Below are 111,978 nucleotides of genomic sequence, written 5' to 3'. Positions count from 1 at the left end.
ACGGCGAGGGCAGCTGGTGTGGTCGGAGGAGCGCTCACTGGCCGAGTCGGACCGAGCCCGCGGTCGGGCCGTCGAACCGCTCCTCTGCCCCCTGGGAGGAGGCCAGCTGCCACGGGACGCTGGCCACCATGACACCGGGTGTGAAGAGCAGCCGGCCCTTGAGCCGCAGGGCGCTCTGGTTGTGCAGCACCTGCTCGTACCACTTGCCCAGGACGTACTCCGGGATGTAGACGACGACCACGTCCCGCGGATGGCCGGACCGCAGGGACTTGACGTACTCGACGACAGGACGGGTGATCTCGCGATAGGGCGAGTCCAGTGCCTTGAGGGGCACAGGGATGTCGCGGCGGTCCCACTCCTCCTGCAGCGCCTTGGTCTCATCCGGCTCCACGTTGACCGTGATGGCCTCGAGCTTGGACGGCCGGGTGGCGCGGGCGTAGGCGAGCGCGCGCAGGGTGGGCTTGTGGATCTTGGAGACGAGGACGATCGCGTGCACGCGGCTCGGCAGCAGCTGGGCGTCGAGGTCGTCCTCGCTGAGGCGCAGCTCGTCGCGAACCCGCTCGTAGTGCTTGCGGATGCGCAGCATGATGAAGAAGATCACGATCATCGCGGCGATGGCGTAGCCCGCGCCGTGGACGAACTTGGTGAGCAGCACCACGACGAGGACCACCCCGGACATCGTGGCGCCGATCGCGTTGATCACCCTGCTCCGCATCATCTTGCGCCGCTCCGCGCCGTCGCGCTCCAGCCGCAGGTGCCGGTTCCAGTGCCGGATCATGCCCGTCTGGCTGAGGGTGAACGACACGAAGACACCGACGATGTAGAGCTGGATGAGCTTGGTGACCTCGGCGTGGTAGATGACGATGAGCAGCGCGGCGGCACCAGCCAGGATGAGGATGCCGTTGGAGAAGGCCAGCCGGTCGCCGCGGGTGTGCAGCTGGCGGGGCAGGTAGCCGTCCTTGGCGAGGATCGAGCCCAGCACCGGGAAGCCGTTGAAGGCCGTGTTGGCGGCCAGGATGAGGATCAGCCCCGCGACGATCGAGACGATGATCACGCCGGGGTGGAAGCCGGAGAACACCGCCTTGGACACCTGCCCCATGATCGTGTCCTGGACGTAGTCGGCGGGGACTGGCCGACCGTCCGGCTTCAGCAGCTGCGTGTGGGGGTCCTCGGCGAACTTGATGCCGGTCCACTTCGCCAGGACGAGCATCGACATCAACATGGTGATCGAGACCAGCCCCATCAGCAGCAGCGTGGTCGCGGCGTTCCGGGACTTGGGCTTCTTGAAGGCCGGAACGCCGTTGGAGATCGCCTCGACACCCGTGAGCGCCGCACAGCCCGAGGAGAAGGCCCTCAGGAGCAGGAACATCATGGCGAAGCTGCCCAGCGACGCGAAGCCCTTCTCCGGGGCGAGGGTCAGGCTGGCGCTCTCGGCTTGGGGCAGCGTCCCGCCGACCTCCCGGACCAGCCCGACGACGCCCATTCCGAGGACGCTCGCCATGAAGGCGTAGACCGGGATGGCGAACGCCTTGCCCGACTCGCGAACCCCACGCAGGTTCATGGCCGTCAGCAACGCGACCAGGCCGACCGCCACGATCACCTCGTGGCCGCGGATGAACGGCAGCGCGGCCGCGGCGTTCTGGACACCCGAGGAGATCGACACCGCCACCGTCAGCACGTAGTCGACCAGCAGCGCCGCGGCCACCGTCAGACCAGCCTTCGGCCCGAGGTTGGTGGTGGCCACCTCGTAGTCGCCACCACCCGAGGGGTAGGCGTGGACGTTCTGTCGGTAGGACGCGACCACGACCAGCATGACGCCGACCACGCACAGCCCGATCTGCCACGAGTGGGTCAGGGCGAGGAAGCCGCCTGCGAGTCCCAGGGTCAGGAAGATCTCGTCCGGCGCGTAGGCGACCGACGACAGCGCGTCGCTCGCGAAGATCGGGAGGGCGAGCCTCTTGGGGAGCAGCGTCTCGCCCAGACGGTCACTGCGCATCGCGCGTCCGACGAGCACGCGCTTGACGACACGTCCAGAGGTGGGCACGGCCAACACTCTAGGGCGCGCCATCCACGGCTGCGCGGCGCCCTGCGGACGCCGGAGGCCGCGGTGTAGCGTCGGCGTCGTGCACTTCGTCATCATGGGCTGCGGCCGAGTGGGCTCCTCCCTCGCGCTCAGCCTCGAGAGCCAGGGCCACGACGTCGCGATCATCGACCAGGAGGAGTCGGCCTTTCGTCGGCTGGGGTCCGCCTTCGAGGGTCGCAGGGTCACCGGCGTGGGGTTCGACCGGGACACCCTCCACGAAGCCGGGATCGCTGACGCCTACGCGTTCGCGGCTGTCTCGAGTGGTGACAACTCCAACATCCTCGCGGCCCGCGTGGCCCGCGAGACCTTCGGTGTCGAGCACGTGGTCGCGCGCATCTACGACCCCGGTCGCGCCGAGGTCTACCAGCGGCTCGGCATACCCACCGTGGCCACGGTGAAGTGGACGGCGGACCAGATGCTGCGCCGGCTGCTTCCCCAGGGACACGTCCCCGAGCTCGTCGACCCCTCCGGCAACGTCGTCATCGCAGAGGTGACGGTCAACCCCGCCTGGGTGGGCCACCGCATCAGTGAGCTCGAGGAGGCCACCGGCAGCCGAGCGGCCTACCTGACGCGGCTGGGTGCCGCGATCCTGCCGGGGACCGACAGCGTCTTCCAGGAGGGAGACCTCCTCCACCTCGCGAGCCTCGCGAGCGAGCTCGCCTCCGTCGAGCGCACCCTTGACTCACCGCCCCTCGTGACCGAGCACTGAGCCAGACCGAGCCGTAAGGAAGAAGCATGCGCGTCGTCATCGCCGGGGCAGGCAGCGTGGGCCGCTCGATCGCCCGCGAGCTCCTCCACAACGGCCACCAGGTGCTCCTCATGGACCGGGAGCGCAAGGACGTCCAGGCAAGCAAGATCCCGGATGCCAACTGGCTCCTCGCCGACGCCTGTGAGATCACGGCCCTGCACGAGGCCGGCCTGGCCGAGTGCGACGTGGTCGTCGCGGCGACCGGTGACGACAAGGTGAACCTCGTGGTCTCCTTGCTGGCCAAGACCGAGTTCGGTGTGCCGCGCACGGTCGCCCGCGTCAACAACCCCAAGAACGAGTGGATGTTCGACGAGGCCTGGGGTGTCGACGTCGCGGTGTCCACCCCACGCCTCATGACCGCGCTCGTCGAGGAGGCCGTCAGCGTCGGTGACCTCGTCCGCATCTTCCAGTTCCAGCAGGGCAAGGCCACGATGGTCGAGCTGACCCTGCCCCCCGAGAGCCCGTATGCCGGCAAGCGGGTCGGTGACGTGGCGTTCCCGGGAGAGACCGTGCTGGTCGGGATCATCCGCGAGGACCACCCCATCGCCCCCAGCAGGGACGACTCGCTCGAGCCGCACGACGAGCTGCTGTTCATCTCGACGCCCGAGTTCGAGGACGAGCTCGAGGCGATGCTCAGCCCGGGTCAGCGGGTCCCGCGCGGCGAGGAGTGACCTGAGCCCCCGCGCTCGGTCGCCCGGGTGCTCGGCCGGCTCAGGCTCGCAGCTCTGACTCGTCCGACGCGACGGGCTCCTGCGTCTCGGAGTCGTCCATCGTCCCGTCGTCGAGCTCTGGCGGCGTGTGTCCCTTGACCAGCAACAGGCCCATCACGCCGACGCCTGCCAGCCACAGGGGCCACCCGAGGACGACCTTCGCGACGCCCAGGAGGGCCACCTGCTCCGCCAGGTAGAGCGGCACCATGATGAGCAACCGCAGGACGAACAGGCCGACCAGGACCAGGGTCAGCCGCTGACAGACCCGGACCAGCCCGCGGTCGCGGTGCCAGCCGACCGGGTCGTCGGCCATCCGCGGGTCACCGGCGCCGACCATGAAGCCGACCAGCGGCCACCGGACCGCGACGGACACGGTCGCCACCGCGAGCATCACGGCATTCCAGATGATGCCGGGCAGGAAGGCATCCTGGGCGCGACCGCTGCGCAGGGCGAAGAAGGCCGCGATGGCCGTGGGGAACACGGCCGAGAGGACGTACTGGAGGCTCTGCCGCTGCACGATCCGCACCACGGCAAGGACCACGGTCACCACCACCGAGGCGACGATGGCCGTCGTCAGGTCCTGGCGCCACACCCACAGGACGACGAAGGCCACAGTGGGCAGGGCCGTCTCCACGGAGCCGCGCCAACCACCCAGGGCGGTCGACAGGCGATGGCGGATGAGCTCCTCGACGGTGGCGCCGGAGCTCAGTTCAGTGGGCACGCAGCGGGACGATCTCGTAGGAGGGGTTGAAGATCGTGGGGATGCCGCGGCTGTAGGTCACCCGTCCGTGGGCGCGCAGGTAGGTGCCCGGCTGGATGCCTCCGATGGTCCGCCGCCCCAGCCAGATGAGGTTGATGGTGCGGCTGCCGTCGTAGAGGTCGATCACCAGCGCAGGGACGTTGACGCGGGGGCGCAGGGTCACCGCACGTACCGTGCCCGACACGGTCGCCTCCTGGCGGTCCAACAGGTCGGACATGGGGGTGCAGCCCATCCGGGCGGCATCCTCCTTGAGCTCGTCGGCCTCGATCTGGGTGACCGACTTGGTGAGCCGCTCCCCGAGCCGGGACAACGCCGACTTGCGGCCGTGCGCAGGATGCTGCGCGACGGTGCTGGGCTGTTTGGTGGCCATGATGTGTCCTACCTGACCTCGGTGATCTCGGGACCCCGTTCGAAGGGCTTGAGGTCGTCGACGTGTCCGGATGCCCGCTGCGCGTCGGCACTGTCGACGTCGGCCGGCGAACCACCGGCCTGGGCACCGTCGACCTCAGGCACCTCGATCTGCTCAGGAAGCTTGAGCAACAGCATCTCGCGGGGCGCCATCGCGGCGTCGCCACGGACGACGACGGTGCTCCGCACGACCTCCAGCAGGGGCGCCGCCGCCTCGTCCTCGATGGCGGCACGGCCGGAGAAGACCGCCCGCAGGAACCATCGGGGTCCATCCACCCCGGCGAAACGGGCTGGGGCGAAGACGGTGCGCCCGTCAGGCCCGGCAGAGGGCATTCTGGTGCGCAGCTCCGTGCCGAACGGACCGCGGGCCTCGTCTGCGGTGCCGCCCTGGGCCAGGATCGACTCGGCGATCTCGGCGCGGATGTCGTCCCAGATGCCCAACGTCTTGGGCGCGGCGAAGGCCTGGATCTGGACCGCGGAGTCACCGATGACGGCAGTGGCGCCGACCACCTGGTTGGCCGCCTCGTCGACCTCCAGACGCAGTTCCATGCCCGGGACCCCCTGGATGCGCAGGGCACCGAGGTCCAGCCGTCCGTCGCCGTCGACGTCGACCTCCGTGGAGTCGAACGGCCCCTGGGCCCCGGGCCGCTCGACCGTGTCGACGGAGTCGTCAACGGTCGCGTCGACCGGTTCCTCCACCGTCTCGTCGACGGGCTGGTCAAGGTCCTCCACGTCAGCCGCGTCGGTGTTCTTGCCTCGTCGGAAAATGCCCACTGGTGTGTCAGTCCTTCGTTGTCTGGGTGTGGTCGCCGAAGCCGCCACTGGCACCGTGTCCAGTGTCGCCCCGTGAGGTGGCTTCGAGCGAATCAACCTCGAGGAACTCCACCCGCGCGACCTGCTGGACCACCAGCTGGGCGATGCGGTCGCCACGACGGACCGTGAAGGCGTCACGCGGGTCGAGGTTGATCAGGTTGACGAGAATCTCGCCCCGGTAGCCCGCATCGACCGTGCCCGGGGCGTTCACGATGCTGATCCCGTGCTTGGCCGCCAGGCCGGAGCGGGGGTGGACGAGGCCGACCCAGCCGTCCGGGATCGCCAGTGCCACCCCGGTGGGGACCAGGCTGCGCTCCCCCGGCTCGAGGGTGAGGTCGGCGGCGGCGCACAGGTCCGCTCCTGCATCGCCGGGGTGGGCGTAGGACGGAAGTGGCAGCCCGGCGTCGAGGCGGCGCACGCCGACCGGGACCGTCGACGGGGGAACGAGAGAAGGGCCAGTCACGTGGACTGACCCTATCTCGGCACCGATCGTCCCCGTGTCACGGATCGTGTCACCCGGGGGGCGGCTCACGGTGTCACCGCTCACCTACGCGGCGCACTCCCGGCACACCATCTGGCCGCCGGACTCGGAAGCGAGCTGGCTGCGGTGGTGCACGAGGAAGCACCGTGAGCAGGTGAACTCGTCGTACTGGCGCGGAATGACCCGCACCGAGAGCTCTTCACCGGACAGGTCCGCACCAGGCAGCTCGAAGCCCTCGGCCTGCTCGGTCTCGTCGACGTCCACGCTGGACGCGCTCTTGTCGACGCGGCGGGACTTCAACTCCTCGATCGAGTCCTCGGACAGCTCGTCGTCGGTCTTGCGCGGCGCGTCGTAGTCAGTCGCCATGGTCGCTGTCGCTCTCCCTGTTGTGTCGGTGATCTGTGTCTCCCCGTGCATCGGAAAGACGAGTCGCCGGTGTTAACGATGGTGCCTGCGGTTTTGTGCCCACCGCAGGCGGGGATTGTGCCCTATCCGGGGCGCCACGTCACCATCGGGTCCAGATTCGGCCCTCCAGTGCCTCTCGCGACCCCTGCGGGACGTGCCAAGCCGCGGCCAAGCGCAGGTCTGGGTTCACCCAAGATTCACCTAGATCGGGCAGCCCCAACTCCCACGAATGCCGGGTGTACCCGTAGAGTCCTCACCTCCGGCCCGGCCGACCCGACTCGTGAAATGACGAAGAGAGGGGTGCACGATGACCGAGTTCCACACCGAGATCACCCAGCGCGCCGCCCGCGCAGCACAGTCCCTGCGCACAGCCCAGGAGTCCGGCGACGACTACCTCGCCACCGTCCGTGAAGCCGAGCTCGAGAGCCTGGCCCGCCTCGCGGACGAGCACGGCCTGCGCATCCCCGAGCTCACCAACTACAGCGCAGCCTGACCAGCTGTCAGGCCCTCCAGGGCACTCCGGGGGCTAGCCGCCGGTGACCTCGGAGCCGGCCAGCTCGGTCGCGCGCAGCACCACCTCGTGCAGCTCGGTATGCAGCGTGGCCGCCGCGGCGACCACCATCGCCTCGCTGGGTGGTTCGGAGCCGAGGCCCGAGAACACGCCTCCGGCCTCGGTGAGCACCAGCCACGCCGCGGCCATGTCCCACGGGTTGAGCCCCCGCTCGTAGTAGCCGTCCAGGCCCCCCGCGGCGACCGAGCAGATGTCGAGCGCGGCACTTCCGATCCGGCGGATGTCGCGGATCTGCGGCAGGACCTCGAGCAGCACGCGGGCCTGCCAGTCGCGACGCAACGGGTCGTAGCCGAAACCCGTGCCGACGAGGGCGTGACCGAGCTGGGGCGGGTTACCGATCTCCAGTCGGGTCCCCGTCGAGTCGCCCACCCGAAGCCACGACCCCGCGCCGACCCGGGCGTGGAACAGCTCACCGGTCACCGGGTTGACGACAGCCCCGGCCACCGGTCGCCACGCCCCCGGCGTGGTCGGGTCACCGACGACGGCGGCCACGGACACGGCATACGAAGGGATGCCGTAGAGGTAGTTGACCGTGCCGTCGATGGGGTCGACCACCCAGGTGATCTCCGAGCGGCCATCGGTGCCGCCCTCCTCCTCGCCGAGGAAACCGTCCTGGGGCCGGGCGTCGTGCAGCCGGGAGCGCAACAGGTCCTGAGCCCGCTGGTCCATGATCGTGACGACGTCGGTGGCTGTGCTCTTGGTCTTGGCGACGCTGAGGTTGGCGGGACGTTCGTCGACGACGAGTCGCCCCGCCTCCAGGCACACCTCGACGGCAAGGCGCTCGAGGGCCTCGAGGATCGCGGCGTCCGGTGCGTGGAGGCCCATGGTCAGTCCCGCCCGCACAGGGCCGGCCTGGGGTCGCGCAGGTTGGGGCAGCACCCCGGGGCACAGGTGGACGGCATCGCCTCGCGACCGGGCCACACGGGTGTCGCCGGCTCCTCGCCGCGCGCCTGGGCGGCTCTCTCCAGGACGAGGTCGACCAGTCCTGACACGAACTCCGCATCGACACCCACCGTGGGCACACGCACGAGGCGCAGCCCGAGCCGCTGCGCCGTGGCGGCAGCCTCGGTGTCGAGGTCGTAGACGACCTCCATGTGGTCGGAGACGAAGCCGATGGGCGCCACCACCACCACGGTGGCCCCGTCCTGTGCCAGCTCCTCGAGGCGGTCGTTGACGTCCGGCTCGAGCCAGGGCTGCGTCGGGGGGCCTGATCGGGAGCAGAAGACGAGCTCCCCGGTGAGGTCGGTGTCGAGGGTCGCGTTGACCTCGTCGGCGATGGCGGCCCCGAGGGCGAGGTGCTGTCGGCTGTAGGCGTTGCCCTCGGAGTCACCTGGTCCGGAGGTGTCGTCCATCGCAGTTGGGATCGAGTGGGTGACGAACAGCAACCGGATCCCGGCAGCCGGCGTTCCGTCGCGCAGGACAGCGCGCACTGCCTCGGTGACCAGCCGGGTGTTCGCGCGGGCGAAGCCCGGGTGGTTGGAGTAGGGGCGGACCTTGTCCAGCTCGATCGTCATGCCTAGGTCGGCCACCGTCTGCTGCGCGGCAGCCAGGTCCTCGCGGTACTGCCGGCAGGACGAGTAGGACGAGTAGGCACTGGTGACGACGGTGACCAGGCGCCGCAGGCCCTGGTCGTGCGCCTGCGCCAGCGCCTGCGCCGTGAAAGGGGTGAAGTTGCGGTTGCCCCAGACGATCGGGGTGTCGATCTCGCGCCGGTCCAGCTCGGCGCGCAACGCGGCCAGCAGCGCGCGGTTCTGGTCGTTGATGGGGCTGCGGCCGCCGAAGCCGTAGTAGTGCTCCCCGACCTCCTCGAGCCGCTCGTCGGGGATGTTCTTGCCTGCTGTCACCGTTCGCAGGAACGGCAGCACGTCCTCGGGCTTCTCTGGTCCACCGAAGGACAGCAGGAGGATGCCGTCGTAGGGCTCGAGGGGTCCTTGGTCAGTGGTCACGTCAGGCAGCCGTTCATGTGTGGTCTCCAGTGCGAAGGGGCTTGGGGGCGTGGACGTCGAGGACGACCGCCACCATCCGCATACCGAAGACGAGGGCGACACACCCCCAGATGACGAACGGGTTGATGGCGTCGAAGTGGTGGGCCGTGACGATGAGGACCGAGCCGAGCAGGGCCGGCAGCGCGTACATCTCGCGACGCAGCACCTCCGGCACCTGGCCGGCCAGCACGTCGCGGACGATGCCCCCGCCCACCGCGGTGATGCCTCCGACGAAGACGGAGGTGAGCGGGTCCATTCCCGCACCCAGCGCCTTGAGCGAGCCGCCGATGGCGAACACCGCCAGTCCGGCTGCGTCGAGCACCCGGACGAAGCGCGAGATCCGCTCCACGCCCGGGTGGTAGAGGAACGTCACGAGCCCGGCGACCAGCGCGGACGTGAGGAGTCGCCAGTCAGAGATGCCCACCGGCGGCAGCGCGCCGATGAGGATGTCGCGCATGACGCCGCCCCCGAGGGCTGCGGCACCGGCCAGGACGAGCACGCCGAAGAGGTCGAGGCGCTTCTTCACCGCCACCAGGCCGCCGGACAGCGCGAAGGCGAACACCCCGACGAGGTCGAGTGCCAGTTGGAGGTGTGCGTCGAAGGTCAGCATCGCGAGGTCAAAACTACCGTTGCGGCGTGGGCGCTTTCGCCTCGACCTCGGGGATGGCAGAGTCAGCAGCACGGTGCCCGATCCACGAGCGAGGGCGATACGGGAGACCACGCCGATACTGGAGACGATGGCAATGCGGGATTTGCGGCTGATCGGAGTGCAGGATGACGGCCAGCACCTGTTGCTGTCCGACTCCGAGGGGGAACACTTCCGTGTCCAGCTCGACGAACCACTGCGCGCAGCTGCTCGTCGCGACCGGCCTCGGCTGGGTCAGCTGCAGATCGAGATCGACGGAGGCATGCGTCCCCGCGAGGTCCAGGCACTGATCCGAGGTGGCCTGTCGGCCGAGGAGGTCGCGGGACGGTCCGGCTGGCCGGTCGAGAAGGTGCGCCGCTACGAGGGCCCGATCCTGGCCGAACGTGAGTACGTCGCCGGCTTGGCCCGCGCCGTGCGACTGCGCGGGCGCAGCGCGAGCGGTGCCAGTGCACCGACCCTGTCCGCCCGGGTGAGCCAGCGGCTGTCCGGACGAGGGGTCGACCCCGGCGCGGCGGAGTGGGACGCGGCTCGCAGCACCGAAGGCGACTGGACCGTCATCCTCACCTTTCCCGCCGGTGGCCGCGAGCGGCAGGCCCGCTGGTCCTTCGACGTGCCGGCGCGTACCGTCGCGGCCGTTGACGACGAGGCCCGTTGGCTCAGCGAGGAGGACGCCTCCGGGACCACCTCCCCGCTCCCGGCTCCCCACCTCGTGTCCGCACCGGTCCGCACGACGACCGTCTACGACGTCGAGGCCGAAGGCGGCGTCGGGTCGGCCCGCCACCCGGCCCCCCGCGGTGGGTCGTCCTCCTCCACCGACGAACCGCTGGACCTGATGTCGGCCATGCGTGAGCGTGCCTCGCACCGTGGCCGGCCCCGTCGACGGAAGAACCCCCCGACCCACACCCCCGTCGACGATGCACCCCGCCACGACGCCCTCCCCCTCGAGGACCTCGCCTACGACCCGGAGTCGATGCCGCCGCCGCCGGGAGCCAAGGGTCCGCACCCCCTCGACGACCCGGACAGCGCGATCGGCGACGACGTGCTGCCGGCTGTCGTCCCGTCGGAGGCGGACAGGGGGCCCGAGCTGGGCGAGGGGCCCGAAGCGAACGCGCGCGGCGACCTGGACGTCGACGCCGAGCCCGAGGTCGAGGCACCGCGTGAGCGCGCCGAGGCACACCAGGACCAGGACCAGGACCAGGACCAGGACGAAGCGCGGGAGGACCGGGCACCCCGCAAGGCAGCCGCCGGGGCTGTCGGGGCCTCCAAGAGGCCCGCTCGCCGCAGCGTCCCCAGCTGGGACGACGTCATGTTCGGGGCCAAGCCGCGCGACTGAGGGCGTGGTCCAGAACAGCGTTCAGCCCTGCGGGAGCGGCACTCAGCCCTGCGGGACCGGGCAGACGTCGAGGTCGAACGGCAGGACGTCGGGTGAGGCCGCAGCCGCACGGGCGGCGGCCGAGTTCATCCGGCGCATGAAGTGGCGGCGGCAGAGCACCTCGTACTCGACGAGGGTCTCGCTGCCGGGCTTGGTGTCGCCGACGACGACCTGCTCGCCCTCGACCACCATCACGCCGTCCACCACGCGGGCGTTGTGGGTGGCACGACGGCCGCACCAGCACAGGGCCTGCACCTGGAGCACCTGGACCTGGTCGGCGAGCTCGATCATCCTGCGCGACCCCGGGAACAGCTGGGTGCGGAAGTCGGCCGTGATGCCGAAGGCGAACACGTCGATGCCCATCTCGTCGACGAGCTTCGCGAGCTGCTCGACCTGCGCAGGGGTGTAGAACTGCACCTCGTCGCAGATGAGGTAGTCGACGCGCAGCCCGCTCGTGGCCTGCTCGACCACCGCATCCCAGAAGTCGAGGTCGTCACTGACCTCGTGGGCGGCCGTGGACAGCCCGAGCCGCGAGGACAGCACGTCCGTCCCGGCGCGGTCGAGCTTGGTGTAGATCAGGCCGGACCTGCCGCGGGCCTGGTGGTTGTGGTCCATCTGGAGGGCAAGGGTCGACTTGCCGCAGTCCATGGTCCCGGAGAAGAAGACGAGCTCAGCCACGAGAGGACACCTTAGGCGTTGTCGCGCGCTGCGACATGGAACAACGGCACGGCGGACTCCTCGGGCGTCAGCGAGCCGTGCAGCCCGAGCAGCGCCAGGAGCTGTGGCCTGGCGCGACGCGAGTCGACGATGGCGAAGTTGTCCCGCATCGCCACGACCAGGTCGCCGATGCGTGGCCGGTTCACGTCGCTGACCGGCCCGAACCAGCCCTCTCGGGTTGCCTCCTCCCGCGTCCGGATCCAGGCGCGCTCCCCCACCCGGGCCGCCCAGGTCTGGGCGACGTCAGCGGCCGCCCCGTCCTCGCAGTAGAGCTGGAGGGCGCGTGGCTCGCCACCCACGTGCCGGATGCCGGCGGCCAGCTCGTCGTCGTGCGCCAGGTCGATCCGGAGGGCGTGGGGGGCGTCCACCATCCCGTGGTCGGCGGTGATGTACACGGCCGTGTCGCTGGGCACCGATCGCACCAGCCGACCGAGCTCGGCGTCGATGGCCTCCAGCTCGTCACCCCATTCCCAGGACTGGCAGCCGAACACGTGGCCGACCTTGTCGAGCTCGCCCCAGTAGAGGTACACCAGCCCACGGGCGCTGGAGCGCACGGCTTCGAGCGAGGCGTCCACGCGGTCCGCGAGCGTGTCAGCCGCTCGAAACCTCCCGCCGCGCAACGCCGCTCGCGTCAGGCCCGAACCGTCGAAGAAGCCCGGCCCGACCCGGGTCACCGACACCCCGGCCGCCTCGGCGACCTCGAACACGGTCTCCTGCGGCTGCCACGTGAGCGGGTCGGGACCGTCCTCCCAGGAGAGCTCGTTGACCAGCCGGTCCTCACCGGGCACCAGGACTTCGTACCCGAGCAGCCCGTGCGACCCCGGGGGCAGGCCGGTGCCGAACGTCCCCATCGACGTCGCCGTCGTGGCCGGGAAGCCGGCCGTGATGCGGTATGCCGCGGGCAGCAGCGAGCGCAGGAAGGGAGCGTGTCCGCCGCGTCGCCTGATCAGCTCGTAGCCGAGGCCGTCGACGAGGACGACGATGGCGCGACGCGCCTCCGGCAGCGCGAGGTGGGCCTGGTCGGCATACCTGCGGACACCGAGGCTCGCGGCAACGGCGGGCAGCACACCGGCCAGCCCGGACTCGTCGTAGTGGGGTGGGAGCAGTCCCGCGTGTGGCATCGGCTAGGGCATCGCCTTGGGCCGGACCTCGGGAGGGAGGGGCACGTCAGCTGCCGATGCTCGCCGACAGCTCCCGGGCGAAGCTGAGGGCCTGCTGCAGGGCCGGCTCGCCCTCGGCGTCGGCGCTGATCCGCAGCGAGATGTCGTCGGAGGCGACGCTGCCCTCATAGCCGTGGTCGGCCTCGCAGTCCGGGTCGGCGCAGGTGGCCGGCATCAGGTCGATACGGCTCACGGCGCCCCAACCCAGCGTGAGCGTGATCTCACGGCCCAGGGATCCGGGCTGGTACTCCTGGGGGCGGGCCACCACGTGGGTGATCATCACCCCGCGCACGGCCGACAACGGGACGCTCTCGGTGGTGGCCGTGGCGACGTCCTCGTGGCCCGGGCGTTCGTCAGTGTGGTCGTCCGCGTGCGCGATCACCAGCCTCGACGTGGTGAGGGCGAGCACGGTGATGTGGCGACGGACCACGTCGTGGTCGAACGTCGTCTCCTGGTGGACCAGGTGGGACACCACCTCCTCGCCACCCAGGGCCGCGTGGACGACGTCCGCCACCAGGGCCGGGTAGTAGCCGGCCCGCTCGATCGCCCGCGTGAGGTCGACGGGTAGCGGTGCCGGCGGTACGGAAGCGCCGTTGGAGGCGGCGCCGTGTGCAGCGGCACCCGGTGAGGCGGCGCTCTGTGAGCCGGCATTCTGGGGTGAGGTGGAGCCCATGGGTGCCATCTTGCCCTAGGGAGGCGCACCGCGCTCCGGCCAGGTCGCGAGTCAGCCTGTCTAGGTGAGGGTGCGACGCCCCGGGTCCTTGCGGCGCGGGGTCGGTGCCAAGGTGACCTCGGCGCCGAGCACGTCGACGCCCCCGACCTGCGCATTGACGGGGTTCAGGACGAGGCTGGACACCTCGGGCAGGTTGTCAGCGAGCACCGACACGCGAGCGATGAGGTCGGCCAGGGCGGCGCGGTGCACGGGGGCGGCACCGCGGTGGCCGTGCAGCATCGGTGAGGCCTTGACCGACGAGATCAGGTCGGACACGTCCACGTCGGTCAGCGGCGGGATGCGATGACCGATGTCCCCGAGCAGCTCGGTCGGCGGACCGGCAATGCTGAACGAGACGACCGGACCGAACAACGGGTCCTCGTCGGTTCGAACCACGCACGACACGCCAGGCGTGGCCATCCGTTGCACGACGAAGGAGTTGGCCGACATCGGGGCCAGCCGCTCGTTGAGCCCGTCGAAGGCCTCGCGCAGCTGCGCCTCGGTGCGAAGGTCGACCCGGATACCGCTCAGTCCCGGCGAGTGGCGCATGAGCGGTGCGACCGACTTGATGACGACCGGATAGCCGATCACCCCCGCCGCGGCGACGGCGTCGTCGACCGTGCGGGCGGGCACGCTGCCCCACACCTCGATCCCGTAGGCGGCCAGGAGCTCGGTGACCTCCTGGAGGGTGAGCCGTCGGCCTTCGGGCGACTCTTCGAGGATGCGTTCGACGAGGAGCTCTGCGGCCTCGCGGTCGATACCCGCCGGATGGACCGCTACGCCGCGGTCGCGTGCCCGCCACTCGGCATACCTCGTGGCGGCGGCGAGGGCGCGGACGGCGTCCTCGGGCATCGCGTAGGCGGGCACGACTGTGGGCCGCCCGTCAATGGCGTTGCCGGACAGTCTCTCGAGAACACCGCGCATGCCGAGGAACGTTGCCAGACAGGGCTTTTCGTTCTTCATTGATGCGTCGCGAACCGCCGTGGCAACGTCCTCGTCGGGAGTCACCAGCGGTGGGATGAAGCAGGTGAGGACGCTGTCGACCTCCGGGTCGGCGAACGCATCGGCGAGAGCCTCTGCGAACTGCTCGCCACGGGCCTCGCTCGGCAACGACACCGGGCCGTGGGCGACGTCGAGCCCCCAGCTGATGCAGGCCTCTGCGGTCAGCGCCCCGAGGGCATCGGAGTTGCCGACGATGGCCACCCGGTTGCCTCGCGGCAGCGGTTGGTGGGCGACGAGCTGGGCCACGTCGAACATCTGGTGGACGTTCTCCACCCGGATCACCCCCGCTTGGCGCAGCATCGCGTCGAAGGCCTCGGGGCGGACCCTCGTCGAGCCGGCCCGATGCCCGGGCGGGACGCCGTAGGACGAGACGCCGGACTTCACCACGATGACCGGCTTGGTCGAGGCCAGCCGCCGGGCGATGCGGGAGAACTTGCGCGGGTTGCCCATCGACTCGAGGTACAGGCCGACCACGTCCGTGCTCTGGTCGTCGATCCAGTACTGCATGAAGTCGTTGCCCGAGACGTCGACCCGGTTGCCGGCGGAGGCGAACACCGAGATGCCGAGCCCTCGGCGGGCGGCGGAGGCGAGGACCGCGATCCCGAGGGCACCGCTCTGGGCGAACAGTCCCAACCGACCGGATGGCGGCAGCTCGGGAGCCAGCGAGGCGTTGAGCCGGACCGCCGGGTCGTTGTTGATCACGCCGAACGAGTTGGGTCCCAGCACCCGCATGCCCGACTCCCGGGCAGCGGCCAGGAGCTGGGACTGCAGCTCCTCCCCCTGCGGGCCGGACTCGGCGAACCCGGCACTGACGACCAGCAGGGTCTTGACCCCCGCCTCGGCGCAGTCGGCGACGACGTCGAGCACCTCCCCGGCAGGCACGGCGACGATCGCGAGGTCGACCTCGTCCGGGATGTCGGACACCCGCGCGTGGGCGGGGAGCCCGAGGACCTCCATCGCCTCGCGGTTGACGGCGTGGACGACGCCGTTGAAGCCGGCCGACATCAGGTTGGTGAGGATGTGGTGACCGATCGAGTCGGACCGGCGGCTGGCCCCGACCACGGCGATGGAGTCGGGGAACAGCGCCGAACGCATGCTCACCGACTCGGCCCGGTGCTCGCGCGAGAGCCGGACGGCCTCGGAGCGTTCGGTGGGCTGGATCTTGAAGGTCAGGGAGACGACACCGTCCGCGAAGTGGCGGCTGACCTCGTAGCCGGCATCCGAGAACACCGAGATCATCTTGCGGTTCTGCGGCAGCACCTCGGCGGTGAACTCCTCAACCCCTGCCTCCCAGGCGATGACTGCGAGGTGCTCGAGCAGCACCGAGCCGATCCCCTTGCCCTGGTAGAGGTCGGAGATGTTGAAGGCCACCTCGGCGCTGGTCGGGGTGATCCGGTCGTAGCGGCCGATGCCGATGATCTCGCCACGGACGGTGGCCACCAGGGCCACGCGGTCGTGGTAGTCGACGTTGGTGAACCGGGTGACGTCGCGGTCACTGAGCTGGCGCAGCGGCGCGAAGAAGCGCATGTAGATCGACTCGTCGGACTGGCCGGCGTGGAACCGGTGGACGGCGTCGACGTCGCTCGGGGTGATCGGCCGCAGGTGGGCCACGGACCCGTCCCGCAGGACGACGTCGGCCTCCCACTCTGCCGGATAGCCGGCTGGAAGCGCCGAGGCCTCGCTCATGGCGAAAGCATGTCATGCCGTGGATGGGCCATGACGGGGCGGACCGAACTCGCGGTTACCTGCGCAGGGAGACGGTCTCGAAGGTCGCGCCCGAGTCGTCGCTCTGCCAGTACGCCAGCCCGCCCGTGATGGCGTAGACCAGGCCACCACCTGCCGCTCCGGCCCAGGTGGGGGACCCCACTGTGCCGAGCCTGACAGGAGTCCAGGTCACGCCGCCGTCTCCGCTGGTCAGCAGGGAGGTGGGCTCGTCCGCCACTCCGGCGCTGGAGGGCAGTCCCTGGCGAACAGCCACGAGGTGCCTGGCATCTGTCGCGGTCAGCCAGATGCCCGCCATGGACGGTCGCCCCAGACCGGGGGCCGGGCGGGTGCTCCAGGTGGCACCGTGGTCGCCCGAGACAGCAAGGGCATACTCCTCCGCCGGCTTCGTGGCCGAAGGGCAGATGCCGAGGAGAGTGCCCGGGGTGTTGGCCGTTGCGAAGACCCACAGTCCTTGGGCGTCGGCACACCCCTTCGGCAACGGCAGCACTCCGAGGTTCCCGGTGAGACGCATCGCCCGACCGGTCACCGTCGGGGTGGTCGTGGTGACGTTGTAGTAGGCGTCGGACCCGTCCATCGCGATCCAGGCGTTCTCCCCGGCCACCGGCATCCCGGAGAACTGCACCGGCACCGTGCCGGTCGTCCCGATGGACCCGGTGCGCGGCTGGAGGCCCACGCAGCCACGCGGGCCGGTGACGGCGCCGTGCTGACAGGATCGGGCGGTGACCATCCAGACCTGCGTGCCGTCCGTCTCCAGCGAGAGGACAGTGCGGCCGCGGACGTCGACGTCGGTCCAGCTGCGGCCACCGTCAGCGGTGCGCAGGGTCTTGCTGCCGTAGACGTAGCCCACCCTGTCGTTGGCGAACCGGATCCCGACCAGCTGGTTGGCGCGATCGGGGGTGGTCCGCGCACCGGGTGTCGTGAGGGTCTCGAAGGAGGCCCGCGTCGTCCACGTGGCCCCGTCGTCGTCGGAAGCGATGACGGCGGTGCACTCACCCTTGGGACAGGTCGCCGATCCCAGGGCGTAGAGGTGCTTGCCGCCGGCATTGGACATCGACACGATGCCGAACGACTTCGGGGCAGGCTGGGAGGTCGGGCCGACCGGCGTGCTGGGGGCGCCGGACGACCCCTGCGACGGCGGCGGCACCACGACAGACGGCCGCACGGTCTCGGAGACGGTGACGGTCGACACGGGCGAGGTGCTGCTGGCGGTGTCGGCTGCCTGGTCGGTGCCCGGTCCTCGTCCCGTGCCCCAGACGACACCACCGACCAGGACGACTGCGGCGGCACCCGCGAGGTAGGGCATCAGGTGGCGCCGGCGGGGCTGGGAGGCCTCGACGACGATCGCCTCCCAGCGGTCGGTCCCCGCAGGCAGCTCCCGGATGTCGGCGCGCTCCCGTGCGAAGAAGTCCGCGACGGGGTCGCGCTGCTCCCCGGCGCCGGGCAGGTCGGACAGGTCGGGGCTCATCGAATCTCTCCCAGCATCGTCGCCATCCGCTGGCGCGCGTCGAACAGGTCTCGCTTGATCGTTCCCTCGGACTTGTCGAGCTGCCGGGCCACGGTGGCCACGGGCAGGTCGGCGAAGTAGTGCAGCATCACGGCCACCCGCAGCCGGTCCGGCAGTGCCTCGACGGCATCCCGGACGGTCAGCCTGGTGGCGTGGTCGGCGTCGGTCGTGAAGTCGTCGCGACCAGCCTCGTGACGTTGGTAGGCGACGGCCTCGCGCCCCCGCTTGCGCCAGTGGTCGCGCACCAGGTTGGCAGTGACGGTGTAGAGCCAGGGCCTCGGGTCGTCCACCCGGTCGAACTCACGGAACAGCTTGAGGAAGGCCTCGGTCGCCAGGTCGTGGGCCAGGTCGGTGTCGCCGACCAGCTTGGCGGTCCACCCGGCGAGGCGTGCGTAGTGCACGTCGTAGATCTCACGAACGGACGCTTCCACGTCCACGCGGTCTCGCGCCGGCACTGCCACCCCTCCCGTGAGTGCCACCGCGGCCATGGTCGTCATGCCTCGTGGACGCCGCAGGACGGCCCCGGGTTGGCAGTGCTCGGGCGGTGGGTTCGTCGGCCAGTCTGGCAGCCGCCTGTGGGGGTCCCCCGACCGCCACGGCGGATCCCCACGACAGGATGGGCCCATGGAGTTCGCAGAGGTGATCCGGCGGCGCCGCATGGTCCGGCGGTTCGACCCGGACCGACCGGTCACGCCCACTGCCCTGGAGGCGGTCCTGTATGCCGCGCAGCGGGCTCCCAGCGCCGGTTTCAGCCAGGGCTGGGACTTCGTCGTCCTCGCCGAGGACCAGGACCGGCGCCGGTTCTGGGACGCCACCCGTGACCCGGACCTGCCGCCCGGCGCGCCCCCGGACGGCTGGTTGGCAGGGGTGTCGTCCGCTCCGATCCTCGTGCTGTGCCTCTCCGACCCCGACACCTACCTCGACCGGTATGCCGAGCCCGACAAGGGCTGGACCGACCGGGACCCGACCAGGTGGCCGGTGCCCTACTGGGACGTCGACACGGGCATGGCGGCCATGCTCATGTTGCTCGCCGCCGTCGACCAGGGTCTCGGGGCCCTGTTCTTCGGCATCCCTCCGGCGCGGCACGAAGCGGTCCGGCGGGCCCACGGCATACCGGAGAACCGGCGGCTGGTGGGCGTCGTGGCCCTCGGCCACGAGCTGCGCCGCACCGAGGGCTCCAGCCGGACCCGGCCGCGCCGCGAGGTGGCCGAGGTCGTGCACTGGGGGCACTTCGGCGGCGAGTCGGGGGCAGGCCCCGTCTAGGCGTGGGACAAGATTGGGGGGTTCCCCGCGCCGTGCGGGGACGATCGCAAGGAGATGCACACACGCATGGCCCGCAAGACCCCGCCAGCGCCCGCCGACGAGAGCTTTGTCGAGCGGATCGTCGACATCGACGTCGAGGAGGAGATGCAGGGGGCGTTCCTCGAGTACGCCTACTCGGTCATCTACTCCCGCGCCCTGCCCGATGCACGCGACGGCCTCAAGCCGGTGCAGCGCCGCATCCTCTACTCCATGTCCGAGATGGGGCTGCGCCCCGAGCGCGGCCACGTGAAGTCCTCTCGCGTCGTCGGCGACGTGATGGGCAAGTACCACCCCCACGGCGACACGGCGATCTACGACGCCCTCGTCCGGATGGCCCAGCCGTTCACGATGCGCCTCCCGCTGGTCGACGGGCACGGAAACTTCGGCTCACTCGACGACGGCCCGGCCGCGTCGCGCTACACGGAGGCACGGCTCGCGCCGGCCGCGATGCTGATGTCCACCGGCCTCGACGAGGAGACCGTCGAGTTCATCCCCAACTACGACGACCAGCTGCTCCAGCCCGAGGTGCTCCCCGCCGCGTTCCCCAACCTGCTCGTCAACGGGGCCAGCGGAATCGCCGTCGGCATGGCGACCAACATGGCGCCGCACAACCTCGTCGAGGTCATCGGTGCGGCTCGCCACCTCATCGCGAACCCCACCTGCTCCCTCGACGACCTGATGCGGTTCGTCCCCGGTCCGGACCTGCCGCAGGGTGGCCGCATCATCGGGCTCGACGGCATCCGTGACGCTTACCTCGGCGGGCGCGGCAGCTTCCGCACCCGCGCGACGACCCGGGTCGAGAAGACCTCGCCGCGCCGGATGGGCATCGTCGTCACCGAGCTGCCCTACCTCGTCGGCCCCGAGAAGGTCATCGAGAAGATCAAGGACGCAGTCCAGTCCAAGAAGCTCCAGGGCATCTCGGACGTCAAGGACCTCACCGACCGCAAGCACGGCCTGCGGCTGGTCATCGAGGTCAAGAACGGCTTCAACCCCGACGCGGTCCTCGAGCAGCTCTACAAGCTCACTCCGATGGAGGACTCCTTCTCCATCAACAACGTCGCTCTGGTCAACGGGCAGCCAAAGACGTTGGGGCTCAAGGACTTGCTGCGGGTCTACGTCGACTTCCGCACCGACGTCGTGCGCCGCCGGACCGAGTACCGACTGAACAAGTACAAGGACCGGCTGCACCTCGTCGAGGGGCTGCTCATCGCGATCCTCGACATCGACGAGGTCATCCAGGTGATCCGCACGTCGGACGACGCGGCGGCCGCGCGCGCCCGGCTGATGGACGTCTTCGACCTGTCGGAGGCCCAGGCCAACTACATCCTCGAGCTCCAGCTGCGCCGGCTCACCAAGTTCAGCCGCCTCGAGCTCGACAAGGAGAAGACCGAGCTCGAGCGGCTCATCGAGGAGCTCGAGCTGATCCTCGGCGACGAGAAGCTCCTGCTCAAGACGGTGTCGAACGAGCTCGCGGACGTCGCGAAGACGCACGGGACCCCGCGCCGCACGGTGCTGCTGGAGTCGGCGGGTGTGCCGGCCGCCACCAGCACGCCCCTCGAGGTCGCTGACGACCCCTGTTGGGTGCTGCTGTCGTCCACCGGCCTGTTGGCGCGCACCGGCTCTGCCGACCCCCTGCCCGTCGACGCCTCGCGCAGCAAGCACGACGCGCTCGTCGGTGCGGTCCGCACGACGGCCCGCGGCGAGGTCGGGCTGGTCACCTCCCGTGGCCGGCTCGTGCGACTCTCGGCCCTGGAGCTGCCCACCCTGCCGCCGACCAACGGCGCCCCCAGCCTGTCAGGGGGCGCGCCACTCGCTGCCTACGTCGACCTCCCGGCAGGCGAGGAGCCCCTCGCCCTCGTCTCGGTGTCGCCCGACTCCGCCGGGATCGCCCTCGGCACGGCTCAGGGCGTCGTCAAGCGGGTGACGACGGACTATCCGGCGCGGGCTGACTTCGAGTTGATCTCGCTCAAGGACGGTGACGAGGTCGTCGGCGCAGTCGAGCTGTCCTCCGGGACAGAGGATCTCGTGTTCATCACCTCGGACGCCCAGCTGTTGAGGTTCGGTGCCGCCGTCGTGCGACCCCAGGGGCGTCCGGCTGGAGGCATGGCCGGCATCAAGCTCGCCGCCGGTCAGCGCGTCGCGTTCTTCGGCGCCGTCCCCGAGGGCACCGACGCCATCGTGGTCACGTCGTCGGGTTCGTCCGGGGCGCTGCCCGGCACCGAACCCGGTTCCATCAAGGTGACCCCCTACACCGAGTACCCGGCCAAGGGCCGCGCCACCGGTGGCGTGCGCTGCCACCGCTTCCTCAAGGGTGAGGACACGCTCGTCCTGGCCTGGGCGGGCGCCCTGCCCGCACGGGCCGCAGCAGCCAACGGCGTGGCGCTGGACCTGCCGGACGCGACGGGTCGACGAGACGGCTCCGGCGTCCCTGCGACGACAGCCATCGCCCGCATCGCCGGGCCGCCACTGTCGTGACCTCCAGCCACCCCACCCATGCCACCCCCGCGCCGGACGCCTGCTCGGTCGGCTTCGACCAGGCAGACATCAGCGCCTACGGCACGGCAGCCCGGGCGACCTTCTTCGTCGCACTGGAACAGCCCGGACCCTGGGGTCGGGATGCCGCAACACAGTCACATCTGCCTGCAGGAGTGGGCAGTTCGCTGTCCAAGGCCTGCGCCGACCGGGGTGGTCGACTGTCCCTCATCCGGCGCCCCGGACGGCACGCCGACGACCCGCACGGCGGCGCGCACACGGCATACCTCGCTTGGTCGGGCAGCATGCCCTGGCTGTTGCGCGTGACGGTCACCGACCCCGTCGCGCTGCTCGAGCTGGACCTCGACGCCCTCGCGAGAGGTGACCGTGACGCCGTCCTTGCCACCGCGCCCGGGGCCGAGCCCGCCGAGCCGATCCTGCTGATCTGCACCAACGGACGTCGCGACGTCTGCTGCGCCGTCCGAGGGCGCCCCGTCGCCCTCGAGGCGGCAGACGGCCACCCGGGGCGTGTGTGGGAGGCGTCGCACACCGGTGGCCACCGATTCGCCCCCACGGGCGTCCTGCTCCCCCACGGAGCGACGCTGGCCCGACTCGACGGCGACCTGAGCGGCCAGCTGCTCGAGCTGGCCGCCTCCGACCACCTGCCGGAGGGAGTCCTGGGGCCCCGGCACGACCGGGGACGCAGTGCGTTGACCGCTGCGGAGCAGGCCGCTGAGTCGCACGTCAGGCTCGAGTCCGGCATCACCGACCTCACCGCTCTCACGGTGTCCCGCGCCGCCCCCGCGGACCTCGGAGTGGACGCCCGGCCGGGCGGCGCGCACCCGGGTGCCGACGTGTATGCCGTGCGGCACCGGGACGGGCGCACGTGGCAGGTCGCCCTCGAACGCCGCCCCCACGACGATCTGCCCGAATCGTGCGGAAAGGGCCCTGTCCACGTCGTGGACTGGGTGGGCCGGTTGCTCGGCTGAGGATCGGGACAAGTCCGACGCGTCACACCAAGGTCTCCTGCGAGTTACCCAATCGTTACCGCGACCCGTGCATCTTCGGATTGCGGCGACGGAGCGTAAACGTTTACATGAGACCGGTTCACCTCAGCGCAGAGGCAGTCCGCCTCGGCGCTACGCGAGAAATATGGGAGGCGGGCGTATGGCCCTTCGAATGCTCAAGCGGCGCACCCTCACGGTGATGACCGGAGCTGTAGCCGTGGCGCTCGTCGCCTCGGCCTGCGGCGGCGATGACGGCGGCGGCACCACGGGTGGTTCCTCGGCCGGCGCTGCCACGCGAGGCCCGATCACCTATGTCCAGGGCAAGGACAACAGCAACCTGGTCGCCCCTCAGGCGGAGCGCTGGAATGCCAAGCACCCCACCGAGAAGGTCACGGTCAAAGAGCAGTCCGACCAGGCCGACCAGCAGCACGACGACCTGGTCCAGCACTTCCAGGCCAAGGACCCCAGCTACGACGTCGTCTCCGTCGACGTCGTCTGGACGGCCGAGTTCGCGGCCAAGGGCTGGCTGACCCCGCTCAAGGACTCGTTGGCCCTGCCGACCACCGGCTTCCTCGAGCCCACCATCAAGGCGGCGACCTACAACAAGACGCTGTTCGCCGCTCCGACGTCCTCGGACGGCGCGATGCTGTACTACCGGTCCGACCTGGTGAAGACCCCGCCGAAGACCATCGACGAGATGTGGGGCATGTGCTCCATCGCCAAGCAGAACGGCATGGACTGCTTCGCCGGCCAGTTCGCCAAGTACGAGGGTGGCACCTGTAACGCCACCGAGTGGATGAACGCCTACGGCGCCAAGGTCGTCGACGACGCGGGCAAGCCGACCGTCGACTCCCCCGAGGCGGCCAAGGGTCTGAAGGAGCTCGCCGACCACTACAAGAGCGGCGACATCCCCAAGCAGGCGATCACCTACCAGGAGGAGCAGAGCCGAGCAGCGTTCCAGGACGGCAAGCTGCTGTTCCTGCGCAACTGGCCCTACGTCTACAACCTGGCCAGCACGGACGCCTCGTCCAAGGTCAAGGGAAAGTTCGCGGTCGCACCCCTCCCGGGAGTCACCGGCCCCGGCACCTCGACGCTGGGTGGCCACATGGCTGCCATCAGCGCCTACTCGAAGAACAAGGCCACGGCCCTGGACTTCCTGAAGTTCCTCACCAGCCCTGAGGAGCAGAAGACCAACATGGAGAAGGGTTCGCTGGCTCCGGTCATCGAGTCGATCTACACCGACGAGGCACTGGTCAAGAAGTACCCGTACCTGCCGGTGCTGAAGGAGTCCATCTCCAACGCGGTGTCCCGTCCGGTGACGCCGTTCTACCCGCAGGTCACCCAGGCCATCCAGGACAACTTCTTTGCGGCCATCCAGGGCCAGAAGACTCCTGAAGCCGCGGTGAAGGACATGCAGGCCGCCATGGCTGCAGCCGGCGGCTGACCGGTCTGACGCAACATCCCAAGGTGTGGGGGTGACCCCCACGGGTCACCCCCACACCTGCAGGACCCCTGCCTATCGCATCCCCTGGTCGACGCTCGACTCGACCAACCATCTCGACCCACCTGAGACGCACCTCCCGGGCTAGGAGCAGGCATGAGCGCAGCCACATCAACAGCACCCCGATCGACCGGCACGAAGCCGAAGAAGTCGAAGGGGCTGAACGCAGGACAGGGACGCTTGGGGCTGATGCTTGTTGCCCCCACCATGGTCTTCCTGGCCGTCATCATCATCTACCCACTGTTGAAGGCCATCCAGCTGTCCTTCCAGAAGGACGCCGGGCTTGACCCCGCCACCGGACTGTTCGTCGAGGGCGGCAGCGCGGGCCTGTCCAACTACACGCACTGGCTGCTCCAGAAATGTGGCGAGGTCGACTGCCCGCCCGGCACCCTCGGCGCCCAGTTCTACGACGCGCTGTGGGTGACGCTGTTCTTCACCGTCGTCAGTGTCGTCATCGAGATCCTCCTCGGCATGTGGTTCGCCATGATCATGAACCGCGACTTCAAGGGCCGCGGTCTGGTCCGCGCCGCCATCCTCGTCCCGTGGGCCATCCCGACCGCAGTCACCGCCAAGCTGTGGCTCTTCATCTTCGCCTACGACGGCATCGCCAACAGGTTGATCAAGACGGTAGGGATCGCGCCCCAGCTGTGGGTCAGCGACCCCTGGGCCGCCAAGTTCGCGATCGTCATCGCCGATGTCTGGAAGACGACGCCCTTCATGGCGCTGCTCATCCTCGCGGGCCTGCAGCTGGTCCCCGGCGACGTCTACGAGGCCGCCCAGATCGACGGCGCCACCAAGTGGCAGACGTTCACGCGGATCACGCTGCCGCTGGTCAAGGTGCCGCTCATGGTGGCCGTCCTGTTCCGCACCCTTGACGTGCTGCGCATCTACGACCTGCCCGCGATCCTGACCAACGGCGGCGGTGGCACGACCTCTCTGTCGATGCTGGTCATCAAACAGATCCGTGGTGGCTTCCACAGCGCCTCGGCCCTCTCGACCATCGTCTTCCTGCTCATCGCGTTCACCGCCTTCCTCTTCATCAAGTTCGGTGGCGCAGACGTCGTGCAACGGCCACCAAAGAAGAAGAAGGAACCGGCTGCCGCGGTCGGCAACCCGGTCGCCGCCAACGCACCAACCCCGGGAGCCTGAGATGACCACCACGACCGCCGCGCCCCCCACCTCGGGACGTACCGAGGCGCAGGAGATCCACTTCAAGAGCGATCGCGCCGCCAAGATCCGGATGTACATCGGTCTTGCCGCCCTCGTCGTCTGGGGCCTCGCCCCCTTCTACTGGATGGTCGTCACCGCGTTCCGCGATGTCGGCTACACCTTCGACACCACGCCGTGGCCGACCCACGTGACGCTGGACAACTTCGCGACCGCGTTCTCCACGGACCGTGGCAACCACTTCGGCGCCGCGCTCGTGCACTCAGTCATCATCGGGGTCCTGACGACGGCAGTGGCGCTGCTCGTCGGGGTGTTCGCGTCGTACGCACTCGCCCGGCTCGACTTCCCGTTCAAGTACGCGGTGCTCGGGGTGATCCTCGGAGCGTCGATGTTCCCCGGCGTGGCGCTGGTGTCGCCGTTGTTCCAGATGTTCTCCAACTTCGGCTGGCTGACCGGTGCCAACTACCAGGCGCTGATCATCCCCAACATCTCGTTCGCCTTGCCGCTCACCATCTACACGTTGACGGCATTCCTGGCCGAGATGCCTTGGGAGCTCGAGGAATCCGCCCGCATCGACGGCTGCACGCCCGGCCAGGCCTTCCGCAAGATCATGCTTCCCCTCGCGGCGCCGGGCCTGTTCACCACGGCGATCCTGGCCTTCATCTCCAGCTGGAACGAGTTCCTGCTGGCAGCCCAGTTCTCGACCAAGTCGACCCAGACCGTCACGGTTGCCATCGCGAACTTCACTGGTGCACAACCACACCAGGAGCCCTACACGGCGGTCATGGCGGCGGGAACCATCGTCACCGTCCCGCTCATCATCATGGTCCTGATCTTCCAGCGGGCCATCGTGTCCGGCCTGACGGCGGGAGGTGTGAAGGGCTAGGCACGAGGCCGACCCCTCACCACCCATGGGAATCTTCAACCCCGGGAGCGGCACCGGCGGCGCGCGGGCGAGAGCCCAACGGCTGGACATGCTCCTCGGAATCCTCGGGTTCTTCGCGTTCATGGCTGTGATCCAGACTGTCCTGCTCGAGGTGCGCGGGGAGCCGGCGGCAGCATCCGCCGCGCTCCTCGCGGTCCTCCTGGCGGCTCTCTGGTTCGTCTGGCGGCTGAGGCGCAACACCGGCGTCTAGACCTCGACTGGAGGTGCGAGATGACCACCATCGGCGACGTGGCCAAGGCGGCGGGCGTGTCGGTGGCCACTGTGTCCCGCGCCCTCCGCGGCGTCGACAGGGTGAGCCCCCGCACCCGAGACCGGGTGCTGGCGGCGGCGACCGAGCTCCACTACGTCGCGTCGCCCGCCGCGACCAGCCTGGTCTCCGGCCGGACGCGCGGAGTCGGCGTCATCACCCCCTATTTCAACCGGTGGTTCTTCGCGACCGTGGTCAGCGGCATCGAGAAGGCGCTGCGTGAGGAGGGCTTCCACGTCCTGCTCTGCGACCTCGAGGGGCACACCTTCGACACGCGGCTGCCCATCACCCAGAACATGCTCTGGAAACGCGCCGACGGCGCCATCATCCTCAACGTCCCGCCCATGCCGTCTGAACGGTCCCTGCTGGACCGCCTGGGCATGCCGGTGGTGACGGTGGGCAACCAGCAGCCCGGATGGCCTTCGGTGCGGATAGACGACCGTGCCGCGATGGCCCTCGCGACGCGCTACGCGATCGAGCTCGGACACCGCGAGATCGGCTATGCGGGCACCGTCCCCTCCTCGATCACCCATCTGCAGACGCCCTTCGACCGGCGAGAAGCCTTCGCCAAGGTGATGTCCGACCACGGCCTCGTGTGTCCGCCGGAGTGGACTTTGGAATGCGACTGGACCGCCGCGGGGGCCGCGGCGCACGCCGACCAGCTGTTCTCACTCCCGCACGTGCCGACCTGCGTGATCGCCGCGTCCGACGAGATGGCTTTCGGGGTCCTGAGCGCAGCCCGACGCCACGGTCTGGACGTGCCGGGTGACGTGTCCGTCATCGGCATCGACGACCACATCCACGCCGAGATCTTCGACCTCACCACCGTGCGCCAGGACGTCGAGTCCCAGGGGCGGCGAGCGGGACGCCTCATGCTCGACGCGCTGCACGGGCGGGCAGCCGACACGATCATCGACGACGTGCTCGAGGTCGAGCTCGTCGTCCGTGGCTCGACCGCGGCACCGTCACACCAGCCGTCACGCCACCCTTCACACCGGCAGTCACGCAAGTCCGCTGCGCTCCCCCAGCCCGGCTGACTGCGGCAGTGGCCTGACCTCGACTCGGCGACTCGCGTGGCGTCGACCGCCGGGCTCAGGCGTCGATCCGCTCCCGGTCCAGCCCCGCGGCAGAGTCGACGATGAAGTCCTTGCGGGGCGCCACGTCGTTGCCCATGAGCAGCTCGAAGACCCGCTCGGCCGCCTCGGCGTCACGCAGGGTCACCTTGCGCAGGGTGCGGTGCCGCGGGTCCATCGTGGTCTCGGCCAGCTGGTCGGCATCCATCTCGCCGAGTCCCTTGTAACGCTGCAGGGGCTGCTTGATGTTCTTGCCCCGCTTGCCCAGGGACGCCACCGTCGTGCGCATCTCCTTCTCGGAGTAGGTGTAGATCAGCTCGTTCTTCTTGGACCCCATGTTGACCACCTCGATGCGGTGCAACGGGGGTACGGCGGCATACACCCTCCCCGCCTCCACGAGGGGACGCATGTAGCGGAAGAACAGGGTGAGCAGGAGGGTGCGGATGTGGGCGCCGTCGACGTCGGCGTCGGTCATGATGATGACCTTGCCGTAGCGGGCCACGTCGAGGTCGAACGAGCGGCCAGAACCCGCACCGATCACCTGGATGATGGCGGCGCACTCGGCGTTCTTGAGCATGTCCGAGACCGAGGCCTTCTGGACGTTGAGGATCTTGCCGCGGATCGGCAGCAGCGCCTGGTAGTCACTCGAGCGGGCCAGCTTGGCGGTGCCCAGGGCGCTGTCGCCCTCGACGATGAACAGCTCGGACCTCTCGACGTCGGTCGAGCGACAGTCGGCGAGCTTGGCGGGCAGGCTGCTGGTCTCCAGGGCGTTCTTGCGACGTTGGGTCTCCTTGTGCAGCCGCGCACTGATCCGCGACTTCATCTCCGAGACGACCTTCTCGAGCAGCAGCGCCGCCTGGGCCTTCTCACCCCGCTTGGTCGAGGTGATCCGGGCGGTGAGCTCCTGCTCGACGACCTTGGCAACGATGGCGCGCACCGCGTTGGTGCCGAGCACCTCCTTGGTCTGGCCCTCGAACTGCGGCTCGGCCAGACGCACCGTCACGACCGCCGTCAGGCCGGCCAGCACGTCGTCCTTCTCCGGCTTGTCGCTGCCGACCTTGAGCCGGCGACTGTTGACCTCGAGCTGCTTGCGGAAGACCTTGAGCAGGGACTGCTCGAAGCCGGCCAGGTGGGTGCCGCCCTTGGGTGTGGAGATGATGTTGACGAAGGAGCTGACCTTGGCGTCGTAGCCGGTGCCCCAGCGCACCGCGATGTCCACCCCGCACTCACGCTCGACCTCCGTGGGCGACATGTGGCCCTTGGAGTCGAGGACCGGCACCGTCTCGGTGAACGTGCCGCTGCCCTGGAGCCGCCACACGTCGGTGACCGCCGCGTCCGGAGCCAGGAACTCCACGAACTCGGAGATGCCGCCGTCGTGCACGAGCGTCTCGACGTGGGTCGCCGACTCCCCGGCTGTCCCGGGGCGTCGACGCTCGTCCCGGATGACCAGCGTCAGCCCGGGGATGAGGAAGGACGTCTGGCGCGCTCGCGCGATCAGCCCGTCGTAGTCGAACTCGGCGTCCTTGAGGAAGATCTGCTCGTCTGCCCAGTAACGGATCCGGCTGCCGGTCACCCCACGCTTGGTCCTGCCGACGACCGCCAGCTCGCTGGTCCGCTCGTAGGGGGTGAACTCGTGGTCGGGCGCCTTGTCGTCGGTCGCGACGTCCGGGAAGTAGCCGGGCTCACCCCGCCGGAAGCTCATGGCGTAGGTGTTGCCGCCGCGGTCGACCTCGACGTCGAGCCGCGCAGAGACCGCGTTGACCACCGACGCGCCGACGCCGTGCAGGCCACCGGAGGCGGTGTAGGAGCCACCGCCGAACTTGCCGCCTGCGTGCAGCTTCGTGAAGACCACCTCGACACCGGTGAGGCCGGTCCGCGGCTCGATGTCGACGGGGATGCCGCGGCCGTTGTCGCGCACCTCCACCGAGCCATCGCGGTAGAGGATCACCTCGATCCGGTCACAGACACCCGCCAGCGCCTCGTCCACCGCGTTGTCGATGATCTCCCAGAGGCAGTGCATGAGTCCGCGGCCGTCAGTCGAGCCGATGTACATGCCAGGACGCTTGCGGACCGCTTCCAGGCCTTCGAGGACCTGAAGGTGGTGCGCGCTGTAGTCCGACGTCGACTTGGTGGTCGCAGCCTTCTTGGCAGTGGTGGCGGTGGCCAACGGTCTGGTGCTCCTGTGGTGGGTCATGGCCCCCCGTGCTCACGGAGGTGGGCCCCACGGTATCTCGGTGACCCACGCCCCCAGCGCAGGCACGCGGCATACCGCCCTCGATGCCCTGCGAAGCCCCAATTCCCATCCACCGGACGCCCGACCTACGAATCACCCATTGCGACATGAGATGACACACATGGAGACCCAATACCCGCAGGGAAGAACCAGGCGTGCTTGACTGTTGACCACGGCACCGGATGGGCCACCCAGGGAAGTAATCCCCACGGTGGAGCAACCAAAGTCCGGGGTAGGACGTCTCTAGGAGACAACGCGCCTCCGGGCGCAACGAAAGGAAGGCTGACGTGACCACTGCACTGGCACCCTCATTGAACGCGGCCGACCGCTGCGACCGCTGCGGCGCCCAGGCCTACGTGCGCGCTCGCCTTCACGCTGGTGGCGAGCTGCTGTTCTGCGCTCACCACGGACGCGAGCACCTGCCCAAGCTGCGCGAGCACGCCGACATCCAGGACGAGACCGAGCGGCTCCACGAGACCCCTCCCGTCGCTCCCCTCGAGGAGCGGTAGGGAAGCCACACCGGACCTCCCACCGTGGAGGCCACCCTCTGGGTCCCCGCCGTCCTGATCCTGATCGGGATGGTGGGGATCGTCATTCCCGTCATCCCCGGGCTGCTGCTGTGCCTGGCCGCGGTGTTCGTGTGGGCCCTGGACGCCCAGAGCACGCTCGGCTGGTCGGTGTTCGCGGTCTGTGCCCTGCTCTACCTCGCGGGAGTGGCGCTGCAGTATGCCGTGCCCGGGCGGCGGCTGCGCGAAGCCGGCGTCCGCCGGTCCACCCTGGTCATCGCGGTGCTACTGGCCGCCGTCGGTTTCTTCGTCATCCCCGTGGTCGGTGCGCCCATCGGGTTCGTGCTCGGGATCTACCTCGTGGAGCTCGGACACTCGCAGGACAGGACCGCCGCCTGGGCCTCGACGAGGTCCGCGCTGAAGGCGGTGTTCCTGTCGATGGGGATCGAGCTGCTCGCTGCGCTCGCCATCGCCACGACCTGGGTTGTCGGGGTGCTCTTCAGCAGGGTCTGAGCGCCGTCCTGGCCCAGTAGCCGTCTGGTCCCCGTAGCCGTCTGGTCTCAGTGCCCGTCTGGTCTCAGTGGTCGTGGGGGTCAGTGGTTGGGGGGGTCAGTGGTTGTGGGTCAGTAACCGTCGTCGCGGCGACGGTCCCAGCGTTCCTCGATGCGGTGCATGAACGAGCCGCCGGACCTCGGTGCCTTCGACTTGGTGGGGGTGGCGCGGCGCACGCTGCCATCGGGCTGGACGGTGCCCAGGGCGGCCTTGCGCCGCGGCGGTGTGACGGCGAAGGCGACTGCCCCGACCATCAGGGCGAATCCGATCGCGCCGATCCACATGGTGGTGTTCACCCCGACCAGCACGAGGGCCAGCCCTGCGACGACACCCACCACACCAACGGCCATCCGACGACGCGCCGACGCTCGCGCCCCAGCGCCCTGCATCTGCGAGGCGAACTTGGGGTCCTCGGCATACAGCGCCTGCTCCATCTGCTCAAGCAGCTGCTGTTCGTGCTCGGAGAGCGGCACGGTGACCTCCTGGACGTTCGGCGTGCACCCACTAAACGCATCAGGCCACAGAATCGTTGCCCGCCGGGAGCATCGTTGCCGGTCAGTGGCCGTCCGCTGACGTCTTCAGGATATGTCCCCCGGCGTGGTTGCACTACCCGTTCTCCGAGCCCGGTGTGGGCTGACCTCGATGCTGGTCACGGCCTGTCGCGCGGCTTGTCGCGATCCCCGTCGGGGATCAGGCTGGCCGGTCGGACGCTTCCGGCACCGAACCGCGCGCTGGCCCGGTCGACGGCGCGGTCGGCGTCGCGCCAGCCGTGGTCGGGCTCGTCCAGGGTGCCCTGGATGGGAGCCCCGACACTCTCGACCAAGCCCTCCATCCGCACCCCGACCAGCCGGATCCGGGCGCGCTGGAGCCCGAGGGCGTCGTAAAGGCCCTTGGCGGTGTCGAAGATCTCCCGGCTCACGTCGGTGGGGTCGCGCAGCGTCTTGCTGCGGGTGATGGTCGTGAAGTCGGAGAACCGCACCTTGATCGAGACCGTGCGCCCGAGCACCCCGGCCGAACGAACGCGTGCCGCGGTGCGGTCGCTCAGCTTGAGCAGCTGACGGTGGATGTATGCCGGGTCGTCGACGTCGAACTCGAACGTCTCGTCCGAGCCGATGCTGCGCTCGCGACGCTGGGTTTCGACCTGGCGCGAGTCGCGCCCCCAGGACAGGTCGTGCAGGTGCGGCCCGGCACTCTCTCCCAGGGCCCGTCGCAGCGTGTCGACGGGGGTGTGGGCGATGTCGGCGACCGTGTGCAGGCCGAGGCGCAGCAGCGTCTCCTCGGTCCTGTCCCCCACTCCCCAGAGCGCCCCGACCGGGAGCTGCTGGACGAAGGTGACCACCTCGTCGCGCGGCACGACGACCATGCCGTCCGGCTTGGCCAGTCCTGAGGCGAGCTTTGCGACGAACTTCGTGGGGGCGACTCCAACCGAGCAGGTGATCCCCTGTTCGTCGTGGATGGTGTCGCGGATGAGCTGGCCGATCCTCGCGGGGTTGCCCAGCCGGCGCAGTGAGCCGGACACGTCGAGGAAGGCCTCGTCGAGCGAGAGCGGCTCGACCACCGGGGTGATCGTCTCGAAGGTCGCCATGACCGCGGCCGAGATCTGGCTGTAGAGGCGGTGGTCGGGGGCGACGACGGTCGCCGTGGGACACAACCGTCGCGCGCGGGACATCGGCATCGCCGAGGCCACACCGAACTTGCGGGCTTCGTAGGTCGCCGAGAGGACGACGCCGCGGTTGCCCCCGCCGCCGATGATGACGGGAGTGCCCACGAGCTCGGGGCGGCTCAGCAGCGACGCGGAGGCGTAGAACGCGTCCATGTCGACGTGCAGGACGGTGCACCCCGTGTCATCGGGTGGGTGCTCCCCCCCGCGCTGCGGGAGCGCGTACTGGCGCCGGCTCATCGGTGGCCCCGGTTCGCCCTCAGCGTCGGGCGAGGACGTGCACGGCCGCGCCCAACTGTCCGAGGAACCCGAAGTCGGGGTGGCGGCTGGCCACCTGTTCGAGCTCGAGCAGGGCCATGCGGTCGGCCTCGGAGTCGATCAGCGCCGACGGCACGAGGTCGCTGAACAACCGCACGCCGTGGACGTCCTCGACGACGAGCCCGGTCTGCTCGACCAGGGCCTGCAGCGCGGCGGCGTCGAACCGGCGCGGCAGCGGATCGGCGCCGCCCCAACGGCCGTCTGCGGAGGTCAGGGCGGTGTGGGCCTGGGCGAACTGCCCGGCCAGCGCCCGGGCCAGGACGACGGCGAGCCGCCCCGCGGCCACCAGGCTGAGGTAACCACCGGGAGCCAGCACTGCGGCCAGCGCCGCGAGGGTGGCCTGGGGGTCGTCGACGACCTCGAGGGTGCCGTGGCAGCAGACCAGGTCGACCGGTTGGTCGCCCACGAAGTCGGCCAGGGAGTCGGCGTCCCCCTGCAGTGCGGTCACCCGGTCGGCGACGCCACGCTCGGCGCTGCGCCTCGACAGGGAGGCGAGGGCGTCCGGACTCGGGTCGACGACGGTGACGTCGTGGCCGAGCTCGGCCAGTGGCACCGCGAGGCCGCCGGTGCCGCCCCCGAGGTCCAGGACCCGCAGGGGGCGACCCAGCTCGGCCTGCTGGCGCTCGATGAGGGTGCGCACCGAGGCCCACACCGCCGAGGTCCGCAGGGCTGTCTCGACGCCACCGCGTCGGGTCCGCCACTGCTCTTCCCCCCCCCCCCCCACCACTGTGGTCAGTGACCGGAGCTGCCAGGGCTCGAGTGCCAGAGCTTGCGCGGCGGCGTGAACTGATCCGCCCCTCCCGCGTCGGGCACCGCCGCCCCTTGACCGAGGCGGTGGGACCCCCGCACGTCCTCGCCCGGCGGCCGGGTGTCGGCATAGGGCGACTGCCGGAAGCCCGAGGCATGCACCAGGACTCGCCGTCCTGCGCCCACCTGCTGCTGGTGGGCAGCCTCCAACGCCTCAGCCTGCTCGGTGGCGGCGCGCTCGCTGGCATCCATCGCGGCATACACCGCCTCGAGGCCACCACCTCGCCACGCGTCCCACAACGGGGTGAGCTCCCACGCACCCGTCGCCCGCAGCGAGATGCCCCGCGGACCGGTGCGACGCACCACACCACGGACGAGCAGCATCCACGAGTGGAAGACCGTGGCGGCATAAGGACCTTGGACATCCTCGAAGAAGGTCGCGTCGATCGGTCCGGTGGAGTCGTCGAGGGTGAGGAAGACGACCCGTCGCCCTGACCGGATCGGCGGCGTCTGGGTGGCGACCTTGACCCCGCACGCCCACACGGTGGACCGGCTGCGCGCCCGCAACAGGTCGCGACTGCGGGTGACTCCGAGCGCATCGAGCATCGGAGCGTAGAAGTCGACCACGTGGGCACTCGCGTCGAGGCCGAGGATGTCGAGCTCGGCGCGGACGCGTTCGGGACCGCTCAGCTCGGGCAGGCCGGTGCCACTGGTGAGCTCGGGTCGGTCACCGAGGTCGAGCGCGAGCTGGGTCGCCTGCTGGTCGGCTGCGCGTACCGGCAGCGCTGCCTGCGACTGCGCTGCCGCCCGGGCCCGCACCTGCCCACCCTCGAGGTGCTGGTCCGACACCGGCAGGGCACGGCTCCCCCTGGCCCGGCGTGGCGCCGCCCGACGCGCCGAACGGTCCAGTGCCCGGCCGTAGCGGTCGAGCTCGGCGACGTGCAGCAGCAGGTCACGACGGGTGGTCCGGCCCCGACGACCCAGTCCCCCGGCGTCGATGCCCGCGGAGGCCACCCGCATGCCGTAGAGACTGTCGAAACCCCCCGCGAGGACGAGGCGTTCGGCGATCGGACGCGAGACGTGGGCGCGGTGCCAGAAGTCGGCCAGCCCGGCGTAGGGCTGCCCGGCGACGATGCGGGCCACCTCTGCGTCGTTGATGCCGCGGACGTCGGCCAGCGACAGCCGGATGCCGTAGTCGCTGGCATCGGGCAGGTCGGGGTGCGGCGGGACGAACCCGGACGGGTCGTCGCAGTCCAGGCGTTCGATGCGGTAGCTGCCGGTCGAGACGTTGACGTCGAGGCCGAGCACCGCGATGCCCAGGCTCCGGGCGTCGTCGAGGATCAGCCGCTTGGGATACATGCCCGGGTCGTGGGTGAGCACGCCGGCGAGGAACGCTGCGGCGTGGTGGGTCTTGAGCCACGCGGAGTGATAGGTCGGCAGGGCGAAGGCCGCGGCGTGGGCCTTGCAGAACCCGAACGACGCGAACGCCTTGAGCACCTCCCAGATCCGGTCGACATCGGCGGGGGCATAGCCGCGGGCCGAGGCGGCCGGTCGCCACCAGGCCTCGATCTCGAGCTGTCCCTTGGGGGTGCCGAGGGCACGGCGCACCTCGTCGGCCTGGGCGAGCGACACCCCGGTCGTCTCGGCGACGATCATCAGCACCTGCTCGTGGAAGACGACGACTCCCTCGGTCTCCTGCAGTGCCTCGATGAGCGTGGGGTGCAGGTAGCTGACCTCCTTCCAGCCGTGCCGGGCCTCGAGGAACGGCGTGATCATGTCGGACTTCACCGGGCCTGGCCGGAACAGCGAGATGTCGATGACAAGGTCCTCGAACCGCTCCGGACCGAACTTGCCGATCAGCTCACGCTGTCCGGGGCTCTCGATCTGGAAGCAGCCGAGGGTGTGGCTGGTGCGGATCAGGCGAAATGTCGCCTCGTCGTCGAGCGGCACCTGGGCCTGGTCGTCGAGGTCGACCTGCACTCCGTCGACCCGCTGGACCTCCTGCACGGCGTGGGCCATCGCCGACTGCATCCGGATGCCGAGGACGTCGAGCTTGAGCAGCCCGAGCGTCTCGACGTCGTCCTTGTCGAACTGGCTCATCGGGAAACCCAGCCAGCTCGCCTCCACCGGCGTCCGGTCGAGCAGGCTGCCGTCGGACAGGATCACGCCGCACGGGTGCAGCGCGATGTGGCGGGGCAACCCGTCGAGCCGCTCGACGAGGTCGAACAGGGCTCGCAGCCGAGGACTGTCCAGGCCTCGCGAACGCAGCTCGGGCAGCTCGGCGATGGCGTTGCGGGCGTCCCGGGCCCGGATGTGCGGGAACGCCTTGGCGATCTCGTCGATCTCCACCGGCGGCAGCCCGAGCGCCGCCCCGACGTCCCGGATGGCGTGCCGCACCTTGTAGGTGTCCATCATCGACACGCAGGTGACCCGCTCACCGCCGAACCGGTCGAGGACCCGCTCGTAGACCTCGGTGCGGCGGGCCGACTCCACGTCGATGTCGATGTCGGGCAGCTCGGCCCGCAGCGGCGAGCAGAACCGCTCCATCAGCAGGCCGTAGCGGATCGGGTCGACCCCGCTGATCCCGAGCAGGTAGTTGACCAGCGACCCGGCTCCCGAGCCGCGAGCCGCGACTCTGACCCCCATGTCGTGGATCAGGTCGACGACCTCGGCGACGGTGAGGAAGTAGGTCGGGTAGCCCAGCTCCGCGATGACCTTGAGCTCGTCGGTGAGCCGGCTCTCCACCGCCATCAGGTCGCGCTCGCCGGCCCCGGGGTAGCGCCCGGCCACCGCCGCGCGGCACCGTTGCTCGAGCACCACCTGGGCACTCATGCCGGGATCGACCCCCACCCGGTCGGGTTCGGGCAGGTGGACCGACCCGATGCCGAGGTCATGGCGGGCGCTCTGGGCGCAGCCGAGCCCCAGAGCCAGGGTCCGCCCGACCAGGTCGTCAGCCCGGCCGAGGTCGCCACCGGTGATCTCACGGGCGATGGCGTGCATCGTGTCGGTCGTGGCCAGGTGGGCGGCGTCGGTGACCCGGTCGAGGTGCCGGGTGTCGAGGGCGACCAGCCGCCGCGCGGCGTCGAGCACGTCGACGACGGCCGACTCCCCGGGATCGACGTGGCGCACCGCCGCGGTGAGCACCGCGGTGACGCCCTGCTCGTCGGCGAGCCCCAGCAGCCGTCGGGCATGACTGCGCGATGCCGGGGTGCCCTCGGGTCCCCCGTGGCAGACCACCTCGATGACGACGGCGTCAGGTGGCAGTCGGCGCCGCCAGGAATCCAGCAGCTCACGGGCCCGGTCGGTGCGCTTGGCCAGCAGCGCCCGTCCCACGTCGGAGTCGGGGCCGAGCAGCACCACGAGCGGACTGGGCTCCCCTTCACCTGCGCCGCCGCACGCTGCTGCGACCACGGCGGCGGAGCTCACGGGCACTCCCCGCTCACCGCGCAGGTGGGTCTGGGTGACTAGCCGGCACAGTGCCGCCCACCCCACCCCTGCGGGCACCCCAGCCGCTCGTCCCCGCGCGAGCACGGTGACCCGTGGATGGCGGGCATCGCGCTCGGCGCCACCCCGGACAGGGGTCCGCCCCCTCACCGCTGGACCGACCGCATCCAGACCCACCGGACCCGGACCGACCGCATCTGAACCCATCGCATCTGGGCCCACCGCGAGGTCGACTCCCAGAACGGGTGCGATGCCGGCCGCGGTGGCGGCCTGGACGAAGCGGACCGCACCGTAGAGACCATCACGGTCGGTGAGCGCGAGGATCGGCTGACGGTGCTGGGCAGCGCGTTCGACCAGCGCCTGGGGCGTCGCGGTGCCGTAGCGCATCGAGAACCCCGACGCGACGTGCAGGTGGGCGAACTCGGTGCTCACGGGCCGGCCCCCGGAGTGCTGGTCACTGCGGTGGGCACCAGCAGGTGGTCGTACGGCGACCTGGGCACTGGCAGACCCAGGGTCCGGCAGACGAGGTCGAGGAAGAGCTCGGACTGGCGCAGCAGGTCGTCGGCCTCGCGCGCACTGTGGTCGTGGTGGCGGCGAGCTCCCACGACGTCGAAGAACCCGGCCCACTCGGAGAGCTCGGGCGCGACCGTGGGCAGCAGCTCCCACAGGCTGCGAGGACCGGACTGGCCCGCGGACTGGTGGGTGGACGTGATGCGGGTGGCGACCACGGCGGCAGCCGCGCGCAGGGCACCGAGCTGGGCCTGGTCATAGCGTCGGGCGACCTCCTCGCTCTGGCAGGCCTCGAGCAGCGAGTGCCGTGCCCGGTCCAGCAGGTCGAGCGTGGCAGCAGCTCCGCTGGCCGCCCCCTGGGCAGTCCCGTGTGCACTTCGGGCGCCCATCAGTCCGCCACCCTCAGCAGCCGCCACTGGCTGCCTGCGTGACTGGCGGGGTCGGCGCACAGGTCGTAGACCCCGATCCCGGCGAGTCGGCCGGCGCTCGCCTCGACCCGCCAGACCTGTCGTTCCCGCGCATCGGTGAGCACGTCGCTGCCCTCGCGCTCGCGGGCGTCGCGCCACCACGGCCGCCGCTCCTGCCAGCGGTCGAGCACGGCCCGGACGACATAGAGCCGGCCACGCCAGACGAAGGCGTTCGGACCGCGCCCCGCCACCTCTCCCAGACCAGGGGTCAGGTCCTCGCGAGCGCCCTCGCGGACCTCGATGGGCTCTTCGTAGCGGCGGACCACAGGGCGCTCCTTCGGGGATCTGGTTTTCGGGTTGCGGGCATGGCGCAGCGCCACCAGACACAGCGCTGCCGCGTCACCGGGTGATGCGCTCTGGGCCCTGTGAGAGGCGGGGTCGAGGCGCCTGCTCACAGGGCCAGAGCCGCAGTGGTCCGCGGGATGACCGCCCACCACGGTGTGGGGCCGTGACCGGTGGATCGGTCGTCGTCGTGAACCACGAGTTCGAACAGGTGTTCGATAAGAAGAACGGTACACCCCGCCACGGACAGTCCGTCAACCCCCTCCAGACGACTGGTGACAGGCGTGACCGCACGGCCCTAGTCTTCGGCCATGACAGCGTCCGACGTGCCGACGTCGGCCCCCGACCTGACCGGGCACCCTGCCGTCCGCAGGGTCCTGGAGAACCTTGCGATCCACCACGTCGTCCCCGAGGTGGTCACCCTCCCGGACGCCGTGCGCACCGCGGCCGCCGCGGCCGCCGCGCTGGGCATCACCCCCGCCGAGATCGCCAACTCGCTCGTCTTCCGGGCCCACGCACCGGACGGCACGATCAGCCCGATGCTCATCCTCACCTCGGGCGCACACAGGGTTGACCTGGTCAAGGTCGCCGACCTCGTCGACGACGTCGACCACCTCGACCGGGCAGACGCCGACTTCGTCCTCGAGGCGACCGGTTTCACCATCGGGGGCGTGGCGCCAGTCGGCCACCGCAGCCAGGTCCGCACTCTCGTCGACGTCTCACTCAGCCGCTACCGCCACGTCTGGGCGGCTGCCGGCCACAGCCACACCGTCTTCCGCACGACCTACGAAGAGTTGCTCCGCGTCACCGGAGGCCACGCGATCGAGGTCGCCTGAGGCGCCGCTACTGCGCTCGTGGCCAATGGCAGGGCGCCACCTCCTTCAGGCACTCCATCCTCCGCGACGTCCGCCACCCGGCACTCCCCCAGACCCCGCACGCAACTCGGACACAATGGGCCCATGACCACACCGAAGCCCGTCGAGTGCTGGCTCACCGACATGGACGGCGTCCTCGTCCACGAGGAGAGCGCGATCCCCGGAGCCGCCGACTTCATTGCCACACTGCAGGAGTCAGGGCGGCGGTTCCTCGTCCTGACCAACAACTCGATCTTCACCCCGCGCGACCTGCGGGCCCGGCTGCTCGCCAGCGGTCTCGACGTGCCGGAGGAGTCGATCTGGACCTCCGCCCTCGCCACAGCGCAGTTCCTCGCCGACCAGCGGCCGGGCGGGAGCGCGTTCGTCGTCGGCGAGGCAGGCCTGACGACGGCGCTCCACGAGGTGGGCTACACGATGACCGAGCGCGACCCCGACTACGTCGTGCTCGGCGAGACCCGCACCTACTCGTTCGAGTCGATCACCAAGGCGATCCGGCTCATCGAGGCCGGAGCCCGCTTCATCGCCACCAACCCCGACGTCAGCGGGCCCAGCCCGCACGGCATGCTGCCGGCCACCGGCTCCGTCGCAGCCCTGATCAGCGCGGCCACCAGCCACCGGCCCTACTTCGTCGGCAAGCCCAACCCCCTGATGATGCGCAGCGCGCTCAACCGGATCGACGCCCACTCCGAGTCGACCGTGATGATCGGCGACCGGATGGACACCGACGTCATCAGCGGACTGGAAGCGGGGCTGCGGACCATCCTCGTGCTGACCGGGTCGACCAGGCGCGAGCAGGTGCAACGCTTTCCCTACCAGCCGACCCGCGTCGTCGACTCGATCGCCGACGTCGTGCCGCTCGTCACCGAGCTGCGTCCGCTGACAGGAGCCTCGAGCGACTCGAGCGGCTGACCCCGAGGTATGCCGCCCGGCCGGGTCAGCCGCGCGAGTCGCCCAGCACGCTGGCGAGCAGCCCCGGGAAGGCCACGTCGAGCTCCTCGCGGCGCAGCGACACCAGCCGTTCACGGCCACGAGGCTCGTTGCGGATGACGCCCGCCTCGCGGAGCACCTTCATCAGGTGGGACTTTGTCGACTTGGGCAGTGCCGGGTTCGTCGCACCGCACTGGGCCATCTCGAGCGGGCCCGCGGCGAGGTCCCGGACGATCTGCAGCCGGGCCGGGTCGCTCAGCGCGAAGAGCACGTCGGTGAGCGCCACGTCCGCCATGGCCGGGTGTGGCAGCTCTTGGTTTGCGGGCATGGTTCGATAATACTCGAACCAATCTGGCAAGATCGGGAATGTCCAGGGCAGATTGACAGTTCGATAAGTTTCGAACCGTTGTTTTCGTCCGAGAGGCCCGTCATGAGTGCGACCAGCAGCATCCCGACCGGAACGACCAGCTCGACCACCACCAGCTCGACCACCAAGAGCTCCACCGCCGACGGTGAGGGACGCGGACGCCGGCTCCCCCGTCGCCCCGCCTTCGTGCTCGCCCTCGCGTCGGTCGTGGCGCTGATGGTCGGCGCGAGCGCACCATCGCCCTTCTACCCGGTGCTCCAGGCCCAGATCGGCTTCTCCGCGGGGACGATGACCACCATCTTCGGGGTGTATGCCGTCACGCTCCTGGTCACCCTGCTCGTGACCGGCTCCCTGTCCGACCACATCGGACGCCGACCGGTGCTGGCCGTCGGCTTCCTGGTCCTCGCGGTGAGCATGGTCGGCTTCTGGCACGCCGACGGCGTCGGCACCCTGCTGGTCTCGCGCGCAGTGCAAGGTGTCGCCGCAGGCCTGCTGATGTCGACCATGTCGGCAGCCGTCGTGGACCTCGAGCCAGGCACCCGCCCAGGACTCGCCGCGACGCTCAACAGCGTCACCCCGCTGTTGGGTCTCGCCGCAGGCGCGCTCGCGGCCGGTGCCGTGCTGGACTCCAGCCCGCACGCCCTCCCGCTCGTCTTCGCGACGCTCACCGCGGCCTACCTCGCACTGGCGGTGGGCGTCCTCGCTCTTCCCGAGACCTCGCCACGTCACCAGGGGTGGCTGCGCTCGCTGCGTCCACGGGTCGGCATACCTGCTGCTGCCCGACCTGCGTTCCGGCGCAGCGCACCGGCCCTGTTCGCCGGCTGGGCCACCGGTGGCCTCTACCTCTCGCTGGGCGCGCCCATCGTCGGCCAGCTGCTCGGGGGTCGCAGCCACGTCGAACAGGGTGCGGTCGTCACGGTGCTCACCGGGGTCGGCGCCCTCAGCTCCTACCTCGGCCGACAGCGCACACCCCGCCGGATCACGCTCTACGGCACGACCATGCTCGCCGTCGGCACGGTGCTGACGCTGGTCGCGCTGCACGCGGGGTCGCTCGTCGCCTTCCTCCTGGCCGCGGTGGTCGCGGGGTCGGGCTTCGGCACGTCCTTCCTCGGGATCATGCGCTCGATCACCCCGACCGTCGGGCCGGCCCAGCGCGGCGAGCTCTTCTCCAGCGTGTTCGTCGTCAGCTACCTCGCCTTCGGGCTGCCGGCGGTCGCCGCCGGGTTCGCGGTCCCGCGGTTCGGCCTCGAGACGACGGCAACCGTCTACGGGCTGACCGTGGTCGCGCTGTCTGCAGCCGCCGCCCTGGCCAGGGCGTTCACCACCCGGGACTGACCGAACCGACCACGGGGACAGCGCTCAGGCCAGGCCTGCGGCGCTGCGCGTGGTGAGGTCGAGGTTGCGGTAGACCTCGAGGGTCGCCGTCGAGCGGTTCATCGTGATGAAGTGCAGCCCCGGTGCGCCTTCACGGAGCATCCGGTCGGCGAGCTCGGTGGCGATCTGCACGCCCACCTCACGGGTCGCGGCGGGGTCGTGCGAGACCGCCTCGAGCCGGCCCACGACGGCCGGCGGCAACGGGGTGCCCATCAGCTCGGACATCCTCGCCACCTGCTTGAAGTTCGTCACCGGCATCAGTCCGGGTGTGATCGGCAGGTCGCGACGAGCCGCCACGGCGTCGCGCAGCCGCAGGTAGCTGTCGGCGTCGAAGACCATCTGGGTGATGGCGAAGCTCGCGCCGGCATCGGCCTTGCGGACCATGACCTCGACGTCGTGCTCGAAGCTCGGTGACGCTGGGTGCACGTCAGGGAACGCCGCGACCCCGATCGTGAAGTCGCCCAGGGTCCGCACCAGCGCCACGAGGTCGGTCGCGTGGTTGAGGCCCTCGGGGTGAGCCACCCACTCGCCGCCGACGTTGCCCGGCGGGTCGCCCCGGAGGGCGAGGATGTTGCGGACGCCGCTCGCGGCATACAGGCCCACGACCTGGCGCAGCGCGGCCACGGACGCGCCGACACAGGTCAGGTGCGCCAACGGCGTCAACGTCGTCTCACGGGCGATCCGCTCGGTGACGCGCACCGTGCGGTCCTGGTTGGAGCCGCCCGCGCCGTAGGTGACCGAGACGAAGTCGGGTCGCACGGACTCCAGGCGGCGGATGGCGTCCCAGAGCATGGACTCCCCGGCGTCGTCCTTGGGCGGGAAGAACTCGAAGCTGATCGAGGGATGCGGCGCCGCCAGCATTCCGGGGATCGACAACGGCTGCTGCGTCGGTCGATCCACTCCCGAGGTGTGCCCCAAAGCCATGGCGGTGAGACTAGTCGAGGGCCCACGCCGTAGGCTCAGTGCCAGCACAGGATGAGACATTCCGCGGATCGACAGACGCCGGGAGGAACGCGTGGTGACCAGCCCGCTCGACGCCGCGTCCCTTCGTGAGCGCGTACAGCGCACCGTCGACGACGTCCTCACCCACCAGGCCGGGGTCCTCGCCGAGGTGGGCCCCGACGCCCAAGAGCTGCTCGGCGCCGTCGCCCGCCTCCTCACCGGCGGCAAGCGGCTGCGGGCCGCCTTCCTCTACTGGGGCTACCGCGCCACCGGACAGCCCGACTCGGACGCCCTCGTCCGCGTGGCCACCGCCATGGAGTTCTTCCAGGCGGCTGCGCTGATCCACGACGACGTCATGGACGACAGTGACACCCGGCGGGGTATGCCGGCTGCGCACCGTTCGCTCGCAGCTCGCCACGAGCGTGAGTCGTGGTCCGGCGACGCCGACCGGTTCGGGGTGGCCGGCGCGATCCTCGCCGGCAACCTGTGCCTCAACTGGACCGAGGAGATCTACGCGACGTCCGGTCTCGACCCCGACCACCTCTCGCGCGGGCGAGGCGTCTTCGACGTGATGCGAACCCAGCTCATGGGCGGCCAGTTCCTCGACGTCGTGGAGTCCGCGCGGTCGTGGGACGGCGTGTCCACCCAGGAGCGGATCGACCGGGCAGAGCACGTCATCCGGTTCAAGAGCGCCAAGTACACCGTCGAGCACCCTCTTCTCATCGGGGCCACTGCCGGTGGCGCGTCCGACGAGGACCTCTCGGCCCTGTCCCGCTACGGCCTCGACCTCGGCCAGGCGTTCCAGCTGCGCGACGACCTGCTGGGCGTGTTCGGCGACCCGGCCGCGACGGGCAAGCCCGCGGGCGACGACCTGCGAGAGGGCAAGCGCACCGTGCTGATCGCGCACGCCCTCGCCGGGGCCGACCCGGCCGGGGTCGAACTCATCGAGGCTCGACTGGGCGACCCCGCGCTCGACGACCAGACGGTGCACCGGCTGCGCGAGGCGATCACAGCCGCAGGTGCGGTCGACGCGGTCGAGGCCGACATCGCCCGCCTCGCCGGCTCGGCACGGATGGCTCTCAAGTCGACGCGTGAGCTCGCACCCGAGGCGGCAGGGGTGCTCGACCAGCTGATCGACAGCTCGACGACCCGGGCCCACTAGTCGTGCTCAGGCCGCCCGTTCTGGGCAGTCGCCGCTAGAAGGCCTGCTCCATCGCGCGGCGCCGCACCTCGGTCTTGAACCCGGCCGCCAGGTTGTCGACCGGGGTCCCGGCGACGCGCAGCGTCTCGTCGCGGGTGAACAGCCAGCGGAGGATCTCCGCGTCGTTCAGGCCTCCGTCGGCGAGCACGGTGAAGGTGCCCCGCAGGTGACGGAACACGTCCTCCTCGAGGAACTGCGCCGGTACCGCGACGACGTTGCGCTCACCGACCCTGGCGCTGAGCAGCTCGCGGTCCTCGATCAGCTTGCGCACCGACGACAGTGGAATGCCCAGCCGCTCGGCGATGTCGGGCACGGTCAGCCAGGAGCCGACGAGGTCTTCGAGGGGGGTCTCCGCGGGGTCCGCAGGCTGATCGGTCACGGGACAAGAGTGCCAGCGAACGCTTGCAAAGCAAATTGCGTCCCGGAGTGCCTGCGGGAGTGAATTACATCGATGTAAGTCGATATGGGGGCCTTCGATGGTGTACCTTTCACAATCGTCACACTTGCCCCACTGTTCACTCCAGCCACCCGTTCCGTCACCTGTTCCACCACCTGCTCCACCTGAAGCTCTCCACCACGTGCTCCACCACAGCCCGAAAGGCAGCCCCCGATGTCCCCAGTGATCGCTCCGGCAGCGCTCCCTTCGGCCACCCTCCAGGCGGCCGTCGCCGTCGTCCAGAAAGCCAAGCCTGCCCCCTATGGCTGGGTGGCCTACACGGTCCGGACCGGAGACACCCTGGCCGACATCGCCGCCCGCACTGGGACCACGACGGGGACCCTGGCGACACGCAACCACCTGAGTCACGGGGGGAACCACCTGTCCATCGGACAGCGGCTGTCGGTGCCCAAGACCGCCGCGCAGGCCCGCGCCGAGGCGGCCAGGGCACGAGCCGCGGCCGCGGCGAGGGCTGCGGCGATCAAGCGCGCGACCTACGTCGTCCGTTCCGGTGACACGCTGAGCCACATCGCCGCGCGCAAGGGTGTGTCCCTCGCCGCCCTCCTCAAGGCCAATCGGCTCTCCCCCCGCTCGGTGCTGCAGGTCGGCCAGAAGGTCCGCATCCCCGGCGCCGGAGCCGCGAGCGCCCGCCGCCCGGCGGCCGCAGCGCCGTCCATCACCACCTACCGGGTGCGCAGCGGTGACACGCTCAGCGTCGTCGCCGCCCGCACCAAGACTGCCCTCCCGACGGTGTACTCGCTGAACCGGCTGAACGCCCGCAGCGTCATCCACCCCGGCCAGGTCCTCAGGGTCCACGGGGCCACGCCGGCGGCCACCCGCCCCGCCGGCACCGCGGCATACGCGGTGCGCGTCGGCGACACGCTCAGCGGTATCGCCACGAAGCACAGCGTCACCCTCGCCGCCCTGCTCAAGACCAACCGGCTGTCCGCGGCCTCGGTCATCTACCCGGGCCAGCGGCTCAAGGTGCCGGCCAAGCCGGCCAAGTCTGCCGCGAGCGCCAACTCGTTCGCAGGGCGCACCTACCCCAGCTCGATCGTCAACGCGGCCAACCGCAACCGCGCCGCCCTGGCCCGGCACGCCGTTCCCAGCCGCAGCCAGACCCAGGCGATGATCGTCGCGACGGCGCGACGCCACGGCGTGGACCCCAAGCTGGCCCTGGCCGTCGGCTGGCAGGAGTCGGGCTGGAACCAGCGCCAGGTGTCGGTGGCCAACGCCATCGGTGTCATGCAGGTCATCCCGTCGTCCGGGCAGTGGGCCTCCGAGATGGCCGGACGACAGCTCAACCTGCTCAACACCCAGGACAACATCACGGCGGGGGTGGTGATCCTGCGCTCACTGACGCGGTCCGCCAGCACGGTCGACCAGGCCATCGCCGGCTACTACCAAGGTCTCTACTCGGTGCAGAAGAACGGCATGTACGCCGACACCAAGGGCTACGTGGCCGCCATCAAGGCGCACCGCACCCGGATGTGAGCCAGCCTGACGAATGCGGTCGGGACAGCGCCCACGGACCCGCCTGCACGAGATGACCAGCGAGACCTCCTACACTTTGCGGGTGTCTTCCGGTGTCACCGAGTCGTTGCTCGGGCGTGTGTTCGACGGGCGCTACCGCGTCCTGTCGCACATTGCCGACGGCGGAATGGCGTCCGTCTACCTCGCCCTGGACACCCGGCTGGACCGTGACGTGGCGCTGAAGGTGATGCGCCACGACCTCGCGCAGGACGAGGCCTTCGTGAGCCGGTTCAAGCGTGAGGCGCGCTCGGCAGCGCGACTGTCCCACCCCAACGTCGTGTCGGTCTTCGACCAGGGCGAGGACGACGGCCACATGTTCCTGGCGATGGAGTACGTCCCGGGCCAGACCCTGCGCGAGGTGATGAAGGCCGAGGGTCCGCTGACCCCGCGCGCTGCCCTCGACATCATGGGTCCGGTGCTGCAAGCACTCGGCGCGGCCCACCGCGGCGGCATCATCCACCGCGACGTCAAGCCCGAGAACATCATCCTGCGCGAGGACGACGGCACCGTGAAGGTCGCCGACTTCGGCCTCGCCCGAGCCGTCTCGACCCAGACCACCGCCTCCCAGACCGGTGTCCTGCTCGGGACGGTTGCCTACCTCTCCCCGGAGCAGGTCGAGCGCGGCATCGCCGACGCCCGCAGTGACGTCTATGCCGCCGGGCTCATCCTGTTCGAGATGCTCACCGGCACCAAGGCGTTCACCGGCGACACCCCGATCCACATCGCCTACCAGCACGTCCACGGTTCCATCCCGGCACCGTCGTCGAGGGTGACCTCCGTGCCTGCCGAGCTCGACGCGCTCGTGGCGCTGGCGACTTCGCGCGACCCCGACCACCGGCCCTACGACGCCGAGGACTTCCTCACCGAGGTGCGCAAGTCGCGGGCGATGCTGACCCCGACCGAGCTGGACCGCCGACCCGAGGGCCCCGCTGCCCTGGCCGGTGGAGCGAGCACCGTGGCCGTCGAGCGGACCAGCGCGCTCCCGGCGTCCACCGGTCACGAGCCTGCCGGTCACGAACCACGCCATGCCGCCGTCCCCGGTCGTCCCGTGCCGCGGCTGTCGCTGCCCATCGACCGCACCCCCACGAGTCCCCCCGTGCTGCCCGGGCGGGGCGTCGACACCATGGACAGCGACGACGACTACGACCGTCGCGGAGGGCCCTGGCGCTGGATCTGGATCGCCCTCGGCGTCGCCCTCGTCGCGGGCATCGCCGCCTGGTGGTTCCTCGCGGGTCCCGGCTCCCCCACCGTCGTGCCGGCGACCACCAACCTCACCTTCGCCCAGGCCCAGGACAAGCTGGACGTCGCCCACCTCGGCGCCGACCGGGTCGACAGCTTCGACGAGTCGGTGCCCAAGGGCGTGGTCATGTCCACCGACCCCGGCGCCGGCGCCGAGGTGCGACGCGGCACCGACGTCAAGGTCACCGTCTCCAAGGGACCGGAGCGGTATGCCGTGCCCAACGTGCTCAACAAGTCCGCGGCCGAGGCGCGCGACCAGATCACGGCGGCCAAGCTGACGGTGGGGACCAGCAAGGAGGCCTTCGACGAGACCGTCGCCGCGGGTCTCGTGGTGGGCGTCGACCCCAAGGTCGGCACCCCGCTCAAGCGCGGCACCAAGGTCAACGTCGTCGTGTCCAAGGGCAGGCAGCCGATCCCGGTCACCGACTTCACCAACAAGCCGGCCGCAGCGGCGGTCGACGCCCTGTCCAAGGCCGGGCTCACCGTCGACGCGACCGAGCAGGCCAACAGCGACACCATCGCCAAGGGCAACGTGATCTCGCAGTCTCCGGCCGGTGGCACCCTGTTCAAGGGCGAGACGGTCAAGCTGGTCGTCTCCAAGGGCCCGGTCCTGGTGAAGGTGCCCGACGTCTCCGGCAAGCAGGCCGACGAGGCCGAGGCGATCCTGCGAGCCGCCGGCTTCGACGTCAAGCGTGAGAACGCCTTGGGTGGCATCTTCGGCACTGTCCACCACACCAACCCGGCGGCCAACACCGAGGCGCCCAAGGGCTCGGTCGTCACGATGGTGATCGTCTGACCCTGTCCCCGTCGCGGCTGGCGACGCTGCTGCTCGTGTCGGTCACCGCGGTCTGGGGCTCGACGTTCTTCCTCATCCGTGACCTCGTCGAGCACGTGCCGTCGGCCGACTTCCTGACCGTGCGCTTCGCCATCGCGGCGGTCGTCATGGCCGTGCTGTTCCGGCGCCAGCTGCTCGCCCTGACCCGGCGTGAGGTCCTGATCGGTGTCGTCCTCGGGATCCTCTACGGCCTCGCCCAGCTGCTGCAGACGGTCGGGCTCGAGCACACCGACGCATCGGTGTCCGGGTTCGTCACCGGCACCTACATCGTGCTGACACCGGTGCTCGCCGCGATCCTGCTCCGCGACCGGATCCCGGGGACGACGTGGTTGGCCGTCCTGCTCGCCACCGCCGGGCTCGCGGTGCTCTCGCTGCGCGGCATCTCGGTGGGCTACGGCGAGGCCCTCACGCTGGCCGCGGCGGTGCTCTACGCGTTGCACATCATCGGGCTCGGCCGGTTCTCGACCGCTGCTTCCGCCACCGGCCTGGCGACCGTGCAGGTCGGGGTCATCACGGTGGTGGCGCTGGTCGGCGCGCTCCCCGGAGGCGTGACCCTGCCCTCCACCGGCGGCCAGTGGACCTCGCTGCTCTACATGGCCCTGGTCGCCGGAGCCGTCGCTCTCTGGGCCCAGACGTGGGCGCAGTCGCACCTGCCCGCCACCCGAGCGGCCATCGTGATGACGATGGAACCGGTCTTCGCGGCGTTCTTCGCGGTGCTGTTCGGGGGCGAGTCACTCACGCTGCGCATGCTGCTCGGGGGCGCGCTGGTGCTCACTGCGATGTACGTCGTCGAGCTGCTCGGTCGCAGCGCCAGCGCCTCGGCGGAGGAGGACCGGCCCGCCGAGCTGCTGCATCACGAGGTCTGAGGGTTGGCGTCGGGGCCTTGTTCCAGCAGTGGCACCAGCTCGGCGATGGCGCGTTCGGTGCCGGCGTCGTCGACGTCGAGGTGCCAGACGAGGCGCACCGCCGTGGTGCTCACCGGATAGAGACGTATGCCGCGTCTGCCCGCCTCCTCGACGAAGGCCGCAGGGGTCCACCCCGCCCCCGCCACGTCGAGCACGACGATGTTGGTCTCCACCCGCCGGGGGTCGATCGAGGCGGGGACCGCTGCTGCCGCTGCCTCGGCGAAACGTCGGGCGCGCGCGTGGTCGTCGGCGAGCCGCGACAGGTGGTGGTCGAGCGCATGCAGGCCGGCCGCGGCCAGGATCCCGACCTGTCGCATGCCGCCCCCGAACCGCTTGCGCCAGATCCGCGCCTGCGCCATGAGGTCCCGCGACCCGACGAGGACCGAGCCCACCGGGGCGCCGAGCCCCTTGGACAAGCACACGCTCACGGTGTCGAACAACGCGCCATAGGTTGCGAGCGGGACGCCGGTGGCGACGTGGGCGTTCCACAGGCGGGCGCCGTCGAGGTGCATCGCCACGTTCCGCGACCGCGTGCCCGCGCGCAGGGCTTCGATCTGGTCGAGCGGCTGGACGGTTCCACCTCCGAAGTTGTGGGTGTTCTCGACGACGACCAGGCGCGTGTTGACCTGGTAGGTGCCGCCGTCGGGGATCATCAGCGCGAGCGGCTGGGCGGCGTCGAGCAGCCCGTGGTCGGCGACCCAGGACCGCGACGAGATGCCGGACAGCACCGCGGCGGCACCCATCTCCGCGCGCAGGACGTGGGCCAGCGAGTCCGCGATGAGCTCCTCACCGTGGGCGACGTGCAGGCGCAGGCACAGCTGGTTGGCCATCGAGCCGGTCGGTGCGAACAACGCGTCCTCGTGCCCGAGCAGCTCGGCCACCCGCTCCTCGAGCCGCCGGACCGTCGGGTCCTCGCCGAAGACGTCGTCGCCGACGGGGGCGTCGGCCATCGCCCGGCGCATCGCCTCCGTGGGCTGGGTGAGGGTGTCGGACAGCAGGTCGACCAGGGGCGCAGCAGGCATGCGAGCCAGCCTAGGAGGTGGGCCACCGTGGACGGCCGGCGACCCGGCGGCATACCTGCTCGAAGCTCGCCAGGTGGCGGGCCGGGCCGGACCCGTCGCGGACGTCAGTCCTTGGCCAGCATCTCGGCGACGAGGAAGGCCAGCTCGAGGCTCTGCTGGTGGTTCAGCCGCGGGTCGCAGACCGTCTCGTAGCGCTTGTTGAGGTCGGCGTCGAGGATCTTCTCGGCACCGCCGATGCACTCGGTGACGTCGTTGCCGGTGAGCTCGACGTGGATGCCGCCGGGGACCGTGCCCAGCCCCTGGTGCACCTCGAAGAAGCCGCGCACCTCCTCGACGACGTCCTCGAAGTCCCGGGTCTTGTATCCGCTCGCCGACTCGAAGGTGTTGCCGTGCATCGGGTCGCAGATCCAGGTGACCTGCGCGCCCGAGCCGGTGATTTTCTCGACCAGGGTCGGGAGGGCGTCGCGGACGGTCTTGGCCCCCATGCGGGTGATGAAGGTCAGGCGACCCGGCTCACGGTCGGGGTCGACCTTGTCGATCAGGCGCAGCACGTCGTCGATCTCGGCCTTGGCGGACAGCTTGATGCCGATCGGGTTGAGCACCTTGGAGACGAAGTCGATGTGCGCGCCGTCGATGTCGCGGGTGCGCTCGCCGACCCAGATGAAGTGGCCGCTGGTGTCGTAGAGCTCGCCCGTGCGGCTGTCGACGCGGGTCAGCGGTCGCTCGTAGTCGAGCAGCAGCGCCTCGTGGGACGAGAAGAACTCGGTGGTGCGCATGGCGTCGAAGTCGGCGCCACAGGCCTGCATGAACTTCATCGCCTTGTCGATGTCCTTGGCCAGCCGCTCGTAGCGGTTGTTGGCCGCGTTGGCGACGAAGCCACGGTTCCAGTCATGAACGTGGCGCAGGTCGGCGAAGCCACCCTGCGTGAAGGCCCGCACGAGGTTCAGCGTGGCCGTGCTCGCGTGGTAGGCCTGCACCAGTCGCTGCGGGTTGGGCGTGCGTGACTCGAGGGTGAAGTCGAAGTCGTTGACCATGTCGCCGCGGTATGCCGGGAGGGTGACTCCCTCGCGCGTCTCGGCGCCGCTGCTGCGCGGCTTGGCGTACTGGCCGGCCATCCGGCCGACCTTGACGACCGGGACGGAGGCGCCATAGGTGAGGACGGCGGCCATCTGCAGGATGGTCTTCACGCGGTCGCGGATGTTGTCGGCGGTCGCGGACGCGAACGTCTCCGCGCAGTCCCCGCCCTGCAGGACGAAGGCGTCGCCACGTGCCGCTGCGGCCATCCGGGACTTCAGGACGTCGCACTCCCCCGCGAACACCAGTGGCGGATACGACGCGAGCTCGGCGACGGCGCTGGAGAGGCGGGCGGCGTCGGGCCACTCCGGCTGCTGGGCAGCCGGGAGGTGGGCGCCGGCCGCGAGGCTGGCGAGGGCGTCGTGGTGCTGCGTGGTGCTCACCGCTCAAGGATAGGCGGGACCGCGCGCACCCCGTCCCATGGCCCAGATCCCGATACCCTTCGACGCGAAGGAGGGTACCCATGGCCTCTCGACTGACGGTCCCCGGCAACCCGGTGGCGCACCCCGACGCGGTGGTTGCGGGCGACTGCTGGCGGATCACCGTCCTCACCCCCGGGCTCCTGCGGCTCGAGTGGTCGGAGACGGGCGGGTTCGAGGACCGGGCCAGCACCTTCGCGGTCAACCGCGCGCTGCCGGCGCCGGACATGCAGGTGCACCGCCAGGGTCAGCGGATCGAGCTGTCGACGGACTGCCTGCACCTCGACTACGACGGCGAGCCGTTCAGCCCGAGTGGTCTGGTCGTCACGGCGACGTCAGCGATGCCCGATGCCCACACCAGCGAGTGGCGCTTCGGCCAGCCTGCCGACGGGCTCGGCGGCACGGCCCGCACCCTCGATGACGTCGACGGCGCCGTCCCGCTCGGCCCGGGTGTGGTCTCCCGGACCGGCATCGCGGTCATCGACGACTCCGACTCGTTCCTCATCGAGGACGGTCGCCCTGCCGTGCGTCGCCCGGGCACCCGGGACCTCTACGTTTTCGTCCGCGGCCACGACTATCGCGCCGCCGTCGCCGACCTCTACGCAGTGTCCGGGGCCGTGCCTATGCTCCCCCGCTGGGCCCTCGGCAACTGGTGGAGCCGCTACCACCCCTACTCCGGGGACGAGTACCTCGAGCTGCTCGACAGGTTCGAGGCAGAGGGGGTGCCGCTGTCGGTCGCGGTCCTCGACATGGACTGGCACTGGGTCGACATCGACTCACGGTTCGGCACCGGGTGGACCGGCTACTCGTGGAACCGTGACCTCTTCCCCGATCCGCCCACCTTCCTCGCCGAGCTGCACCGCCGCGGCCTCGCCGTGACGCTCAACGTCCATCCCGCCGACGGGGTCCGCGCGTTCGAGGACGCCTACCCACAGGTCGCCGAGGACATGGGCGTCGACCCGGCCAGCGAGCGCTCAGTGGCCTTCGACCCGACCGACCCCCGCTTCATGGACTCCTACTTCCGGCGGCTCCACCACCCGCTCGAGGACGAGGGCGTCGACTTCTGGTGGCTGGACTGGCAGCAGGGCTCGTTCAGCCGCACACCCGGCGTGGATCCGTTGTGGCTGTTGAACATCGAGCACTTCAACGACTCAGCCAGACGAGGTCAGCTCCCCATCACCTTCTCCCGGTATGCCGGTCCGGGCAGCCATCGCTATCCCGTCGGCTTCTCGGGCGACACGCACATCACGTGGGACTCCCTCGCCTTCCAGCCCTACTTCACCGCGAGCTCGTCCAACATCGGCTACGGCTGGTGGAGCCACGACATCGGTGGCCACTGGTACGGCAGCCGTGACGACGACCTGACCGTCCGCTGGGTGCAGCTCGGTGTCTTCTCACCGATCATGCGCCTGCACTCGACGCTGCACCCTTTCATCCGCAAGGAGCCGTGGACCTTCCCCGCCCAGGCCCGCACCACGATCGACACCTTCCTGCGGCTGCGGCACCGGCTCGTCCCCTACCTGCACACCATGAACGCCCGCGCCGCGCGCGAGGGTGCGCCGCTCGTCGAGCCGATGTACTGGGCCGACCCAGGAGCCATCGAGGCGTATGCCGTGCCGAACCAGTTCCGCTTCGGGACCGAGCTCGTGGTGGCCCCGATCACCAGCCGACAGCAGGAGGTCATCGGGCTGGGCAGCGCGCAGGCCTGGCTGCCCGACGGCGTGTGGACCGACCTGTTCACCGGCACGCGGTACCGCGGCGGGAGGCAGGTGCGACTGCACCGGCCGCTGGAGACCCTCCCGGTGTTGGTGCGCGCGGGCGGCCTCCTTCCGCTGGCTGGCTCGGACGACGCCGCCGTGGGTACGGCAGTCCCCGAGCACATCGAGCTCGTCCTGGCCGTCGGGGCGGACGGCCGGTTCGACCTCGTCGAGGACGACGGGAGCAGCGGTGCCGACGACGGGAGCAGGGGGCCGGACGACGGGAGCACMGCGGCGCACACCGCGGTCACGACGACCACCTGGGACGAGTCCAGCGGCACCCTGGTGATCGCGGCGCCGACGGGAGCCGTCGACGTCCTCCCTGCCTCACGCAGCTGGACGCTGCTCGTCCTCGGCGTCGAAGCCGGCGCCAGCATGACCAGCCAGGGCGGGGTCGAGACGACTCTCTCCCCCCAACCCACGACCAGCGGCACGCGGTTCGCCCTCGGCGACGTCGCCATCGGGGGCGGCCTGACGGTCACCCTCGGCGACGTCCGGCCCTTCGACTGGTCGCGGACCGTCGAGGCGGTGGGCCAGGTGCTCGACCGGGCGCGGATCGACTACAACCTGAAGAGCACCGCCTTCGACCTGGTCGAGTCGGCGGACGGGCCCACAGACGCGGCTGCGCGCCTGCGTGGTCTCGAACTCGACCGTGAGGTCGAGGCCGCCGTCCTCGAGCTGATCCTGGCCCAGTACTGACACGCTGCAGCCTCACCGCCGCGATGGCACTATGGCAGCGGAGCCCTCGGGCACCAAGACCTCGGACACCCACGGATGGGGGCTGCCATGTGGGCAGAGCTGGTGCTTCTCCTCGCTGCTGTCGTCTTCCTGGTGGTAACAGGCCTGCTGCACCGCGGCTTCGCGAAGCAGCCGGGCGTGGCCCTGGCGGGAACTCCCCCACGATTCGCGGCGGCTGTCGACCGGGCAGGAGGCGCGTCGTCCGTGCGCGCCGGTCTGTGGCTCGACCTGATCTTCATCGCGGCATTCGGGCTCTCGGCGACCCTGCTCCTCCGCGCAGCCGACGCGAGGTGGGGGCTCCCACTGGGTGCCGCAGGGATGGACCTGATGGAGAACCTCCTCATCGGTCTCTTGACCCGACGTGGCTCGGCGCCGGGCACAGGCATCCTGGCGGTCGTGGCGGTCCTCAAGTTCACCCTCTATCTGCTCACGCTCATCGAGCTCGTGCGTCACGTGCGGTGGTGAGGGAGCCGAGCCGAGAGACTCCGCTCACGACCCGCCGGGTGGCTGCAGGGTCGCCCCGGGGTGCGAGTACACGACGTAGGCCAGCCACGTCGCATCACCGTCGGCACGAGCCTTGTCCCGCGCCGTCACCACGGCCTTGGCCATGGTGGCTCCCCCGAGGAGCTCGGTGTAGAGGGTCTCGACGAAGGTGCGCGCCGGCTCGTCGCCGACCGACCACAAGGAGCTGATGAAGGCTCCCGCCCCACCTCCCAGGAAGGCCTGCGCGAAGCCGCCGAGGCTCGACAGCTGGCGGGCGACCCGCCCCGCCTGACAGGCGTTGAGCACGACGAGCGGACCATTGCCCTTGGCATCGGCGAGGTCGGCCAGCTGCTCGACAGCGCTCGCGCTCAGCGACTCCTCGACATAGCTGCCGTTCTCCGCGCGACCGGCCAGCAGGATCCTGGCGTCGGACGCAGCGGTGTTGGAGGCGGCGCCGTGGCCGGCGAAGTGCAGGAGGTCGAAACCACCGTTCTGGATGATGTCGAGGACTGCGCCCTGCTCCGCCGCGACTGGTTTGGCGCCGAGCCGCCGCTTGAGGAACTCCTCCTCCTGGGTCACTTCGGTGAGCACCCAGTCCGGGTTGGCGTAGGCCGGGCACAGGGAAAGCACCTTGCCCTTGCGGGTGCGGAATCTCACCGGCCGGGGGAAGGTCCCCCACAGCCACCGGACCATGCCGAACTGCCCGAGGAACAGGGTCTCCGTGCCGAGCTTCTTCCCGCGTTCCTTGAGGTGCACGAGCTCCCAGGGGATGAAGGGTTCCTGGGACATCACCATGAGCTGGCCCAGCCGACTCCTGTTCTCCCACAACACGTCCTGCAGCTCCGCAGGGAACAGCTGGTCGAACAGCTGACCCCCGAAGACCCGCAGCTCCCGCTGGAAGGTCTGTTCGTCGCCCTTGCTGCTCAGCCAGCGTTCCTCGATCTTCGTGTAGAGGCCGTTGACGAACGCCTCACGGTTCTGCAGGGGTGGCGACGTGAACTGCCGCAGGATCCCGAGCTCCTGCGACTGGACGTCGTAGTCGTAGTACGTGTCCCCGCCGTTCTGACGCTCGTTGATCCGCAGCCACTGGACGCCGTCAACACCCGTGACCAGCCCGGGATCCGTCTGGACCCGGGCCTCGGCAGAGACACGACCCGCTCGGGCGACTGTCGACGTGCCCGAGACCGTCGCCGTGAGCCGCAGGGTCACCAGGGCAGCCGGGCCCTGGCGCAGCACGACCCAGACCTCGCCGTCGCCCGCGTGCGTGGGTTGCACGTCGAAGAGGAACTCGGCGACCTCACCCGGGGCCGGGACCTCGGTCGTGACCCGGTCATCCCCCACCGTCTCGACGTTCTGCTTCGGCAGGACCTGCACGATGAGCTCTCTGGTCGAGTCGACCTTGCCACCACCCGCGCCACTCGCGCCGGTCGCCGCCGCCTTCAGCTCCTCCCGTGAGAGGCGGCAGCTGAGGCTGACCGTGCGGCCGACCACGAGGTCCGACGGCAGGTCGGCCGCCATGAACACCGAAACATCGCGGCTTCGGGCTCGTCTTGAGGGTGCCCCGGACGTCGGCTGGGGCGGCTTGGCAGCGGACTCGAACTCGGGGCTCCTGGTGCCACGGCGGGCGCCGGCCGTGGGTGCGACCTCCTCGACGACGCCGACGGGAGCCCCACGGTCCAGGACGACGCGGGTCCGCCGCGTCCTCGGCAGGGGGCGACCCTGGGGTCCCGTCTCGCGCGGCAGCGGGCCCGGCACCCGCCCGACCTCGACGGTGGGGCTGCGCATCACCTCCTGTAGACCCAGCGCGTCACCGATGGCCGTGTCTGCCTYGGCCCCCCGCAGTGCGCGGGTGAGCGTCGCAGGGTCGATGGCGTAGTGCAGCGTCTGCCCCTGGTGCTCGCGGGTGACCACGACGAAGTCGGCGTCCCGGGCTGCCGCACGTCCCTCTCGTGGTGTCGCGTCGACGGGGACCACCCGGATGTTGCGGATCGCGCGGTGCGGCAGGCTCGGCCCCACCATCGAGCCGGGGGCCACCGCCGGCTGCGCCGGTCCCCCGACCCCCAGCCAGGCGGCGAGGGCGGCGGTGACCTGTGGCTGGATGAAGTAGTTGAGGTGGTAGACCACACCGTTGGCGCCGAAGTCGAGCGTCTCCATGACGAAGCCACCGCCGGATCCGAGGTCGATCGCCGCCATGGAGGACGTGTGGACCACGAGGTCGTTCTGGACCCCCATCAACTGGTCCACCAGACCGTCTGCCAGCGCATCCAGGAGTCGTCGCGGCAGCTCGGGCGTCCCGGCCCCGTGAGCGAAGAGCTTCGGCTCGAAGTCGGAGGACACGGCATACCAGGGTGTCCCGGCGCCGGGCTGACCGGGCTGGACCTCGTTGAGCATCTTCACGAACTTCCCGTCCGGCTCCATCGCGGCAAGGCCGGGCACCTTCCGGTCGGTGACCGCGGCCGCCACGAGGTACTTCACGAACGCGCCGACGCTCTTGACCACGCCGCGCACGATCTCCGCCGCGGGGGCGCTGCCCGTCAGGAGCCCGATCGCGCGCGCGGAGGCGGCGACCAGGTTCGTGTACAGGTCGACGAAGGTGTTCCAGTTCGCCGGCTCGGCCAGCCGCGTCCCGGCATTGGTGGCCCCCACGAAGATCATCCGCTGCACGGTGGCGCGCCAGGGCGAGGACGGCAGCAGGTACTCCACGAGACTCCGCGCAACCAGACCTCCGCGGCTGTAGCACACGATGTCGATGGTCGGCGGCGCCTTCAGCGCGTTCTTCTCGAGTCGCGCCAGGAGCTCTGTGGCGTTCTCCAGTGGGTCCTTGCTCAGCGTCGGGTGGTCGAATCCGAGGATGGCGTCGTATGCCGTGCCCGCAGCATCCAGGAACGCTCGGCCGTGGTCGGTGGAGGTCAGTGCGCCGTAGCTGCCCACCGTGGAGGAGAAGGTCCCGTGCACGAAGAGCAGGATGCGGGCCGGCCGGTCCTGGGGCAGCTTCACGTCCCCGAGCGTGCTCACCCGCGACCACTTGCTGACGTCCTTGCCCTGCATGATGACAAGGCCGGGCGTCACGTGTCGCTCCAGGAAGCCCATGAGCGGTCCGGGGACCAGCCCTGCCACGAACTTGAGGACGTAGGCCTTGGCGCGGCCCACGACGAAGTCGCCCAAGGGGCCCCGGACCGTCCGAGACGGAGCCGGCGCCGCCGTGGCCGGCTCGGACGCACGGACGTCGAGCTCGAAGTGCACCTGCCGCCGCGCCGGGCCGCGGCCGCGTCGCGCCCTCACGGTCGGGGTTCCGTTGTCGGTGGGCAGCTGCCAGGAGTAGAAGCCGTCCTGCTCCAGCAGGATCACGGCTGACTCCTCTGGCGCGACATCGAGGTCCAGGCTGACGGTGGCCGCCCGGCTGGGGGCACGCCTTCCCGGGGCCGGGCGGGGCGGCACCAGCTCCACGGGCTCGACCAGCTCGAGGTCTTGGTCGGCGAGGGCGTCCAGGAGAGCACCGGTCACGTTCTCCTGGCCGGCTGCGGTCCGGCCGGCTGTTGGGCTCCGGCGCCGTCGACCGGGACTCGGTGGGCTGCCGGTCGTGGTCGTGGCCGTCCCGACTGAGTACGAGTCGGGGTAGGTCACTGTCAGCGCACCAGAAGTCCATTGCCGACTCGGCATCGTGTCGTTCCTTCCGCCTTGGCCAACCCTCCACCGCAGGGCGAGGCTGCCCGCCAGAACCTGTGACGCAATCGAACGATAGGACCATTCGACGCGACCCAACTCCGGCAATTGCACGAGAATGACGTCAGCTGTCCCTGGCCCCGCGGCCCCACACATAACGCCGTCGCTTCGGTATCAACAGCGCGCCTGACCCCTCTTTGAGGACAAGAGGTTGGGTAACCTGCCCAGCCGAGGTTGGAGGATCGTCATGCGTGACGAATTCACGTCCCGGGTCTCGAGCCTGGCGATGGTGGTAGCAGCCCTCTCGAGCCTGGGCGCGGTGATCTACCTGTCCGTCAGTGGCCAGCAGGTGGACGAGTACCTGGCCGGTCTCGCGGGGCTCACCGTCGGCGCCCTCCTGCCCTCGCCGCTCACGTCGGGACGCACGGCCCCGCCGCAACCGCGCCCCGAGCAGGGACGGCACCGGGTGCCTCGGGGCAGCGCCGACCTCGCACGCTGAGGCGGCGCAGCGCGGCATACCCCATGGATGCGCTGATGGCTCGTGGCACGGGTCACGTCCGTTGTGTCACCGTGCGGTGCGGATCAGCAGGTACCGGTGTTCTCGAAATAGCACAGGAGGCTGACGGGCAGCACGAGGCCTGCCACCATGGCTGCCACGGAAACGGCTATCGCCGATCCCGCCACCCACACCGGCTCGTGATCGCGCCGGTTGGCGCGCAGCGCTGACACGGCCACAGCCATCGCCAAGGCGCCCATGGCAGCTCCCGCGATGCCGAAGTCCTCGATGCTGAAGGCCACTTCGCCGAAGCCCAGCGGAGTGTCCTGCCAACCGAAACCGATGGCGGCTGGCAGCGTCGACAACGCCGCAACGGCAAGGGCGAGGGCGAGGGCGGGGAGCGATCTCCCCTGGTGGCTGGGCGTCCTGCTCACCCGCCGAAGTCTAGGAACTCGATCAGCTGCTCGGCCAGGGACCTGCCCTGCTCGTAACCGGCTCGAGCAGCGGGCGGACGCGTCGACGGGTCCATCAGATTCGTGCCGAATGCCTTGAGGGAGTTGCCATCCGGCAGGATCGTCGCGACCCTGCTGCCGCCCGCGCGCAGCTCGTCGACCTGCGCTGCAAGGTGCATCCCCCAGAGCAGCGGGTGCCGCGTTCGGCCTCCGAGTGGAGAAAGCACCAGCACCCGCCCGTAGCCGGCCGCGAGATCGGCGTTCTCGTTGCGACGGTAACCGCCGTCGATGTATCGAGCGCTGCCGATGCGGTAGGCGACGCCGCTCGCTGTGCTGGCGGCGACGGCGTCCGCCAGCGGCACCGCACTGTGGCGGTCGAACACGACCGGTTCACCCGTGTGGGCATCGACCGCGGTGATCAGCATCCTGCGTTCCGGCCATTGCTGGCTGGGCAGCCGGGCGGCGACGGTGGCGCGCCACCGCGTGTGCCCGGACCCATCCGACGCCGCCTCCAGGTCGAGCGCCGCCGCACCCATTCTGCGGCGCATGTCGGCCGCGTCCTCAGCGGCGGCGATGATTCGGTTCGTTCTCTCCAGGTGGTCGACCACCGGCCCGGTGCGAACGCGTCGACCACTGGTTGCCACCGGAGCAGTCCGCGGCGGGGCCGCAGGGCCGACGATGTCGGCAAGCAGGGTGGTCGGACTCGCGCTGGTGATCTGGGCCGCGGCCGTCGCACCGGCCGACGTCCCGATGACCAGGTCGGCCTCGGTCACATCCAACCCGGCATCCACCAGGCCGGCGCTGACGCCGATGAGCCACGCATTGCCTGCCGATCCGCCCCCACCCAAGACCAACGCCCTGCTCAGGGCTGCCGCCGAGGTCGACGCTCGCTCGCTCATGACCGGGCACTCTATGCACCCGGGAGGCCGACTGCCCGGGTGAGGCTGCCGACGGCTATCGACGTCCACCCCCTGACGCGGTTAGGTAGTTCCGTGTCGACTGCCTCTCCGGTCACCACGGCACGCGGGGTCGTGCGGACCTACCTGATGCTGCTCCTCGGCAACACCCTTGCCCAGGCCCTCATCTGGGGCATCAACACGATCTTCCTGCTCGACGCCGGCCTGTCCAACCTGGAGGCGTTCGCGGCGAACGCCTTCTTCACCGCAGGCATGGTGATCTTCGAGGTGCCCACCGGGGTGGTCGCCGACACGATCGGTCGCCGCGCGTCCTACCTGCTCGGCACGATCACGCTCAGCGTGGCCACGCTGGCCTACGTGGGGCTCTGGCACTGGCACTCGGCGTTCTGGCTCTGGGCCCTGGTGTCCATCGGACTCGGACTCGGCTTCACCTTCTTCTCGGGCGCCGTCGAGGCCTGGCTGATCGACGCCCTGGCTGCGGTCAACTTCACCGGCACCGTGGAGTCGGTGTTCGGGCGCGGGCAGGTGGTGGGCGGAGCCGCGATGCTCGTCGGCTCGCTCGGCGGGGGTGTCATCGCCCAGCATTCGTCGGTCGGTGTCCCGTTCGTCCTGCGCTCGGCGATCCTGGCCGCGATGTTCCTGTTCGCGTCCGTCGTGATGCACGACATCGGCTTCACACCCGACCCGCGTGGCCGCCCCCTCGCCGAGATGCGACACATCGTCGCGACCTCGGTGGACCTCGGGTGGCGGGTGCCTGCCGTCAAGTGGTTGATGGTCGAGTCGCTCTTCACCGGTGGCGTCGCCATCTACGCGTTCTACGCGCTGCAGCCGTACCTCCTGGAGCTCTACGGCGACCCCCACGCGTACCAGATCGCCGGTCTCGCAGCGGCGATCGTCGCAGGGGCCCAGATCCTCGGAGGGCTGCTCGCCCCCCGGCTCCGTCACTTCGTCCACCGCCGGACCAGCGCCCTGGCCGCGATCTCGGCCCTGGGGACGCTGGCGCTCGCCCTGATGGGGCTGGTGCACAGCTTCTGGGTCGTCATCACCCTGGTGAGCGTGTGGGGTCTGCTCTTTGCGGCGTCGATGCCGATCCGCCAGACCTACCTGAACGGCCTCATCCCCTCCAAGCAGCGTGCCACGATCCTGTCGTTCGACTCCCTCATGGGTTCCAGCGGTGGGGTCTGGGGCCAGCCGGTTCTCGGCAAGTCAGCCGACCTGTGGGGGTACGGACCGTCGTACGTTGTCGGTTCCGCGATATCCGCCCTCGCGTTGCCCGCGATCCTCCTCTCACGTCGCCAGAACGCTCCAGCCGATCTGGTCACCTCGAGCCCCACCGCGCCCGGCGTGGGTCCCGCGGCCCCCGTCTGACCACCCGGCCACCGGTCCAGAGCCCTCGGGGCCGCGCCAGTCACGGACGGCGGTTGTAGTACTCGGTGAACTCGCGGCACCGTCCTTCGCCGTCGAAACGGATGACGAAGCAGTTGTCGTAGATGCGGACGAATGGCCCGCCCGGCACCTCTCGGTACGACGATGTGCCGGTGGCCACCACGATGTCGCCGTCCACCGCGACCGGAGAGTACTTCGCCTCGTAGGTGCCCGGCGTGTCGCGGGTCGAGGCGCCACCAGAGGCCCCCTCGCCGAGCCAGGACGCGACGACAGGGTCTCGACCGACCGTCGGCTCGTCAGACGGGTGGTAGCGGTAGACGATGTCCTCGCTGAACAGCCCGGAGACAGCGTCCCGGTCGTAGGACAGCCATGCGTCGACGTACCGGTCGAGCCACTCCTGAGCGGTCTCCCGATCCATCGACCCACCCCCTTTCCGCGTGTCGCGGTCGTCCGGAGGTTCGGACTCGCGTGACGCCGACCTCAGCTGCCCTGCTTCGCCGCCAGCGCCTCGAAGTTCTCGTACAGCTGGGGAACGCCGTGCTTGTCGCGCGCCCTGAGCGCAGCAGGGCCGACGCGCGTCCAGACACCCGCAGCCCACCACCAGTCGAGCACGAGGTCAGTGTCGATCAGCCCGTTCTTGGTGAGCGTGCCGATAGTCTCGCCCCAGTTGAGAACACGGGACACCAGGACGTCATCGATGGAGGCGGTCTCGGGGTCGAAACCGTCGGCCAACACGGCCTGCATGGCGTCTTCGAGGCCCATGGTCGAGCCCCACTGGGCCAGCTGCACGAGCATTACGCCGTCCTGCCGATCTGCCATCTCATCCACCCCATCAGACTGTGACGTGTTCGGACAACGACGCTACGCCGAGCCACCGGCCCACGCCATACGCTCTGAGGACGAGCCACAGACCCGGCGGCGCGGGTCCCCGGACGTCGTGGACGGGTCAACGCCCCACCCTTTCCTTCCACAACCCGCCTTCGAGGCGCACGATGGGACAGTGGAGACGTGGGACGCCATGCGGGCGCGCCGCAATGTTCGGCAGTTCACCGATCAGCCGGTACCCGGCGAGGCGCTCGACCGGATTCTCGAGGCTGGGCGACGCGCCCCGTCGGCGGGCAACTGGCAGCCGTGGGACTTCGTGCTCGTCACCGACAGGGCACAGCTGGTCGAGCTGGCGAAGGTCTGGCAGGGCGCCAGGCACGTCGCCGGAGCGGGGGCCGCGATCGCCATCGTCGCGCCCGAACCACAGGACGACCGGCAGTCCGAGCTGCTCCAGTACGACCTCGGCCAGGCCACGTATGCGATGACGGTTGCCGCGGCCGACCTGGGCGTCGGCACCGGCCATGCCGCCGCCTCCGACCAGGACCGGGCCAGGTCCGTCCTCGGCTTCCCCGAAGGACGATTCCTGGCCTACCTGCTCTCCGTCGGCTATCCGTCGGACAAGCCGTTGGCCGTCATCCGCCAGCTCAACCGGCGGCCCTTCGACGAGGTCGTGCACCGCGGACGGTGGTGACCGCCTGACCGCGTGGTGACCGCGCCGTGCGACTCCTACGCCCCGCGCAGGCCGATCGGGTTGCCGTCCGCGTCCACGATCACGCACACCCTCGCACCCGGTGCGACCTGACGCGGCGCATCGCGCTCGGTGGCTCCGGCCTCCAGCAGGGTCGCGCGGGTCGCGTCGAGGTCATCGACATCGGCAAAGGCCACCGGTCCCCCACCCGCGCCGGCCGGGTTCAGGGCGACCTCGAAGCCGTCGACGTTGTACCCGACGTAGTAGGGCTCGTCGGTGTGCGGTGCCCCGAGCAACGCGGTGTACACGGCCTTGGTGGCGTCCAGATCGGACACCGGGATCACCAGACTGCGGATCGTGGCACTCATCTTCGTCACCTCCGGGTCAGGACGGTCACCTTTGCGGACCGCCTCTCATCGATGTGTTGAGGCTACGAGTCGGTGAGCATCCGACGCTTCTCGATTCCTGACCCATCCGGCGAGTGCCGCCTCGGCAACGAGCGGCTCAGGCGAGCCCGGCGAACGGACGCACCTCGACCTTGCCCCGGCAGGCCTTGGACCCCTCGGCGGCAAGGCGCAGGGCCACGTCGAGGTCCGGCGCGTCGATCACCCAGAAGCCACCGAGGACCTCCTTCGACTCCAGGTAGGGGCCGTCGGTCAGGACCGGTGTGTCTCCCTGGCCGTCGACGACCGTTGCCGTCGAGACCGGCTCGAGCCCGCCGGCGAAGACCCAGTAGCCCTCGGCCTGCAGCTTGTCGTTGAAGACACCGGTCGCAGCGAACGACTCCTCCATCTCCTCCTTGGAGCCGTAGTTGCCGAACTCGTCCATCTCGGCCGGGCCGTGCACGGCCAGCAGGTAGTGCGTCATGACTGTTCTCCTTCGTTGTCGGTGGTCCGGGTGACCACCTTCCACCCACACCACGAACGGCAACCCACGAATACGACACCGCCCGCCGATACCGTCCCGCGGCGGGCGAGCAAGTGCCACACCCCGACGGTATGCCGTGGTGAGCGTTCAATGGGGTGGGCGGCGGCAACCGACCCGCCGACCTGGCGGAGAACGCAACGTGATGGCCCGTGGCGGTCGACGTGCGAATAATGGTGCCCATGAGCAGACACCTGAGCCCATGAGCGGGGATGGTGGCCGCGATGAGCGGCCGCAGCTCGAGGATCTCGTCGAGCGGGCGCGCACTCGGCTGAGGGACTGGACGGACACGACCGACCATGATCCGGGCGTGGCCCTGCTGGAGCTGTTCGGCTTCGTCGCGGAGCTGCTCAGCTTCCACTCGGAGCAGCTCGCCGGCGAGAGCTATCTCGGCACCCGTCGTCGACCGTCCGTCGCCACGTGCGGGGTCCACCGTGCGACCGTGCTCGACAACGCGGACCCGCTCATGCAGGCGCGCCTGTTCGTCCGGGTCCCGGACCTCGGCGGAGACGACGGTGTGTGGGCCGCGGCCTGCCTGCCCTTCGGTGAAACCCACCAGGTCCCTGCCCCTGGCGACGGGGTCTGGGTCGCCCTCGAATCGTGCGACCCGTCCCGACCGATCTGGTTGGGTCAGCGCATCACCGATTGACCGCCCCGAGGAAAGGCGCCGATGTCACTCGCACGGATCCACAACTTCTCCATCTCCCTCGACGGCTTCGCCACCGGCGAACCGCAGAGCGCCGAGGCGCCCTTCGGTCACGCCGGCCAGCGCCTGCACGAGTGGATGTTCGCCACCCGGTTCTGGGACGCGAGCGGGGCCGCCGGCGTCGACAACGCGTTCGCCGAGCGCCACACCCCCGGCATCGGCGCCGAGATCATGGGCGCCAACAAGTTCGGCCCGCCCGGATGGCGCGACGACCCGGACTGGAAGGGCTGGTGGGGTCCGAACCCGCCGTTCCACACACCGACCTTCGTGCTCACCCATCGGCCGCGTCCCTCGATGGAGATGGAGGGCGGCACCACCTTCCACTTCCTCGATGTCGCCCCGGCCGAGGCGCTCGAACGTGCTCGCGACGCAGCCGACGGGCAGGACGTCCGGATCGGCGGTGGCGCCACCGTCATCCGCGACTTCCTCGCCGCCGGGCTCGTCGACCACATGCACGTCGTCCAGGTCCCCATCGTGCTCGGTCGCGGCGTCCGTCTCTGGGACGGTCTCGACTCCCTGGAGGACACCTACGGCATCGAGGCGATCTCGTCCCCCAGCGGCGTTACCCACCTCACGTTCACGCGCAAGACACGGTGAGACCTGCGAAGCGGCCGGAGATGCAGACAGGGGCGGGCGACTTCGAGCTGACGATGGACGAGCTGCGGGCGGTGGCCGGGTATGCCGCGGCGTGCGCCGAACCTGCACTCGTCATCTTCCTCAGGTCCCGTCCGGACGACCCCCGACCGGCCGCAGCTGTCCAGGCCGCGCGAGTCTTCGCCGAGGGCGCGCCGCGGTCACGACTCCAACGGACTGCCGCGGCCGACGCCCATCGGGCAGCCGCGGACGCGACGACGGACGCCGCACGGCACGCGGCGAGCGCTGCAGGAGATGCCGCCGCCGCGGCATACCTGCATCCGCTGGCGAAGGCGAGGCAGGTGCGCCACATCCTCGGGCCGGCCGCCCACGCCGCCCGGGCGGCCGAGCTCGCACGCGGCGATGACCCGGTGGTCGCCGAGTACGCCGTCACGGCCGCCGCGAAGCGAGCCACGCCGGTCGTCCTTGACGTCCTGTCGCGCTACCCGCGGGTGCCTGGGGCGCGCAGCCGGGTCGCGGTACTCATGAAGCGACTCGAGAGCCTGCTGCGGGATCCCCCTCCGGCGCCGCGGGTGGTCGACGACCCCGGACCCTTCTTCCACGGGACGAAAGCCGACCTGCGCCCGGGTGAGCTGCTCACGCCCGGCTGGCGCTCGAACTACGGCTCGGGGCGTCAGTCCAGACACATCTACCTGACGGCCACCCGCCAGGGCGCGCCACTGGCGGCCGAGCTCGCGCGGGGCACGGGGCCGGGCCGGGTCTACCGGRTCGAGCCCACCGGGACGATCGAGGACGACCCGAACGTCACCGACAAGCGCTTCCCGGGAAACCCGACCCGGTCCTACCGGACCACCGAGCCCCTGCGGGTGGTCGAGGAGATCACGGGCTGGGAGCGTCCTGCGCCGGAGATGATCCAGCACATGCGAGCGCGCATGGCCGAACTGGCCGAGCTCGGGATCGAGGCGATGGACGACTGACGGCGACTGCCCTGACCCTCGTGAGCCCGGCGTCCAGGCAATGTGGTCAGGGGTGTCGACGGTCAGGGGTGTGGACGGTCAGGGCGTCGTGAAGGAGATCGCTGCGTAGTACCTGCGCGACAGGGTGGCGATGGACTGGGCCTTGTCGGTGCCGTTGACGATCCTGCGGGCGTTCACCCAGTCCGCCTTGTGGGGGTTGAAGTAGTCCGACAGCTGCTTGCCCGTGAAGGTTCCGTTGGTCATCCCGAAGAAGATGATCCGCAGGGCGACGTCGAAGTTGAGGGCGAGCTCGGGGTGGTGGACCAGGTCGACCTGGAGGATGTCGCCCATCCGCTGGTAGTTGCCCTTGTGGGTGATCTGGACGAACCCGCGACCGTAGTACCTCTGGTGGGTGACCGGATCGGGCTTGCCGTAGGCGTGGCCCTTTCCCTTGCCGTACTCCTCGATGGGTTGGATCTTGTGGTCGGTCTCGTGGTGCGTGGTGCCCAGCATGTAGGCCAGCCAGCGCAGGTCGTCGGTCTTGTGGAACTTCTCCCACCGGTCGAGGAAGCCGTCGAGCCCGTCGACCTGGCTCTGCCTGAGGTGTCCGTCGAACAGTGCGACCCGAACGTGGTCGAAGAAGAACTTCCGGTTGATGTCGCCCACTTCAGTGCCTCCTACCCTTCGCTACCGAGGGTGCATCGGCACAACCACATGCGTCATCGCGCAAATGGCGTACAAACCCCCACGGCGCACGGGTGCGCTCCAGCAGCCGGGCGACGGAGGACGCTCACGCCTCGAGGGTGTCCAGGCCCTTCGCGATGGCGAACCGGACCAGTTCGATGCGGTTGTGCAGCTGCAGCTTCCCGAGCGTGTTCTGCACGTGGTTCTGCACGGTGCGGTGCGAGATGAACAGGTCGGACGCGATCTCCTTGTAGGACATCCCCGTCGCGACCAGCTTGAGCACCTCGGTCTCGCGTTCGGTCAGCTCGGGGATCGGCCGCGACGGATCGGCCTGCGGCTGGGTCGACATCCTGCGGAACTCCCCCAGCACCAACCCGGCCAGCCCCGGCGTGAACACGGCCTCGCCGCGGGCAGTCGCCCGGACGGCCGCCACGATCTCCTCCCGCGAGGCGGACTTCACGAGATAGCCGGTCGCCCCGGCCTTGACCGCCTCGAGGACGTCCTGCTGCTCACCGGACGCCGACAGCACCAGCACCCGGGTGGCCAGCGAGCCCAGCGCCGCGCACACCTCGTGCCCGCGCATGCCTGGCAGGTTGAGGTCGAGGACGAGCACGTCGGGCCGAGTCGCCTTGGTCCGGTTGACCGCGGCGGGTCCATCATCCGCCGTGGCCAGCACGGTCATCCCCGCCTCGGCGAGGTCGCGCGCGACCGCGTCCCGCCACATCGGGTGGTCGTCCGCGACGACCACGCTCACCGGCGCAGCCGCCGCGGGCTCGGGTTGCTGGTCGGTCATCGCACTCCTTGGTTGTCGCGTCCGCTGTCGCGTCCGCTGTCGCGTCCCTTGTCGCGTCCCTTGCGGATTCGCTTGCTGATTCCCTCGCTGCGTCCGGCATCGCGTCCGCCATCCTTCGGGGCACGCATCCGGACGGTCACCCCGGCACCCTCTCGCACCGTGTAGTCCGCCGTCCCACCCAGATCGGTCAACCGCCCGCGGATGCTCGAGGAAGCGCCCATCCGGCCCGCCGCGGCCGCCTCGTCGAGGCGACCAGCCGGCATACCCACGCCGTTGTCACGCACGGTCAGGGCGACCTCGCTGCCGTCGTCCTCGACGAGGACCCAGGCCTGGGCCCCGTCCCCGGCGTGCACGCGCACGTTGTCGAGAGCGGCTCCGACGGCTGCGACGAGCTCGCCGGCCACGCGCGGTGGCACGAGCACCGGGTCGGCCGGCGCGACGAGGTGGACCTGTCCCCCAGCGAACCGTCCGAGCTGCTGGCGCAGGTCCAGGTCGCCGGTCACGGTGGCTTCGGTGTCGGCCGACGAGGTCCCACTCACCAGGGCGCGCAGCAGGCGTTCCTGGTCGGCGGCCATGCCCCCCAGCTGCGCGGCCTCGCCGCCGAGCTGGGTGCCGCGTCGGTTGATGAAGGCCAAGGTCTGCAGGACCCCGTCGTGCACGGTGCGGGCGAGCCGCTCCCGCTCGCGCACCTGGGCCTCGAGGGCCAACGCCTCGCGCAGCTTGGCGTGCCCCTCTCGGGCGAGGTCGCAGGCATAGCCGATGAGGGCGCCGATGAGGAGCAGCAGGACGATGTTGTTGACGGTGTTGGGCGTGGGTTTCCCCACCTCGACCACGTCGACGATGCCGATGAAGACCGCCGCCGGTATGCCGCCCTTGCGGCCCAGCAGCACGGCCGCCGACACGACGCCGGCCGCAGGCCAGATCGTCGGCAGGGTGCGCGAGCCCTGCTCGATGGCCGCGGAGGTGTCGACCACCAGGGTTGCCATGATCGCGGCAGCCCCGAGCAGCAACTCGACGACGACCAGCCACAGCCGACGGCGACGGTAGAGGACGAGGAAGACGGTCCAGAGGCCGAGCACCGCGAGGACCGTCCAGCCCAGGGCTGGCCGCGCGAGGTCGTGCGGCCGGTCCGCCAGGGAGTACGCGGCATACGCCAGGGCGATGGGCCGGAAGACGTCGATGCCCTTCCAGAAGGCAGACACGACCTCGGGCTGGGAGTCCGGGGCCGCGATGGCGCGGCGCGCGGACAGGCTCAGGTGCCGCGCCACGGCGAAGGGGTCCTCAGCTCGCCGCGCGGGCGCCGGGGGGCACCTCGTCCGAGACCGACTCGGCGTCGCGCGGGACATCGTCGCGGTCAGCGGCCGCCTCGTCCTCGGTGCGGTCGTCGTCAGCGCCGGTCCGCTCGTCGATGTCACCGACGGCGTCGTCGACGCTCGGGCGCTGCCCCTTGCGCGAGGTCTGGTCGTCCCCGGCGTCGAGGGCCTCCTCGAGCTCCTTGGCGGCCGAGCCCGGCAGGGCTGCCTCCTGGAGCTCGCGCGCCTTGGTCTTCGCAGCGGCGAGGATGCGGTCCTTCATGGACGTGGCGTACATGTCGACGTACTCCTGGCCGGACAGCAGCATCAGCTCGTACATGATCTCGTCGGTGATGGAGCGCAGGACGAAGCGGTCGTCCTCCATGCCCTCGTAGCGCGAGAAGTCGAGCGGCTTTCCGATCTTCACACCGATGCGGATCAGCTTGGGGATCTTGGTGCCGGTCGGCTGGGCCTTGTCGGTGCCGATCATCGCGACAGGGAGCACCTTGACCTTGCCCTCGAGGGCCATCCGGGCGACACCGGTGCGTCCACGGTAGAGCCGGCCGTCGGGGCTGCGCGTCCCCTCGGGATAGATGCCGAGCAGCTCGTCGCGGCGCAGCACCTTCAAGCCAGAGCGCAGGGCCGCCTCACCCGCGCGACCGCCGGAACGATCCACGGGCAGCTGACCGACGCCGCGGAAGAACGCGGCGGTCAGGCGGCCCTTGAGGCCTCGTCCGGTGAAGTAGTCGGACTTGGCCAGGAAGGTCATCCGGCGCGGGATGACCAGCGGGAGGAAGATGGAGTCCGAGAACGACAGGTGGTTGCTCGCGAAGATGGCTGGGCCGTCGTCGGGAATGTTCTCCTCGCCCTCGACCCACGGGCGAAAGAGCAACTTGAGGATCGGGCCAAGAACGACCGTCTTGAGCACCCAGTAGAACACCAGCACACCTCCCGAAGTGACGCCGTGAACTCTACGGTACTCAAGGCGTCGTCGCGGCCCGTGCGAGAATGCGCGCCACCCCAGCTCCGTTTCTGCCCCTGCCCCAGGAGTGACCGTGTCCCTGCTTCCCGGCGCAGAGCCCTACTCCCACGATGGATCCGACACCGGTGTGCTCTTGGTCCACGGCTTCACGGGGACCCCACAAGGCGTGCGTCCCTGGGGCGAGTACCTCGCCGAACGCGGCTACACGGTCCGGGTTCCGCGGCTGCCCGGGCACGGGACGACGTGGCAGGAGCTGAACCGCACCAGGTGGGAGGACTGGTATGCCGTCGTCGACACCACGTTCCGCGAGCTCCACGAACGCTGTGGCCGCGTCTTCGTCGGCGGGCTGTCGATGGGCGGGGCGCTGGCCCTCGCCCTGGCCGCAGAGCACGGCCCGCGGGTCTCGGGGCTGGTCCTGGTCAACCCCGCGGTGAAGTTCGAGGACTGGCGGATCCGGCTCGTCCCACTCCTCAAGCACGTCATGCCCAGCGCTGCTGCCATCGCCAGCGACATCAAGAAGCCCGGGGTGGTCGAGCTGGCCTACGACCGCTCGCCGGTGCACGCGGCGCACTCGCAGTTCACGGCCTGGAAGAACGTCATCCGCGACCTGCCGGAGGTGACCCAGCCGGTGCTCCTGCTGCACTCGCCGCAGGACCACGTCGTGCCCGCGTCGAGCTCGGAACTGATCCTGGCCCGGATCTCCAGCGAAGACTCCACCGAGATCCTCCTCCACGACAGCTACCACGTGGCTACCCTCGACAACGACGCGCCACGTATCTTTGAGGAGTCGGTGCAGTTCATCGAGCGGCTGAGCTAGGCCGAGTTCGTCCAGCCATCCGGCTCGATCCAGACCAAGGGGCATCCCATGAGCGACCGCGACGTCGACGCCGAGTTCGCGGACATCATCGCGCGCTGGGACGAGGTCCAGTCCCTGCCCGACAACCCCGACAGCCCCGCCTCCGCCGAGTCCCCCACCTCCGCCGACTCCGCCGACCGAGGCTCCGGCTCCCAGGATGGCGACACCAGCGACCCGTCGACCGAGGGCGCCTCAGGCCCGGCTTCGGGTCAGCCCGCAACGGGGGTCAACCCGCCGCTGCGGCCGACCGTGAACCCACCCCCGACCAGGCCGTTCGTCGTGTGGCGCGGAGCCGAGCAGCCGGGAGCCGCCGAGGACGCCCCGGATCCGGTCGAGCTGCGCGACCAGCGCGACCTCGACGACGACGAGCACTTCGAGCCCGGCCCGACGGCGCCCCTGCCGCCCCAGGAGGACCTTCAGTTCTGGGGCATCATCGTCGGTCTCGTGGCTGGTCCGCTGCTCCTGCTGTGGCTGGTGCTGTTCCGGCCGAACGTCAGCAGCTGGTGGACGCTCGGAGCCCTCGGACTCACGGTCATGGGGTTCGTCCTGCTCGTGATGCGGCAGCCGCAGGCCCGCGACGAGGACGACCCCGACAACGGAGCCCGCGTCTGAGAGCTGCGGCCAGGCGGGTGCCGTGCCCCTTCTCGGGGCGTCACCCGGAGGGGCTGCCCGCTTCCGCCTGCTCGACCGTGGACTCGGCCACCGGTGGTCCGGCCTCGGTCTGTGCCGTCGGGACCACCTGAGGGTCGAGGTCGACGTCGACCCACGTCGGGCGGTGGTCACTGGCTGCCACCAGGTCGGCGACCTCGAGAGGGACCTCCTGGTGCGGGAGGACGCCCAGGTCGGGCGAGGCGAAGATGACGTCGAGCAGCTTGCGTGGTGCCGTGGCCGGGTAGGTCGGGGCGGTCGGCGAGATCAGGCGCAGCGGGGAGGCGAACAACCGCCAGGCCCGGCCCGTCTCTCCCTCGTTGAGGTCGCCTGCGAGCAGCACCGGCCCGCCGCTGGAGACCGTCCTGAGGATCTGTCCCGCGTGCCGCTCACGTTCGTCGGCATCGAGGCTCAGGTGCACCGAAGCCACCACGAGCGGCTGGTGACCGGCGGGCCCGACGCGCAGCACGGCATACCCGCGGGTGCGTTGGAGGGCTGCGACGCGCAGCCGGTAGTGGCGCGACTCGGGCACCTGCACGCGCAATGACGTGAAGATGGTCGTGCCGCCGCTGCCGCGGTGCCGCCCCGACCAGAACATCCCGCACTCCGCGGCGAAGGCCGAGACCCGCCACGTGGAGAAGAGCCGCCGTGGGACCTCCTGGAGACACAGCACATCGGGATCGATCGCGCGGACGACCCGGGCGGCGGCGCGACGGTCGAGCGTGAAGTCCTTGACGTTGTAGGACGCCACGCGCATCGTGCTCATGCGCCCTCGGCGCCGGCGCGTCCCAGGGCGTCTCGTCGGGCCAGGTCCGCGGCGCCGATCAGTCCGGCCTCGTTGCCCAGGGCCGCGGCCACGATCCGCGCTTCGGGGCGGTAGCCCCGACCGGTGAGGTGACGCCGGAACGCGGCGCGAGCCGGCTCCAGCAGCAGGTCGCCGGCCGCGCTCACCCCACCGCCGACGACGAAGATGCCGGGATCGAAGGCCGCCGCGAGGTTGGCGATGCCCAGGCCCAGCCACTGCCCGATCTCACCGAGCAGCTCGGTCGCCGTCGAGTCACCCTCGCGTGCCGCCTCGGTGATCATCGGCCCGGTGAGCGCTGAGACGTCACCACCGGCGCGCGCGAGCAGGTCACTGGCCATGGGGCTGTTCGCCGTCATCAGGGAGCGGGCCTCACGGACGAGGGCGTTGCCCGAGGCGTACTGCTCCCAACAGCCCTTGTTGCCGCACTCGCAACGCTGACCGCCCGGCACCACCTGCATGTGCCCGAACTCCCCCGCGATCCCGAAACGGCCGCGCATGATCTGGCCGTCCATGATCAGCGCGCCACCGATGCCGGTGCCGAGGTTCACCATGACGACGTGTGAGTCCCCTTGTGCCGCACCGAATCTCCACTCCGCCCAGACAGCAGCGTTGGCGTCGTTGTCGACCGAGATCGGCACCGGGACGCGGCGCTGCAGGTTGGCTTCGAGCGGTTCGTCGCGCCAGGACAGGTGGGGGGCGAAGACCACGGTGGCCCGGTCGGCGGCCACGAACCCGGCCGCTCCGATGCCGACCGCGACCACGTCGTCCCCGGCGACGTCGATGAGCTCCCTGACCACCTCGACGATGGTGTCCTCGACCACGCCCGGACTCATGGACCGGTGAGGCGTGTCCCGTCTCGCCCTGGCCACGACGGAGCCATCGGCGTCGACGACTCCCCCGGCCACCTTGGTGCCGCCGATGTCGATGCCGACGGCCAGCCCCGAGCTCACGACCCGACGCCCTCGGCGGCAAGCGCTGCCGCGCCGATCAGCCCGGCGTCGTTGCCGAGGCGAGCGGCCACCATGTCGGCGACCGGCCGGTGGCCGCGCCCCGTCAGGTTGCGTGCGTATGCCGCGTGGGCAGGCCCGATCAACAGGTCGCCGGCGGCGACGACACCGCCGCCGATGACGATGAGCTCGGGGTCGAGGATGGCGGAGACCGAAGCGGCGCCCTCCCCCACCCAGCGGCCCAGGTCGGCGAGGAGCTCGACGGACGCCGAGTCCCCTGCCTGCGCGGCGCTGGTGACGTGGTGCCCCCTGAGGAGGCTCGGGTCGCCTTCACAGGCCTGCGCCAACGCCGCGGCGCTCAGGGCGCCCGACGCCACGAGCTCGCGTGCCTCACGGACCAGGGCGTTGCCCGACGCGTAGACCTCCCAGCAGCCACGGTTGCCGCAGCCGCAACGGATGCCGTCGGGGACGACCCGCATGTGCCCGAGCTCGCCACCGATGCCGAAGGCGCCGCGTAGCAACCGCGAGTCGACCACGACGCCACCACCGATGCCGGTGCCGACGGTGATGAGCACCATGTCGTCGGCCTCGGTGGCCGCCCCGTACCGGAACTCCCCCCACGCCGCGGCGTTGGCATCGTTCTCGATCGTGACGGGCTGGTCGACGAGGGCCTCGAGCCGCATCTTGAGTGGTTCGTCGCGCCACGCGAGGTTGGGGGCGAAGAGCACGGTCGAGCCGGTCCGGTCGATGAAGCCGGCGCAGGCAACACCCACGCCCCGGACGTCCGTACGGTCCGCGCCCAGCTCGGCAACGACGGCAGCGACGTCGTGGGCGATCTGGTCCGGGTCGTGGGCGGGGGTGTCCCTGCGGGCGCGCGCCAGGATCTCCCCGGTCGCGGAGACGACCCCGGCCGCGATCTTGGTGCCCCCGATGTCCACCCCGATGGTGACGCTCATGAGCTGGCGCTCCCCGTGTGGTGCTCGTCCTCGTCGTCCACGACGATGTCCTGCACCCGGCCCCGTGCCGCGCCGGACGACTTCCCCGCAGCCTTTCCGCCTGCCGTTCCCGAGGCCCTGCCCTGCGCGGTTGCGTCGTCCGTACGGCGTTGTCCCGCCATGTCGCGCAGGGTGGCTGCGAGCGCCCCCGCGAGGTCGGCCAGCCGGTCCACGGTCTCCGGTCGCACCGAGCGCAGCAAGCCGATGCCCTGGCAGACCGGGCACAGCTGACAGGTGACGGCCTGCCCCACGCCGTTCGCGGCACCGCAGGAGTCACACCGAGGCGCCTGGCCGCCGCCGGCGTCGTGGTCGCGGTCAGGACCGGCATCGTCCGGTGACGTCCGCCCACGACCCGCCGCCGCGGCATACCCGGCCTGGGTGGTGCTCGCCCACCCGCCGAGGGCGTCCAGCAGACGGGCTGCCTCCTGGGCCACCGTGCCCACGGCAGGGCGTTCGTCGTCAGCCACGCGGCCAGACCTCCTCGTCGGGGACGAAGCGCACCCGCAGCAGACCATCGCGCACAGAGGCACCTTCGACCACACATCGTTGCAGAGCCGCGGGGAGGGTCAGCACCCGGCGGTGCTCGCCCACCGTCACCACCAGCTCGTCGTCGCGGCGCTGGAGGCCGAGGTCGGCTGCGTGCGCGAGCGGCAGCGGCAGCGTCATCACGAAACCCTCCGGCGTCCGATCGACCGTCAGGCCGCGATGGGTGACCGGCGACAGGACGTCGGTGGCGCCCTCCTGCGCCTCGGCGAGGTCGGCGAGCGCATCGGCCCCGATCGGCTCGGACGACAGATAGGGAGTCACGACGACCGGCAGCCCGGCGAAGGACTCACGGACCTCGACCAGGCCCTCCTGCTGCGCCGCGTTCCAGGAGGCGCGCCAGGCATCGGGTGCGTGGCGCCCCGCCTCGGCGGCGGCGTCCGGGAAGACCCGGTTGACCACGACCGCGTCGACGACGAACCCGTAGAGGGACAGCGACGTCCAGGTCCGCCGGGACTCGGCGATGACGACGCGCTCGGGAGTGAGGACCAGGCGCACCGAGGTCTGGTCGCCCGTCAGGATGCGGTGCACGGCGCGCATCTGGCGGTGCCACCCGGTGACCGCCTCGACCACCGCCACGTCGGGCAGGGGCACCCCGGCGGCAGCCGCCGCGGCCGGGCGCAGCGTCCGGATCAGCCCACGCTGGGCGGGCAGCAGGCGTTCGAGGTGCCAGGCGAGGGCTTCAGGCAGCGCGAGCAGCCGCAACGTCTCAGCGGTCGGCGCGCAGTCGACGACAACGAGGTCCCACGGACCCGACTCCACCTGCGCGCGCAGCTCGAGCAGGGCCGCGATCTCCTCGGCACCTGGCAGACGGGTCAGCTCCTCGGCGACCACCGCGTCGATGCCGACCGTGTCCAGGACCGAGAGCAGGTAGTCCTGCACCACCCGCCAGGACTCGCCGAGCAGGTGCGGTGGGGAGATCTGCAAGGCGGAGAGGCCGGGTTCGACGTCCACCGGCGCCCCGCCGCCGTCGCGGCCCGAGCGGGGGTCCACGCCGAGGTCGACACCCAGCGCGTCACCCAGCGAGTGCGCCGCGTCGGTCGACATGACCAGCGTCTTGACGCCGGCGCGAGCCGCGCGGACCGCAGTGGCGGCAGCTGTGGTGGTCTTGCCGACACCACCCTTGCCGGTGAAGAGGATGACCCGCATGGCTACCGGCGCCCTGGGGCGACGGCCTGCCTCAAGCCTCCACCCGCTTCTTCAACGACTTCAGCGCGGTGTCGATGATGACCTTCTCGGCCTTGCGCTTGAGCATGCCGAGCATCGGGATCTTGACGTCGACCGCCAGGCGGTAGGTCACCGTCGTGGCGTCCTTGCCCTTGGCAGCCAACGTGTACGAGCCGTTCATGGCCTTGAGGACGGTCGCCTCGACCAGGCTCCAGGACACGACGCCGGTGCCGTTCTTGGCGACGTCCCACTCGTAGTCGAGGGTGTAGGTGTCCTTGATCGCCCCTGCGTCGAGGGTGAACTGCACCTGGTCGGCCCACCCGTCTCCCTCCTCGGTGAGGATGGTGACCTTCTTGACCTCGGTCGCCCACTGCGGATAGCTCTCGAAGTCGGCGATGACGTCCAGGACCTCACCCGGCTTGGCGTCGATGTCGATGCTGGATTCGGTGCGGTCGGCCATGCGCGGAAGGTTACAGCGCCGAGCCTTTCGACGACGACCGCGGCTCCTGACGGCGACCCGTCGTTCCCGACGGCCACACGGTCACTGAGGGGCGCCCTCGAGGCGGTCCTTGAGCTCGTGCACGGCGCGCTTCCACCGCAGGGTGTGCCGGGTGGCCACATCGCGCGGCGCGCGGGGCCCGCGCGTGCCTCTGACGTAGTGGTGCACCACCACGCCGTCGCGGAACGGCTCGAGCCAGACCTCCATCTCGCCGACGACCTGTCCGGTCACGCTCCAGCGCACGCCCTTCAGCCCGCGGTCCCTGAGGACGGCCCGGGTCACGTGTGGCCAGATCTGGTCGGTCCAGGCCTCCTCGTCGAGGCTTGCACGCACGACCTGGGGCGCAGCCCGGATGAAGGTCTCGTCGACGATGTCGATCCTGCGGTCCCTCACCCGGACAGTCTTTCGCACCTCACGCCGCGATGTGACGGAGCCTTCAAAGAACGCCCTCCCCCGGTGCACCTACCCACGGGTAGTCTGTGCAGCACTGAGGCAGTGATGCCGTCGTCAAAGGAGACTCTGTGCAGGAACACGTCGCACCGCCCCTCGTGCCGCCGACCACCGAGGGGAGTCTTGCCGATCTTCCGGGTCGCAACGCCGCATCGAACCCCTCGCGGGTCGCGTTCTCGCGCAAGGAGGGCACCCACTGGATCGACGTGACTGCGGCCGAGTTCGACGAGGATGTCCGGGGGGTCGCCAAGGGCCTGATCGCCTCGGGGATCTCCCCCGGCGACCGCGTGGCGATCATGTGCAAGACCCGCTACGAGTGGACCCTCACGGACTTCGCGATCTGGGCAGCCGGTGCGGTCACGGTCCCGATCTACGAGACCTCCTCCGCGGAGCAGGTCAGCTGGATCCTCACCGACTCGGGCGCCAAGGGCATCATGCTCGAGACCGCGGCCCACGCAGCAACCCTCGAGGAGGTCCGCACCCAGGTGCCCGGACTGGCCCACGCCTGGCAGGTCGACGCCGGGGCGATCGCCGAGCTCAAGGCCGCCGGCTCCGAGGTGTCCGACGCCGATCTCGAGGCCGCCAAGGGCAGCCTCGACCGCGCCAGCCTCGCGACCATCATCTACACGTCGGGCACGACCGGGCGGCCCAAGGGCGTGCAGCTCACCCACGACAACTTCCTGGCGCTGTCCGAGAACGCCATCACCAAGCTCACGTCGGTCGTCAAGGCCGACGGCGCGTCGACGCTGCTCTTCCTGCCGCTCGCGCACGTCTTCGCCCGGTTCATCCAGGTCCTCTGCGTCACCGGCGAGGCCAAGATGGGGCACAGCGCCGACATCAAGAACCTCCTCGCGGACTTCGCGGAGTTCAAGCCGACCTTCATCCTGTCGGTCCCCCGGGTCTTCGAGAAGATCTACAACTCCGCCGAGGCCAAGGCGACCGCCGAGGGCAAGGGCAAGATCTTCGCGACCGCCGCCGACACCGCGATCTCTTGGTCGACCGCGCAGGACACCGGAGGCGCCGGCCTGGGTCTCAAGGTGCGCCACGGCATCTTCGACAAGCTGGTCTACTCCAAGCTGCGCGCCGCCATGGGGGGACAGGTCATGTATGCCGTGTCCGGCGGGGCGCCGCTCGGCACCCGCCTGGGGCACTTCTTCCGCGGCATCGGCGTCACCGTCCTCGAGGGCTACGGCCTCACCGAGACCACCGCCCCCGCCACGGTCAACGTGCCGGACCGGGTCAAGATCGGCACCGTCGGCGCCCCGCTGCCCGGCGTGGGCATCCGGATCGCCGACGACGGCGAGATCCTCATCCAGGGCAACAACGTCTTCGCGGCCTACCACAACAACGCCGAGGCGACGTCGGGCGCGGTCGTCGACGGCTGGTTCCACACCGGCGACATCGGCGAGCTCGACGAGGACGGTTACCTCAAGATCACCGGCCGCAAGAAGGAGCTGCTCGTCACCGCCGGCGGCAAGAACGTCGCACCGGCCGCCCTGGAGGACCGGCTGCGTGCCCACCCGCTCATCTCCCAGTGCATCGTCGTCGGAGACCAGAAGCCGTTCATCGGCGCCCTGCTCACCCTCGACGAGGAGATGTTCCCCGGCTGGGCCAAGAACAACGGGCTCACGGGGGTGACCTTCGACCAGGCCCTCACGAACGAGACGGTGCTCGCCGAGCTCCAGAAGGCCGTCGACGACGCCAACAAGTCGGTCTCCAAGGCCGAGTCGATCCGCAAGTTCGCGGTCCTGCCCGGGGACTTCACCGAGGACAACGGCTACCTCACACCGAGCCTGAAGCTCAAGCGCAACATCGTCATGAAGGACTTCCACGACGAGGTGGAGTCCCTCTACGCCGGCGGCGGCAAGGAGTAGCCGGGCGACCTCTAGGGTCTAGCCATGCGCCGACACCGCCACGGATCGTCCACTCGGACCGTGGCGGTGTCCTCGTTGGCGTTCGCCCTCGGCTGGCTGTTGTTCTTCACTGCCCTGCAGTGGAGCGTGGTGCGCTACCGCATCCCCATCGTGGCGACCCTGACGGCGGCCACGGCGGCGCTCGCCCTGTGGCAGTGGGCCGGCTGGCGGATCCAGCTGACCCGTCCGGCGGTGGCCGTCATGCTTGGGGGCTCGGCGCTGGCCACGCTGGCGGTCCCGCTGTTCAGCTATCTCGCACCGACTGGCCTCGCACTGGCCACGACCCTGCTCGTCGTCGCGCCGCTCGCGGCGGCGGTCCTGTTGTGCACCAACGGTCCTCGCGCCCCGTGGGCAGCCGGCCTCGTCGCCGTGACGGGGTATGCCGCCTGCGCTGCCACCGCCGTCATCTCCTCGCCTCGACCGCGGATCGATGTCTGGGTCGTCCTCCAGCAGGCGACTGACGCGCTCGGACGCGGGGAGAACTTCTACTCCATGACGTGGACCGGCTCCCCCGGCGTCAAGGACGCCTTCCCCTACCTGCCGTGGACCACGGTGCTGCTCGCGCCCGGACGCTGGCTCCTCGGTGATGTCCGCTGGGCGCTCGCGTCCTGGACGCTCGTGGCGGTGGCCGGGGTCTGGCTGCTCGCGCGCGGGACGGCGCCGCGGCATACCGGAACCGGCGTCGGGCGCGGCTGGGTCTGGACGGCAGCGGCGGTGACGGCGCTCCTGGTGTTCGCCCCGGGGACCCTCACCCAGCTCGACCAGTCCTGGACGGAGCCACTGCTGCTCGCCGGGATCCTCTCGTGGGCCGTCCTGGTGCAGCGCGACCGGGCCTGGTGGGCTGTCATCCCGCTGGCGTTGGCGTGTGCCAGCAAGCAGCACCTGGCCCTGCTGCTGCCCGTCCTGCTGCTGTGGCGTCCATTCGGCTGGCGCAGGTCCATCGCGACGGGTGCGCTGACCGGTCTGTTGATCGCCCCGTGGTTCCTCACGAGCCCGCCGGACTTCGTCCACGACACCATCAGCCTGTTGGTGGGCTTCCATCCGATCAAGTTCGCCAACACGCTCTACCTGTTGGCGCTCAACACCTTTGGTGTGACCCTGCCGTTCGCCGTCACGGGGGTGGCTGTGCTCGGCACCCTCGCTGCCGTCTGCTGGACGGTCTGGCGGCGCCAACCCCTCCTGGCCGACGTGCTGCGCTGGCTGGCCCTGGTCCTGCTGGTGGCGAACCTCGTCAACAAGCAGGCCTTCTACAACCAGTTCTGGTTCGTGGGCGCCCTGGTCGTCGTCTCGCTGGTCCTCCCCCAGTCGGGTCGGGTGGCGGGTGCCGGACGCGGTGGCGCGCCCGCCCCGCAGGACGGGCGCGTCAGCGGTCAGGACTTCGCCAGGGTCCGCAGGTAGGCCAGCCACTCCTTGGTGAACGCCGCCTGCGAGGTGCGCAGCACGGCCGCAAAGGCTGTGGCGACGTTGGCGTCGGGGTCGCTGCTGGTGCTGGACGAGGCGTCGGGACTCGTGGCCGCCGCGAGGTAGAAGCGCACCAGCGCAGAAGTGCCGTACCGGTCGACGATGCGGTTGACCGCCAGCCACGCGGCGTTGTAGCTCGGCGCGATGGTCGTGCGTGAGGGGTCGAAGTCGGCGGCGGAGGGCAGCGCCTTGGGCCCCGTGCCGGCGCGGACCCGGGCGAGCAGGGCTGCGGCCACCTGGGTGCGCGTCGCGCCGCTGTCGCGGTAGCCGACGAAGTCGGCCATGCCCTCGGACAACCAGAGCGGCACTGGACGGTTGGTCGAGGCCCGGATGGCGACGTGGGTCGCCTCGTGGGTCACGACGACCTGCCTGCCGCGGGGCACCAGGCGGGCGAAGGCACTCGGGTTGACCACCACCCGGTCGGCGCCAGCCCGGCCCTGGAGGTCGAACGGGCCGTCCGTGACAGCGGCGACCTGCGCCACCTGATCCTTGTCCTGTCCGACCTGCTCGGCCATCTGCGCCGCAGTCCCGGGGACGACGAGGACCAGGCGGCTGTTCCACTGCGGCGTCCAGACGGCGTCGACCCGCTTGACGGCGAGGTTGCCGAGGGCGAGGTAGGGGCGCAGCCGACTCCGTGGACCCGATCCGACGACCAAGGTGGTCGCGCTGCGCACCACCGTGAACCTCGGCAGGTCCCACAGCTGCACCTGGGTGCCGCCGTCGGTGTCGTCGGCCAACCGCCAGTGGTCACCACGTCGTACGACGGTGAAGTAGGACTCGAACTCGCGCGTCGCCGTGTCGAAGCCCCCGAGGCGGTAGCGGCCGGCCACCCGGGAGACCCACGCATCAGGGCCGACCTGGGCCGCCCGCTCGGTGCTCAGCGCGGGAGCTGGCTCGGGCGTGCCATAGCTGAAGGTGCTCAGTGGGAGCTGCGCGAGCGCGTCGAACTGCGCGAGCTGGCGCAGCCCGAAGCCTGAGGTCGGGTCGTCCAGGGTGGTGGCGAACGCCGACCGATCGTGGGCGCGGACCGCCGAGGCGCGCTGGGAGAGCAGGGCGGTCAGGGCGTCCTCTCGAGCGACGGAGGGCTCGGGGGCGTTCTGCTGGGAGGCTTGCGACGTCGTCGAGGTGCGGACGGCCGGTGGCTCGTCGGAGGAGCAGCCGACCAGCATGGTGACGACGAGCGCGATGAGCCCGGCACCGGCGGCCGCGCGGCCCGGGCGACCGCCACGGGACGGGGTGGGCCGGCTCATCCAGCCATCGTAGGGAGCGATCAGCCGACGGCGCGGACGTGGGCGGCCCAGGGCTCACGGCGAGCGCTGGCCGAGGCGGCCTCGTGCGCACTGACCAGCCCCGCGTCGGCGAACCTCGCGACGACCGCCCGCTCAGCGGCGTCGAGGGGCAGGTGCGCGCCCTGCGGCACCAGCATGGCCGTCACCATGCAGTCGGCGCAGTGCAGGTCGCGCACCGGGCAGCTCTGGCATTCGATGATCATCGCGACCACCTCGCTCTCTGTCTTGGGACCCTGTCCGTCTGGGGACTGCTGTCGTGTCACCTGTCGACGACGCTAGGTGAGGGCACTGACAACGCCAGCGACGCCGGCACACCCGACGTCGTGCCGAGGGCGCGCCTGCCACGGGCTGTCACACCACCGGCCTACCGTCTGGTCCATGCAGACGGCCGACGACCAGATGGTGCAGGGCACCTTCGACGACCTGGGCACGTCGCTGGCCGAGGTCACGTTCGTCGTCGTCGACCTCGAGACGACCGGTGGCAGCCCGGCTGACTCGGCCATCACCGAGATCGGCGCCGTGAAGGTGCGTGGCGGCGAGGTGCTGGGCGAGTTCCAGACGCTGGTCAACCCGCACCTGCCGATCCCGCCGTTCATCCAGTCGCTCACCGGCATCACGACCTCGATGGTGGCCGACGCTCCACGCATCGAGTCCGCTCTACCGGCCTTCCTCGAGTTCGCCCAGGGCGCGGTGCTCGTCGCCCACAACGCCGGGTTCGACATCGGGTTCCTCAAGATGGCTGCCCGCGACCAGGGCATCGACTGGCCACGGCACGCGGTGCTCGACACGGTCCACCTCGCGCGCCAGCTGGTCAGTCGCGACGAGGCGCGCAACCACAAGCTGTCCACGCTGGCCGCCCTGTTCGGTGCCACGACCACCCCAGACCACCGCGCCCTGCACGACGCGCAGGCCACCGTCGACGTCCTGCACGCCCTCATCGGCAGGGTGGGCAGTCTCGGTGTCCACACCTTCGAGGAGCTCGCGAGCTACACCTCGCGGGTCAGCCCCGCCCAGCGGCGCAAGCGGTGGCTGGCCGACGGCCTGCCCAACGAGCCGGGTGTCTACCTGTTCAAGGACTGCGACGGTCGGGTCCTCTACGTCGGGACGTCGGTCAACATCCGCACCCGGGTCCGCAGCTACTTCACGGCGTCCGAGCAGCGCACCCGCATGGCCGAGATGGTGCGCCTGGCCGAGTCGGTCACCCCGATCGTCTGCGCCACCACCCTCGAGGCCGAGGTCCGCGAGCTGCGCCTCATCGCCGAGCACAAACCGCGCTACAACCGGCGGTCCAAGACCCCCGAGCGAGCCACCTGGGTCAAGCTCACCGTCGAGGCCTTCCCTCGCCTGTCCATCGTGCGCGAGGTCCGCGGTGACGGTGCCCGCTACATCGGCCCGTTCGGCAGCCGCAGCTCGGCGGAGGACGCCGTGGCGGCGGTCCACGAGGTCATCCCGCTGCGCCAGTGCGTGCAGCGGCTGTCCCCCACCCGACCCGTCGGTTCGTGCGCCCTGGCCGACATGGGCCGCTGCGGCGCTCCGTGCACGGGGGCCCAGAGCGTGCAGGAGTATGCCGCGGTGGTGCAGGACGCCGTGCACGCCCTCGCCGGGGACTCGCGCGGGGTGGTGACGGCACTGCGCACCCGGATGGGCTCGCTCGCCGACCAGGAGCGGTTCGAGGACGCGGGCACGCTGCGCGACCGCATGCTCGCACTGGTGCGCGGCATGGCCCGGGCCCAGCGGATCGCACCCTTGGCCGCCAGCCCCGAGATCATCGCCGCGCGTCCGGCCACGTCCGGCGGCTGGGAGATCGTGGTGGTCCGGCACGGCCGCCTCGCCGCCAGCACCATCTCGCCACGAGGGGCTGACCCGATGCCCTATGTCGATGCAGTGCGTGACAGTGCCGAGGTCGTGCTCCCGGCCCACTGGCCGGCCCCTGCGGCCACCCCCGAGGAGACCGAGAAGATCCTGCGCTGGCTGGAGTCGCCCGGCGTGCGCATCGTCGACCTCGATGGCGAGTGGACCTGCCCAGTAGGGGGCGCCGGTGGCGCCCGTGCCGAGCTCGAGCCGCAGGTGGTGGCGCGGCACGCGGTGGCCGGCTTCGTCGCGGCCTCCTGACGCGCCGCGAGAGTGCGCTGCTCTCGTCGAGCCCGGACCGATACATTGGTGAGGTGATCTCCGCCATCGTGCTCATCAACGCCGAAGTCGACCGCATCCCCGAGGTGGCGCAGGCCATCGCCGAGCTCGAAGGCGTGTCCGAGGTCTACTCGGTCGCCGGCGACGCCGACCTGATCGCGATGATCCGGGTCAAGGAGCACGAGCAGCTCAACGACGTGATAGCCGACCGGCTCAACAAGGTGCAGGGCGTCATCGGGACCAACACGCACATCGCGTTCCGCACCTACTCCAAGCACGACCTCGAGGCTGCCTTCAGCCTTGGCCTCGACGGGGACTGAGCACCGGCGTCCACGACTCCCTGTCGATGCGCGGCACTCCTCCCGCGCCTGCTCGGCCACACGGCCGATCTGAGTAGCAACGCCCTTCCGCGACCCCCGGCCGACCCCCACACTCGGGTGACACGGTGCACTCGCGCCCGCACCCTCCGGAGGACCGATGTCGCCGATCCCCTGCCCCGCCTGTGGCCGGCTCCTGCCCGAGGCGTCGACCTCGTGCCCCGCCTGCCACCTGCCCCTCACCGGCCCGGACGCGGTGCGGCTGTGGCAGGTCGACCAGGGTCTCGCCGCCCTCCAGCGCGAACGCAGCCTCCTTCTCGCGTCACTGCGCGCCACGGCTGACGCCCCCGCGTCCGCGGCAGCGCCGGCCGCCCCGCCCGCCCCGGCCGAGACGGCGGAACGGGTGTCCCAGCCGCCCTCGGAGCTGCCCTGGGAGCTGAGGGAGCTCTCTTCGGAGTCACCTTCGGACGTCGCCCTGTCCGGTTCCTCCGCCCCACCCCTGCCGGCACCTGCCACGGCCCCGCGGAGGAGCTGGACCACCCAGCAGACCCTCCTCGCAGTCGGTGTCCTGCTCGTCCTGGTCGCCGCGTCGATCGCCCTGGCCATCGCGTGGTTCGTCATCGGCCGAACCGGTCAGATGCTGGTCATGGGTGGCTTCACCGCTGCCGCGACCGTGGCCTCGCTCCAGCTATCGCGCCGTCGGCTGCCCAGCAGCGCCGAAGCCCTGGCCCTGGTGGCGGGCGGACTGTTGCTCCTGGACGTCAGTGCCGCGCGACGCTTCGGCCTGGCTGACCTCGACGCCCTGGACGCCCGCGCCTACACCGCCGTCACCGGCCTGGTCGCAGCCCTCGCCCTGGCCGCCGTGCACCGTCACGACCGCCGCGTCGCCGGCTTCGCCGTGCTGTCGCTGACGGCAGCCTCGATCGGCTGGGCAGGAATCGTCGGTTACGCCTCGACTGCTGCCGGCGGTGCGGCGCTCTCCCTCCTCGGAGCTGTGCTGTTCGGAGCCGTGCACCTCGTGGTGCCGACCTCCTTCGGCTTGACCCGCCGCGCCGCCACCGGCCCCGCCGCCGGGTGGGCGGCGCTCTCGTTCGCCGCGGCCTCAGTGGGCGCGGCCACGGCGTCGGCCGATGCCCTGGACACCCCGTCCGGTACCGGGGTCGGCGCAATCACCTTCGACGGCGCAGCGTGCGTGGTCCTCCTGGCCACCCTGGCCGCTGCCGGCGCGCTGGTGGTCAGGCGGGTCGTCGCCGTGCGGGCGACACGCCTCGGCGGCCGGGGCGCGGTCCGAGCCGACTGGGTCGCCCGACCGCTGTCCGGCGACTGGCGCGCCCTCGGCATCGTCGCCCTGGTCGCCTCCGCAGCGGTCCCGACGGCTGTCCTGTGCCTCGCCCTGCAGGTCGGCGCGTTCTGGACCGCGGTGCTGGCCCTGCTCACCGCGGTGCTCGCCACCGTCCTGGCGGCCGCCCGCATCCGGACGACGTCGCTGGGCACGGCCTGGTGCGAGGCCCAGACCGGCCTGGCCCTCGCGGTCCTGGTCCTTGTTGCGATCGTCCACGACTCACGTCCTGCGACGATCGTCGCCCTCACCGGCGTGGCCCTGGCTGCCACGACGGCGGCTGTGCACCGGCCGGGGTGGCGGGTGCAGGCGACCGCTGTGGGCACAGTCGCAGCGGTGGCGGGCGTCACGATCAGCGGATCCATTGTCTCCCTCGACGTCGAGGTGCTGGCCGCTTCCGCTGCGGGTGCTGCCCTCGTCGCCGGAGCCCTGGCACGGCGCTCGGAACCCGAAGAGGCGCCGTTGGCCGCCGTTGGCCACCTCACCCTGTTCGGCGCTCTGCTGGGCGCGGTGGGGGTCGGGCTCGGTGACGGTGTGGTGATCACCCTCCTGGTGGCCATCGCCCTGACCGCGGCGGCGACCGCCGTGCTGCGCCCTGTCCTTCGCCCCGTCGCCGCAGGTGTCAGTGCAGCGGCAGCCGCCTGGGCGCTGTGGCTGGCGGGTGGGCTCGTCGGCGGCCGCACCCAGTGGACCGTGCTCGTCGCCGCCGCACTGGTTCTCGTGGCCCTGGCCCAGTGGCGACGCGGCCGTCCCGAGGAGGTCGTCCTCGGCACCCTCGCCTGTCTCGTCGCCGTCACCACCGTCGCCGTCGCCGTCGACCGGTCGTGGCCGCATGCAGCAGCAGCCGTCGCCGCGGCATACGGGCTCGTCGCCGTCGCGTATGCCGCCCTGCCGCACCGGCGCGCGACGGTCGCCCTCGCCGTGGTCGGGCTCACGGCGGCAGCCTGGCTCGAGCTCGACCGCGCCCAGGTGACCACGCTGGAGGCCTGGACGCTGCCACTGGCCGCACTGGTGCTCGCCGCCGGGCTGTGGTCGCATCGCGAGCTCGGCGACCACTCCTGGTTGACCGCCGGACCGGGCCTGGCGGTGGCGCTGCTCCCCTCCGCGCTGTACACCGCGGTCGACGACGGCCTCCTGCGTTCGTTGGTCACGGTCACTGCAGCGGTGCTCGTCCTCGTGGCCGGCGCGCTGCGACGGTGGCAGGCACCTGTCGTCCTGGGTGCCGCAGCAGCCATCGTCATCGCGCTCACCCAGCTCGGCCCCTATGCGGTCCAGCTACCGCGCTACCTCACGCTGGGCACGCTGGGTGTCGCCCTCTTGGCGGTCGGGGCGAGGTACGAGCAGCGCCGGGCCGATGCCCGCCAGGCGGTGAGCTGGCTGGCCGGGATGTCGTAGGTCGACAGGTCGTCGGCCAGCACGGCACGAGCCGCTCACCCCGACGGCGGAGGCTGCCGTGGCACGAGTCGGCGTACCTTCACCGCATGGACGATCTGACCCTCCTCTTCGAGCGCGCCGCCCACGTGGCGGCACGCCACCGGTCGGGGCTGCCGGTGACCCGGGTGGCCCCGGCAGTCGACGCGGCGACGCTGCGGCTCGAGGTGGACGCCGTGCTGCGCGATGCGGCAACACCCGCGGTCGAGGTCCTCGACGAGCTGGTCACGGCCTTCACACCGGGGCTCGCCGCGACCCCGGGGCCCCGGTTCTTCGGCTTCGTGATCGGCGGCGCCCTGCCTTCGGCCACTGCTGCGGACATGGTGGCGGTCGGGTGGGACCAGTGCGCCTTCAACGCCACCCTCTCCCCCGCAGCCGCCGTCGCCGAGGAGGTCGCCGGTGGCTGGCTGAAGGAGCTGATGGGGCTACCCGTCGACGCATCGGTCGGTTTCGTCACCGGTGCGCAGGGAGCCAACACCGTCTGCCTGGCCACGGCTCGTCAGCACGTCCTCGCCGCGGTCGGGTGGGACGTCGGGCGTGACGGGCTGGGTGGCGCCCCGGCCGTGCGCGTGGTCGCCGGCGCCGAGCGGCACGCGACGATCGACCGGGCGCTGCGGCTGCTCGGGTTCGGCACTGCGGTGGTGGAGTCGGTGGGCGCCGAGGTCAACGGCGCCATCGACGTCGACGACCTCTCGGCGGTCCTCGACCGGGGCGCGCCAGGACCGACGATCGTCTGCCTCCAGGCGGGGAACGTCAACACCGGTGCCTGCGACGACCTCCGGGCCGCCTGTGACGTGGCCCGGCGGCACGGTGCCTGGGTGCACGTCGACGGGGCCTTCGGCCTCTGGGCCGGCGCCTCGCCCGAGAAGGCGCACCTCGTCGACGGGATCGACCTCGCCGACTCGTGGTCCTGTGACGGCCACAAGTGGCTCAACGTCCCCTACGACTGCGGATTCGCCATCTGCGCCCACCCCCAGGTGCACGCCGCGGCACTGTCCTACACCGCGGCATACCTCACCGGGCAGGGTGGAGCGACGCCCGCGTTGGGTGACCTCGTCCCCGAGTCGTCACGAAGGGCAAGGGGATTCGCCGTCTGGGCCGCCCTGCGTGAGCTGGGCCGTGACGGTGTCGCGGACCTCGTCGACCGGTGCTGCGCACTGGCCCAGCGGTTCGCCGCCGGGCTCGAGGCAGGCGGCGCCGTGGTGGTCAACGACGTGGTCCTCAACCAGGTGCTGGTCAGCTTCGGCAGCGACGCACGGACCGACAAGGTCATCGAAGGGGTGCAGCGAGACGGGACCTGCTGGCTCGGCGGCACGACCTGGCGGGGCCGTCGACTGATGCGGGTATCGGTGTCGAACTGGTCCACGACAGAAGCCGACGTGGACCAGTCGGTCGCAGCGATCCTGCGAGTGGCCGCTACTGAGGTGGAGCCGGACGGGGCGGATCCGGACGCGGAGGACCAGCTGGTCTAGTCAGGCCGGTGTGCTCTGCGTCGCCGCGGCCCACCGGTCCAGCTGGGCGGCGGCCGCCCCGGAGTCCAGGGCAGCCTCGGCCCGGTCCATGCCCGATCGCACCGCCGCCGCGAAGGTCTCGTCCGAGGCGCCGTGCTCGATCCTGTCGCCCGCCCCACCCGACGCGTCGGGGGTGGCGGCGAGATCTGGTGCGGCCAGGGCCAGCGCCATGCCTGCGTTGAGCACGACCGCGTCGCGGACCGCCCCACGCTGCCCGGCGAACAGGTCTCGCGCCACCTGGGCATTGTGCGTCGCGTCGGCCCCGCGCAGGGCCTCGACCGGCTGGCGCTGGAGGCCGACGTGGAGGGGGTCGAAGACACGCTGGGTGACCTCACCGCCATGCACCCACCACACCGTCGAGGTGGTGCTCAGGGTCAGCTCGTCGAGGCCGTCGTCGCCGCGGAAGACCACAGCATCCTTGCCCCGCCCGGCGAACACGCCGGCCATGAGCGGCGCCACGCGCGCGTCGGCGACCCCGACGACGGCATACGTGGGCTGGGCGGGGTTGGTGAGGGGCCCGAGGACGTTGAACGCCGTGCCCACACCCAACCCGCTGCGCGCCACGGCAGCGTGTCGCATCGCGGGGTGGAAGGCCTGGGCGAAGCAGAACGTGATGCCGGCATCCGTCGCCACCTCGGCCACCCGCTGCGGGCTGAGGGTGAGGTTGACGCCCAGGGCTTCGAGCACGTCCGCCGAACCAGAGGCCGACGACGCGGCCCGGTTGCCGTGCTTGACCACTCGGATACCACTGGCAGCGATGACGATCGAGGCCATCGTCGAGATGTTGACCGTGTTGGACCGGTCGGCGCCGGTGCCCACGATGTCGAGGCTCGGACCCGGGACCTCGATGCGGTTGGCGTGCGCCAGCATCACGTCGGCGAGGCCACGTAGCTCCTCGACGCTCTCGCCCTTGGCGCGGAGCGCCACGAGGAATCCGGCCACCTGGACCGGCGAGGCCTCGCCGCTCATGATCTGGTCCATCGCCCACGCCGCTTGGTCGGTGGAGAGGTGGTTCCGCGCGATCAGCAGGGTGAGCAGGTCCGGCCAGGTGGGACCAGCCGGCTCAGGGACGCTCATGCCGGTCAGGAGGCGCTGGGGCGAGCGCCGCGACCCAGCTCGGCCACGGCGGAGGCCAAGGCGATCGGGTCGAGCGGGTGCGGGACCGCGAGGTCGGCGAGGGACCACGTCGCGAGCCAGCCATCCTGAGGTCGTCCGGTCAGGACGAGGACCGGCGGGCACTCGAAGATCTCGCTCTTGAGCTGGCGACACAGGCCCAGCCCACCCATCGGCGCTGCCTCACCGTCGAGGATGAGGACGTCGAAGCGGGCGTTCTCGACGGCCTCGATCACCGCTGCCGCGGTCGCGCACTCACGCCACGACACGACCTCCACGTCCCGCGCCGGACGACGTCCCACCGTGACCCGGACTGCGTCGCGCGTGGTCTTGTCGTCGCTGTACAACAGCACGGAGATCTGGCGGGCCGAGGACCCCGACGAGGTCGGTGCGTCGGCGGCGGTCGCGTGCGAAGCGGTCATGTCGCAGATGCTACCGGTGCGGCGTTTCGGCACGCCCACGCACCCATCGGGGGGTCGACGGTGTGCCGCGCTGCGAATGTGGCTAATCTGGCGCACGTGGCGACCGCATCTCCAGTGACCTCTGAACCCGCCCGCTCAGCCGGCAGCATCCCCGGCCACGGGCCGGTGTCCCGACCCAACATGGTGTCGGTGGGCACCATCGTCTGGCTCTCCAGCGAGCTGATGTTCTTCGCGGGCCTTTTCGCGATGTACTTCACGATCCGCTCGGTGGAGCCGGAGCTGTGGAAGGAGTCGACGGGGGTGCTCAACGTGCCCTTCGCGACGATCAACACGATCGTCCTCGTCGTCTCGTCGGTCTGGTGCCAGCTCGGCGTCCACGCGGCCGAGCACGGCAAACCGCACCGCGGCGACGCCAGCCTCCTCGCCGTCCCGAGCTGGGGCATGCGCGAGTGGTACGTCCTCACCTACATCTTCGGCGCGATCTTCGTCTCCGGTCAGGTGCTCGAGTACTCCGAGCTGGTGCACGAGGGCATCTCCCTCTCCTCCACCGCGTACGGCTCGGTCTTCTACCTCACGACCGGCTTCCACGCGCTGCACGTCACCGGGGGCCTGCTGGCCTTCCTGCTGATCATCGGGCGCACCTTCACGACCCGTCACTACAGCCACGCCCAGGCTGCCGGCGCGGTCGTGACCTCGTACTACTGGCACTTCGTCGACGTGGTGTGGATCGCGCTGTTCGCGACGATCTACCTGCTGAAGTGACCGGCACGATGACCTCCCAGCCCGCCCTGCCCGCCTCCATCGACAGGACCGCACTGTGAACGCCTTGGCCGCCCGCYGTCGCCACCCGGCCGCGATCGCCCTGCTCTTGCTCCTGGGCCTGATCCTCACCGGGGTCGCCTACTCCGCCTTCGCGCCCAAGAAGGCCGACGCCGCCACGGCAGCCGCCAGCACCGTCGAGGACGGCAAGAAGCTCTTCCTCGCCAACTGTGCGACCTGCCACGGGCTGCAGGCCCAGGGGACCAAGGCCGGTCCGGCCCTTCCGGGCGTCGGCGCCGCTGCCGTGGACTTCCAGATGGGCACCGGCCGCATGCCGATGGCTGCGCCGAACGTCCAGGCCCCCCGCGCGGAGCAGGTCCGGTTCACGCAGGACCAGATCTCCGCGGTCGCGGCATACGTCGCGTCGCTGGCCCCCGGACCCGCCATCCCCGAGGCCGAGTACACCAACGGTGAAGGGGGCGACGTCGCCCTCGGCGCCGAGCTATTCCGTGTCAACTGCGCGATGTGCCACAACTTCGCCGGTTCCGGCGGCGCCCTGACCCGCGGCAAGTACGCCCCGAGCCTGCACAACGTCGAGGGCAAGCACATCTACGAGGCCATGGTCACCGGCCCCCAGTCGATGCCCGTCTTCAGCGACGACAACATCTCCCCGGAGTCCAAGAACGACATCGTGGCCTACCTCCACGCGGTCGACGAGCAGGAGAACGTCGGCGGGATGGCGCTGGGCAACCTCGGCCCCGTGTCCGAGGGGCTCTTCGCCTGGATCTTCGGGCTCGGCATCATGGTCGGCTTCGCCGTCTGGCTCGGCCGGAAGGCCGCCTGATGGCTCCGACGGCACAGAGGGCACAGAGGGCACAGAGGGCACACACGGCCATGACGGGTCGGTCACACCCTCTGGCCCAGACCATCGCCCGGGGCGACACTGGAACTGACCACCGCGACTCGACAGGATCGACGACACGATGAGCGAACACGACACGCCGCACGGCGCGGTCGTCGGCACGAGCGACGGCCACGGCGCTGGCCACATGGCCGGCCAGAGCGACGGCCACGGCGACGGCTACGGCTCCACTGCGGTCCGGCTGGACCAGGGCCATGTCGAGGGCACCGGCGGCCTTCCGGCGCACTTCCAGAACCCGGGCCTGCCGCCGCACGCCGCGCGGATGTCGGACCTCGACGAGAAGTCAGCCAAACGGGCCGAGAAGCAGGTCGCCGCGCTCTTCGGCCTCTCCAGCCTGGGCACGGTGCTGTTCATCGTCGCCTACTTCGCGATCGACCCCGAGCGGTCGGGATTCATCCCCGGCATCGGCAACGCAAGCATCTACAACGTCGTCCTCGGCGTGACGATGGCTCTCGCCCTCCTCGGCTGCGGTGTCGGGGCGGTCCACTGGGCCAAGACCCTGATGCCCGACGTCGAGTCGGTCGAGGAGCGACACCCCCTGCGGGCCAAGGACGAGGACCGCACGCGGGTGGTCACCGGTCTCATGGACGGCGGCGACAAGGCCCAGCTCGGCCGTCGCCCGCTCATCAAGTTCTCGCTGGTCGGCGCCCTCGCGCTGCCGCCGCTGGCGATCCTGCTGCCGCTGGTGGGCGGGCTCGGTCCCCTGCCGAAGAACCAACTCTCCACCACGATGTGGAAGAAGGGTGACCGGCTGGTCCGCGACCCCGAGCGCACCCCGATCCGGGCGGATCAGGTCACCATCGGTTCGGTCTTCCACGTGCTCCCCGAGTCGATCAAGGACTCCGAGCACGTGCTCGAGGACAAGGCCAAGGCCGCCGTGCTCCTGATGCGCCTCAACCCCGAGGACATCAAGCCCCAGAAGGAGCGTGACTGGGGCCACGAGGGCATCGTCGCCTACTCCAAGATCTGCACCCACGTCGGTTGCCCGGTTGGTCTCTACGAGCAGCAGACGCACCACCTGCTCTGTCCCTGCCACCAGTCGACGTTCGACGTGACGCAGGACTGCAAGGTCATCTTCGGGCCGGCCAAGCGTCCGTTGCCGCAGCTGAAGATCACCGTTGACGCGCAGGGTTACCTGATCGCCGACGCCCCGTTCCGCGAGGCCGTCGGTCCGAGCTTCTGGGAGCGTGGTTCCGCATGAGCACCGACCGCAACCCGACCGGCCGCGACCCGATCGACCGCCTCCGCAGGGACGACCCCCAGCCCGAGGAGCCCACCAACCCCGGCCTGAAGGCCGTCGGGGGCGTGGCGGGCTGGCTGGACGACCGCACGGGAGCGGCCAAGCCGGTCGGCTACCTCATGAAGAAGGTCTTCCCCGAGCACTGGTCCTTCATGCTCGGCGAAGTCGCCATGTACTCCCTGATCATCTGCCTGCTCTCGGGCACGTTCCTTACCTTCTGGTTCGTCCCCAGCGCCGGTCAGGTCGTCTACGACGGCAGCTACCTGCCCCTGCGTGGCATCACGATGTCGGAGGCGTTCCGGTCGACGGTGGACATCTCCTTCGACATCCGCGGCGGTCTGCTCATCCGCCAGATCCACCACTGGGCGGCGCTGATGTTCATCGTCGCGCTGTCGGTCCACATGCTGCGCGTGTTCTTCACGGGTGCCTTCCGCAAGCCGCGTGAGATCAACTGGGTGATCGGCTGCATCCTGTCGATGCTGGCCCTGATCGAGGGTTTCGCCGGCTACTCCCTGCCGGACGACCTGCTCTCCGGGACCGGCCTTCGCGCCGCAGAAGGCTTCATGCGCTCGGTGCCCGTGCTCGGGTCCTACCTGTCGTTCGCGCTGTTCGACGGCCCCTTCCCCGGCGAGGCGATCATCCCCCGCCTGTTCTCGATCCACGTGCTGCTGCTCCCGGCGATCCTGGTCGGACTGTTCACCGCCCACATCGGGCTGGTGTTCGTGCACAAGCACACCCAGTTCCCCGGGCCCGGCCGCACCAACGACAACGTCGTCGGCTTCCCGGTCATGCCGGTGTATGCCGCGAAGGCCGGTGGCTTCTTCTTCATCGTCTTCGGCGTCATCTCGCTGATCTCTGGATTGGTCACCATCAACCCGATCTGGGCCTATGGTCCCTACGACCCCTCGCCGGTCACGGCAGGAGCCCAACCCGACTGGTACATGGGCTTCGCCGACGGCGCGCTGCGTCTGTTGCCCGGCTGGCTTGAGTTCACCGCCTTCGGCTTCACGTTCTCGTTCAACGTGATGATCGGCGCCATCCTCCTGATCCCGGTCATGTACGGCCTGATGGGCGCCTACCCGTTCCTCGAGAAGTGGGTCACCGGCGACCACCGCGAGCACCACCTGCTCGACCGGCCGCGCAACAACCCCACGCGCACAGGGCTGGGCATGGCAGCGTTGACGGCCTACGGCGTGCTCATGTTCGCCGCGGGCAACGACCTCATGGCGATCAAGCTGCACCTGTCGATCAACGACATCACCCACACCCTGCGGGCAGCCTTCTTCATCGCGCCACCGATCGTCTTCTGGGTCACCAAGCGCATCTGCCTGTCGTTGCAGCGCAAGGACCGCGACCTGGTCCTGCACGGCCGCGAGACCGGACGCATCGTGCGTACCGCCGACGGGAAGTTCTTCGAGCAGCACGAGCCGCTCGACGAGTTCACCCGCTGGAACCTCGTCCAGCACGAGGACCACGAAGTCCTGCTGCTCGAGGCGGGAACCGACGCCCACGGCGTCGCCTCACCGACGGCCCGCAAGGACAAGGCCCGCTCGGCCCTGTCGCGGTTCTACTTCACCGACAGCATCAACCCGGTGACGCCGGCCGAGCTGGCCGCGGCACACCACGACGGCCATGGCCACGAGGCGATCGAGGCCGCTCCGAGCAGCGACGAGTCGCGGCCGGCCCTCGAGAGCTCGCGCAGGGAGCCCCCCAAGCGTCCCTGAGGCCCGTCACAAGCCCACCAGAGGCTCCCTGAGCCTCTCAGGCCAACACCCCCGGGTATGCCGCCCGCTCACCACCCACGCCTCGCGTGCGGCCGCGAGCGGGCGGCATACCGATGCCGGGGGTGTTTCGGCGTTGCGGCCCTCACGTGACAGGCTGGCCCCGTGGTCGAGATGGGGGCAGCCGAGTTCGAAGTGGCCGTGGGCGACGCCCTCGACGCCGTGCCTCCCGAGCTGATGCGGCTGCTGGACAACGTCGTCTTCTTCGTCGAGGACGAACCGCCACCGGACGACCCCGACCTGCTCGGCGTCTATGACGGGACCCCCATCACCGAGCGTGGTGACGGCTGGGCGGGGGCGCTGCCTGACCGGATCACGATCTTCCGCGGCCCGTTGACCCGGATGTGCGAGGACCGCGAGGACCTCCTCGACGAGATCGCCGTGACCGTGGTGCACGAGATAGCGCACCACTTCGGGATCGACGACGCTCGCTTGCACGACCTCGGCTGGGGGTGAGCCCTGCCACGCGCACCCCACGACGCGCAGGTGCCGTGCCCCGGTCACAGGACACGGCACCGGTGGTGCGTTGGAGCTACTTCCGCGCGCCGCTGAGCTGGACCGTCTGCTCGGCGTAGCCGACCGCGCACTCGAAGACGCCACAGGCGAACGCGAAGGTCACGCTCGCACCCTTGCCGCCCTTGAAGAGGCCGTTGTCGCTGTAGGCGGTGCCGGACCAGGTGTGGGTCGCCCCGTCGCACTGGATGGGGTTGACGAAGAAGAAGCCGTTGATCTTGACCCGGCCGACCTGCTGGGTGAGGGTGCCCTCGATGTCGCTGAAGAAGTCGTCGGCGTTCGTGCAGGAGTATGTCCCGCTGAGAGTCGCCGAGCCGTCCTTGTTGGCCACTCCCCGCGGGTTGACGGTGATGGTCGCCTCCGGCGGCGGCGGGGCGTTGTCGAAGGTGACGACCAGGTTCCCGCCGACGGCGGTGGTGTCGCTGAATGCGACGACGTAGTAGGTCTGCCCGGCCGTGGTTGCGAATCCGACCGTGGTCGGGCCGCACGCCACGAGGTTGCCGGCAGCGGGATCGCCCTCGGTCACCATGAAGCCGCCCGAATAGCTGGAGGCCGACATGTCAGCGATGACGCCACCGTCAGTCGCGGCGGTGTAGYGGAACCAGACGCTGGCGTTGGTGAACGGCGCTCCACACTGCGCGTTCAGCGCGGCATCGGTGGCATCGGTCTTGGCGCCGGTGGTGTCCTGCTCGAAGGTGCTGGGCAGGGCCGAGACGACGGTTGCCTTGGCAGCGGTGTCGTTCGGAGCGGGTGCCGCGGTGGCGGCGGAGGCCAGCACCGGCACCAGGAGCAGTGCGGCGGCGGCGGACAGGGCGGAGCGAGACATCAACAACATGTGGATCCCCCAGCTGTGTGATGGACCATGCCCCAGTGGATGGTCACACCCGGATTGACTCCACCCGACCGGCTCGCGGTTGCATGCTTGACCAAGAAATTGCTCGCGGTCGACCAAGCCTTTGCCGTCGACGAGCGGCGCGACGACACCCGGAGGACGCCCTGGGGGCCCTCGGACGCCGCTCAGGCGAGCGCGCTCTGCGCCTTCCAGCCGGCGAACGAGTACTGCCAGACGCCGATGCCCTCAGAGGGCTGGAACTGCCGGGACGAGCCGGTGAACTTCACGACGTCGCCGGCCTTGGAGTTGGCGTACATCCAGGCGGCGTTGGCGGGGGACATGTTCACGCAGCCATGGCTGACGTTGGCGCTGCCCTGTGCTCCGACCGACCAGGGCGCGGAGTGGAGGTACTCCCCCGTCCACGTCACGCGCATGGCGGACTGCGTGGTGATCTTGTAGTAGCCGGGCTCGCCCTTCTTGATCCCGATGGTCGTCGAGTCCATGACGACGGTGCCCTCCTTGCGGATGATCACCTTGATGCCGGAACGGGTCTCGGTCTGCGGGCCCGGGCGCCCGGCACTGATCGGGATGGTCTTGATCACGGCGCCGCCGCGGGTCACGGTCATGACGTGGCGCTTGATGTCCACGGTGGAGACCATCGAGGAGCCGATGGTGAAGCTGGCGGAGTCGTCGTTGCCGACCCATTTGCCCTCGCCGGTCTGGACGCCGGTGAGGGGGGCACTGATGGTGACCTTGGTGCCGGGCTTCCAGTAGTTCACGGGCCGCCACATGAGCTGGCGGTTGTCGAGCCAGCCCCAGGCGCCGGCCTGCTTGGGTGAGGTGGTGACCTTGACGAGCTTCTCCACCTCGCCGCGCAGCTTCGCGGTGGCGACCGCGGAGTCGAACTGGATGCTCACCGGCATGCCGACGCCCACGGTCTCGCCCGAGTTGAGGATGCCGTAGGTGGCCGTGACCTTGGGCTTGAGGGTGGTGAACGTGGAGGTCGTCGTGGACGGCGTGCCGTCCGGACCCGTTGCCTTCGCGGTGACGGTGTAGGACGCGCTGGGTGCCAGTCGCGCGCTGGAGGTCCAGGAGCCATCGGTACCGAGGGCGCCTGCGACCGTGGCGCCGTTGGCGTCGGTCACGGCGACCTCACCGAGCGAACCGGTGGTGGCCTTGACCACGACGGGCTCGGTGGGCAGCACGTCGGTCGCGTCCTGGGCCGGGCTGATCGTGAGCTCCGCGGGAGTGGGCGTCGCCGACGAGGAGGACGAGCTGCTGCTCGAGCTGGCTGCGACGTTGTCGGTGCTCGGGCTGTCCACGGCGCCTGAGCACCCGGCCAGCACGGTCACCCCCGCCAACGCGGCCACGGCCAAGGCCGTGGCCAGTCGTCGTGACCCCTGTGTCCTACCCACCACGTGTGTGCTCCTGTGCTCTGCGCCACCGTGGCGCCCTGTGCGTGACTTGTTCGTGTGCGGCTGGACCGGTCGGATGGTGCCCCGACGATGCCCGTCACCCGAACAGACGCCGGGCAGCCCTCATTGGTTGGCTATGCAGCTGTGTCTGGCCGGGCGATCACGATCCCGCGCCCAGCCCCCTGGAGCCGAGCCCCCTGGAAGAGGTCCGCCCCTGCGCGGACCGCGTACCACCCCGAGGGGTGGTACGCCCGGCCGAGCTGTCGATGGAGCGCCGTCAGACGGCGTGCGGGCCCTTGAAGTACTCGAAGGTCCAGCCCACCAGGGCGACGACCCCGAAGCCCGCCCCGATGATGAACAGCCACCAGCCGACGGCCAGGCCGAGGAAGCACAGGGCGGACGCTCCGGCGAGGGCCAGGGGCCACCAGGAGTGCGGGCTGAAGAAGCCGTACTCGCCCTCCTGCTCCCAGATCTCGCCGCTGGGGTTGTCCTCGGGCCGCTCCGGGAGGCGCCGCGCCGTGGCCCACAGGTAGAAGGCGATCATGGCGCCGAGACCGGCGGACAGGAACAGCCCTGCCGGGCCGACCGGCTCCCGCCAGTGGGTGAAGATGCCGTAGATGAGCCCCAAGGGGGCGAAGAAGGCAGCCAGGATGACGAAGAGCTTGTACTCGATCTTCACGGGTCAGTCACGCTCCTCGTGGAACCGCGGGTGCTTGTGCTCGTCGAACTCGCCCGTCGCGTGGTGCTCGGACGTGCGGGTCTCGGCCATGATCCGAGTCAGGGTGTCCGGGTCGGCGTGCACCCCACCGAGCGGCGCCGCCTCGGGGTGGTGCAGGTCGAAGGCCGGGCGCTCGGAGCGGATCCGCGGGAGCACGTCGAAGTTGTGACGCGGCGGCGGGCAGGACGTCGCCCACTCCAGGGAGGCGCCGTAACCCCACGGGTCGTCGGTCTCGACCAAGGGCGCCGTGCGCCAGGTCTTCCAGACGTTGTAGAGGAACGGCAGCGTCGACGCGGCCAGCAGGAAGGCACCGAAGGTGGACACCTGGTTCTCCCAGGTGAAGCCGTCCTCGGGCAGGTAGTCGGCGTAGCGACGCGGCATACCGTCGACACCCAGCACGTGCTGGATCAGGAACGTCGTGTGGAAGCCGATGAACAACATCCAGAAGTGGATCTTGCCCAGCGTCTCGTCGAGCATCCGCCCGGTGAACTTCGGCCACCAGAAGTAGAAGCCGGCGAACATCGCGAACACCACGGTGCCGAACACGACGTAGTGGAAGTGGGCCACCACGAAGTAGCTGTCGGAGAGGTGGAAGTCCAGCGCCGGGCTGGACAGGATGATGCCGGTCAGGCCGCCGAACAGGAAGGTGACCAGGAAGCCGACCGCCCAGAGCATCGGTGTCTCGAAGGACAGCTTTCCGCCCCACATCGTGCCGATCCAGTTGAAGAACTTCACGCCGGTGGGCACCGCGATCAACATGGTCATCACTGCGAAGAACGGCAGCAGCACCTGGCCGGTGGCGTACATGTGGTGGGCCCACACGGTCACCGAGAGGGCCGCGATGCCGATGGTCGCGAAGACCAGCGTCTTGTAGCCGAAGATCGGCTTGCGCGAGAAGACCGGCAGGATCTCGGAGATGATGCCGAAGAACGGCAGGGCGATGATGTAGACCTCTGGGTGGCCGAAGAACCAGAACAGGTGTTGCCACAGCATCGGCCCGCCGTTGTCGGCCTCGAAGATCTGGGCCCCGAACTTGCGGTCTGCACCCAGCGCCAGCAGGGCAGATGCGAGCACCGGGAAGGCCATCAGCACGAGCAGGCTGGTGACCAGGATCGTCCAGGTGAAGATCGGCATGCGGAACATCGTCATGCCGGGCGCGCGCATGCAGATGATCGTGGTGATGAAGTTGACGGCACCGAGGATGGTGCCGAAACCACCGAGCGCGAGACCGAAGACCCACAGGTCACCACCCAGGCCGGGGGTGTTTGAGGCGTCCGACAACGGCGAGTACGCGAACCAGCCGAACGACGCCGCACCCGAGGGGGTGAGGAAGCCTGCGGAGGCGATCAGGCCACCGAACAGGTAGAGCCAGTAGGCGAACATGTTCAGCCGCGGGAACGCGACGTCAGGGGCGCCGATCTGGATCGGCATGAGGGCGTTGGCGAACCCGGCGAACAACGGCGTCGCGAACAGCAGCAGCATGATCGTGCCGTGCATCGTGAACAGCTGGTTGAACTGGTCGGGGTTGTCCACGACCTGCAGTCCGGGCTGGAACAGCTCCGCACGGATCAGCAGGGCGAGCACGCCGCCGAACATGAAGAAGAGGAACGAGGTGATGAAGTAGAGGTTGCCGATGACCTTGTGGTCGGTCGTCGACGCCCACTTCACGACCGTCTGACCCTTGGTGAGCCGGCGGGTCGCCGTCGCCTCGGTGGAACGGTAGTACGTCCCGGCCGAGGTGGACTCGGTTGCCGCTGCCATCAGTTGCCCCCTGCACTCGGGATGAGGTGTTGGTCTTCGTCCATGACCTTGGCGGGGTTCAGGCTGTTGTCGAGCTGACCGGTGTTGCCCTGCGCCTTGAGCTCGGAGATGTGCTGTTCGTAGGCGGCCTGGTCGACGACCTTGACGTTGAACAGCATCTGCGAGTGGTAGGCGCCACACAACTCGGCGCACTTGCCCTTGAAGTCACCGGTCTCGGTCGGGAAGACCTGGAACTTGTTGACCCGCCCCGGGATCATGTCGAGCTTCTGCAGGAATGCCGGGACCCAGAAGGAGTGGATGACGTCCCTCGACGTCAGCACGAACTCGGTGCGCTTGTTGACCGGCAGGTAGAGCGTCGGCAGGTTCTTCTCGGTGCCGGGCTCCCCCGTGAGCTCGGCCTGCGTGCCGCTCTCGTAGGTCTGCTCGTTGACGTAGTTGAAGTCCCAGCTCCACTTCTTGCCCACCACGTTGACGACGACGTCCGGGTGCTTGGAGGTGTCGAGCAGGGCGGCCTCGTCACGCGCGGTGTAGTAGAAGAGCACCGCGATCATGAACACCGGGACGATCGTGTAGAGGATCTCCATCGGCACGTTGTAGCGCAGCTGCACCGGCAGACCCGTGTCGTCCTTGGCCCGGCGGTAGGCGACGACACACCAGCCGATCAGGCCCCAGACGAGGGCGCCGACGAGGAGCGCGGCGATCCACGCGCCGTTCCACAGCGAGGTCACGCGTTCGCCGCCCTCGGTCACCGCACGGGGGAGGAAACCGTCCTGCACGCGCCCCGCACACCCCGAGAGGGTGAGGGCCACGAGCGACAGCCCGAGAGCCGTGGTCGATCTCCTGCTTGCAGTCCGCCGCCTGTGTGGGCGCGGCGCAGAGACGTCGTGCTGACGCAACGGTGCACCTTCTTCGAGACAGTGATGGGCCATCGCGCCAAACCCTACTCCAGCGAGTGCGTGTCGTCCGGTCAGGGTGGGACTAACGTCGGGGTGTGGCGAACCCCTCCCCGGACGACGGTTCCGACCGCGCGTTTCTCGATGCGGCACCCGGCCCCATGCACCCCCGCGCCAGGGAGACCCTCGTCGCCGCGATCGATGCAGGGTGGGCCGACCCGCGACGCCTTCACCGTGAGGCGCGGGCCGCGCGCCGCCTGCTCGACCAGGCCCGTGAAGTGCTCGCGGCAGGACTCCAGGTCCGCCCCTCCGAGGTGGCCTTCGCCCCCGACGGCGCGACCGCCGTCCGCTGGATGGTCGAGGGCTTCAGGTATGCCGCGCGCCGTCGTGGAGCGCGCGTCGTCGCCTCCGCGGTCGAGCACTCGGCAGTGCTGGTCCCGGGCCGCCACTGCGCGGACTCCGCCGGCGACCCGGCGTTGTTCGCCACGGTCGGGGTGGACGGGGCTGGTCGGGTGGACCTCGAGGCGTGGTCCCGGGCGATCACAGCTCCCGGAACCGTCGCTGCTGCCCTCCAGCACGCCAACGGCGAGGTCGGTACCGTGCAGCCGCTCGACCGCGCCTGGGCGCTCTGCCAGGAGGCCGGGCTGCCGCTCGCCGTCGACGCCCAGGCCTCGCTGGGCCGGATGGCCGGCCCCACCTCCTACGACGCCCTTGCGGGCGATGCCCAGTCCTGGGGCGGTCCCGGCGGCCTCGGGGTGGTCGTGCTGCCCGAGCGCGCCCGGTGGCTGCTCCCCGGCGCGCCGGACCCCGACGCGGCGCTCAGCGGCCCGACCCGACACACCCCGTGGGTGCCTCTTGCCCTTGCCGCCGCGGAGGCCTGGCAACAGACCGAGGCGACGCGCGAGTCCGACGCGGCCGAGACCTTCACGCTCGTGGACCGGATCCGGGCCGCCGCGGCAGCCGTTCCCGACGTCGAGGTCGTGGGCGACGCGACCGTGCGACTCCCCCACGTCGTGACGTTCTCGGCCCTCTACGCCGACGGTGAGGCGCTCGTCCGCGAGTTCGACCGGCGCGGCTTCGGGGTGGGTTCGGGTTCGGCGTGCACGGCCAGCACGCTCGAACCCAGCCACGTCCTCGCGGCGATGGGTGCCCTGACGCACGGCAACGTCCGGATCACGGTGCCCCTCGCGGCGGTCGCTCCCGAGCGCGCGGCCCACGTCGACGCCTTCTGCGAGGTGATCGCTGACGCGGTCGCCTCGGTCCGCGCCGAGCTCGGAGCACACCGGTTGTGAGCCCTCCCCGGGACGGAGCGGAGCCCCCGCCCCTCGTCGTCGACGCACGTGGCCTGCGCTGTCCCCTACCCGTCATCCGCCTGGCACAGGCCGCGCGCGACGCGGCACCTGGAGCCGTGATGGAGGTGTGGGCCACGGACCCGGCGGCCAGGGCCGACATCCCCGCGTGGTGCCGGATGCGCGGCCAGGACTACCTCGGTGAGGTGCCCACGGACGGTGACCACGCGGCATACCGGGTCCGGCTGGTGTCCTGAGGCCTCGGCCTCAGGAAGCGGCGCCGAAGGTCGGTGGCGCCAGGGCGACGGCGTCTTCGAGCAGGCGCAGGTAGTCACGTCGCGAGACCGTCACCACCCCGAGGCTGCGCAGGTGGTCGGTGGCCCACTGCACGTCGATCAGCCGTCGCGGGTCGCCGTCGGCGAAGACGTAGCCCGCGGTGGCGACCACGGCGGCCTTGGAGGCGTCGGTCACGCGGTGGAACATCGACTCGCCCGCGAAGAGCCCGCCGACGGTGATTCCGTAGAGCCCGCCGACGAGCTCACCGTCCTGCCACGTCTCGATGCTGTGGGCCCATCCCAGAGCGTGCAGCTCGGTGTAGGCATCGGCGATCTCCTCGGTGATCCATCGCCCGTCCCGGCGCGGGTCGGCGCACGCGTCGACGACCTGCCGGAAGGCGGTGTCCACCCGCATCTCGAAGCGCCGCAACGACTTCTGCAGCGACCGACTGGCGTGGACGCCACCGGGCAGCAGCACGCCGCGGGGATCCGGCGACCACCACCCGAGCGGCCTGGCACCGTGTTCGCCCAGGCCCATCGGGAAGACGCCGCTGCGATAGGCCTCGACGAGGGTCCCAGCCCGCAGGTCGCCCCCGACCGCGACCATGTCCTCGCCGTCCTCCACCTCGCTGAGGTCGAACTCCCACGTGGTCGGCAGGGGCTCGACCGGGTCGGTCGCCACCGGTGGCGTCCTACGGCGCGATGCAGGCGATGTGGGGTTCGATGGCGTCGGCCGAATCCTGGCCGTACGCGTCCGCCAGCCGCTGGAGGAAGCTCGCCTTGCCGAGGGTGTACTCCTGGGTGCCCACCGTCTCGATGACGTAGGTCGCCAGCATCGACCCGAGCTCGGCGGCGTGCCGCAGCCCCAGGTCGGCTGCCAGACCGGTGAGGAAACCTGCGCGGAACGCGTCGCCCACTCCGGTCGGGTCGGCGCGCCGGACCTCGCGCGCCACCGACACCTCGATGGGGTCCTCCCCCTTGCGCTCGATGGTGACGCCCTCCTTGCCCCGCGTGATGACGCGGGTGTGCACCCGGTCGGCAACCTCCTCGGCACTCCAGCCGGTCTTCTGCTCGGTGAGCGCGGCTTCGTACTCGTTGGTGAGCAGGAAGTCGGCACCGTCGATGAGCTGGCGGATCGTCGCGCCGTCGGCGAAGGCCAGCTGCTGGCTGGGGTCGGCAGCGAACGGTATGCCGCGCGAGCGGCACTCGCGGGTGTGGCGCAGCATCGCCTCGGGGTCGTTGGCACCGATGAGCACGAGGTCGAGCCCGCCGACACGCGTGGCGATCGGGCCGAGCTCGATGGCCCTTGCCTCGCTCATCGCGCCGGCGTAGAAGGTCGCGATCTGGGCCATGTCCTCGTCCGTCGTGCAGACGAAGCGTGCGGTGTGCTTGGACTCGGACGTGTGCACCGATGCGCAGTCCACCCCGTGCCGCTCGAGCCAGCTGCGGTAGTCGCCGAAGTCCTCACCGACCGCTCCGACGAGGATCGGGCGCTGGCCGAGGTTGGCCATGCCGAACGCGATGTTGGCGGCCACGCCCCCGCGGCGCACCTCGAGGTCGTCGGCGAGGAATGACAACGAGACCTTGTCGAGCTGCTCCACGACGAGGCTGTCGCGGAACCTGCCCTTGAAGGTCATCAGGTGGTCGGTGGCAATGGAACCCGTGATGGCTATCTGCACTCTGGGAAACCTACCGTGCCATCCACCGAATGACTGTTGCTGCTGGCCCCGTGACACGGCACAGTCACCTCCATGAGCGAACCCGAGATCGGTGCCTTCGACTTCAGCGCCCTGCGCGCGACCTTCGTCAACTGCACGCTGAAACGGTCTCCGGAGCGGAGCCACACGCAGGGCCTGGTCGACATCAGCGCCGCCATCATGCGCAAGCACGGAGTCGAGGTCGAGGTGATCCGGGCGGTCGACCACGACATCGCGACCGGCGTCTACCTCGACATGACCGAGCACGGCTGGGACCGCGACGAGTGGCCGACCCTGTTTGCCCGGATCATCGACTCGGACATCCTCGTGGTGGCGGGCCCGATCTGGCTGGGCGACAACTCCAGCATCACCAAGCAGGTCATCGAGCGGCTCTATGCGGGGTCATCCATGACCAACGCGGCAGGCCAGTACGTCTACTACGGAAAGGTCGGTGGCGCGATCATCACCGGCAACGAGGACGGCATCAAGCACTGCTCGTCCAACATCCTCTACAGCCTCCAGCACATCGGCTACTCCATCCCACCGGCTGCGGACGCCGGGTGGATCGGCGAGGCGGGACCCGGTCCGTCCTACCTCGACCCGGGCAGCGGCGGCCCCGAGAACGAGTTCACCCAGCGGAACACCACGTTCATGACGTGGAACCTCATGCACCTGGCGGCCATGTTGAAGGCGGCGGGTGGCTTCCCGGTGGGCGGCAACCAGCGCACCGAGTGGGACGCGGGCGCCCGGTTCGACTACCCCAACCCCGAGTACCGCTAGACCACACGCGAGAGGGCCCGTCACCAGTGGTGACGGGCCCCTCGGCGTTGCTCAGCTGCTGTGCGTGATCAGCTGCTGTGCGTGATCAGCTGCTGTGCTCGATCAACTGAAAGAGTCGCCGCAGGCGCAGGAGCTGCCCGCGTTGGGGTTGTCGATCGTGAAGCCCTGCTTCTCGATCGTGTCGGCGAAGTCGATGCTCGCGTCGACGAGGTAGGGGGCGCTCATCCGGTCCACGACGACCTCGACACCGTCGAAGTCGCGCACGAGGTCACCGTCGAGGGTGCGCTCGTCGAAGTAGAGCTGGTAGATGAGGCCCGAGCAGCCACCGGGCTGCACGCCGACGCGCAGGCGCAGGTCGTCGCGGCCCTCCTGCTCGAGCAGGGACTTGACCTTGGCGGCAGCAACGTCGGTGAGGAGCACGCCGTGCGTGGCCTCGGCAGGCGCCTCGGTCGCGTCGGCGGTCGTCGCCGGGGCGGTCTGGTCCTGAACACTCATGATGATGAGTCCTTCATGTCGGTGGAGGTCGGCCACCAGTGCCAACCTGCGGTTCTCGCGAAATGTTCCCCGCGCACCCCCCACTGTACGTCGTGGTCAGCTCCGGGGGGACCAGGTGGCCGCCACCCGGGCAGCGCGTGCCGAGAGCGTTCCGACCGGATCGGACATGGCAGCCTCGACCTGTGCGGGGGTCTGCGCCACGGCATAGCTGCCCGACAGCCCGAGGGTCATCGCCTCACGGCGCCCCACGAGGGTCTGGCCGGCAATGAGGACGCTCGGCGTGGCCGTCTCGAGCGCCATGGCGGCAACCCCGGCCACGACCTTGCCCTGCAGGCTCTGCCAGTCGAAGCAGCCCTCCCCCGTGACGACCAGGTCGGCCGCCCGCAGGAGGTCTCTGAACCCCACCGCCTCGAGGACCTCCGACACCCCGCTGACCCTGGTGCCCCCGAGCAGGGACAGTCCGTAGCCGAGGCCGCCCGCTGCGCCGGCGCCGGGCGCCTTGTCGAGGCGGCGGCCCGTACCGGTCAACAGGTCGGTCTGCTCCGGCAGCGTGCGACGGACCACCTCGACGAACCGTCCGAGCGCCCCCTCCAGGGCCTGGGCGATCTCGGGAGAGGCCCCCTTCTGCGGACTGAACACCGCGCTGGCGCCCTGGAGCCCGAGCAGCGGCGACTCGACGTCGGTGGCAAGGACGAGCTCGACACCGCGGAAGCGTTCGCGGGTGGCCGCGAGCGCCGGGAGGGCCGCGTCCGAGATGTCGGCCAGGGCCAGCCCACCCCGCGCGAGGTCCTGGGGTGCGCCCGCGCCGAGTGCCGCGAGCATTCCGGCGCCAGCGTCGTTGGTCGCACTGCCGCCGAGGCCGACCACGATCCGGGTGGCTCCCTCGCGCAGGGCAGCGTCGACGAGCTGGCCGACTCCCCACGTGCTGGTCACCGCGGGGTTCCGCTCGTCGGCTGAGAGCAGGTGCAGCCCTGCCGCCTGCGCCGACTCGAGGTATGCCGTGCGGTCACCGTCCGTGCCCRTCATCAGGATCGCGGCCGGCACGTCGCGACCGAGCGGGTCGGCGACCGTCACGGCCAAGGTCTGCGCCTCGGGGAGCGCCGACGCGAGCACGTCGAGGAAGCCCGGACCGCCGTCGGACAGCGGACGCAGGGTCAGCAGGTCGTGCGGGGCGGTGGCAGCCCACCCGTGGGCGATGGCCCTGGCGGCCTGCTGGGCGGTGAGGGTGCCGGTGAAGCAGTCCGGCGCGATGACGACGTGCACGCGCCCATCCTTCCAGCCCGGGCGCCGAGTGCCACGGCGGGTTTCTTCGCTCCCATTCTTCCGGGCTGCTGAGCACGAGCGGGGCGGATTCCTGTTCGCCGTGGAGGCCAGAGGGGCAAAACAGGTCCACAATGGATGGATGCGCCCCCGTCAGCCCGCCAAGAAACCGCATCTGCCGAACAGCCCGTTCCGGGCAGCTCCGGTGCCGGACATCCCGGACTTCGCAGTGAACGACCGGGTGACCCACGACCGGCACGGGCTCGGATCGGTCGTCAAGATCACCGGCGACCGCATCCACGTGAAGTTCGGTGAGAACACCGTCAGCGTGGCGATGTCCAGCAGCAAGATCCACCCGCTCTAGACCCCTCCACCCCTAGGGCACCAACGCAGCACCCAGGAGCCGGCGGGCGGCAGCCTCGTCCCCGTCGGTCACGAGCACCGCTGAGTCAGCGCGGTGCCACAGCGCAAGGTAGAGGTGCGACGCCGGTCCACTGACCCGGGCGACCGCCTCCTGCGCCACGTTGTCGTGGACGCAGACGGCGCCGTCGACGACCCGCACGGTCCACGAGGCGTTGGTGTCTGTGCAGGAGAAGGCGATGGGCTCGGCGGCCGGGATCACCTCCAGGGGCGGTCGGTCGGCGTGTCGGACCAGGCTCCGCGGAGCCATCACCTCGAAGACCTCGGCAACCCCGTCGGCTGCCTGCTCGGTCGTCAGTGCGGGGACGGTGTCAACGAGGCCGGCGGTCGGCAGCACACCGTGCGCCTGGAGCGCGTCGACGTGGTGCACCGTCGTCTCGTGGAACTGCCGGCGTCGCCAGAACCGGACGTCCTGGTGTCCCGGCACCGCCGAGAAGCTCCACGCCGGGTGCTCGGCCGGCAGCCCGGACAGGGTGGTCACGATCGTCTCGGCACACGCGGCATACCAGTCCGCCAGCGGCTGCTCGCGGTCACGTCGCGGGTAAGGGTCCGGCTGCGAACCGGTGCGCGCACAGTGCGCCGCCCACAGGTGCACCCGGCCCAGGTGGTCGACGAGGTCGGTGACGGTCCAGCCCGGACAAGCGGGCACGGAGGCCTGCGGGTCGGCGGCCCGGATCGTGCCGACCATGGCGGTCGTGGCTGCCAGCAGTGCTTCCACGAGGTCTGCGTCGTCCATGGCGGCGACCCTAGGGCACGGACCGCCCGCCTGGGTCCGGTCGTTCACGGCATACGATCGAGCCGTGAGCACCCCTGTGACGCAGTCGGACTCCCGGCCCACCAGTCCCCTGCCGCTGCTCGTCCTCGGACGTGGCACCGAGCTGCACACCGAGCGCGGAGTCGAGTGCCCGGGCGACCTGCCGGCCCCGTCCGAGCCGGGACTGGTCGAGCGCGCTCGCGCTGCGAAGGCGGCGCTGGGCGACCAGGTCTTCGTGCTGGGACACCACTACCAGCGCGACGAGGTCATCGAGTTCGCCGACGTCACCGGTGACTCGTTCAAGCTGGCCAAGGACGCGGCGGCCCGGCCGGAGGCGCCCTACATCGTCTTCTGCGGCGTGCACTTCATGGCCGAGTCCGCCGACATCCTCACCGGCGACAACCAGACCGTGATCCTTCCCGACCTCGCCGCCGGGTGCTCGATGGCCGACATGGCAGCCATCCGGCAGGTCGAGGACTGCTGGGACGACCTGGTCGAGGCCGGTGTGGCCGACGTGACCGTCCCGGTGACCTACATGAACTCTTCAGCAGCCATCAAGGCCTTCACCGGTCGGCACGGCGGCACGATCTGCACGTCGTCGAACGCCAAGACGGCGCTGACCTGGGCCCTGGAGCAGGCAGGCGACGGCGGCAAGGTGCTCTTCCTGCCCGACCAGCACCTGGGTCGCAACACCTTCGTGCGCGACCTGGGCGGCTCGCTCGACGGCTGTGTGGTGTTCGACCCCCACAAGCCGATGGGCGGCCTGACGCGACAGGAGCTCCAGGACGCCACGATGATCCTGTGGCGCGGCCACTGCTCCGTGCACGGACGGTTCAGCCTCGCCGCCGTGGAGCAGGCTCGTCGCGAGATCCCTGACGTCAAGGTGATCGTCCACCCCGAGTGCCAGCACGAGGTAGTCGAGGCCGCCGACGAGGTGGGCTCGACCGAGAAGATCATCCAGACCATCGCTGCCGCCCCCGACGGCACGAAGTGGGTGGTCGGCACCGAGCTCAACCTGGTGCGGCGGCTGGGCGCGCTCTTCCCGCGACAGCAGATCTCGTTCCTGGAGAAGAACGTCTGCTACTGCTCGACCATGAACCGGATCGACCTGCCCCACCTCGTCTGGGCGCTCGAGTCCCTGGTGGCCGGACGGGTGGTCAACGCCATCAAGGTCGACGACGAGGTCGCCCACTACGCGCGGGTGGCCCTCGACCAGATGCTGGCCCTCCCCGGAGAGACCTCGAAGGACTGACGCCGGTCCCGACGGCTCGGGCCGGAGAGTCCCGGCGGGACAGGCCGGGCGGGACACATGGGAGTGGCCGCCGCGAAGAGCAGCGGCCAGACCCCCTCCACGAACGGTCGTCAGTTGAGCCGCAGCCAGGTCTGCGTGCTCCCCGCCGCGAAGCAGCCGTTCACCGAGCTCGTGGTGACCAACGTCGCCGTGTTCGAGACGGCCTTGGAGAAGCCGAGCACGCAGCCCCCGCCGCGGGTCTGCGGTTGCAGGGCCACTGTGCCGTCGGACGAGACGCTGAGGACTCCTCGCTGGTCGGGACGGCTCAAGCCGTCGCCGTCGTCGTCGAGCACGTAGGTGAGCCCATCGTCCAGGGCCGGCTGAGCCACTACCAGCAGCAGGTTCGTCGCCGGGTGCAGCCACGAGCCCTCGACCTGGGTGGACACGGTGACCGTACGCTCCACCCCCGTCGGGAACCTTGGCTTGAGGGCGGGAGCGGCCGCTGTACGTGGCGACACCCGTTCCAGGCGCAGCGGGGGCTCGGCACCGCTGCCGCAGAGGTCGTTCAGGATGAACGTGTCCCCGACGACCTGGATACGCGTCTGGGTACACCCTCTGGCGGGACTGCTGGGGCTGCCGGATTCGGTCATCGTGTAGAGGTCGCCGTCGCGCTGGGTGACGCGTTCGGGACTGTCACCGGGGACGCCACTGGCGCGCACGTAGTCGGCTGCTGTTTCGACGTTCCAGAAACGACCGTCGGATGCGAACTCCCAGAGCCACGGGCTCTCGGGCTGGTTCTGCCACAGCCCCACCAGCTCGGGCGGGACGAGCGGTTGGCTCGGCGCGAGCCGACCCGAAGGAGGGGTCTGTGGGCTGTGGCTGTTCACCTGCCACAGCGCGACGCCCCCCACGACGAGTGCAGCTGCTGCGACCGCAGCAACCACCCAGCCCCGCTGTCGTCGGGGTGCGGTCCGTTCATCGGTGGGTCGTGAGTCGAGCAGTGTCATCAGGTTCCCCTCCATTCGATCCAGGTCGTGCTCGGAGACGACCAGCCCGTCCGCGACACGGTGCAGCGCCTCGCGGGTGCGGCCCTCCATGGCGTTCACAGCGACACCTCCAACTTGTCGTGCAGCCTCGCCAGCGCCCGGCTGGCGTGCTTCTTGACCGATCCCACCGAGATCTCCAGGAGGTCGGCCGTCTGTCGCTCGGTCAGGTCGAGGTAGTAGCGGCACACGACGACCTCGCGCTGCCGGGTCGGCAGCCCTTGGACGCCGGTGGCGATCCGCAGCGCCTCGTCGTGGGCGACCGCCTCGGTGTCCGCCCCGGGCAGCCAGGCGAGGTCCGGCGTCAGGGGTTCGGTCGCACGGACGGTGCGTGCCCGCCGCCGGTGCGCGGACCGACACCGGTTGACGACGACCGCGCGCAGGTAGGGGAGGGTCGCCGCGCGGTCACGCAGGGTGTGCCAGTTCCGGTACAGGGAGACATACGCGTCCTGCACGGCCTCCTCGGCGACACCTCGGTCGCTCGTGAGGAAGTACGCCAGGCGGACCAGGCTCGCGCCGTGCGCCCTGAACAGCAGCGGCAGCGCCTCGTCGCGCCCGACCACCACGGCAGTGGCATCGGGACCGAACTCGCTCGGCTCGGCAGGTCGCAGGACGGGGCTCACACACTCAGAGTCGCAGCGCAGCCCGGAAAGGTTGACCCCTTGCGACGACGAATCCCAACGGCCCTGCGCCCGAGTTCACTACGTCGGGTGGTGGAGGCGATCGAAGGCATACCGGCGCAGACTGGATGGTTCGCAGGGATTTGCGAGCCGGCAGAGCACCACCGGTTTCCGTGGACGGGCAGCCCGACCTGAGATTTCAGGGGCGGTCGGTCAGCTCGTCCACGGTCAGCACGAAGTCGCGCGACCGCAGCCGGTCGACCAGTGCATCGCCCATCGCCGTGGCCGGGGTGAGCACCCCGGCACCGGGGGGAAGCCGGTCGCCGTCCAGGGCCAGACACAAAGCGGACTCCCCCAGCATGACCGCCGTCGCGGCATACCCGGGGTCGCCCTGGGCCGACACCGTCGCGAGGTAGCGCCGCCCCGTCTCGGTGGTGGTGCGGATCTTCATGGAGAACCAGCCGGAACGGCGGTTCTGCTCACTGGGACCCTCGCCGGGCGACGGTGCCAGGCGGTCGAAGATCGGACGGGTGCGCGGGTTGGCCAGACCTGCGAAAGCCAGCCCCATCGCGGCGGTGAAGACGGTGGCCCGGCGGCGCCCGCTCAGCCCCCTGCCATAGGCGCTCACCTCGCGGTAGCGGAAGCGCCGACCATAGGCGTGGTCGCGCAAAGCATTGCTGCGCCTCACGATTCGCGTGTTGAAACCGGCCATGACGAATGGCCCGACCCACTCGCCGGTCTCGGCGTCGGCGAAGACCGACCTGGGGTCCCGCTCCTTACCTAGGTCCGGCTCGGCAGCCCGGTCCGGGCTCAGGGCATAGGGGTCGAAGAGGACCTTGCCCAGGGCCCGATTCTCACTCACCGCCTCCAGCTGCGCTCGCGAGGAGTCGATCGTGCCGCCGCTGAGGCCACCCTTGGACTTCGCGTGCAGTGTGGTGTCGAGCAGACCACCGGCGGCGTCAGCAACCGCGCGCTCGTGCAGCAACAGCACACCGAGGTCGGACGGGATCGAGTCGTAGCCGCAGGCCGTGACGATGCGCGCGCCGGTCTCGCGGGCTCGTGTGTCGACGGCGTCGATGGCCTTGCGCACGAACAGGACCTCGCCGGTGAGGTCGGCGTAGTGGGTGCCCGCCTCCGCGCACGCCTGGACGACCGGGATGCCGTAGCGCAGGTAGGGGCCGACCGTGGAGGCCAGTGCGGTCGTCGACCCGGCCAGCTGCTGCAAGGACGTCGCGTCGGCCACGTCAGCGGTGAGCAGCGGCCAGTCGTGGGCGCGAGCCGGCAACCCGGCTCGGACCTCCTCCAGGCGCTCGCGCGACCGGCCCGCCAGGGCGATCCGGACACCCTCCGGTGCGTGCTCGGCCAGGTACTCCGCCACGAGCCGGCCGACGAAGCCGGTGGCCCCGAAGATGACGAGGTCGTGGGTCCGGGTGGCGTTCGTTGCTTCGCTCATGAAGGGTTTCCGTTCGCTAGGGTCGGGAGGGTTCAGCGGGGCATGGCGCCGAGCCGCGCGAGCAGCACGGCCTCGGCGACACAGACCTTCTCGAACTCCCCCAGGTGCAGCGACTCGTTGGCGCCGTGGGCGCGCGTGTCGGGGTCCTCGACACCGGTGACGAGGATCGCTGCGTCGGGGAACTTCTGTGCGAACGACGCGACGAAGGGGATCGAGCCGCCCACGCCGATGTCGACCGGCTCGACTCCCCAGGCGTCGGTGAACGCCGCG

Annotated in this window: 111 protein-coding genes (2 of these 111 cut by a window edge); 47 read left to right on the top strand and 64 right to left on the bottom strand. The window is 70.3% G+C overall.

Features of this window, described 5'->3' with window-relative positions; translation table 11 throughout:
* Both AC1DWR_RS03480 and AC1DWR_RS03475 read right to left on the bottom strand, forming a co-directional pair.
* Positions 1 to 38: the 5' end (the start) of a class I SAM-dependent RNA methyltransferase gene (locus AC1DWR_RS03480; protein ID WP_477623658.1), read on the bottom strand. It extends 1,261 nt beyond the left edge of the window; the window shows 38 of its 1,299 coding nt (coding positions 1-38); its start codon is at positions 36 to 38; the stop codon falls past the left edge of the window.
* A complete protein-coding gene (locus AC1DWR_RS03475) occupies positions 35 to 2,068 on the bottom strand; it encodes an APC family permease (protein WP_477613150.1) in 2,034 nt (677 codons plus the stop codon). The genes AC1DWR_RS03480 and AC1DWR_RS03475 overlap by 4 nt, the downstream gene beginning before the upstream one ends.
* Positions 2,069 to 2,123: 55 nt before the next feature.
* Here AC1DWR_RS03475 and AC1DWR_RS03470 point away from each other — a divergent pair, with 55 nt between their 5' ends.
* Positions 2,124 to 2,792, top strand: a complete 669-nt coding sequence (locus tag AC1DWR_RS03470) for a potassium channel family protein (RefSeq protein WP_477613151.1) — start codon at positions 2,124 to 2,126, stop codon at positions 2,790 to 2,792.
* 26 nt (positions 2,793 to 2,818) lie between these two features.
* On the top strand, positions 2,819 to 3,502 hold the full coding sequence (locus AC1DWR_RS03465) for a potassium channel family protein (protein ID WP_477613152.1): 684 nt from the start codon (positions 2,819 to 2,821) through the stop codon (positions 3,500 to 3,502).
* Between the two features lie 40 nt (positions 3,503 to 3,542).
* Here AC1DWR_RS03465 and AC1DWR_RS03460 read toward each other — a convergent pair whose 3' ends face one another.
* The 5 genes from AC1DWR_RS03460 to AC1DWR_RS03440 all read right to left on the bottom strand — a co-directional run bounded on the left by AC1DWR_RS03460 (position 3,543) and on the right by AC1DWR_RS03440 (position 6,369).
* A complete protein-coding gene (locus tag AC1DWR_RS03460) occupies positions 3,543 to 4,262 on the bottom strand; it encodes a DUF3159 domain-containing protein (RefSeq protein WP_477613153.1) in 720 nt (239 codons plus the stop codon).
* A complete protein-coding gene (locus AC1DWR_RS03455) occupies positions 4,252 to 4,671 on the bottom strand; it encodes an OB-fold nucleic acid binding domain-containing protein (RefSeq protein ID WP_477613154.1) in 420 nt (139 codons plus the stop codon). Before AC1DWR_RS03455 ends, AC1DWR_RS03460 begins: the two co-directional genes overlap by 11 nt.
* Before the next feature lie 8 nt (positions 4,672 to 4,679).
* Positions 4,680 to 5,483: a DUF3710 domain-containing protein gene (locus tag AC1DWR_RS03450; protein WP_477623657.1), complete on the bottom strand. Its 804-nt coding sequence runs from the start codon at positions 5,481 to 5,483 to the stop codon at positions 4,680 to 4,682.
* A gap of 7 nt (positions 5,484 to 5,490) precedes the next feature.
* Positions 5,491 to 5,985 (bottom strand): dUTP diphosphatase, encoded by a 495-nt coding sequence (gene dut / locus AC1DWR_RS03445; RefSeq protein WP_477613156.1) that lies wholly within the window; start codon positions 5,983 to 5,985, stop codon positions 5,491 to 5,493.
* 84 nt (positions 5,986 to 6,069) lie between these two features.
* Positions 6,070 to 6,369 (bottom strand): DUF4193 domain-containing protein, encoded by a 300-nt coding sequence (locus AC1DWR_RS03440; RefSeq protein WP_056920802.1) that lies wholly within the window; start codon positions 6,367 to 6,369, stop codon positions 6,070 to 6,072.
* Positions 6,370 to 6,715: 346 nt separating this feature from the next.
* Here AC1DWR_RS03440 and AC1DWR_RS03435 point away from each other — a divergent pair, with 346 nt between their 5' ends.
* Positions 6,716 to 6,901 (top strand): hypothetical protein, encoded by a 186-nt coding sequence (locus AC1DWR_RS03435; protein WP_477613157.1) that lies wholly within the window; start codon positions 6,716 to 6,718, stop codon positions 6,899 to 6,901.
* A gap of 33 nt (positions 6,902 to 6,934) precedes the next feature.
* Here AC1DWR_RS03435 and AC1DWR_RS03430 read toward each other — a convergent pair whose 3' ends face one another.
* The 3 genes from AC1DWR_RS03430 to AC1DWR_RS03420 are packed head-to-tail and all read right to left on the bottom strand — an operon-like array spanning position 6,935 to position 9,574.
* Positions 6,935 to 7,804 (bottom strand): inositol monophosphatase family protein, encoded by an 870-nt coding sequence (locus AC1DWR_RS03430; RefSeq protein ID WP_477623656.1) that lies wholly within the window; start codon positions 7,802 to 7,804, stop codon positions 6,935 to 6,937.
* Between the two features lie 2 nt (positions 7,805 to 7,806).
* Positions 7,807 to 8,934 (bottom strand): ferrochelatase, encoded by a 1,128-nt coding sequence (locus tag AC1DWR_RS03425; protein WP_477623817.1) that lies wholly within the window; start codon positions 8,932 to 8,934, stop codon positions 7,807 to 7,809.
* 4 nt (positions 8,935 to 8,938) lie between these two features.
* Positions 8,939 to 9,574, bottom strand: a complete 636-nt coding sequence (locus tag AC1DWR_RS03420; protein WP_477613159.1) for a trimeric intracellular cation channel family protein — start codon at positions 9,572 to 9,574, stop codon at positions 8,939 to 8,941.
* Positions 9,575 to 9,701: 127 nt separating this feature from the next.
* Here AC1DWR_RS03420 and sepH point away from each other — a divergent pair, with 127 nt between their 5' ends.
* On the top strand, positions 9,702 to 10,943 hold the full coding sequence (sepH, locus tag AC1DWR_RS03415) for a septation protein SepH (protein WP_477623655.1): 1,242 nt from the start codon (positions 9,702 to 9,704) through the stop codon (positions 10,941 to 10,943).
* 42 nt (positions 10,944 to 10,985) lie between these two features.
* Here the strand turns inward: sepH and AC1DWR_RS03410 are convergent, their stop codons facing one another.
* From AC1DWR_RS03410 to AC1DWR_RS03385, 6 genes are read right to left on the bottom strand one after another with little or no spacing between them, the layout of a single operon-like run.
* Positions 10,986 to 11,660 (bottom strand): thymidine kinase, encoded by a 675-nt coding sequence (locus tag AC1DWR_RS03410; protein ID WP_477613161.1) that lies wholly within the window; start codon positions 11,658 to 11,660, stop codon positions 10,986 to 10,988.
* An 11-nt stretch (positions 11,661 to 11,671) separates the two neighbouring features.
* A complete protein-coding gene (locus AC1DWR_RS03405) occupies positions 11,672 to 12,820 on the bottom strand; it encodes an alkaline phosphatase family protein (protein ID WP_477623654.1) in 1,149 nt (382 codons plus the stop codon).
* Between the two features lie 46 nt (positions 12,821 to 12,866).
* Complete coding sequence (locus AC1DWR_RS03400) at positions 12,867 to 13,532, bottom strand: DUF5998 family protein (RefSeq protein WP_477623653.1); 666 nt, start codon at positions 13,530 to 13,532, stop codon at positions 12,867 to 12,869.
* A 60-nt stretch (positions 13,533 to 13,592) separates the two neighbouring features.
* Entirely contained in the window at positions 13,593 to 16,259 is a 2,667-nt protein-coding gene (locus AC1DWR_RS03395) for a bifunctional acetate--CoA ligase family protein/GNAT family N-acetyltransferase (RefSeq protein WP_477623652.1), read from the bottom strand.
* A 55-nt stretch (positions 16,260 to 16,314) separates the two neighbouring features.
* The gene (locus tag AC1DWR_RS03390) at positions 16,315 to 17,763 is read right to left on the bottom strand and encodes a sialidase family protein (RefSeq protein ID WP_477623651.1); all 1,449 of its coding nucleotides are present in this window, start codon (positions 17,761 to 17,763) and stop codon (positions 16,315 to 16,317) included.
* Positions 17,760 to 18,299 (bottom strand): RNA polymerase sigma factor, encoded by a 540-nt coding sequence (locus AC1DWR_RS03385; protein ID WP_477623650.1) that lies wholly within the window; start codon positions 18,297 to 18,299, stop codon positions 17,760 to 17,762. The genes AC1DWR_RS03390 and AC1DWR_RS03385 overlap by 4 nt, the downstream gene beginning before the upstream one ends.
* A gap of 127 nt (positions 18,300 to 18,426) precedes the next feature.
* Between AC1DWR_RS03385 and AC1DWR_RS03380 the strand changes: the two genes are divergently transcribed.
* From AC1DWR_RS03380 to AC1DWR_RS03345, 8 genes are all read left to right on the top strand, one after another.
* Positions 18,427 to 19,065: a nitroreductase family protein gene (locus AC1DWR_RS03380; protein ID WP_477613167.1), complete on the top strand. Its 639-nt coding sequence runs from the start codon at positions 18,427 to 18,429 to the stop codon at positions 19,063 to 19,065.
* Between the two features lie 66 nt (positions 19,066 to 19,131).
* On the top strand, positions 19,132 to 21,579 hold the full coding sequence (locus tag AC1DWR_RS03375; protein ID WP_477613432.1) for a DNA gyrase/topoisomerase IV subunit A: 2,448 nt from the start codon (positions 19,132 to 19,134) through the stop codon (positions 21,577 to 21,579).
* Complete coding sequence (locus tag AC1DWR_RS03370; protein WP_477623649.1) at positions 21,576 to 22,565, top strand: sucrase ferredoxin; 990 nt, start codon at positions 21,576 to 21,578, stop codon at positions 22,563 to 22,565. Before AC1DWR_RS03375 ends, AC1DWR_RS03370 begins: the two co-directional genes overlap by 4 nt.
* 178 nt (positions 22,566 to 22,743) lie before the next feature.
* Positions 22,744 to 24,027, top strand: coding sequence for an ABC transporter substrate-binding protein (locus tag AC1DWR_RS03365; RefSeq protein WP_477613169.1), 1,284 nt, complete (start codon positions 22,744 to 22,746; stop codon positions 24,025 to 24,027).
* A 153-nt stretch (positions 24,028 to 24,180) separates the two neighbouring features.
* Positions 24,181 to 25,233: a carbohydrate ABC transporter permease gene (locus tag AC1DWR_RS03360; RefSeq protein ID WP_477613170.1), complete on the top strand. Its 1,053-nt coding sequence runs from the start codon at positions 24,181 to 24,183 to the stop codon at positions 25,231 to 25,233.
* A 1-nt stretch (position 25,234) separates the two neighbouring features.
* Complete coding sequence (locus AC1DWR_RS03355) at positions 25,235 to 26,137, top strand: carbohydrate ABC transporter permease (protein ID WP_477613171.1); 903 nt, start codon at positions 25,235 to 25,237, stop codon at positions 26,135 to 26,137.
* Between the two features lie 25 nt (positions 26,138 to 26,162).
* Positions 26,163 to 26,387, top strand: a complete 225-nt coding sequence (locus AC1DWR_RS03350; protein WP_477613172.1) for a hypothetical protein — start codon at positions 26,163 to 26,165, stop codon at positions 26,385 to 26,387.
* Positions 26,388 to 26,407: 20 nt separating this feature from the next.
* Positions 26,408 to 27,481: a LacI family DNA-binding transcriptional regulator gene (locus AC1DWR_RS03345; RefSeq protein ID WP_477613173.1), complete on the top strand. Its 1,074-nt coding sequence runs from the start codon at positions 26,408 to 26,410 to the stop codon at positions 27,479 to 27,481.
* A 55-nt stretch (positions 27,482 to 27,536) separates the two neighbouring features.
* Here the strand turns inward: AC1DWR_RS03345 and AC1DWR_RS03340 are convergent, their stop codons facing one another.
* Positions 27,537 to 29,711 carry a DNA gyrase/topoisomerase IV subunit B gene (locus AC1DWR_RS03340; protein WP_477613174.1) on the bottom strand — a complete coding sequence of 725 codons (2,175 nt, stop codon included), beginning with the start codon at positions 29,709 to 29,711 and terminating at the stop codon, positions 27,537 to 27,539.
* Between the two features lie 326 nt (positions 29,712 to 30,037).
* Here AC1DWR_RS03340 and AC1DWR_RS03335 point away from each other — a divergent pair, with 326 nt between their 5' ends.
* Positions 30,038 to 30,259: a DUF7455 domain-containing protein gene (locus tag AC1DWR_RS03335; protein WP_477613175.1), complete on the top strand. Its 222-nt coding sequence runs from the start codon at positions 30,038 to 30,040 to the stop codon at positions 30,257 to 30,259.
* 24 nt (positions 30,260 to 30,283) lie between these two features.
* The gene (locus tag AC1DWR_RS03330) at positions 30,284 to 30,769 is read left to right on the top strand and encodes a DUF456 domain-containing protein (RefSeq protein ID WP_477613176.1); all 486 of its coding nucleotides are present in this window, start codon (positions 30,284 to 30,286) and stop codon (positions 30,767 to 30,769) included.
* 110 nt (positions 30,770 to 30,879) lie between these two features.
* Here AC1DWR_RS03330 and AC1DWR_RS03325 read toward each other — a convergent pair whose 3' ends face one another.
* The 6 genes from AC1DWR_RS03325 to AC1DWR_RS03300 all read right to left on the bottom strand — a co-directional run bounded on the left by AC1DWR_RS03325 (position 30,880) and on the right by AC1DWR_RS03300 (position 38,220).
* Positions 30,880 to 31,281, bottom strand: a complete 402-nt coding sequence (locus tag AC1DWR_RS03325; RefSeq protein ID WP_477613177.1) for a DUF3040 domain-containing protein — start codon at positions 31,279 to 31,281, stop codon at positions 30,880 to 30,882.
* Between the two features lie 176 nt (positions 31,282 to 31,457).
* Positions 31,458 to 32,708 (bottom strand): DNA polymerase IV, encoded by a 1,251-nt coding sequence (gene dinB, locus AC1DWR_RS03320; RefSeq protein WP_477613178.1) that lies wholly within the window; start codon positions 32,706 to 32,708, stop codon positions 31,458 to 31,460.
* A gap of 19 nt (positions 32,709 to 32,727) precedes the next feature.
* Complete coding sequence (locus AC1DWR_RS03315) at positions 32,728 to 33,513, bottom strand: methyltransferase domain-containing protein (RefSeq protein ID WP_477623648.1); 786 nt, start codon at positions 33,511 to 33,513, stop codon at positions 32,728 to 32,730.
* A gap of 5 nt (positions 33,514 to 33,518) precedes the next feature.
* Positions 33,519 to 37,409 (bottom strand): DNA polymerase III subunit alpha, encoded by a 3,891-nt coding sequence (locus AC1DWR_RS03310; RefSeq protein WP_477623647.1) that lies wholly within the window; start codon positions 37,407 to 37,409, stop codon positions 33,519 to 33,521.
* Complete coding sequence (locus AC1DWR_RS03305; protein ID WP_477613180.1) at positions 37,406 to 37,876, bottom strand: SAV_6107 family HEPN domain-containing protein; 471 nt, start codon at positions 37,874 to 37,876, stop codon at positions 37,406 to 37,408. The genes AC1DWR_RS03310 and AC1DWR_RS03305 overlap by 4 nt, the downstream gene beginning before the upstream one ends.
* Complete coding sequence (locus AC1DWR_RS03300) at positions 37,876 to 38,220, bottom strand: DUF6504 family protein (RefSeq protein WP_477613181.1); 345 nt, start codon at positions 38,218 to 38,220, stop codon at positions 37,876 to 37,878. The genes AC1DWR_RS03305 and AC1DWR_RS03300 overlap by 1 nt, the downstream gene beginning before the upstream one ends.
* A 327-nt stretch (positions 38,221 to 38,547) precedes the next feature.
* On the opposite strand from AC1DWR_RS03300, the gene AC1DWR_RS03295 reads away from it, so the two are divergent.
* Positions 38,548 to 39,072 carry a YbaK/EbsC family protein gene (locus AC1DWR_RS03295; protein WP_477613182.1) on the top strand — a complete coding sequence of 175 codons (525 nt, stop codon included), beginning with the start codon at positions 38,548 to 38,550 and terminating at the stop codon, positions 39,070 to 39,072.
* Positions 39,073 to 39,195: 123 nt separating this feature from the next.
* Entirely contained in the window at positions 39,196 to 40,020 is an 825-nt protein-coding gene (locus AC1DWR_RS03290; RefSeq protein WP_477613183.1) for an HAD-IIA family hydrolase, read from the top strand.
* Between the two features lie 25 nt (positions 40,021 to 40,045).
* Here the strand turns inward: AC1DWR_RS03290 and AC1DWR_RS03285 are convergent, their stop codons facing one another.
* Positions 40,046 to 40,366 carry an ArsR/SmtB family transcription factor gene (locus AC1DWR_RS03285; protein WP_477613184.1) on the bottom strand — a complete coding sequence of 107 codons (321 nt, stop codon included), beginning with the start codon at positions 40,364 to 40,366 and terminating at the stop codon, positions 40,046 to 40,048.
* Positions 40,367 to 40,468: 102 nt separating this feature from the next.
* On the opposite strand from AC1DWR_RS03285, the gene AC1DWR_RS03280 reads away from it, so the two are divergent.
* A complete protein-coding gene (locus AC1DWR_RS03280; RefSeq protein ID WP_477623646.1) occupies positions 40,469 to 41,740 on the top strand; it encodes an MFS transporter in 1,272 nt (423 codons plus the stop codon).
* Between the two features lie 24 nt (positions 41,741 to 41,764).
* Here the strand turns inward: AC1DWR_RS03280 and metF are convergent, their stop codons facing one another.
* A complete protein-coding gene (gene metF / locus AC1DWR_RS03275) occupies positions 41,765 to 42,703 on the bottom strand; it encodes a methylenetetrahydrofolate reductase [NAD(P)H] (RefSeq protein WP_477613186.1) in 939 nt (312 codons plus the stop codon).
* A 94-nt stretch (positions 42,704 to 42,797) separates the two neighbouring features.
* On the opposite strand from metF, the gene AC1DWR_RS03270 reads away from it, so the two are divergent.
* Positions 42,798 to 43,883, top strand: a complete 1,086-nt coding sequence (locus tag AC1DWR_RS03270; RefSeq protein WP_477613187.1) for a polyprenyl synthetase family protein — start codon at positions 42,798 to 42,800, stop codon at positions 43,881 to 43,883.
* Between the two features lie 34 nt (positions 43,884 to 43,917).
* Here AC1DWR_RS03270 and AC1DWR_RS03265 read toward each other — a convergent pair whose 3' ends face one another.
* Positions 43,918 to 44,301 (bottom strand): Rv2175c family DNA-binding protein, encoded by a 384-nt coding sequence (locus AC1DWR_RS03265; protein ID WP_477613188.1) that lies wholly within the window; start codon positions 44,299 to 44,301, stop codon positions 43,918 to 43,920.
* A gap of 231 nt (positions 44,302 to 44,532) precedes the next feature.
* On the opposite strand from AC1DWR_RS03265, the gene AC1DWR_RS03260 reads away from it, so the two are divergent.
* From AC1DWR_RS03260 to AC1DWR_RS03250, 3 genes are all read left to right on the top strand, one after another.
* Positions 44,533 to 45,852: a lytic transglycosylase gene (locus AC1DWR_RS03260; protein ID WP_477623645.1), complete on the top strand. Its 1,320-nt coding sequence runs from the start codon at positions 44,533 to 44,535 to the stop codon at positions 45,850 to 45,852.
* 82 nt (positions 45,853 to 45,934) lie between these two features.
* Entirely contained in the window at positions 45,935 to 47,926 is a 1,992-nt protein-coding gene (gene pknB / locus AC1DWR_RS03255; RefSeq protein WP_477613190.1) for a Stk1 family PASTA domain-containing Ser/Thr kinase, read from the top strand.
* 35 nt (positions 47,927 to 47,961) lie between these two features.
* A complete protein-coding gene (locus AC1DWR_RS03250) occupies positions 47,962 to 48,831 on the top strand; it encodes a DMT family transporter (RefSeq protein ID WP_477623644.1) in 870 nt (289 codons plus the stop codon).
* On the opposite strand, the gene AC1DWR_RS03245 is transcribed toward AC1DWR_RS03250, so the two are convergent.
* Together AC1DWR_RS03245 and AC1DWR_RS03240 are read right to left on the bottom strand one after the other, a co-directional pair.
* On the bottom strand, positions 48,819 to 49,892 hold the full coding sequence (locus tag AC1DWR_RS03245) for a threonine aldolase family protein (RefSeq protein ID WP_477623643.1): 1,074 nt from the start codon (positions 49,890 to 49,892) through the stop codon (positions 48,819 to 48,821). The genes AC1DWR_RS03250 and AC1DWR_RS03245 overlap by 13 nt on opposite strands.
* A gap of 104 nt (positions 49,893 to 49,996) precedes the next feature.
* A complete protein-coding gene (locus AC1DWR_RS03240) occupies positions 49,997 to 51,349 on the bottom strand; it encodes a class II 3-deoxy-7-phosphoheptulonate synthase (RefSeq protein WP_477613193.1) in 1,353 nt (450 codons plus the stop codon).
* 80 nt (positions 51,350 to 51,429) lie between these two features.
* On the opposite strand from AC1DWR_RS03240, the gene AC1DWR_RS03235 reads away from it, so the two are divergent.
* A complete protein-coding gene (locus tag AC1DWR_RS03235; protein WP_477623642.1) occupies positions 51,430 to 53,841 on the top strand; it encodes a glycoside hydrolase family 31 protein in 2,412 nt (803 codons plus the stop codon).
* A gap of 87 nt (positions 53,842 to 53,928) precedes the next feature.
* The gene (locus AC1DWR_RS03230) at positions 53,929 to 54,345 is read left to right on the top strand and encodes a hypothetical protein (protein ID WP_477613195.1); all 417 of its coding nucleotides are present in this window, start codon (positions 53,929 to 53,931) and stop codon (positions 54,343 to 54,345) included.
* Between the two features lie 24 nt (positions 54,346 to 54,369).
* Here AC1DWR_RS03230 and AC1DWR_RS03225 read toward each other — a convergent pair whose 3' ends face one another.
* Positions 54,370 to 58,023: a DUF7379 domain-containing protein gene (locus AC1DWR_RS03225; RefSeq protein WP_477623641.1), complete on the bottom strand. Its 3,654-nt coding sequence runs from the start codon at positions 58,021 to 58,023 to the stop codon at positions 54,370 to 54,372.
* A gap of 250 nt (positions 58,024 to 58,273) precedes the next feature.
* Between AC1DWR_RS03225 and AC1DWR_RS03220 the strand changes: the two genes are divergently transcribed.
* Entirely contained in the window at positions 58,274 to 58,525 is a 252-nt protein-coding gene (locus AC1DWR_RS03220) for a hypothetical protein (protein ID WP_477613197.1), read from the top strand.
* Positions 58,526 to 58,608: 83 nt separating this feature from the next.
* Here AC1DWR_RS03220 and AC1DWR_RS03215 read toward each other — a convergent pair whose 3' ends face one another.
* Both AC1DWR_RS03215 and AC1DWR_RS03210 read right to left on the bottom strand, forming a co-directional pair.
* A complete protein-coding gene (locus AC1DWR_RS03215) occupies positions 58,609 to 58,956 on the bottom strand; it encodes a hypothetical protein (protein ID WP_477613198.1) in 348 nt (115 codons plus the stop codon).
* Positions 58,953 to 59,873 (bottom strand): patatin-like phospholipase family protein, encoded by a 921-nt coding sequence (locus tag AC1DWR_RS03210; RefSeq protein WP_477613199.1) that lies wholly within the window; start codon positions 59,871 to 59,873, stop codon positions 58,953 to 58,955. The genes AC1DWR_RS03215 and AC1DWR_RS03210 overlap by 4 nt, the downstream gene beginning before the upstream one ends.
* A gap of 147 nt (positions 59,874 to 60,020) precedes the next feature.
* Here AC1DWR_RS03210 and AC1DWR_RS03205 point away from each other — a divergent pair, with 147 nt between their 5' ends.
* Positions 60,021 to 61,259 carry an MFS transporter gene (locus AC1DWR_RS03205; RefSeq protein WP_477613433.1) on the top strand — a complete coding sequence of 413 codons (1,239 nt, stop codon included), beginning with the start codon at positions 60,021 to 60,023 and terminating at the stop codon, positions 61,257 to 61,259.
* Between the two features lie 40 nt (positions 61,260 to 61,299).
* Here AC1DWR_RS03205 and AC1DWR_RS03200 read toward each other — a convergent pair whose 3' ends face one another.
* Together AC1DWR_RS03200 and AC1DWR_RS03195 are read right to left on the bottom strand one after the other, a co-directional pair.
* Positions 61,300 to 61,695, bottom strand: a complete 396-nt coding sequence (locus AC1DWR_RS03200; protein ID WP_477613200.1) for a nuclear transport factor 2 family protein — start codon at positions 61,693 to 61,695, stop codon at positions 61,300 to 61,302.
* A gap of 62 nt (positions 61,696 to 61,757) precedes the next feature.
* A complete protein-coding gene (locus tag AC1DWR_RS03195; RefSeq protein ID WP_477613201.1) occupies positions 61,758 to 62,096 on the bottom strand; it encodes a DUF4760 domain-containing protein in 339 nt (112 codons plus the stop codon).
* A 181-nt stretch (positions 62,097 to 62,277) separates the two neighbouring features.
* On the opposite strand from AC1DWR_RS03195, the gene AC1DWR_RS03190 reads away from it, so the two are divergent.
* On the top strand, positions 62,278 to 62,793 hold the full coding sequence (locus tag AC1DWR_RS03190) for a nitroreductase family protein (protein ID WP_477613202.1): 516 nt from the start codon (positions 62,278 to 62,280) through the stop codon (positions 62,791 to 62,793).
* A 35-nt stretch (positions 62,794 to 62,828) separates the two neighbouring features.
* Here AC1DWR_RS03190 and AC1DWR_RS03185 read toward each other — a convergent pair whose 3' ends face one another.
* Together AC1DWR_RS03185 and AC1DWR_RS03180 are read right to left on the bottom strand one after the other, a co-directional pair.
* A complete protein-coding gene (locus AC1DWR_RS03185) occupies positions 62,829 to 63,158 on the bottom strand; it encodes a VOC family protein (protein WP_477613203.1) in 330 nt (109 codons plus the stop codon).
* Between the two features lie 136 nt (positions 63,159 to 63,294).
* Positions 63,295 to 63,657 carry a YciI family protein gene (locus AC1DWR_RS03180; RefSeq protein ID WP_477613204.1) on the bottom strand — a complete coding sequence of 121 codons (363 nt, stop codon included), beginning with the start codon at positions 63,655 to 63,657 and terminating at the stop codon, positions 63,295 to 63,297.
* Positions 63,658 to 63,916: 259 nt separating this feature from the next.
* Between AC1DWR_RS03180 and AC1DWR_RS03175 the strand changes: the two genes are divergently transcribed.
* Genes AC1DWR_RS03175 through arr form a run of 3 tightly spaced genes read left to right on the top strand, consistent with a single transcriptional unit; the run spans position 63,917 to position 65,991 of the window.
* Positions 63,917 to 64,363, top strand: coding sequence for a phage baseplate assembly protein V (locus tag AC1DWR_RS03175; RefSeq protein ID WP_477613205.1), 447 nt, complete (start codon positions 63,917 to 63,919; stop codon positions 64,361 to 64,363).
* 21 nt (positions 64,364 to 64,384) lie between these two features.
* The gene (locus AC1DWR_RS03170) at positions 64,385 to 65,017 is read left to right on the top strand and encodes a dihydrofolate reductase family protein (protein ID WP_477613206.1); all 633 of its coding nucleotides are present in this window, start codon (positions 64,385 to 64,387) and stop codon (positions 65,015 to 65,017) included.
* A 20-nt stretch (positions 65,018 to 65,037) separates the two neighbouring features.
* The gene (arr, locus tag AC1DWR_RS03165; RefSeq protein ID WP_477623640.1) at positions 65,038 to 65,991 is read left to right on the top strand and encodes an NAD(+)--rifampin ADP-ribosyltransferase; all 954 of its coding nucleotides are present in this window, start codon (positions 65,038 to 65,040) and stop codon (positions 65,989 to 65,991) included.
* A gap of 78 nt (positions 65,992 to 66,069) precedes the next feature.
* On the opposite strand, the gene AC1DWR_RS03160 is transcribed toward arr, so the two are convergent.
* The 4 genes from AC1DWR_RS03160 to AC1DWR_RS03145 form a co-directional block, all read right to left on the bottom strand.
* Positions 66,070 to 66,636 carry a glycoside hydrolase family 19 protein gene (locus AC1DWR_RS03160; RefSeq protein ID WP_477613207.1) on the bottom strand — a complete coding sequence of 189 codons (567 nt, stop codon included), beginning with the start codon at positions 66,634 to 66,636 and terminating at the stop codon, positions 66,070 to 66,072.
* 124 nt (positions 66,637 to 66,760) lie between these two features.
* Positions 66,761 to 67,447, bottom strand: a complete 687-nt coding sequence (locus tag AC1DWR_RS03155; RefSeq protein WP_477613208.1) for a response regulator — start codon at positions 67,445 to 67,447, stop codon at positions 66,761 to 66,763.
* Positions 67,444 to 68,715: a MacS family sensor histidine kinase gene (gene macS / locus AC1DWR_RS03150; protein WP_477623639.1), complete on the bottom strand. Its 1,272-nt coding sequence runs from the start codon at positions 68,713 to 68,715 to the stop codon at positions 67,444 to 67,446. Before macS ends, AC1DWR_RS03155 begins: the two co-directional genes overlap by 4 nt.
* Before the next feature lie 13 nt (positions 68,716 to 68,728).
* Positions 68,729 to 69,679 (bottom strand): lysophospholipid acyltransferase family protein, encoded by a 951-nt coding sequence (locus AC1DWR_RS03145; protein ID WP_477613210.1) that lies wholly within the window; start codon positions 69,677 to 69,679, stop codon positions 68,729 to 68,731.
* 115 nt (positions 69,680 to 69,794) lie between these two features.
* Between AC1DWR_RS03145 and AC1DWR_RS03140 the strand changes: the two genes are divergently transcribed.
* Positions 69,795 to 70,538: an alpha/beta hydrolase gene (locus AC1DWR_RS03140; protein ID WP_477613211.1), complete on the top strand. Its 744-nt coding sequence runs from the start codon at positions 69,795 to 69,797 to the stop codon at positions 70,536 to 70,538.
* 48 nt (positions 70,539 to 70,586) lie between these two features.
* On the top strand, positions 70,587 to 71,189 hold the full coding sequence (locus tag AC1DWR_RS03135; protein WP_477613212.1) for a hypothetical protein: 603 nt from the start codon (positions 70,587 to 70,589) through the stop codon (positions 71,187 to 71,189).
* 40 nt (positions 71,190 to 71,229) lie between these two features.
* Here AC1DWR_RS03135 and AC1DWR_RS03130 read toward each other — a convergent pair whose 3' ends face one another.
* From AC1DWR_RS03130 to AC1DWR_RS03100, 7 genes are all read right to left on the bottom strand, one after another.
* Positions 71,230 to 71,991: an endonuclease/exonuclease/phosphatase family protein gene (locus AC1DWR_RS03130; RefSeq protein ID WP_477613213.1), complete on the bottom strand. Its 762-nt coding sequence runs from the start codon at positions 71,989 to 71,991 to the stop codon at positions 71,230 to 71,232.
* Positions 71,988 to 72,980, bottom strand: a complete 993-nt coding sequence (locus AC1DWR_RS03125; protein ID WP_477613214.1) for an ROK family glucokinase — start codon at positions 72,978 to 72,980, stop codon at positions 71,988 to 71,990. The genes AC1DWR_RS03130 and AC1DWR_RS03125 overlap by 4 nt, the downstream gene beginning before the upstream one ends.
* Positions 72,977 to 73,933, bottom strand: a complete 957-nt coding sequence (locus tag AC1DWR_RS03120; protein WP_477613215.1) for an ROK family glucokinase — start codon at positions 73,931 to 73,933, stop codon at positions 72,977 to 72,979. Before AC1DWR_RS03120 ends, AC1DWR_RS03125 begins: the two co-directional genes overlap by 4 nt.
* Positions 73,930 to 74,439, bottom strand: coding sequence for a hypothetical protein (locus tag AC1DWR_RS03115; protein ID WP_477613216.1), 510 nt, complete (start codon positions 74,437 to 74,439; stop codon positions 73,930 to 73,932). Before AC1DWR_RS03115 ends, AC1DWR_RS03120 begins: the two co-directional genes overlap by 4 nt.
* Positions 74,432 to 75,664: an ArsA family ATPase gene (locus tag AC1DWR_RS03110; protein ID WP_477613217.1), complete on the bottom strand. Its 1,233-nt coding sequence runs from the start codon at positions 75,662 to 75,664 to the stop codon at positions 74,432 to 74,434. Before AC1DWR_RS03110 ends, AC1DWR_RS03115 begins: the two co-directional genes overlap by 8 nt.
* Positions 75,665 to 75,695: 31 nt before the next feature.
* Complete coding sequence (locus AC1DWR_RS03105) at positions 75,696 to 76,142, bottom strand: SRPBCC family protein (protein ID WP_477613218.1); 447 nt, start codon at positions 76,140 to 76,142, stop codon at positions 75,696 to 75,698.
* An 81-nt stretch (positions 76,143 to 76,223) separates the two neighbouring features.
* Complete coding sequence (locus AC1DWR_RS03100; RefSeq protein ID WP_477613219.1) at positions 76,224 to 76,574, bottom strand: hypothetical protein; 351 nt, start codon at positions 76,572 to 76,574, stop codon at positions 76,224 to 76,226.
* Between the two features lie 128 nt (positions 76,575 to 76,702).
* Here AC1DWR_RS03100 and AC1DWR_RS03095 point away from each other — a divergent pair, with 128 nt between their 5' ends.
* Positions 76,703 to 78,505 carry an AMP-dependent synthetase/ligase gene (locus AC1DWR_RS03095; RefSeq protein WP_477613220.1) on the top strand — a complete coding sequence of 601 codons (1,803 nt, stop codon included), beginning with the start codon at positions 76,703 to 76,705 and terminating at the stop codon, positions 78,503 to 78,505.
* 24 nt (positions 78,506 to 78,529) lie between these two features.
* Positions 78,530 to 79,942, top strand: coding sequence for a hypothetical protein (locus AC1DWR_RS03090; RefSeq protein WP_477613221.1), 1,413 nt, complete (start codon positions 78,530 to 78,532; stop codon positions 79,940 to 79,942).
* Here AC1DWR_RS03090 and AC1DWR_RS03085 read toward each other — a convergent pair.
* Both AC1DWR_RS03085 and AC1DWR_RS03080 read right to left on the bottom strand, forming a co-directional pair.
* Complete coding sequence (locus AC1DWR_RS03085; protein WP_477613222.1) at positions 79,915 to 81,255, bottom strand: hypothetical protein; 1,341 nt, start codon at positions 81,253 to 81,255, stop codon at positions 79,915 to 79,917. The genes AC1DWR_RS03090 and AC1DWR_RS03085 overlap by 28 nt on opposite strands.
* 20 nt (positions 81,256 to 81,275) lie before the next feature.
* Positions 81,276 to 81,497: a hypothetical protein gene (locus AC1DWR_RS03080; protein ID WP_477613223.1), complete on the bottom strand. Its 222-nt coding sequence runs from the start codon at positions 81,495 to 81,497 to the stop codon at positions 81,276 to 81,278.
* A gap of 175 nt (positions 81,498 to 81,672) precedes the next feature.
* Between AC1DWR_RS03080 and AC1DWR_RS03075 the strand changes: the two genes are divergently transcribed.
* The 4 genes from AC1DWR_RS03075 (at position 81,673) to AC1DWR_RS03060 (ending at position 87,983) form a co-directional block, all read left to right on the top strand.
* On the top strand, positions 81,673 to 83,406 hold the full coding sequence (locus AC1DWR_RS03075; RefSeq protein ID WP_477613224.1) for a DEDD exonuclease domain-containing protein: 1,734 nt from the start codon (positions 81,673 to 81,675) through the stop codon (positions 83,404 to 83,406).
* A 53-nt stretch (positions 83,407 to 83,459) separates the two neighbouring features.
* A complete protein-coding gene (locus AC1DWR_RS03070; protein ID WP_477613225.1) occupies positions 83,460 to 83,744 on the top strand; it encodes an Lrp/AsnC family transcriptional regulator in 285 nt (94 codons plus the stop codon).
* A gap of 157 nt (positions 83,745 to 83,901) precedes the next feature.
* Complete coding sequence (locus AC1DWR_RS03065) at positions 83,902 to 86,475, top strand: SCO7613 C-terminal domain-containing membrane protein (protein ID WP_477613226.1); 2,574 nt, start codon at positions 83,902 to 83,904, stop codon at positions 86,473 to 86,475.
* Positions 86,476 to 86,561: 86 nt separating this feature from the next.
* Complete coding sequence (locus AC1DWR_RS03060) at positions 86,562 to 87,983, top strand: pyridoxal phosphate-dependent decarboxylase family protein (RefSeq protein ID WP_477613227.1); 1,422 nt, start codon at positions 86,562 to 86,564, stop codon at positions 87,981 to 87,983.
* Here the strand turns inward: AC1DWR_RS03060 and trpD are convergent, their stop codons facing one another.
* The gene (gene trpD / locus AC1DWR_RS03055) at positions 87,984 to 89,099 is read right to left on the bottom strand and encodes an anthranilate phosphoribosyltransferase (protein ID WP_477613228.1); all 1,116 of its coding nucleotides are present in this window, start codon (positions 89,097 to 89,099) and stop codon (positions 87,984 to 87,986) included.
* 5 nt (positions 89,100 to 89,104) lie between these two features.
* Positions 89,105 to 89,557 (bottom strand): response regulator, encoded by a 453-nt coding sequence (locus tag AC1DWR_RS03050; protein ID WP_477613229.1) that lies wholly within the window; start codon positions 89,555 to 89,557, stop codon positions 89,105 to 89,107.
* 114 nt (positions 89,558 to 89,671) lie between these two features.
* On the opposite strand from AC1DWR_RS03050, the gene ctaE reads away from it, so the two are divergent.
* The 5 genes from ctaE (at position 89,672) to AC1DWR_RS03025 (ending at position 94,715) form a co-directional block, all read left to right on the top strand.
* Positions 89,672 to 90,319: an aa3-type cytochrome oxidase subunit III gene (ctaE, locus tag AC1DWR_RS03045; protein WP_477623638.1), complete on the top strand. Its 648-nt coding sequence runs from the start codon at positions 89,672 to 89,674 to the stop codon at positions 90,317 to 90,319.
* Between the two features lie 55 nt (positions 90,320 to 90,374).
* Positions 90,375 to 91,160, top strand: coding sequence for a cytochrome bc1 complex diheme cytochrome c subunit (qcrC, locus tag AC1DWR_RS03040; protein WP_477623637.1), 786 nt, complete (start codon positions 90,375 to 90,377; stop codon positions 91,158 to 91,160).
* A gap of 205 nt (positions 91,161 to 91,365) precedes the next feature.
* Positions 91,366 to 92,439, top strand: coding sequence for a cytochrome bc1 complex Rieske iron-sulfur subunit (gene qcrA / locus AC1DWR_RS03035; RefSeq protein WP_477613435.1), 1,074 nt, complete (start codon positions 91,366 to 91,368; stop codon positions 92,437 to 92,439).
* Complete coding sequence (qcrB, locus tag AC1DWR_RS03030; protein ID WP_477613232.1) at positions 92,436 to 94,202, top strand: cytochrome bc1 complex cytochrome b subunit; 1,767 nt, start codon at positions 92,436 to 92,438, stop codon at positions 94,200 to 94,202. Before qcrA ends, qcrB begins: the two co-directional genes overlap by 4 nt.
* Before the next feature lie 171 nt (positions 94,203 to 94,373).
* Positions 94,374 to 94,715, top strand: a complete 342-nt coding sequence (locus AC1DWR_RS03025) for a metallopeptidase family protein (protein WP_477613436.1) — start codon at positions 94,374 to 94,376, stop codon at positions 94,713 to 94,715.
* 76 nt (positions 94,716 to 94,791) lie between these two features.
* On the opposite strand, the gene AC1DWR_RS03020 is transcribed toward AC1DWR_RS03025, so the two are convergent.
* The 5 genes from AC1DWR_RS03020 to ctaC form a co-directional block, all read right to left on the bottom strand.
* Complete coding sequence (locus AC1DWR_RS03020) at positions 94,792 to 95,598, bottom strand: DUF6299 family protein (RefSeq protein ID WP_477623636.1); 807 nt, start codon at positions 95,596 to 95,598, stop codon at positions 94,792 to 94,794.
* A gap of 191 nt (positions 95,599 to 95,789) precedes the next feature.
* Positions 95,790 to 97,022 (bottom strand): L,D-transpeptidase, encoded by a 1,233-nt coding sequence (locus tag AC1DWR_RS03015; RefSeq protein WP_477613234.1) that lies wholly within the window; start codon positions 97,020 to 97,022, stop codon positions 95,790 to 95,792.
* A gap of 274 nt (positions 97,023 to 97,296) precedes the next feature.
* Positions 97,297 to 97,698: a cytochrome c oxidase subunit 4 gene (locus AC1DWR_RS03010; protein WP_477613235.1), complete on the bottom strand. Its 402-nt coding sequence runs from the start codon at positions 97,696 to 97,698 to the stop codon at positions 97,297 to 97,299.
* Positions 97,699 to 97,701: 3 nt separating this feature from the next.
* A complete protein-coding gene (ctaD, locus tag AC1DWR_RS03005) occupies positions 97,702 to 99,498 on the bottom strand; it encodes an aa3-type cytochrome oxidase subunit I (RefSeq protein ID WP_477613236.1) in 1,797 nt (598 codons plus the stop codon).
* Positions 99,498 to 100,427, bottom strand: a complete 930-nt coding sequence (gene ctaC / locus AC1DWR_RS03000; protein WP_477623635.1) for an aa3-type cytochrome oxidase subunit II — start codon at positions 100,425 to 100,427, stop codon at positions 99,498 to 99,500. Before ctaC ends, ctaD begins: the two co-directional genes overlap by 1 nt.
* A 62-nt stretch (positions 100,428 to 100,489) precedes the next feature.
* Between ctaC and AC1DWR_RS02995 the strand changes: the two genes are divergently transcribed.
* Positions 100,490 to 101,683 (top strand): aminotransferase class V-fold PLP-dependent enzyme, encoded by a 1,194-nt coding sequence (locus AC1DWR_RS02995; RefSeq protein ID WP_477623634.1) that lies wholly within the window; start codon positions 100,490 to 100,492, stop codon positions 101,681 to 101,683.
* A complete protein-coding gene (locus tag AC1DWR_RS02990; RefSeq protein ID WP_477623633.1) occupies positions 101,680 to 101,937 on the top strand; it encodes a sulfurtransferase TusA family protein in 258 nt (85 codons plus the stop codon). Before AC1DWR_RS02995 ends, AC1DWR_RS02990 begins: the two co-directional genes overlap by 4 nt.
* 10 nt (positions 101,938 to 101,947) lie before the next feature.
* Here the strand turns inward: AC1DWR_RS02990 and aat are convergent, their stop codons facing one another.
* Positions 101,948 to 102,637: a leucyl/phenylalanyl-tRNA--protein transferase gene (gene aat, locus AC1DWR_RS02985; RefSeq protein WP_477613240.1), complete on the bottom strand. Its 690-nt coding sequence runs from the start codon at positions 102,635 to 102,637 to the stop codon at positions 101,948 to 101,950.
* A 10-nt stretch (positions 102,638 to 102,647) separates the two neighbouring features.
* Positions 102,648 to 103,634 carry a carbohydrate kinase family protein gene (locus AC1DWR_RS02980; protein WP_477623632.1) on the bottom strand — a complete coding sequence of 329 codons (987 nt, stop codon included), beginning with the start codon at positions 103,632 to 103,634 and terminating at the stop codon, positions 102,648 to 102,650.
* A gap of 72 nt (positions 103,635 to 103,706) precedes the next feature.
* Between AC1DWR_RS02980 and AC1DWR_RS02975 the strand changes: the two genes are divergently transcribed.
* Complete coding sequence (locus tag AC1DWR_RS02975) at positions 103,707 to 104,432, top strand: flavodoxin family protein (RefSeq protein WP_477623631.1); 726 nt, start codon at positions 103,707 to 103,709, stop codon at positions 104,430 to 104,432.
* A gap of 102 nt (positions 104,433 to 104,534) precedes the next feature.
* On the opposite strand, the gene erpA is transcribed toward AC1DWR_RS02975, so the two are convergent.
* Entirely contained in the window at positions 104,535 to 104,927 is a 393-nt protein-coding gene (gene erpA, locus AC1DWR_RS02970) for an iron-sulfur cluster insertion protein ErpA (RefSeq protein ID WP_477613243.1), read from the bottom strand.
* A gap of 96 nt (positions 104,928 to 105,023) precedes the next feature.
* Positions 105,024 to 106,190: a glycerate kinase family protein gene (locus AC1DWR_RS02965; protein WP_477623630.1), complete on the bottom strand. Its 1,167-nt coding sequence runs from the start codon at positions 106,188 to 106,190 to the stop codon at positions 105,024 to 105,026.
* A gap of 139 nt (positions 106,191 to 106,329) precedes the next feature.
* Between AC1DWR_RS02965 and AC1DWR_RS02960 the strand changes: the two genes are divergently transcribed.
* On the top strand, positions 106,330 to 106,551 hold the full coding sequence (locus tag AC1DWR_RS02960) for a hypothetical protein (RefSeq protein ID WP_477613245.1): 222 nt from the start codon (positions 106,330 to 106,332) through the stop codon (positions 106,549 to 106,551).
* 12 nt (positions 106,552 to 106,563) lie between these two features.
* Here the strand turns inward: AC1DWR_RS02960 and AC1DWR_RS02955 are convergent, their stop codons facing one another.
* Positions 106,564 to 107,343, bottom strand: coding sequence for a maleylpyruvate isomerase N-terminal domain-containing protein (locus AC1DWR_RS02955; RefSeq protein ID WP_477623629.1), 780 nt, complete (start codon positions 107,341 to 107,343; stop codon positions 106,564 to 106,566).
* A 76-nt stretch (positions 107,344 to 107,419) separates the two neighbouring features.
* Between AC1DWR_RS02955 and nadA the strand changes: the two genes are divergently transcribed.
* Positions 107,420 to 108,613, top strand: coding sequence for a quinolinate synthase NadA (nadA, locus tag AC1DWR_RS02950; protein WP_477623816.1), 1,194 nt, complete (start codon positions 107,420 to 107,422; stop codon positions 108,611 to 108,613).
* A gap of 110 nt (positions 108,614 to 108,723) precedes the next feature.
* Here the strand turns inward: nadA and AC1DWR_RS02945 are convergent, their stop codons facing one another.
* From AC1DWR_RS02945 to AC1DWR_RS02930, 4 genes are all read right to left on the bottom strand, one after another.
* On the bottom strand, positions 108,724 to 109,698 hold the full coding sequence (locus tag AC1DWR_RS02945; protein WP_477623628.1) for a hypothetical protein: 975 nt from the start codon (positions 109,696 to 109,698) through the stop codon (positions 108,724 to 108,726).
* Positions 109,695 to 110,258, bottom strand: coding sequence for an RNA polymerase sigma factor (locus AC1DWR_RS02940; RefSeq protein WP_477623627.1), 564 nt, complete (start codon positions 110,256 to 110,258; stop codon positions 109,695 to 109,697). The genes AC1DWR_RS02945 and AC1DWR_RS02940 overlap by 4 nt, the downstream gene beginning before the upstream one ends.
* A gap of 196 nt (positions 110,259 to 110,454) precedes the next feature.
* The gene (locus AC1DWR_RS02935) at positions 110,455 to 111,708 is read right to left on the bottom strand and encodes a saccharopine dehydrogenase family protein (protein WP_477623626.1); all 1,254 of its coding nucleotides are present in this window, start codon (positions 111,706 to 111,708) and stop codon (positions 110,455 to 110,457) included.
* Positions 111,709 to 111,740: 32 nt separating this feature from the next.
* Positions 111,741 to 111,978, bottom strand: partial view of a M20/M25/M40 family metallo-hydrolase gene (locus tag AC1DWR_RS02930; RefSeq protein ID WP_477623625.1) — the final stretch only. The gene runs 1,127 nt beyond the window's last position; 238 of the gene's 1,365 nt are visible here — the last part of the coding sequence; the start codon falls outside the window, past its right edge; its stop codon occupies positions 111,741 to 111,743.

This window comes from Pedococcus sp. P2_E2 (assembly GCF_056403955.1).
The sequence above is the reverse complement of the archived record's forward strand: the minus strand, read 5'-3'. Positions and strand labels throughout refer to the sequence as shown.

What these genes read in the sequence shown, in the direction of transcription:
- AC1DWR_RS03475 (WP_477613150.1), bottom strand. Translation starts at nt 2,068, where the DNA reads ATGGCGCGCCCTAGAGTGTTGGCCGTGCCCACCTCTGGACGTGTCGTC.
- AC1DWR_RS03465 (WP_477613152.1), top strand. Translation starts at nt 2,819, where the DNA reads ATGCGCGTCGTCATCGCCGGGGCAGGCAGCGTGGGCCGCTCGATCGCC.
- AC1DWR_RS03455 (WP_477613154.1), bottom strand. Translation starts at nt 4,671, where the DNA reads ATGGCCACCAAACAGCCCAGCACCGTCGCGCAGCATCCTGCGCACGGC.
- AC1DWR_RS03440 (WP_056920802.1), bottom strand. Translation starts at nt 6,369, where the DNA reads ATGGCGACTGACTACGACGCGCCGCGCAAGACCGACGACGAGCTGTCC.
- AC1DWR_RS03435 (WP_477613157.1), top strand. Translation starts at nt 6,716, where the DNA reads ATGACCGAGTTCCACACCGAGATCACCCAGCGCGCCGCCCGCGCAGCA.
- AC1DWR_RS03430 (WP_477623656.1), bottom strand. Translation starts at nt 7,804, where the DNA reads ATGGGCCTCCACGCACCGGACGCCGCGATCCTCGAGGCCCTCGAGCGC.
- AC1DWR_RS03420 (WP_477613159.1), bottom strand. Translation starts at nt 9,574, where the DNA reads ATGCTGACCTTCGACGCACACCTCCAACTGGCACTCGACCTCGTCGGG.
- sepH (WP_477623655.1), top strand. Translation starts at nt 9,702, where the DNA reads ATGGCAATGCGGGATTTGCGGCTGATCGGAGTGCAGGATGACGGCCAG.
- AC1DWR_RS03405 (WP_477623654.1), bottom strand. Translation starts at nt 12,820, where the DNA reads ATGCCACACGCGGGACTGCTCCCACCCCACTACGACGAGTCCGGGCTG.
- AC1DWR_RS03400 (WP_477623653.1), bottom strand. Translation starts at nt 13,532, where the DNA reads ATGGGCTCCACCTCACCCCAGAATGCCGGCTCACAGAGCGCCGCCTCA.
- AC1DWR_RS03395 (WP_477623652.1), bottom strand. Translation starts at nt 16,259, where the DNA reads ATGAGCGAGGCCTCGGCGCTTCCAGCCGGCTATCCGGCAGAGTGGGAG.
- AC1DWR_RS03390 (WP_477623651.1), bottom strand. Translation starts at nt 17,763, where the DNA reads ATGAGCCCCGACCTGTCCGACCTGCCCGGCGCCGGGGAGCAGCGCGAC.
- AC1DWR_RS03385 (WP_477623650.1), bottom strand. Translation starts at nt 18,299, where the DNA reads ATGACGACCATGGCCGCGGTGGCACTCACGGGAGGGGTGGCAGTGCCG.
- AC1DWR_RS03380 (WP_477613167.1), top strand. Translation starts at nt 18,427, where the DNA reads ATGGAGTTCGCAGAGGTGATCCGGCGGCGCCGCATGGTCCGGCGGTTC.
- AC1DWR_RS03375 (WP_477613432.1), top strand. Translation starts at nt 19,132, where the DNA reads ATGGCCCGCAAGACCCCGCCAGCGCCCGCCGACGAGAGCTTTGTCGAG.
- AC1DWR_RS03365 (WP_477613169.1), top strand. Translation starts at nt 22,744, where the DNA reads ATGGCCCTTCGAATGCTCAAGCGGCGCACCCTCACGGTGATGACCGGA.
- AC1DWR_RS03360 (WP_477613170.1), top strand. Translation starts at nt 24,181, where the DNA reads ATGAGCGCAGCCACATCAACAGCACCCCGATCGACCGGCACGAAGCCG.
- AC1DWR_RS03355 (WP_477613171.1), top strand. Translation starts at nt 25,235, where the DNA reads ATGACCACCACGACCGCCGCGCCCCCCACCTCGGGACGTACCGAGGCG.
- AC1DWR_RS03350 (WP_477613172.1), top strand. Translation starts at nt 26,163, where the DNA reads ATGGGAATCTTCAACCCCGGGAGCGGCACCGGCGGCGCGCGGGCGAGA.
- AC1DWR_RS03345 (WP_477613173.1), top strand. Translation starts at nt 26,408, where the DNA reads ATGACCACCATCGGCGACGTGGCCAAGGCGGCGGGCGTGTCGGTGGCC.
- AC1DWR_RS03340 (WP_477613174.1), bottom strand. Translation starts at nt 29,711, where the DNA reads ATGACCCACCACAGGAGCACCAGACCGTTGGCCACCGCCACCACTGCC.
- dinB (WP_477613178.1), bottom strand. Translation starts at nt 32,708, where the DNA reads ATGAGCCGGCGCCAGTACGCGCTCCCGCAGCGCGGGGGGGAGCACCCA.
- AC1DWR_RS03305 (WP_477613180.1), bottom strand. Translation starts at nt 37,876, where the DNA reads ATGGGCGCCCGAAGTGCACACGGGACTGCCCAGGGGGCGGCCAGCGGA.
- AC1DWR_RS03295 (WP_477613182.1), top strand. Translation starts at nt 38,548, where the DNA reads ATGACAGCGTCCGACGTGCCGACGTCGGCCCCCGACCTGACCGGGCAC.
- AC1DWR_RS03290 (WP_477613183.1), top strand. Translation starts at nt 39,196, where the DNA reads ATGACCACACCGAAGCCCGTCGAGTGCTGGCTCACCGACATGGACGGC.
- AC1DWR_RS03285 (WP_477613184.1), bottom strand. Translation starts at nt 40,366, where the DNA reads ATGCCCGCAAACCAAGAGCTGCCACACCCGGCCATGGCGGACGTGGCG.
- AC1DWR_RS03280 (WP_477623646.1), top strand. Translation starts at nt 40,469, where the DNA reads ATGAGTGCGACCAGCAGCATCCCGACCGGAACGACCAGCTCGACCACC.
- metF (WP_477613186.1), bottom strand. Translation starts at nt 42,703, where the DNA reads ATGGCTTTGGGGCACACCTCGGGAGTGGATCGACCGACGCAGCAGCCG.
- AC1DWR_RS03260 (WP_477623645.1), top strand. Translation starts at nt 44,533, where the DNA reads ATGTCCCCAGTGATCGCTCCGGCAGCGCTCCCTTCGGCCACCCTCCAG.
- AC1DWR_RS03245 (WP_477623643.1), bottom strand. Translation starts at nt 49,892, where the DNA reads ATGCCTGCTGCGCCCCTGGTCGACCTGCTGTCCGACACCCTCACCCAG.
- AC1DWR_RS03230 (WP_477613195.1), top strand. Translation starts at nt 53,929, where the DNA reads ATGTGGGCAGAGCTGGTGCTTCTCCTCGCTGCTGTCGTCTTCCTGGTG.
- AC1DWR_RS03220 (WP_477613197.1), top strand. Translation starts at nt 58,274, where the DNA reads ATGCGTGACGAATTCACGTCCCGGGTCTCGAGCCTGGCGATGGTGGTA.
- AC1DWR_RS03210 (WP_477613199.1), bottom strand. Translation starts at nt 59,873, where the DNA reads ATGAGCGAGCGAGCGTCGACCTCGGCGGCAGCCCTGAGCAGGGCGTTG.
- AC1DWR_RS03205 (WP_477613433.1), top strand. Translation starts at nt 60,021, where the DNA reads ATGCTGCTCCTCGGCAACACCCTTGCCCAGGCCCTCATCTGGGGCATC.
- AC1DWR_RS03200 (WP_477613200.1), bottom strand. Translation starts at nt 61,695, where the DNA reads ATGGATCGGGAGACCGCTCAGGAGTGGCTCGACCGGTACGTCGACGCA.
- AC1DWR_RS03195 (WP_477613201.1), bottom strand. Translation starts at nt 62,096, where the DNA reads ATGGCAGATCGGCAGGACGGCGTAATGCTCGTGCAGCTGGCCCAGTGG.
- AC1DWR_RS03185 (WP_477613203.1), bottom strand. Translation starts at nt 63,158, where the DNA reads ATGAGTGCCACGATCCGCAGTCTGGTGATCCCGGTGTCCGATCTGGAC.
- AC1DWR_RS03180 (WP_477613204.1), bottom strand. Translation starts at nt 63,657, where the DNA reads ATGACGCACTACCTGCTGGCCGTGCACGGCCCGGCCGAGATGGACGAG.
- AC1DWR_RS03175 (WP_477613205.1), top strand. Translation starts at nt 63,917, where the DNA reads ATGAGCGGGGATGGTGGCCGCGATGAGCGGCCGCAGCTCGAGGATCTC.
- AC1DWR_RS03170 (WP_477613206.1), top strand. Translation starts at nt 64,385, where the DNA reads ATGTCACTCGCACGGATCCACAACTTCTCCATCTCCCTCGACGGCTTC.
- AC1DWR_RS03155 (WP_477613208.1), bottom strand. Translation starts at nt 67,447, where the DNA reads ATGACCGACCAGCAACCCGAGCCCGCGGCGGCTGCGCCGGTGAGCGTG.
- AC1DWR_RS03135 (WP_477613212.1), top strand. Translation starts at nt 70,587, where the DNA reads ATGAGCGACCGCGACGTCGACGCCGAGTTCGCGGACATCATCGCGCGC.
- AC1DWR_RS03130 (WP_477613213.1), bottom strand. Translation starts at nt 71,991, where the DNA reads ATGAGCACGATGCGCGTGGCGTCCTACAACGTCAAGGACTTCACGCTC.
- AC1DWR_RS03120 (WP_477613215.1), bottom strand. Translation starts at nt 73,933, where the DNA reads ATGAGCGTCACCATCGGGGTGGACATCGGGGGCACCAAGATCGCGGCC.
- AC1DWR_RS03110 (WP_477613217.1), bottom strand. Translation starts at nt 75,664, where the DNA reads ATGCGGGTCATCCTCTTCACCGGCAAGGGTGGTGTCGGCAAGACCACC.
- AC1DWR_RS03105 (WP_477613218.1), bottom strand. Translation starts at nt 76,142, where the DNA reads ATGGCCGACCGCACCGAATCCAGCATCGACATCGACGCCAAGCCGGGT.
- AC1DWR_RS03090 (WP_477613221.1), top strand. Translation starts at nt 78,530, where the DNA reads ATGCGCCGACACCGCCACGGATCGTCCACTCGGACCGTGGCGGTGTCC.
- AC1DWR_RS03085 (WP_477613222.1), bottom strand. Translation starts at nt 81,255, where the DNA reads ATGAGCCGGCCCACCCCGTCCCGTGGCGGTCGCCCGGGCCGCGCGGCC.
- AC1DWR_RS03080 (WP_477613223.1), bottom strand. Translation starts at nt 81,497, where the DNA reads ATGATCATCGAATGCCAGAGCTGCCCGGTGCGCGACCTGCACTGCGCC.
- AC1DWR_RS03075 (WP_477613224.1), top strand. Translation starts at nt 81,673, where the DNA reads ATGCAGACGGCCGACGACCAGATGGTGCAGGGCACCTTCGACGACCTG.
- AC1DWR_RS03065 (WP_477613226.1), top strand. Translation starts at nt 83,902, where the DNA reads ATGTCGCCGATCCCCTGCCCCGCCTGTGGCCGGCTCCTGCCCGAGGCG.
- AC1DWR_RS03060 (WP_477613227.1), top strand. Translation starts at nt 86,562, where the DNA reads ATGGACGATCTGACCCTCCTCTTCGAGCGCGCCGCCCACGTGGCGGCA.
- trpD (WP_477613228.1), bottom strand. Translation starts at nt 89,099, where the DNA reads ATGAGCGTCCCTGAGCCGGCTGGTCCCACCTGGCCGGACCTGCTCACC.
- AC1DWR_RS03050 (WP_477613229.1), bottom strand. Translation starts at nt 89,557, where the DNA reads ATGACCGCTTCGCACGCGACCGCCGCCGACGCACCGACCTCGTCGGGG.
- qcrA (WP_477613435.1), top strand. Translation starts at nt 91,366, where the DNA reads ATGGCCGGCCAGAGCGACGGCCACGGCGACGGCTACGGCTCCACTGCG.
- qcrB (WP_477613232.1), top strand. Translation starts at nt 92,436, where the DNA reads ATGAGCACCGACCGCAACCCGACCGGCCGCGACCCGATCGACCGCCTC.
- AC1DWR_RS03025 (WP_477613436.1), top strand. Translation starts at nt 94,374, where the DNA reads ATGGGGGCAGCCGAGTTCGAAGTGGCCGTGGGCGACGCCCTCGACGCC.
- ctaD (WP_477613236.1), bottom strand. Translation starts at nt 99,498, where the DNA reads ATGGCAGCGGCAACCGAGTCCACCTCGGCCGGGACGTACTACCGTTCC.
- ctaC (WP_477623635.1), bottom strand. Translation starts at nt 100,427, where the DNA reads ATGGCCCATCACTGTCTCGAAGAAGGTGCACCGTTGCGTCAGCACGAC.
- AC1DWR_RS02975 (WP_477623631.1), top strand. Translation starts at nt 103,707, where the DNA reads ATGAGCGAACCCGAGATCGGTGCCTTCGACTTCAGCGCCCTGCGCGCG.
- erpA (WP_477613243.1), bottom strand. Translation starts at nt 104,927, where the DNA reads ATGAGTGTTCAGGACCAGACCGCCCCGGCGACGACCGCCGACGCGACC.
- AC1DWR_RS02960 (WP_477613245.1), top strand. Translation starts at nt 106,330, where the DNA reads ATGCGCCCCCGTCAGCCCGCCAAGAAACCGCATCTGCCGAACAGCCCG.
- AC1DWR_RS02955 (WP_477623629.1), bottom strand. Translation starts at nt 107,343, where the DNA reads ATGGACGACGCAGACCTCGTGGAAGCACTGCTGGCAGCCACGACCGCC.
- AC1DWR_RS02935 (WP_477623626.1), bottom strand. Translation starts at nt 111,708, where the DNA reads ATGAGCGAAGCAACGAACGCCACCCGGACCCACGACCTCGTCATCTTC.